Below are 115,343 nucleotides of genomic sequence, written 5' to 3' on the forward strand. Positions count from 1 at the left end.
AGCGAGACCAGCTGGTTGATAGGCACGGTGTGGACGCACCGCAAGGTGTTGAGCTAACGTGTACTAATGGCCCGTGAGGCTTGACCCTATAACACCCAAGGGGTTCGGCCCGCAGTGACAATGACGCCCGAAAGGGCCCGGATACGCCAGAGACGATCACAAAGCAGTCAGCCGATATACATTGCCAGTTACGCCTGACGACCATGGCTTGCGTGAACCACCCGATCCCTTGCCGAACTCGGAAGTGAAACCGCAACGCGCCGATGGTAGTGTGGGGTCTCCCCATGTGAGAGTAGGTTATCGTCAGGCACCCATTCGAAAAAGCCCCGAGCACATTGTGTTCGGGGCTTTTTTTTATGCGTGGAAAAAAGAAGGGAAAAGGCTCGGCAGGCAGGGTGCCTGCCGCCCGACCCAAGCGACGCGGTGCGCCGCATCGCTGGCTGAGCCTGCTCCTAAGAGGCAATCGCCTCCCGATCAACTGCAGGGGCCCGATTCATCGGGCGATGGCGTCACCTGACGCCCGGGGTTGGAGGCCGCCGTGCCTGCCATTTAAACCGGCGGAGCGTTGCGCCAAGTCTCTGGCTAATGCCAGCTCCTACAACAACCCATCCCGGCTGTGCTGGCACTCGCCGTTCGCCCAGGTTTCGAAAATGGCGCGGTCGTCTGCCAGCATCATCAGTGCGAAAAGGCGCTCGCCTAACGTACTACAGCGATGAATGCGGCGGCTCAATAGTTCGGTAGCGTTTGGGTCAACCACAACGAAGTCTGCCTCGAGACCGGGCTTTAGCTGGCCAATCGCATGATCAAGCGAAAGCGTTTTGGCGTTTCCGTGGGTCAGGCCATAAAAGCCCTGCCACGCGGTGAGTGGCTGGTTGTTGAGTTGGCCTACCTGATAAGCGCTTTTAAGCGTAGCAAAGCCGGTCAAGTCGGTGCCGGCGCCAATATCGCTTGCATAAGTGAACGCCATACCCGCGCGCTCTGCTGCGTCACGATCAAAAAGGCCGCTGCCTAAAAACAGATTCGAGCTTGGGCAAAACGCAATGCTGGCCCCTTGGGCAGCCAAGCGCTCACGCATACTGTCATCGAGATGAACGCCGTGGGCAAACGTGCTTTTGGGCCCAACCAGCCCGGCTTGCTCGTATACGGCGAGATAATCCAGACTGTCGGGAAAAAGCTCGGCTACCCAAGCAAGCTCACCGCGATTTTCCGCCAGATGCGTTTGAAGCCAAAGGGTCGGGTCGCTACGAAAAATCGCCCCGGCGGCGTCCAGCTGAGCTTTGGTGGACGTCGGCGCAAAGCGGGGCGTAACGCTATAGCTCAGCCGGTCCTTGCCGTGCCAGTCGGCGATCAGCCGCTCAGTATCCCGAATGCCGGCTTCGCCATCGAGAAGCGCCTCGGGGGCGTTACGATCCATCATCACCTTGCCGCCGAGCATGCGTAAGCCACGTGTCTGACAGGCACTGAAGAAAGCGTTCATGGAGACTGGGTGGCTCGAGCCGAACACCTGGGCAGTCGTTGTACCCGCACGCAGCATTTCGTTTATAAACGCCTGTGAAAGCGCCTCGGCGTGTTCGGCGTTTTGAAATCGACACTCTTCGGGAAAGGTGTACTCGTTGAGCCAGTCGAGCAGCTGCCGCCCGTAGGAGGCCATGATATCGAGCTGGACGTAGTGAACGTGGCTATCGATAAAGCCCGGCATGATCAGCTTGTCGCTGTAGTCGAGGATATCGGCACCCGTGGGAAGCTCATGGACGAGCGAGCCGTAATGGCCCACCTTGTGTATCAGGCCATCCTTGAGCCATAAAAGGCCGTCTGCGAAATGCTCGACGCTGTCCGCAGCGGGGCGGTCCTGGGCGCCCGGGGGCTTGGCGAAACTCAAAAGCTCGGCGCGGATAAACGTATTCTGGGTCACGGTCAGGTCACTTAAAGGGATTGATGATCGTTAAAAAGCGCGCGCAGTGGGGCGCTGTCGAGCCCACGGGTGGCGCTATCGTGGGAAGTATCGGTAAGCCATAAAAGCTCGGTAACCGCGGCCAGCGCGATGGCGTAGGGTGACTTGTTCTTCAGCCTGGCACCGTTGAACGTACCGATCGGGCTGCGCACACGCTCGATAGACGCAGGTGGGTACCCCGCTCGCAGGAGCCTCCCCTTGAAGCTTGACCACTTACTTTCGGAGCCGATCAGGCCGATCGAGGCGATGTCATCGCGCTCGATGAGTGCCTCGATCAAAGCGTAGTCCTCATCGTGGCTGTGGGTCACCACCAACACGTGACAGTCCGACGGTAGCGCGTTGATGCGTTGGCCTACGTTCGTAAGGGGCAACAGTGACAGGCGAGGCGACTCAGGCGTCAAAGGTAGCGTCGCGGGACGGCTATCGCACCAGTAGCGCTGCCAGTCGAGCGGGTGAGTAAGTTCTATAACGTGTCGCCCGATATGGCCTGCGCCAAACACCGCTAGGTGGGTTTGCGCACCCGGAAACACCTCCAGCAGAACGTTGACGAAGCCTCCGCAGCACTGGCCGCTTCGCCCGCCTAGTGAAAACGCTTCGAGATGAAAGCCTGCTTTGTCCTGTTTTAAATAGCGCCGCGCGGCCTGAATGGTCTGCCACTCGAAGGTGCCGCCGCCTAGGGTGTCAAAGACATGATCGGACGTGATCACCATTCGCGCGCCAGGTTCACGAGGGGTAGAACCCTGAGCCGTGACTTGGGTGGCCAGCACGTGGGGTGCGCCATTTTGCTGGCAGTCGTGCAGCGCCGCGTGCCAAGAGCGGATCGCGGCGCCGTTCATAGCGCCTTTGGCCGGATGGTTTGAGCGGCGAGCATGACCCGCTCCGGGGTCGCAGGGGTGTCCAGCGCTGGCGAGTGCTGATAGTTCGTCAGACTCGACAGCGCGTCGCGCAGCGCCGACCAGACGCTGATGCCGAGCATGAAGGGCGGCTCGCCCACCGCTTTGGAGCGGTACAGACTCGCCATCGAGTTGGGGTGGCCTTCCATGAGCGAGACGTTGAAAATTGGCGGCAAATCGCCAAAGGTGGGAATCTTGTAGGTTGCCGCGCTGTTGCTTAAAAGCGTGCCCTTGTCGCTCCACTTGAGCTCTTCACTGGTCAGCCAGCCCATGGCCTGAATGAAGCCACCCTCGACCTGTCCGATATCGATAGCCGGGTTGAGCGCGTCCCCAACATCGTGGAGCACGTCGACGCGTTCGACCCGATACTCTCCACTTAGCGTGTCCACACTCACTTCAGACACCGCCGCGCCAAACGCGAAATAGTAAAAGGGGCGGCCCTGACCGGTCGCGCGGTCGTAATGAATCAGCGGCGTGGCGTAAAAGCCTTTTTCTGAAAGCGATACCCGGTTGAGGTAGGCGGTTTGAACTAGCTCCCCCCAAGGGAGTCGGTATTCACTTTCGCCAAACCCGGCGATCAATTCACCGTCTTGCAGGCGCATACCTTCGCGGTCCAGCCCGCCTTCGAAATGGGCGGCGGCGAAATCAAACAGGCGCTCGCGCAGGTGGCTTGCCGCGTTGCGTGCCGCCATGCCGTTTAAATCCGCGCCGCTTGACGCCGCTGTAGGGGAGGTATTGGGGACTTTGTCGGTACGCGTGGCGCTGATGCGCACATCGTCGAGATCGAGCCCCAGCTCGCGGGCGACGACCTGACAGATCTTGGTGTGAAGCCCTTGGCCCATTTCGGTGCCGCCGTGATTGATCATCACGCTGCCGTCGGTGTAAACGTGCAAAAGGGCGCCGGCCTGGTTCAGGTGCTGCGCGGTGAATGAGATACCGAACTTCACCGGGGTTAGTGCCAATCCCTTTTTGACGACCGGGCTTGACGCGTTGAACGCGGTCAAGGCATCACGACGGGCCCAGTAATCGCTATCCTTTTCGAGCTTTTCGACCAGCGTATGCAGCAGGGCGATTTGGTCGACACTTTGCCCGTAGTGGGTCGTCTCAAAGCCCTCGCGGTAGAAGTTGCGTTTGCGAACGGTCAACGGGTCTTCGCCAATTCGGCGGGCGATATCGTCCATCGCCGCCTCGATCGCCATCATTCCCTGGGGCCCGCCAAAGCCGCGAAAAGCGGTATTGGACGCCGTATGGGTTTTCGCCCTGTGCCCGGTCACTCGGGCGTTACCCAGCGAATAGGCGTTATCGGCGTGAAACATGGCCCGATCGACGATGGCATCCGACAGATCCGGCGAGTAGCCGCAGTCGCCAATCACGGTGATATCGCCGCCCTGAATGACGCCGCGTTCGTCGATGGCAAGTTTATAACGGTTGTGAAAAGGGTGGCGCTTGCCGGTTGCCTGCATATCGGCGGTGCGCGGCAGCCGAAGGCGGGTGGCGCGACCCGTGCGCCGCGCGATGATGGCCGCAATGCATGCCCAAGGCGAGGCTTGAGTCTCCTTACCGCCAAAACCGCCCCCCATACGGCGTACCTCGACGGTGACTGCGTGAAAGGGAATGCCCAGCACCTCGGCGACCAGCTTCTGCGTTTCGCTGGGATGCTGGTTGGAGGTGTGGACCAGAACGCCTTCGTCCTCGGTGGGCAGCACTACGCAGGCCTGTCCTTCGAGATAAAGATGCTCCTGGCCGCCGACGAAGAGCGTGCCTTCAACGAGCATTTGCGCGCGCTCGAGTGTTGCCTGCCAATCGCCGCGCTCCTGTGCGTGGGTCGGGCGTACCAGTTCACCTTGTTCAACGGCGGCCACCGGATCGAGGTGGGCTGGTCGTTCATCGATGTCGATAGTGGCGAGTGTCACCGCGCGCCGCGCTGCCTGAAAGGAGGTCGCCGCGACGGCAAACAGGCACTGGCCGGCGTAGCTCACCTCGCGGTCGACGAAAATCGGATCCCCCGGAAAGACCGGACCGATATCCGTGTGGCCCGGCACGTCGGCAAAGGTGATCACGTCCACCACGCCTTCGGCTTGGCGCACCGCGTCGAGCTCGAGTGTCGTCAGTGTGCCAAACGCCGCCGGTGAAAGCCCGAGCGCTACGTGCAGCGCATCTGAGGGTGTCTTGAGATCATCGATGTAGCTCGCCTTGCCGGTCACGTGCTTGCGAGCGCTTTCGTGGTGGCTCGACGAGCCGGCCTGGCGTCGCCCGTCGCTGTCCACGGTGTGGCGCGCCAACGGCCCGGAGCCTTTTATGTGGTGGTCGAGTTCGCGCCGAGCGTGACGGCTATCGCCATCAAGCTTAGTGAGCGTACGCATGAATCATGACCTCCTGAGTGGGCGCGGTAAGCGTCAGGTAAAGCCGCTCCAGCAGGTTGGCTGCCGCCTGTTGGCGGTAGTGGCTGCTACCCCGTACGTCTGACATGGGTTCGAAATCCTCGGCTAAAGCCCGCTGCGCGGCTTTAAAACTCGCCTGAGTCACCGGCTGGCCTTCGAGCGCGGCTTCAGCGTGCAACGCACGCTTTGGGATCGCGGCCATGCCGCCAAAGCCAAGGCGTACCTGGCTGAGAACGCCACCGTCTATGACATAGTGAAAGGCACCAAGAACGGCGGAAATATCGTCTTCACGGCGTTTGGAGAGCTTCCAGACGCGCAGCGCCGCGTGCTCGGTCAGCGAAGGGATGAAAATACGGCTGATCACTTCGTCGCTCTGCAGGTCTGTTTTTTTATAGTCGACAAAAAAGCTTTCGAGCGGCAGCCTGCGCGCGCCGTTCGGCCCCACGATTTCGAGCCAGGCCCCCAGAGCCAAGAGCACTGGCGGCGTATCGCCAATAGGGGAGGCGTTGGCAATGTTACCGCCCAAAGTACCGCGGTTTCGAATCTGGCGGGAGCCCAGCCGCGAGAGCAGGTGGGCAAACGCAGGGAAGTGATGCTCGAAAAGCGCTTCAAGCTCGGTATACGTCACCGCCGCGCCGATCCACCAGCCTGGTATGGACTGGTACTCTGCTGCTTCGATGCGGCGTAGCTCGTCGACCCGGGTCACATCGATCAACTGATCCAGCGACCTGAGTTGCTGGGTGCTCTCAAGCCACAGATCAGTGGCGCCGGCTACGAGCCGCGCGCTTTTATGATGCGCGCGCAGGTCCAGCAGCGCCTCGAGCGAAGCGGGGCTTTTAAAAAAGGATGCTTCTTCTTCGCACTCGCTGGGGGGCGTCGAGTGTTCGATAGGATTTATGGCACTGAGCCAGACCGGCGGCTGCCAGCGCATGGTTTGCATCTGAAGTGCCGCGTCGCGAATCGGGCGGTAGCCGGTGCAGCGGCAGAGATTCCCCCCCAATGCTTCTTCCAGTACCTGATGGCTAAACGGCGCTTTGAACGCATTTCCCTGATAGAGGGTAAAAAGCGACATGACGATGCCTGGCGTGCAAAAGCCGCACTGGCTGGCATGGCACTCGATCATGGTCTCCTGAGCGGGATGTAATCCTTCAGGCGTCTCGAGTCCTTCGACGGTCACTAAAAGCTTGTCTTGCAACTGATGCGCCGGCGTAATGCAGGCGTTCACGCTGGTAAAGGCCGCATCCGGGGCGCTTGCGTCGCGCAGAGCAACAGTACAGGCGCCGCAGTCGCCGGAGGCGCAGCCTTCTTTGGTGCCGGTGTACCCAAGCGTATCGCGCAGCAGGTTGAGAGCGCTGGTATCCGGCGCTACATCACAGCGTTTCAACACCCCGTTGAGTAAAAACTCGACGCTTGCCATGATCATCCCTCTTTTTTGTTCTGACCAATCGGTCAATACGCTAGAGCTTGGGTTAAAATAAATCGATGTGCAAGACTTTGTTGGACGCCCTCAAACGGTGCTTGAGTGCGCATTTTTAGTGCGCTCGAGCGGTTTTTTTAAGGCGGCGCCACTTCTGTTCAACGCTCAAGGAAACCTATGAAAAGCCCCCGGCAACCCCTAAAGGAGAGAAGCGGCCGTGAGGCCCAGGAAAAGACCATTCTGGACGCGGCCGAGTGCGTTTTCGCACTGCACGGTTACCGGGGCGCGAGCCTGCAAGCCATTGCCGACCGCGCCGGCCTTCCCAAGGCCAACGTTCTTTATTACATGGGAAACAAGCAGGCGCTCTATCTCAAGCTATTGAGCAGGATGATGACCCGCTGGAACACGGTGCTCGACGATATCACCCCGCAATCCGACCCGCGCGAAGTGTTGGGCCGCTTTATTCGCACCAAAATCGAGCTCGGTCAGCGTTACCCGGAGGGCTCGCGCCTGTTCGCGGCGGAAATTCTGGCCGGGGCGCCGTTTCTCGAGCAATACCTGGAAGGTGAGCTCAGAGCTTGGGTCGAAAGCCGCGCCGCCGTGATGAAAGCCTGGTCGGCAATGGGAAAAATGGACGATGTTGACCCACGCCATCTGATATTTCTTATCTGGTCGTCGACTCAGCACTACGCCGAATATGGCGCTCAGGTGAATGCCATTCTTGGATGTGAGTACTTGAGCAACACTGAGATTGCCGATATCAGCGCTTTTCTGGAGCGGGTCATTTTGAAAGGGTGCGGTGTTGCGTGAGCGTCACTCGTTTTATAAGTGCAGGTTAGGTTTGCAGCGCAACGCGCGTACCAAAAGCCAGACGCTCTTCTGGTGAAACGGTTTGAGTTGGAGCGCCGATCATTTCATCGAAGACATCGGAGTGTGTTAAAACAGCGTCGGTGAAGCCAAGCGGCCTTAGCGCCCGGCTTATCCATTGCGGGCCGGTATAGCGCACCGCACGTTGATTCTCATCCACTAGTATTAGCACGCCTTCTCGACTGTGAAGGCGAACCATGTACCAACTGCTATCCAGTGCATGAATCTCGATACGATAAGTGGCTGCCGGCGCCGTCTCGTTTGCAAGCGCTTCTAGCGTCATGGTGTCGAGTGACATGAAAGAGTTCCTACTGCGGGGGCTCGGAGGCGATACCCGGGACGCGATAACGTGCTCCTTCGGCTCGCTGTTCCTCGAAGCGCTGATTTTCGTCTTCCGGTACGACACCGATCACGGTTTCCTTTGAGCCGTCAGGCCAGGTGTAGGTCGTACAGCCGGAAAGGCCGGTCAGCACGGCGGCTATTAATGAGGCGGACAAGAGGGTGCAGCGTTGAAACATTAAATAACTCCCCAGGAATTTTTTTGATTGGATACAAACCATCTTGCCTACGGCGCGATAGTGCTACCCTGACTCGCCAAACTATAGCGGATAGTGGCGCCCATCGTCGCGCAATTTAGCCAACGGGCGACATCGCCTGTACGTAACGCTCCAGAGGTAAGGTCGGCAGTGGGTAAATGAGCGAGCGTCGCGAAGGTCGCGCCTCCACGCGTAAAGGCAAAAGCGCGTCTTTTACACTGCGATGAGGCAATACCGATAATGAGCGCTTGGCCAACCAGGCAGTTCTATTTCAAACGTTCTATTGCAAGGCGCGCGTATCTTGAAGAGCCGGGCCGACGGTAAGGAAACAGTATGCAGTACGCCATGGAGAAACGGTTGAAATGGCTTGGTTATCTCACGCTAGCAGGGGTGCTTCTAACAGCCTGCGTGATTCTTCTTGGCGCCTGGACTCGGCTGGTCGATGCTGGCCTTGGATGCCCGGACTGGCCAGGCTGCTATGGGCGCCTGCTGGTGCCGGATAGTGAACACGCCGTGCTCAAGCATCCCGATTCGCCGCTGGAGCCTGCCAAGGCGTGGATGGAAATGATTCATCGCTATATGGCCACGCTTTTGGGAGCGATGGTCGTGACGATCGTATTGCTGGGCCACGCGCTTCGTCACCTTGAAGACTATCCCTGGCACTTGAGCATCGTGCTGCTGGGTGTCGTTGCGCTTCAAGGCGCCTTCGGCGCGTTGACCGTTACGCTCAAACTATGGCCGCAGGTGGTGACGCTTCACCTTTTAGGCGGTATCAGCGTGCTTATGCTGTTCCTATGGCTTTATCTACGCGTTCGTCGAAGTCAACAGCAAACGCCTTTAGGTCGTCGAGCAGGCAACCCGCTTTGGGCGCTCGCCGCGTTGCTTTTGGTGCTGCAACTTGCACTCGGCGGCTGGGTCACCAGCAACTATGCCGGGCTCGCCTGCCAGGGCGTCCCTGCCTGCAATGCTCAGTGGTGGCCGCCGATGGATTTCAGCGAAGCGCTACATTTAACGCAAACGGTGGGGCCAAACTATCTGCACGGTCAGCTACACGCAGACGCGCGCACCGCCATTCAGTTCATCCACCGATTCGGTGCGCTGCTTTTAGGACTAGCACTGATGACACTTTTATGCCGATACAGGCACGCAGTTTCGCTTCGCGGCATGCTCAGTTTGACCCTTGGCGCCTACCTTGCTCAGGCGGCGTTGGGCGCTGCGAACGTGTTAATGTGGTTGCCGCTTTGGTTGGCGTTACTGCATACCGCCGGAGCGGTACTGCTCTCGGCGAGTTTTTGTTTGGCTTGGTGGCACTGGCGTCAGCTTGAAGAGGTAGATGTAGATAAAACAGTAGCGTTGAACTAATTTCTCGATAATATTGGGCAAATCAGCTATATAGAGTGTACAATTTCCGCATAAATATTATTTCGGTAAAGGCAAAGGCATGTATAAACTATCGAGTGAAGAGCATATACGGCCTGACAGGACTGGCGCATGAACTCTCTTTGGGCGTTAATACTGCTAATTTTAGGCGCTGGCGTTGTGATCGGTCTAAGCGCCTACGCTATTACGCTGCGTAAAGAGGTCAAACGCCGCGAGGCCTTTCGCCTTGAAGAGGATCAACGTGCTCAGCAAAACAGCCTGGAAAACCTCGACTACGTTGCAAGCGCCCTAGTGCAGGAGCAGGTCGACATAACCGAAGGCAGCTGGCGCTGTAAAGTGTTGCTAGAAATAGTCGATCCAAGCCTTACTAAACGTCAAGAGTTTCAAGCATTTGCCGATGTATACAATCGAACGCGTCATCTAAAGACGCATTCGGCTAGAAAGCAGCTCACCCCGCGTGAACGCATGCAAGAAGATAAAGAGCGACTCGAGGTAGAAGCCGAAATGCGTCCGGGCGTATTGAAGGCCGCGCGAGCAGTGCTCGAATGGCGCGCTAAGGGTCGCTCGGCGCTACACTAATATTGAGCAAAACGTCTTTATAGACGCGCCTCGTAAGTTAGCGTACTTTTCTTGGCGTCGGTTACAAGAGTTTTGCTATGCTAGATATGCCGGTATTGGCAAGAAGTTGATATCAAGGCATTGATGCCATCCAGCTTGCCCAAGGGGTAGGGGACGATTGGCGAATCGATCGGGTAAGTGAGCCTTGGTTCATTACACACCGATCAAACGAAAAAACGGATGCTCTCGTTATATAAGAAGCATTGGACAAACGTGGTTAATCGACCTCGTTAGCATTGGATCAAGAAGGAGTCTTGCATGAAAAAATCAACGACAGGCTTGCTCATCGGGTCGGCTTTGGTAGTAGGCCTTTCCGGGTGTGCCAGCTCTGCTTCCCAGTCTACCGGTCAAGCAAGCGCGTCGAGCAGCGACCGTCAGTGGTATGAGCACCCCTTCGTTTGCGGCTTGGCTGGCAGCTTGATCGGTGGTGGTATCGGCTATGGTGTTAGCGGTAGCTCCGACGAGGAAAGCGGTGCCGCAATCGGCGCTACTGCCGGTGCAGCCATCGGCGGTCTGCTGTGTGCCGACCGTACGCCCGAGCCGGTCGCTCCGCAGTGCCCGACTTACGGCGAAGTACCTGCTGGCGTTGCCACTGACGCGCAGGGCTGCCCGCTGGATTCCGATAACGACGGCGTTCCGGATTACCGCGACCAGTGCCCGGGTACTCCGGCCGGCGTAGAGGTTGATGCCGTAGGCTGCCCGCTGGACTCCGATAACGACGGCGTGCCGGACTACCGTGACCAGTGCCCGAACACTCCGGCCGGTGTCGAAGTTAACGCATTGGGCTGTGAAGAGAGCGTTGTACTGCAAAACGTTAACTTCGAGTTCGATTCCGCACGTCTGACGCCCGGAGCCGAGCAGGTTCTGAACGGCGTTGCCGAGCGTCTGGTTAGCAATCAAGGCGTTCGCGTCAGCATCGCCGGTCACACCGACTCTGTTGGTTCCGACCAGTACAACATGCAGCTGTCTCAGGAGCGTGCCGAGTCCGTCGCTCGTTACCTGAACCAGCGTGGCGTTCCGGCCAGCGACATGCGCGCTGTGGGTTACGGTGAAGAGCGTCCGATCGCGACCAATGACACCGACGCAGGTCGTGCTCAGAACCGTCGTGTAGAACTGGACGAGTGGAACTAAGCCACTCGTAACGTAACGGATATTTCGGTATCCGTTGCCGATCCGAATCGCGTTTGCGGTCAGGGTCCATATAAAGCGTCGGCTTCGGCCGGCGCTTTGCTTTTTTGCTTTTGTGACAAAGCTTTCGCTGTATTCTCGCCTGATACCATTTCTCTACGTTACCCCGCGCTTGATTGAGTCATTTCAACGCTGTTAAAAGCTTTGCTCCCAATATTGACCTTACAATTTGCCGACGTCTGCCATGCCTTATCGTAGCTGAATGTTAATGATAAATATTGTCATTTATTTTGTTAGTGTTACGCTATGCAACCGGCAGATAGACGTAAATCGTTATTATCTTTAACGAACACATGGCGTGACAGCCTAGGCTGTCATTTAACCGCAACGGAGATGGATCGTGCTGAAAAGGCTCTTTTTTAGCTCGCTGGGAGGTTGGAGCGCCTGCGTATTGGTAAGTGCTCACGCGATCGCAGGCGATGAAACGCTTGACCAGGCCGCTCAAGGCGTTGACGCCCAGCAACAGCAGTCGGCTCTTCAGCAACAAATCGACGCCGCTGACGAGCAGACGCGCACTGCCTTGGAAGAGCTTAGAGAGCTGGAGCGTGAAACCCGCTCGCTCGAAGCGTCCAATGCTGCTCTCGCCGCACGCTTGGCAGAAGAAGCCGAGCGTCAACAGACGCTTGGCAGCGCGCTGGATACCGTTAGCGAAACGCGCGCGGCGCTTCCCGTGATCGAGCAGGACATGACCGAGCAGCTCACGGCGTTCATCGAAAACGATCTTCCATTTCTTCTCGACGAACGCCTTGCGCGTTTAGAGAATCTTCAGGGGGCCAGTAGCGCCGAGCGCATCGAACAGCTGCTGGAAACCTGGCGGGTAGAGCTCGAGTACGGCCGCGCGATCGATCACTGGCGCGGACGGCTGTCGCTTGAAGAAGGGAGCGCTCGCGAGGTCGACTATTTGCGGGTCGGGCGTATTGGCTACTACTACCTGACGCCGGATGGGCGTGAGGGGGCGCTTTGGGACGCCGAGAGCGCCCAGTGGCAGCCGCTTGACGAGCACGGCCGTCGCGAAGTGCGCAACGCCTTACGCATTGCCGACGATCAGCGCACCCCGGAGCTTCTCTACCTACCGCTATCGATCACCGCCGAGCAGGAAAACCCGTCATGAACGTATCAACACCAAAACGCCGGCGTGCGTTGGGCGCCTTCGTTCTGGGCTGCCTGCTGGTGACACCGGCGCTTGCGCAAACGAGCCTCTCATCGTTAAGCGAAGCACGCGAAGCCGCCGAAGCGCGGGACCAGGCTCGGTTGGAAGGCTTTTTAAACGATCAGGAGGCGCTTGAGCAAGCGCTTGAGGATGCCCGCGTTGCTAACGCCGAAGCACAGGCACGCCAGCAGGCGCTGACCGAGCAGCGAGAGGCGCAAACCGAGCGTGGCAACGAGCTCGCCAGCCGCCAGGGAGAGCAGGGCGAAGAACTTTCCTCGCTGCTCTCGACGCTTTCCCGCCAAAGCGATGAAGTACGTAACGAGTTGGGCGCGCAAAGCCTTTTGACGCTGGGCACCGCTGAGCTGCCCCCGCGACTGGACAGTGTCGACGTATTGGAGCGCGTCCAGCTCGAGCGCGTGGTCGATAGCCTCGCCGAGCTCAGTGTTGCCTCGGGTCGGGCCGAGCGCGTTCGTCTGCCGGTCGCCGATGCCAATGGCAACATCGAAGAGCGCGATGTCGTGCGGCTCGGGGATTTTGCCGCTTTCACCGACACGGCGCTTTTGCGCGTCAGCGACGAGGACGGTTCGGTGTCGGCACTGCCGCGCACGCCCGACGAAATCGAGCGCGAACTGGGCGAGTATTATCGCGGCGAAAGCCGAGAGTTTGCCATCGACCCATCCCAGGGCAGCGTGCTTACGGCGCTGACGCAGCAGCCAACGCTTTGGGAGCGCTTTCAGCAGGGCGGCTATGTGGGCTACGTGGTCGTCGTGCTCGGGGTGATCGGGCTTTTGGTCGCGCTGGCGCAGTATCTCTACCTGTGGGTCGTCAGCGCTCGCGTAAGCCGCCAGCGCCGCTCGCTGGATACCCTCAAGGACGATAACCCCCTGGGTCGCGTGCTGTATCGCTTCAAGAACATGGACAAGCACCAAACGCCGGAAGCGCTGGAAGCGCGTCTGGACGAAGCGGTGCTGGCAGAGCTTCCGCGCATCGAACGCGGCCAGCCAATGGTCAAGCTGCTCGCCGCGATTGCGCCGCTTCTAGGACTTTTGGGTACCGTGTCCGGCATGATCGTCACCTTCCAGGCTATCACCGTATTCGGCACCGGCGACCCGCAGCTGATGGCCGGCGGTATCAGCCAGGCGCTGGTGACCACGGTGCTGGGGCTGGTGACGGCGGTGCCGCTTTTGTTCGCACAAACCGCGCTATCGAGTCGTAGCCGCTACCTGACCCAGGTTATCGAAGGCGAAGCAAGCGCGACGCTTGCCGATCATCTGGAAGCGCAGTCCGCCCATCACGGCCAAGTGGTGAGCTGAATGCCGACGCTTCCTCTTTGGCTCGAGCCCGTCGAGCGGCTGGTCGAAGCGGGCGGGGTAGTGCTGGTGGTGCTTGCCGTCGTCGCGATTGCGGTGTTCGCCATGGCGATCGAGCGCTGGTGGTACTACCGCGTCACTTGGCGGCGGGCTCGGCGGCAGCTGATCAAGCGCTGGACCGCGCGCGAGGATCACCGTAGTTGGAGCGCGCGCACGCTGCGCCAGGTCTGGTCCGATGCGCTGGTTCGCCGGCTACGCCGGCCCCTGCCCTGGCTCAAGCTGCTCGTCGCCCTCTGCCCGTTGCTTGGGCTTTTGGGCACCGTCACCGGCATGATCTCGGTATTCGATAGTCTGACCTATAGCGACACCCAGCAGGCCCGCGCGATGGCCGACGGCGTGGCGCGGGCAACGCTTCCTACCCTCACGGGTATGGCCATTGCCGTTGTAGGCCTTTTATTCATTAGTCGTTTGGAACACGTGATCCGTCGCGAGGATCAGCGTCTTCACGATCGATTGGCGCGTGCCCTGGAGAATAGCGATGCGTAGACGTCACTCAGCCGATAACGCTTCGGATAGCGCCGACGTCAACCTGACGCCAATGCTGGATGTGGTGTTCATCATGCTGATTTTCTTTATTGTCACCACCAGTTTCATCAACGAAAGCGGTATCGAGATCGAGCGCCCCGAGTCGAGCTCGGCGAGCCCGCGCCCGGATGCTCAGGTGCTGGTCGCGGTCACGCCGGAAGGGGCCGTGTGGGTCGATGGACGCCCGGTGGACGTTCACAGCGTCGGCCAGGAAGTGTCGGGGCTTTTGAGCGCCGACGGCTCCGTTGTGATTCAGGCTGACCGCGATGCCACCACCGGGCTTTTGATCGAAGTCATGGATCGGCTGCAGCAGGCGGGAGTGGAGCAGGTGGCCGTCGCCGCGAGTCGGGGCGCGCAATGATTCGTCGTCTGCTATCGCTTTTAGCGGGCACGGCGCTGGCGGTCGGGCTTTTCTGGTGTCTGGCCATTCTGGTGACGCCGCCGGACCAGCCCTTGGACGAGCCAGAGATAACCATGAGCATGAACATGGTCGAAGCCCCCGAGGTCGCGCCGGAGCCGGAAGCGCCGGCGCCGGCGGATACGCCGCCACCCACCACCGCCCAGCCGCCGCCGATGCCCACACCTGAGCCGCTAGCGAGCGCAGATAGCGCCATTACGCTTCCGGAAGTGGAGCTTCCCGACGAGCCGGTCGAACCCGTCGAACTCGACAGTGACCTGCCGGAGCTGACCGGAGTGACGCCGGAGCCGGTGCCTGAGCCGACCCCCGAGCCGGAGCCGACCCCGGAGCCCGCGCCACAGCCCGCACCGACGCCGTCGCCCCAGCCGACGCCTTCACCTTCGCCGTCACCGGCGCCGGCCCAGACTGCGCCAGCACCCGCGCCGCAAGCGCCGGTTTCCAATGAGCCGGTAAGCGTAGGGCAGATCGCGGCAACCAGTAAAACGGATCCGGTCTACCCGAATCGTGCGCTGCGCCGCAATATGGAAGGGTTTGTTGAAGTGAGTTTCGTCATTCGCCGGGATGGCAGTGTGGATGCCGGCTCCATTCAGGTGATTAACGCGCAGCCGCGGCGCGTGTTCGAAGACTCCGCGCGAGATGCCATTGCCAGCTGGCAATTTCCGCCCAGCCAGCAGCTACGCCGCGCCACCCAGCGCATCGACTTCCAGCTGAGGTAGCCAAGCCATGAAACGTTTAGCGCTTTTACTCTTTAGCGGCTGGGTCGCAGCGGCCCAAGCCGACGCGCCGCTCTCCGGCGATATCATTCGCGACCTCAACGCGCTGCAGGGCTCGCTTGCCGGCGCCGAGAGCGAGCAGGCGCTCGAAAGCGTCGCCGAGCGCGCGCTTCGCCAAGCCGAGCGACTCGAAAGTGGAAACCGCTCGGATCAGTGGGCGAGCGCGCTCTACTATCAACTGGCAGCCGGCGCGCTATCGCGCCAGGGCGATGCCGGCGCTGCCGCCGACCGGCTGGCCAGCGCCCGGGCGCGCTTGAGCGTTGGCGCCGAGCAGGCCAGCCGTTGGCTTCGCGAAGAGGCGCAGCTGCGCCGCGCCGCCGGGCAGCGCGCTCAAGCCATTGCGCTCTACGAGCAGTGGCTAGCCAATGGCAGTGACGTCGACATGAGTTGGCAGCTGGTGCGGCTGCTGGCCGACGACGATCAGTGGGACGCCGCCGCCGAGCACCTGACGCCGCTTCTGGAGCAGAGCGAGCCCGAAACCGAAGCGCGGCAGGCGCTGGCGCTGAACGTGATGCGTCGGGCAGGCCAAGGCGAGCAGGCGCTTGGCTGGCTGCTCGAGGGTCTGAATGAGGAGAGTAGTAGCGACGAATGGCGCCAAGCCGCGGGTCTCGCCCAACAGGCGGGGCAGGCGGGCGTGGCCGCCGGGCTTTGGGAAACCGCTTGGCAGTTGGGGAAATTTGAAAGCGACGAGGATTTCGAGACGCTGATCCAGCTGCATCTGGCCGGCGGAACGCCTGCGCGAGCCGCCGAGCATCTCCAGGCAGCGCTTGACGGCGAGCGCCTGGCGCGCAGTGAAGCCACGCTTCGCCGCGTGGCTTCGGCCTGGAGTCAGGCGAAGGATCGTGAACGGGCGCTCGATGCGTGGCAAGCGCTTGCCGAGCAAAGCGATAAAAGCGAACACTGGCGCCGCTATGGCCAGCTCGCCTACGCCTGGGACGACGAGGCGCGCGCCGAGCGTGCCTGGCAGCGGGCCCAAGCGCTTGGCGACGACGAGGTCGATGCCTGGCTTGCGAGCCTGCACTAAGCGCTTTGGTGCAGCGTCAGGGGGCGAGGGTGAGCGCGAAATCGCTCCAGGTCGGGGCGTGATCGGAAGGCCGCTCCATGGCGCGCAGGTCGTAATCGATACCGGCGCCGCTCGCCTTATCGGCCAGCGCTTTCGTGGTCAGGATGTAGTCGATGCGCAGCCCGCGTTTGGGCTCGCGGTCAAAGCCTTTCGAGCGGTAGTCGAACCAGCTAAAGCGCTCGTTGTCATCCGGATGGCAAACCCGGTAGCTGTCTGTCAAACCCCACGCCTTGATGCCATCGAGCCACTCGCGCTCCACCGGCTGAAAGCTGGTTTTGCCCTCGCGCAGCCAGCGCTTGCGGGCCGGCTCGCCGATACCGATGTCCTGATCTTCAGGGGAGATATTAAAGTCGCCCATGATGGCCAGGCGCTCGCTCGGCTGGTGGCGCGTGTCGAGCAGGCGTGAAAGCTGCTGGTAGAAGCGCTCCTTGTGAGGAAACTTCGTTGGGTGTGATACGTTTTCGCCCTGAGGGAAGTAGCCGTTATAGACCGTGACCGGTTCACCGTCTTCGCAGGCGAGCGTGACCCCAATCATGCGCCGCTGGGCGTCTTCCTCGTCATCGGGAAAACCGTAGACCACGGATTGCGGCTTCTGGCGAGTCAGCAGGGCCACGCCGTAGTGGCCTTTTTGGCCGTAATAGAAGACGTGATAGCCCATCGCCTCGACATCTTTGATCGGAAACTCGCTGTCCTGCACCTTGGTTTCCTGCAGGCCGATGATATCCGGCGCTTGGGTGTCGATCAGCGCCTGAAGCTGGTGCAGGCGGGCGCGAATGCCGTTGATGTTGAATGAGACCAGGCGCATCAGGCGTTGTCTCCCGGCGTGGGGTCGTCCTTTCGCTCGGGATGAATCTCGATGGACTGGCCGCTTTGCTCGCGAGCGAGCTTGCGTACCGCCTGGAGCTTGCGCTGCTGCTGCTTTTTAGCCACGAAACGCCGCGAGGGTGCGACCTGATCCGGGTTCTCCTTGCGCCACTTTTTATAATCCTTGCGCCGGCCGGTACGAATGGTGACCTTGTCCGCCAGCGAGCGGGTTTTTTTCTTACGCGTCATGTCGCGCTCCTTGATCGATTTGGTCGCCATTCTAACAGGCAAGCGTTTCGGGCACACCGTGCACCGCTCTAATTGGCGCGCCCTGTGATACACTACGCGCGTCGTGATGCCAACATCCACCGTAATGGACAGATAGAAAGCCTATGAGCGAGTCGGAACAGACCACAGCATCGGCCCAGAACCGCAAGCCCAAACGTCGTCGCCGTAAGCCGCGCCGCCGTCAATCCGGCTGGGATTTACGCCAGTTTCAGGTGCCCGCCGTGGCCGGCAAGTGGCGCTTTCATGACTTCGATTTGCCGCTGCCGTTGATGCGCGCCATCCACGCCCAGGGGTTCGAGTACTGCACCCCCATTCAAGCCGAGGCCCTGCGCCAGACGCTATTGGGCGGCGACATCGTCGGCAAGGCGCAAACCGGCACCGGTAAAACCGCGGCATTTTTGATGTCGGTGCTTGCCTACTTTTTGGAAGAGCCGGCCCCGAATGGGCAAAAGCCCGGAGCGCCGCGCGCGCTGATCATCGCGCCCACCCGCGAGCTTGCGCTGCAGATCGAAAAGGACGCCAAGGCGCTTTCACGCTTCACCGACCTTACCGTTGCCAGTGTCGTAGGCGGCATGGAGTATCAGGCCCAGCGCGAGGCGTTGACCAAAAACGTCGACATTCTCGTGGCGACGCCCGGTCGGCTTTTGGACTTTCATCAAAAGCGTGATGTCGATCTCTCCGAGGTCGAAGTATTGGTGCTCGACGAGGCCGATCGCATGCTCTCGATGGGCTTCATTCCCGACGTCAAACGCATCATCCGCTACACGCCGAAGAAGGAGGAGCGCCAGACGTTTTTGTTCTCGGCCACCTTCACCGACGACATTCTGAACCTTGCCAGCCAGTGGACGCAGACGCCGGCCCACGTCGAGATCGAAGTCACCGTCGAGAACCAGGCGGACATCGATCAGCGGGTCTATCTGGTGTCCGACGATGACAAGCAGCGCCTGCTGGTCAAGCTGCTCGAGCAGGAGAGCTTTGAGCGCGTCATGGTGTTCGGCAACCGCCGCGACCTGGTGCGCAAGCTCGATTCCGCGCTGAGAAAAGCGGGCGTGAGCGTGGCGATGCTTTCCGGCGACGTGCCTCAGGGCCAGCGGATTCAGACGCTGGAAGAGTTCCGCGAAGGCGCGATCCAGGTGCTGGTCGCAACCGACGTTGCTGGGCGCGGCATCCACATCGAAGACGTCAGTCACGTGATCAACTACACGCTACCGGAAGACCCGGAGGACTACGTTCATCGGATCGGGCGTACCGGTCGCGCCGGCGCCAAGGGCGTGTCGATCAGCTTCGTCGGTGAAGAGGACGCGTTCTCACTGCCGGAAATCGAGCGCTACATCAACGATAAGCTGCCCTGCGAGCACCCGCCGGAAGGCATGCTGTAAGCGAGATGCTGGATAACGAGCTCAAGGCGAGTATCCAAACGGCCTACCGTCAGGTGGTTGAGGAGCTGTCGCTGACGCCGCGCTACGGCCAGCGGTTGATGATCGCCGAAATCGCCCGTACTCTGGGCGATATAGAGGTCGATGACGAGGGCAAGCGCGTCAGCGACCAGCACGTGTGCGTGCTGGAAGCGGGCACCGGTACTGGCAAGACGCTGGCCTATCTGATTTCGGCGCTGCCGGTTGCCAAGGCGCGCGGCAAGCGCCTGATCGTCTCGACCGCTACGGTCGCCCTTCAGGAGCAGGTGCTCAACCAGGACCTGCCGGCGCTCTCTCGTCACAGCGGGCTGTCGTTCAAGTACGCTTTGGCCAAGGGGCGGGGGCGCTACGTCTGCGTGGCGCGCCTGGACCAGGCGCTGGAAGGCGTCGAACCCAACCCGACCCATTCGTTGTTCGAGCAGTCGCTGGCCGAGCAGGGCAGCGAGTTTACCGTGCTGGCCACCGATATGGCGGAATCCTACGGCAGCGGCACCTGGGAGGGCGACCGCGATAACTGGCCGGTGTCGATCGACGACAGCCACTGGCGGCGCCTGACCGTCGATCATCGCCAGTGCACCGGCCGGCGCTGCGGCCACTTTGGCGCCTGCGCCTTTTTTCGTTCGCGTCGCGAGCTCGAAAACGCCGATATCATCGTCGCCAATCACGACCTGGTACTGGCGGATTTGGCACTCGGCGGCGGGGCGATTCTGCCGGACCCGGCGGAGTGCATCTTCGTGTTCGACGAGGGCCACCACCTGCCGGACAAGGCGCTTTCCCACTTTGCCCACCGCTTTGCGGTCAACGCCTGCCTACGCTGGCTGGGCACGCTGAAGTCGAGCCTTGGCGAGTTGAATACGGGGCTGGGCGGTCAGCCCACCATTGCGCGGCTTCTGGCAGGGCTTCCCGAACTCTTACGCGGGCTCGAACCGGCACTGGGCGACGTGTTCAGCCTGGGCCACCAGCTCGCCGGGCGGGATCGCGGGCTCAAGGACGATGAGTCTCTGCACCAGTTTCGCTTCGAGAAGGGGCAACTTCCCGAGGCGCTCAGAGAGCAGGCGAGTCAACTGGTCACTCAGTTCGCGACCCTCTCACGGGCGCTCGAGAGCATCAGTGACATTCTGCGCGAAACCCTGGATCCGGATAAGCAAACGGGCCTTGAGCGTGAGCAGGCTGAAAGCTGGCTGCCGTTGGTGGCGCTGCTACACGGGCGAAGCCTGGACGCCCATGCGCTGTGGCAAAGCATGAGCGAGCAGGACCCGCCCGGAGCCGTACCAAGCGCGCGCTGGGTCACCCTGAGCCGCTCTGGCAGCGAGCCGGAGATCGAGTTTTCCGCAAGCCCGGTATCCGCGGCGCATACGCTGGCCAAACACCTGTGGGGGCGCTGCCACGGCGCGGTGGTGACCTCGGCCACGCTGACCGCGCTTGGGCGCTTCGAGCGCCTTCAGGAGCGCGCGGGGCTGGCCAATCGCTACCGCTATCAGGCGCTGCCAAGCCCCTTCGACTACGCCAACGCGGTGCTGAGAGTGCCGCCGGAGGCGGTGGATCCTGGAGACCGTGATGCCCACGAGCGCGCCATCGTTACCTTCGTCGAATCGCTCGGCGAGCGCGAGGCGGCGCTGGTACTTTTCTCCTCGCGCGCCCAGCTCAGAGCGGTCGAAAAGGCGCTAACGGAGAAGACTCGCGAGCGCGTGCTGGCCCAGGACGCGCTGCCCAAGCGCGAGCTGATCGAACGCCACCGGGCTGCGGTGGATCGGCGCGAGGGCAGTATCATCTTCGGCCTGGCAAGCTTTGCCGAGGGCATCGATCTACCTGGCCACTATCTGACACACGTGGTCATTACCAGGCTGCCCTTCGCGGTACCGGACGACCCGGTGGGAGCGACACTTGCCGAGTGGATCGAAAGCCAGGGCGGCAATCCGTTCATGCGCATCAGCGTGCCGGACGCCTCGATCAAGCTGGTCCAGGCCTGCGGCCGGCTGATTCGCAAGGAGAGCGACCAGGGCGTGATCACGCTTTTGGACCGGCGAGTGATCACCCGCCGCTACGGCCAGGCGCTGCTGGACGCGCTGCCGCCGTTTCGCCGCGAGATCAGCGCTTGACGCCACGAGGGTCGGCATAAGGTTTGTCGATAAAAGCCGTACAAAAAACGCCCTGCGATTGCTCGCAGGGCGTTTTTTCGTGGCATCACGTTAGCGGCGCGCTATTTGCGCTTGACAAGCACCGGGACGAGCTTGTCGTTCATCTTTTTGAACGCTTCCACCGTGGTATCCCAGTCGATGCAGGCGTCGGTGATCGATACGCCGTAGGTGAGCTGGCTGGTATCCGCCGTGAGCTTTTGGTTACCCCAGCCCAGGTTGGATTCGACCATCAGGCCCATGATCGAGGTGTTGCCTTCGAGGATCTGGTGGGTGACGTTTTCCAGTACCAGCGGCTGCAGCGCGGCATCTTTGTTGGAGTTGGCGTGAGAGCAGTCGATCATGATATTGGCTGAGAGCTTGGCCTTGGCCAGTTCCTTCTCGGCAAGGGCGACGCTGACGCTATCGTAGTTGGGTTTGCCGTTACCGCCGCGTAGCACCACGTGGCCGTAGGCGTTGCCGCGGGTGCGAATGATCGCGACTTGGCCTGCCTGGTTGATACCGAGGAAGTTGTGCGGGTTGGCCACCGACTCGAGCGCGTTCATGGCGACATCCAGGCTTCCGTCGGTGCCGTTTTTGAAGCCGACCGGGCAGGAGAGGCCGGAGGCCATTTCGCGATGCGTCTGTGACTCGGTGGTGCGCGCGCCGATCGCCGACCAGCTGATGCAGTCCTGCAGATACTGCGGTGAAATCGGATCCAGCGCCTCGGTGGCCAGCGGCAGGCCGAGTTCCGCAAGCTCCACCAGCAGTTTGCGGGCGATGTGAAGCCCTTCGTCGATCTCGAAGGAGTCGTTCAGGTGAGGGTCGTTGATCAAGCCCTTCCAGCCGACCGTGGTACGCGGCTTCTCGAAGTAAACGCGCATGACGATGTAGAGCGAATCGCTGACCTCATCGGCGAGGGCGCGAAGCTTTTTGGCGTAATCGAGGGCGGCGTCCACATCGTGAATGGAGCAGGGGCCTACCACCATGAGAAGGCGCGGGTCCTTGCCATCCAGAATGTTCTGGATGACCTGGCGGCCCTCGATGACGGTTTTTTCGGCTTTCTCGGTCAACGGGACCGCAGTTTTCAACGCGTCCGGCGTCGTCAAGACATCCTGAGCCAGAACGTTTAAGTTACTCACTTGCTGATCGGACATGGTGCTTCCTGTACGTATTCGCCTGGGTAAAATTGGGCACTACTATGGCGCGTTGAGAGCGTAAAAATCAATTGTTACGGAACCCGGCGTTAACCGGCGGTGTCTGCTCATGGATTTGTCGCGCGTGGCAATATGCTTGATGCACGGCAGATAACGCGTAACACTACGTGCTTAATGCACCTGCACAGAGCAGTAACGCCTCGACCTCCAGTAGGATAGGTGGTCAAGAGAAAAAACCGACGATAGGGTCGGTAAGGTCAGGCCGCAATCGATACGGGCAACTCTGTTCGAGTCGTTGGGCGGGCCGTATTATAAACCGCTCGGTACGAGTGACGTCCTTGGCCAGTCAGTTTGTTTACGGTCAAAGATTTATTTAATTTGCCCAAGGGACGCTATGTTGCATGCTGTTAAAGCCCGCCTCGGAGGGCGAAAGGTATCAAGGGTCGACGTTAAGCGTTCGAGCCGGGGGAGAGTGTGAATGGGCACTCGTGAAACGGACCAGCAGCTGGTTGAACGTGCCCAAAAAGGTGATTTACGCGCTTTTGATCTGCTGGTGAAAAAATACCAGCACAAGATTATCGGGCTGATCGGTCGCTACGTTCACGACCACGCCGAGGTACAGGATGTCGCTCAGGAGGCATTCATCAAAGCGTATAGGGCGCTTGGCAAGTTTCGCTCGGAAAGCGCTTTTTATACGTGGATGTATCGTATCGCGATCAACACGGCGAAAAACCATCTCGTTTCCCGCGGCCGCCGTCCGCCTGGCAGCGATCTGGATATCGTCGACGCCGAAATGCTCGATCAGAGCGGCCGGCTGGCGGACAGTGAGTCGCCCGAAGCTTCGATCGCACGGGATCAGCTCGAAGCAGCTGTATTCGAGGCGATCGAGCGTCTGCCGGACGATCTTCGCACCGCCATTACGCTTCGCGAGCTCGATGGGCTTGCCTACGAAGATATTGCCCAGGTCATGCAGTGCCCGGTGGGCACGGTGCGTTCGCGCATTTTTCGCGCGCGTGAGGCGGTGGATGAACATATTCGTCCCCTGGTCAGCACCTCGCGTAATAGCCGCGACGACTAAACGTCAGCTGGCGCAGGCTGAGAGAAAATCCCGTAAGCAATTTCACTTTTTTGTGAACTGTCAGCGGTCAACGGCGTCATAGTGCGTGACCAGATTAGCCAGCAGTAACTAGCAAGTATGGCGCGCCGACAGGTTGATCGAGCGATCGATAAAGCCTTGGCTGGGCGCACAAAACTCAAATGTTGGCCTGTGAATACGCTCGCGGCCATACCAATAACTGTGGCTCGAGACGTTTTTAAACACAGCGTGAGGGTGTAAGTATGAGTTTGAATACACGGGAATCACTGTCGGCATTGATGGATGGCGAAAGCGAAGAGCTTGAGCTTCGCCGCGTGCTCAAGTCACTGCCCGAAGAAGCGGGCGCTGCCGAATCCTGGCGCCGCTACCATTTGGCCCGCAGTATGATGCAGCGCGAGCGCTCGGTTGACGTGAGCCTTGACCTCTCCGCCGGCATAATGGCCCAGCTTGAGCGCGAGCTGGCGCCGCATCTCGACGCGCAGCATGAGAAGTCGAGCGTTGGAACTCTTGCAAAGCCCGCCCGCGTTTCGTTTGCTCGTGGCGCAAGCGTGGCCGCTGCGGTGTCATTGATGGTCGTTACCGGCGTGCAGTTTTTGAATAGCGATGGCGGTGTGTCGACCGGCACTCAGGGAGCCAGCGATTTGGCCGCGGCGTCTTCAAACGCTGCTGCTCAGGTGCAGCCGGCAAGCTTGGGTGGTGCCAACGCGGTGGCGTCTTCTGACGTTCCCATGTTCGAGCCAACCGCGTTTCGTGTGAACGGTCAGTCCGGTCGCAGTGGTTTTATGAACGTGAGCGAATCCGGCTTTGGCGCTTCGACGCCAGCGGTGTCCAACGCGGCTCAAACGTTCTCTGCCCCTACCAGTGCTATTGACGCCGATCAAATCAACCTGCTCCAGTCCTACCTCGAGCAGCACGCCCAAGGCGCCGCCGCGGGTAGCGGTGACAGCTGGATGCCGCTCATGCGCTCATCGTCCATCGTAGAGCCGCTCGGTCAGCGCTGAGCGATTAGCATGACCAGCTGTTTATAAAGCATCGATAGCGAGTTGAGGGTGGGGAATGATCGTGAGGTGTGATGCAACGCCGTGGTTTAAAAAAGGGGCGCTATGCGCAGTGACGGTAGCAGTGCTTTCGCTTTCATCGACCGCTCAGGCAAGTAGCGACATCGATCGATCGCCCACTCCGCCCCCATCAGAAGAGAATCGCCAGACCTGCTCCACCCCGATTTTAACCCAGACGCCGAATTCCATCGACGAGTGGCTTATCCGCACGATGCTGGCAAGCCACTGCTATGAATATCAGGCCCGCGCGGTCTCCATCAACAGTATCGGTGTACGTACGCTGGCGCTTTCGCATCGCCTTCAGGATGGGGTGCGTCAGCAGGTCGTTCAGCACCTGGATGGCCCTTCCATTAGCGTCGAGCGCCGCTCTCAGGCCGGCAAGCTGGCTTGGGCACTTCCCGGCGAAAGCGATTTCGATATCTCGATCACACCCCGTGCTTGGGCCGAACACGTCGAAACTTACTACGATGTATCGCTCGAAAACGAAGAGCGGGTTGCGGGACGTGTGGCTTCCAGGCTGCGTTTCGAGCCACACGATGACAATCGCTACGCCCACACCTGGTGGGTCGACGAGGAGACCGGCCTGTTGCTCAAGCACGAGCTGAGCGATACGCAGTCCCGCGTGGTCGAAACCTTTCAGATGACCCAGCTTCAATCGCCGTCGCTTTATGAAGGCCCCCTCATGACCGAGCAAGGCGGCTCACTGACGGACCCGGACTGGGACGTTAACTGGCTTCCCGAAGGCTTTGTGGCGCAACCGGCGCAAATCACCAGCAGCAATCCCATGGCGCAGCGCTTCTACAGCGACGGTCTTTCGTCGGTGAGCGTGTTTGCCGCGCCGGCGGGTGACCAGGCCCTCGAAGCGGGCGCGTATACGCTAGGGGTGTCAGGCATCGCGATTGAGCTGGTCGATATCGAAGGCAAGCGCTGGCAACTCGTAGCGATCGGTGAGCTGCCGGCAGGGCAGGTGCGCCGCATCGTGCAGTCTATCGAGTTCGGCGCATCTACCCCTGCCCACGGCTAAACGTACGCCTGCGCCCGACATTTATGTATCGCCCAGCCTGTTTCGAGACGCGGTAAAGCGGTTAGCAGGCAAATGGAACGTTTTTTACGGCGGTGAGTCTTTAATCTGCTTGATGGCTCGATGAGCCGAATCCTTTCCCAAGTGTGATTGCTGTTTGAACGAGGAGCTTTATCCCATGAGGCGTTCGGTTGTTTCCTACTCGCTTTGGCTATGCATGACGGCGCTACTGATAATGGGCCAATCGGCCTACGCGCAGAACCTCCCCGATTTTACCGCGCTGGTCGAAGACGCTGCCCCGGGCGTGGTCAACATTTCAACCAGTCGAACGGTCCAGCGAAGCGGCGCCGAGATGCGCGGCTTTGGCGGTCAGGATATTCCCGAGATTTTCCGTCACTTCTTCGGCGACAGCTTCCCGACACCGCCTGGAGAGCAGGGGCGCGGTCGCAGCGAAGAGCGTCAGTCTCTGGGCTCCGGTTTCGTGATTAGCGCCGATGGTTACGTGCTGACCAACGCTCATGTGGTGCAGGATGCGGACGAAATTCTCGTGCGTTTGAACGACCGACGTGAGCTTTCCGCCGAGTTGATCGGCAGCGACCAGCAAACCGACGTGGCGCTTTTGAAAATCGACGCCAACAACCTGCCGGTACTCAATCTGGGCGACTCCGACGAGCTTCAGGTTGGCGAGTGGGTAGCGGCCATCGGATCGCCTTTTGGGTTCGACCACTCGGTGACCGCGGGTATCGTCAGCGCGATCAATCGTACGCTGCCGCGCGATGCCTACGTGCCTTTCATTCAAACCGATGTCGCGATCAACCCGGGCAACTCTGGCGGGCCACTTTTCAATCTCGAAGGCGAGGTCATCGGCATCAACTCCCAAATTTTCACCCGCAGCGGTGGCTTCATGGGCCTCTCCTTCGCCATTCCGATCAACGTGGCGATGGACGTGGCCGACCAGCTGCGTGAGGAGGGCCACGTCAACCGCGGCTGGCTGGGCGTCATGATTCAGCCCGTCTCCCGCGATCTGGCCGAATCCTTTGGCATGGACGATGCCATCGGCGCGCTCGTCGCGGATCTGGACCCGGAAGGCCCGGCGGCGGAAGGCGGCCTTCAGGCCGGAGACGTAATCGTTGGCGTCAACGGTGAAGAGGTGGATCGGTCCAGCGCTTTACCGCGTCTGATCGGCCGCGTTTCCCCGGGAAGCGACGTGTCGCTGGCGGTCATCCGCGACGGTGAAGAGATCGAACAGACCGTTCAACTGGGCAGCTGGCCGGAGTCCGAGCAGGCAAGCGCCGCGAATGGCAGCAACGATCAAACCCGTTTGGGCGTGAGCGTGGGCGAAGTAAGCGAAGAGCTGCAGGAGCGTTTGAGCATTAGCGGCGGCGTGGAAGTGCGCCAGGTCGAGGCGGGCAGCGTTGCCGCTGACGCCGGCATTCAGTCAGGCGATGTCCTTGTCAGCGTCGATCACAAGAGCGTCGGGTCTGCCGAGGAGCTTGCAGACATCGTCGAGTCGCTGCCCAACGACCGCGCCATTCCGGTGCGCCTCTACCGTGATGGCCGCTCGCTGTTCATCGCGCTGCGCTTGCAGGAGTAAGCGGCTTTACTCGGAACACGCCGAGTAGATGCCATGTGCTCGTTAACGCCCCGGCCCGCCGGGGCGTTTTGCCACCTGCGGTTTGACCGCCTGGCGCGTGCAGCGTGTTAGCCGGGCGAGCGCGGCGCAATGAACATGGCACCCGCGTCTTGCTAACGGTACAATGCTGCCAATTATTCATTGCACGTTGCCGTGTAATTTTTTTGTACCGTACAGGGCTTCGTACATACCCCGGATTGCAAAGCGTAATGTCATCAGAAAATACTAGTAAAATTAAGCATATACGGAATTTCTCGATCATTGCTCACATCGATCACGGCAAGTCTACGCTGTCGGATCGTTTGATTCAGACCTGCGGGGGCTTGACCGATCGTGAGCTCAAGGAGCAGGTGCTCGATTCCATGGATATCGAGCGCGAGCGGGGTATCACCATCAAGGCGCAGTCGGTGACGCTTGACTACACCGCCGCCGACGGCAGCGTCTATCAGCTCAACTTCATCGACACCCCCGGTCACGTCGATTTCTCATACGAAGTCTCCCGCTCGCTCTATGCCTGCGAAGGCGCTCTGCTGGTCGTCGATGCGGCCCAGGGCGTCGAGGCGCAGTCGGTGGCCAACTGCTACACCGCCATTGAGCAGGGCCTCGAGGTGCTGCCGGTGCTCAACAAGATCGACCTGCCCCAGGCCGACCCGGACCGCGTCGGCCACGAAATCGAAGAGATCATTGGGCTCGACGCCACCGACGCCTGCCAGGTATCGGCGAAAAGCGGCATCGGCATCGAAGAGCTTCTGGAGCGGCTAGTGCGTGACATTCCGCCGCCCAAGGGCGATCCGGACGCGCCGCTTCAGGCGCTGATCATCGACTCCTGGTTCGATAACTACCTGGGCGTCGTATCGCTGGTGCGTCTTTTCGACGGCACGCTCAAAAAGGGCGACAAGATTCGTATCAAGTCGACCGGGCGCGACTGGAATACCTCGGAAGTCGGTATCTTCACGCCGCTGCGAAAGGAGACCGGCATGCTGCGCGCCGGCGAAGTCGGCTTCATCGTTGCCGGTATCAAGGAAATTCACGGCGCGCCGGTCGGTGATACCATCACCCATACCAAATCGCCGGACGTGGCCCGGCTGCCCGGTTTTCAAAAGGTCAAGCCCCAGGTCTACGCGGGCATGTTCCCGGTCAGCGCCGACGACTACGAGGATTTTCGCGACGCGCTGGAAAAACTCGCGCTCAACGACGCCTCGCTCGATTACGAGCCGGAAAACTCCGACGCGCTGGGCTTTGGTTTTCGCGTCGGCTTTCTGGGCACGCTCCACATGGAGATCGTTCAGGAGCGCCTTGAGCGCGAGTACGACCTCGATCTGCTTACCACCGCGCCCACGGTGGTTTACGAGCTCGCGATGAAAAACGGCGACGTCAACTACGTCTCTAACCCCTCGAAGCTGCCCGACATGGCGGATGTCGACGAGATGCGTGAGCCGGTGGTGCGGGCGAGTATTCTCGTGCCCCAGGACTACGTCGGCAACGTGATCACCGAGTGCGAGCAGCGCCGCGGCACGCAGCGCGACATGCAGTTTCTGGGTAGCCAAATCCAGCTCACTTATGAGCTTCCGATGTCGGAAGTGGTGATGGACTTTTTCGACCGTCTCAAGTCGATCTCCAAGGGCTATGCCTCGCTCGAGTACAACTTCGAGCGCTTCGAGGCGGCGAAGCTCGTGCGGCTGGACGTCCTGATCAACGGTGACAAGGTCGACGCGCTGGCGGTGATTATTCACCGCGATCACGCCCACTCCCGCGGGCGCCTGCTGGTCGAGAAGATGCGCGAGCTGATTCCGCGCCAGATGTTCGACGTGGCGATCCAGGCGGCCATCGGCGGCCAGGTCGTGGCGCGCTCCACCGTTAAGGCGCTGCGTAAGAACGTCACCGCCAAGTGCTACGGCGGCGATGTCAGCCGTAAGAAAAAGCTGCTGGAGAAGCAGAAGGCGGGTAAGAAACGGATGAAGCAGGTCGGGCGTGTGGAAATCCCTCAGGATGCCTTCCTTGCTGTGCTCAAGGTCAACGACTAGGAAGACGACACCCTCATGGATTTTTCACTACTACTGGTACTGGCCGTCGCAATCACCGGGGTCATCTACTTGCTCGACGCCCTGTGGTTTCGCCCGCGTCGCCGCCGCCGCCTGAATAATGCCGAACAGGCCGCCCAGGGCGAGCTCGATGCAACCACCCGCGCCAAGCTCGAAAAAGAGTCCTGGCCGGTCGATTACTCGCGCTCGCTGTTTCCGGTGCTGCTGGTCGTGCTGGTAGTCAGAAGCTTCATTGTCGAGCCGTTCCAGATTCCCTCCGGCTCCATGCGGCCAACGCTCGAAGTGGGCGATTTCATTCTGGTCAACAAGTTCGCCTACGGGTTGCGCCTGCCGGTGATCAACGAGCGCTTCGTCGAAGTCGGCGACCCCGAGCGTGGCGATGTCATGGTGTTTCGATTCCCCGACGAGCCATCGGTAAACTTCATCAAGCGCGTAGTGGGCCTGCCCGGCGATCGCGTTCGCTACGAGGGCAAGCAGCTCTACATCAACGGCGAGCCGGTCGCTAAAACGCTGATCGAGGAGGGGCCCGCCGCCTCGCCGCAGCAGCTATTATTGAATGAGCGGTTGGGGCCGATCAGCCACGCCATCTACAACAATCCTCGCGACCCGGGCCCGCAGATGGGCGAAGTCATCGTGCCCGAGGGCGAGTATTTCATGATGGGTGATAACCGCGACCAGTCCAACGACAGCCGCTACTGGGGGTTCGTGCCGGAGGAGAACATCGTCGGGCGCGCCTTTGCCGTCTGGATGCACTGGGACGGCGGACTGCCCAGTTTTTCGAGCGTAAGGCGAATCGAATGAGTCGCACCGCCCAGGTCAACGTCGAAGACGTAGGAGCATCGTGAGTAATTCCCTGAACGCTTTTTGCCGACGAATCGGCTACACCTTTGGCGACGAGTCGCTTCTGGAACTGGCGATGACCCACCGCAGTTTCGGTGGGCGCAACAACGAGCGCCTGGAGTTTCTGGGTGACTCGATCGTCAATTTCGTCATCGCCGAGGCGCTTTTCGAGCGCTTCCCCCAAGCCCGTGAGGGCCAGCTTTCTCGCCTGCGCGCGCGCCTGGTCAAGGGCCAAACTCTGGCAGAGCTTGCCCGGGAAATGGCCTTTGGCGAGTGTTTACGGCTGGGCTCCGGCGAGATGAAAAGCGGCGGGCACCGGCGCGAGTCGATTCTGGCCGACGCGGTCGAGGCGGTGATCGGCGCCATCTACCTCGACGCCGGTATGGACGCGGTGCGCGAGCGCGTACTTGCCTGGTATCTGGAGCGCCTCGAGAGCACCTCGCTTCAGGATACCCAAAAGGACCCGAAGACCCGTCTGCAGGAGTTTCTGCAGTCGCGCCAGGCGGCGCTTCCACGCTATGAAGTCGTCTCCGTGAAAGGTGAGGCACACGCTCAGACCTTTACCGTCGAATGCTATATCGATCTTTTGAGCGAGCATACGACCGGTAAGGGCCCCAGCCGTCGTCACGCCGAGCAGCAAGCCGCCGAACAGGCGCTCACTCATCTTGAAAAAACTCCCGGAGATTCCGCATCATGAGTCAAACCTGCGGCTTTGTGGCCATCGTTGGGCGGCCTAACGTAGGCAAATCGACCCTCATGAATCGTATTCTGGGCCAGAAGGTGTCCATCACCTCCCGACGCCCGCAAACCACGCGCCATCAGGTCATGGGCATCAAGACGGTTGACGAGACCCAGTTCATCTATGTCGATACCCCGGGCATGCACATCATGTCCAAGGATCGTAACAAGGCGATCAACCGCTTCATGAACCAGGCAGCTACCCAGGCGCTGCGCGACGTCGACTGCGTGGTGTTCATCATAGACCGCACGCGCTGGACCGAGGAAGACCAGGCAGTGCTGGCGCGCCTGGAGCACGTCAAGGCGCCGGTGGTGCTTGCGGTCAACAAGGTGGACCGTCTGCAGGACAAGGCCTCGCTACTGCCCTGGCTTGAGGAGGTCGGCGCGCGTCGCGAGTTTGCCGCGGTGATTCCGATTTCCGCCAAGCACGGCACCCAAGTTGAGGCCTTGGAAGAGGAGGTCGCCAAACACCTGCCGGAGAGTATTCACTTCTTCCCGGACGATCAGATCACCGATCGCAGCCTTCGCTTCATGGCCGCCGAGCTTGTGCGCGAAAAAGTCATGCGCCAGCTCGGCGATGAGCTGCCGTATCAGATGACCGTAGAGATCGAAGAGTTCCGCGAGACCGAGCGCGTCACTCACATCAGCGCCCTGATCCTGGTGGAGCGTCAGGGCCAAAAAGTCATTTTGATCGGCGAAAACGGCGAACGCATCAAGAGCATCGGTCGCGAGGCGCGCCTGGACATGGAGCGAACGCTCGGCACCAAGGTGATGCTCAACCTGTGGGTGAAGGTCAAGCGCGGCTGGTCCGACGACGACCGGGCGCTTAAAAGCCTGGGCTACGATCTCGATTGAGCAAGCCCGCCATGGCCGAGCCCGCGTTTTTGCTCCACCGGCGGCCTTACCGCGAAACCAGCGCGTTGGTGGATCTGCTGACGCTGAACCACGGGCGCATCCGGGCGGTGGCCCACGGCGGCCAGCGCCCGGGCTCCAAATCCCGCCAGCGTCTGCAGCCGTTCACGCCGCTGTTCGTGGCTTGGCGCGGCGATCACGAACTTAAGCGTCTGACCCTGATGGAATCGCGCGGGCAAACGGCGCTGCTGGTGGGGGAAGGGCTTCTTTGCGGGCTCTACGCCAACGAAATCGCCACGCGTCTGCTGCCTTTGGAGCTCGCTGCCGAGGAGGTATTCGCCTTCTATAGCGCGCTGCTCGACGCGCTGCCCCAGCCGGGCGGCCGGGCGTTGGCGCTTCGCCGCTTCGAGTGGGCGCTGCTTGATGCGCTCGGGGCGACGCCGCGCTTCACCACCCCGGAAGGCGACGCTCTCGACCCTCAGGGGCGCTACCGCTTCGAGTCGCAAAGCCGCGCCTTCGTGGCCTTTGACCGGGGCATCGAAGGCCGGGCGCTGCGCCTTCTCGACCAGGGCGACTGGACCCCGGACGGGCTTTCCGGGGCGCTCAAGGCGGTCATGCGCGCCGCACTCGCGCCGCATCTGGGGTCAAAGCCCTTGCGCTCGCGCGAACTGATGGTGGATCTGGCCCGGCGCCGCTTGAAGCAGGGCGAGTCCTGAACACTCCCCGGTATTTAGCGCTTTAAGTTTTGGTTTTTACAACGTCAATTTTTAACCGACGCATTCACTTTCGGATCACGTACTGGAGAGCGCCATGCACCCCCCGCGGATTTTACTCGGTGTCAATATCGATCACATCGCCACGCTCAGACAGGCCCGCGGTACGCGCTACCCGGACCCGGTGCAGGCCGCACTGCTGGCAGAAGAAGCCGGCGCTGACGGCATCACGGTCCACCTGCGCGAAGATCGCCGCCATATCCAGCCGCGGGACGTACGCCTTTTGGCCGAGGTGCTCAATACGCGCATGAACCTTGAAATGGCGGTGACCGAAGAGATGCTCACGCTTGCCGAAGAGCTTAAACCGGCCCACGTTTGCCTGGTGCCGGAGAAGCGCGAGGAGCTGACGACCGAAGGTGGGCTGGACGTGGTAGGCGGCTTCGATCAAATTCAAACCGCCTGCGAGCGTTTGGCCCGCGCCGGCTGCGACGTATCGCTGTTCATCGACCCGGAGGTTGAGCAGATCGATGCCGCGCAACGCGCCGGGGCGCCGACCATCGAGCTGCATACCGGCGCCTTTGCCGAAGCGGTCATGGGCTCGCAAGCCGCCAACGACGAATATGCCCGTCTCAACGCTGCGGCGATCCATGCGGTGTCGCTGGGGCTGGTGGTCAACGCGGGCCACGGCCTTCACTACCATAACGCCGAGGCGATCGCCGCGCTTCCCGGTGTCAACGAACTGAACATCGGCCACGCCATCATTGCCCGCGCGCTGTTCGTCGGGCTCAAGGAGGCGGTGGTGGAAATGAAGCGTTTGATCATCGCCGGTCAGGAAGCGGGGCTGATGGCCGCGCTCGATGATCACGAGCACGATCACTACCACGACCATGCGAACGGCTGCTGCGGGCACTGAGCGTGATCGTTGGTATCGGGTCGGACATTGCGCGGATCGCACGCTTTGAAACTGCCGTGGCGCGCCACGGTGAACGCTTTGCCGCGCGCATTCTGGGCCCTGCGGAGCACGAGAGCTGGGTGAGCCGACACCGTTCGCCGGCGTATCTGGCAAAGCGCTTCGCGGCCAAGGAGGCCTTCGTTAAGGCGCTGGGGCTTGGCCTTCGCGCCGGGATGCAGTGGCGCGAAATCCAGGTACTCAACGATGCGCTCGGCAAGCCCGTTCTCGAGCTTGCCGGCGAAGCCAAGCGGTTTTTTGAGCAAAGCGGTGCCCAAAGCGCCTACGTGTCGATCAGCGACGAGGCGGAGTACGCGCTCGCCTTCGTCGTACTCGAACGCTGACGGGGCGGTCAAACGAGCATGAAGCGCTGGGCGCTCAGCGCCCGGATTTCGTCGAGCAGGGCCATCGCCTGCGCCTCCAGAGCTTTTGAGATCCGGGACGATTCATCGAAATCATGGCGGTGAAGCGCTTGCTCGAGCTCGGAGGCTGCCTCACCGAGTGCCGGGGCGCCGCAATAACGACAGGCGCCGTTGAGCGCGTGAACCGCTTCGAGCAGCGCTTCATGATCGTTCTCCTCGAGGGCCTGCTCGATCTGCGCCTTGCTTTGGGTGAGACTATCGATCAAAAGCAGTAGCTGGCGCTTGGCGAAAGCCTCGTTTCCACCGGCCCGGGCAGCGCCCAGCGCCAAATCTAGCGCGGGCGGTGCGCTGCTCGTTTTGAACTTGCCGGCCTCAATCACCTCATCGGCCGGCGGCGCTAGCCTCATGCCCAAAAAGCGGTGGGTCAGTTTCTCCAGCGCGGCTTCGTCCACGGGTTTTAGCAGCACATCGTCGATGCCTTGGGCGAGCCAGCGCTGGCGCTGGTGATCCGGTACGTGAGCGGTGACCGCAACGATCGGGCAGCGTGCCCAGGTACCATCGATCTGGCGAAGCGCCCGGCTGGTCTCGAGCCCGTCGAGCCCCGGCATGCGAATATCCATCAGCACCAGATCGAAGTAGCGCACCCGCGCGTAGTCGAGCGCGCTATGGCCGCTGTCGGCCAGCGTCACCTCCAAGCGCTCGCTTTCCAGCAGCGCCTTGAGCAGCATGCGATTCGCGGCGTTATCGTCCACGATCAGTACGCTGACCGGACCTGTCGCTGCGAGCTCGTCCTCGATTTCGTCAGCCGGTGTGGTGCTGCTGGGAAGCAGTGTTTCAAGTGCCGCGACCATCCGGCGGCGTGTCAACGGTTTGCTGACGATGTCACCGCCAAATGGCAGCGGCCATTCGGGCAGGTCGAGTTGCGCGCCGAGGGCCAGAATCAGAGTGGGGCGCTGCGCCTGCTCGATCACTGACTCCCAGTACTCCCTGCGCGGTGCGACGAAATCTTCCGGGGTGAGCGCCAGCATCAAAAGCGCCGTGTCAGCGGTGTCGGTAAACGACACCGGGCGGGCGCCCCAGTGGGTCAGCCAGTTTTCCAGCATCGCGCGCGTGGTCGGGTGAGGCTCGTGCAGGCGCACTACCGCCTGGTTCAAGTCGAGCGGGGCTCGCGAGCTTACCGCGCTGTGGGCGCGCAGAGGGAGCGTGAACGAGAACCGCGCGCCTTCACCCAGTGCGCTGGCGATCGAAATGTCGCCGCCCATGCGCGCAATCAGCTGGCGGCAGATGCTCAGACCCAGGCCGCTGCCGCCGTACTCTCGCGAGTGGCTGGGGGAGGCCTGGGTAAAGGCATCGAACAGCCCGTGCTGCTGCTCGGCGCTAAGGCCGATCCCTGTATCGCTGACGCTTACGTTGAGCACGACATGCTGGCCTTCTTGCTGCGCAAGCTCGGCGCGCACCACCACGTCTCCTGCGCTAGTGAACTTGATGGCGTTGCCGATCAGGTTGTTGAGCACCTGCTGAAGTCGCATCGGATCGCCGCACAGCGGGGTGGGGATATCGTCGAAGGCAAGGCCCAGTAGATGGAGCCCCTTTCGTTGAGCCTCCGGTGCGTTCAGGCCAATGACGTCATCGACTACCGTCGCCATATCGAACTCCACCTCCTCGAGGCTAAGCTGATCAGCCTCGAGCTTCGAGAAATCGAGCACGTCGTTGACCAGTAACAGCAGGTTGTCGCAGCCGCGGTGGACCTGGCGCAGCCATTCGAGCTGTCGCTTGTCGAGCTCGGAGCGCCCGAGTAGGCGGCAAAATCCGATGATGCCATTGAGCGGCGTGCGGATTTCGTGGCTCATGTTAGCCAGAAACTCGGACTTGACCGCGTTGGCCTTGACCGCGCTACGATGCGCCAAATCCAGTTTGATGCTCTGCTCCTCGACGGTTTCCATCGACTCACAAAGCTCCTTGGTAGCCAGTTCGATCTGGCGCTGCATGTCGCGCTGAAAATGCTGGAGATGCTCGCCAACCTGATTGATGCTTTGCCCTAGCGCGTCGAACTCGACCGCTTCGTGCTTGCCTAAACGGCGCTCGTAATCGCCGTGGGCAAGGCGAAAGAGCGCCTGGTTGGCGCGCTCAATCGGGCGAGTGAGATAGCGGCGCATCGCGCGCCATAAAAGCAGCAAAAGGGCGCCCAGCGCGGCGCCGCCCAGGCTCAGCAGCGCCAACAGCCGGTAGCGCTCCAGGGTCAGCGTGCGGGTGTCGACTTCGGCTTCGAGCCAGCGGCCACTTCCGCCGACGCCTGCTCCGTCGTTGCCGTGATAGACCGATAGCGGAACCTGCAAGCGCCAGATGTTGCGGTCTTCGATGAGGGTGGTGGTGCGCGGCACACTGAGCCGCTGCGCGGCCAGAAGCGGGCGCCCCAGTACCAGTACTCGGTTACCTTTTTCGTCGAACAGCGTCAGCGCCCGCAGATTCTTGTACTCCATGAGCTGGCGCGCCAGGCGCTCCACGCGCGGCTCGTCGCCATCGCTCAGCGCATCGTTGAGCCCCGGCGCCAGCACTTCACTGGCGCTGACCAGTTGCTCGGTAAACAGGCGCTGCTCGGTACCGGCGTTGTGCAGGAGCAGTAGCGCGGCCATGGCGGCGTAAATCAAAAGCGGAATGCCAACCACAGCCAGCAGCGTACGCGTATTCAGGGACATGAAAGAAACTCATTGATTCCGTGGGTTGCCTGTCCAGTCACAGGCAGCCTCGATATAATGCAACACAACGGTGACGATAAGGAATGGACGATGGACTATCCCACGCTTGAAGATGTGATCGGCAATACGCCGCTGGTGCGGTTAAAGCGCATCAGCGCCGGGCGTAACAACACGCTGTTGGCCAAGCTCGAAGGCAACAACCCGGCAGGCTCGGTGAAGGACCGCCCGGCGCTGTCGATGCTGGCCGAGGCCGAGGCGCGCGGTGAGATCACGCCAGGCGATACCCTCGTGGAAGCCACCTCGGGCAATACCGGCATTGCGCTGGCAATGGCCGCCGCGATCAAGGGCTACAACATGGTGCTGGTGATGCCGGAAAACGCCTCCAGCGAGCGCAAGCAGGCCATGGCCGCCTTCGGGGCCACGCTAATTTCGGCAAGCCAGCAGGGCGGCATGGAAGAAGCCCGCGACATCGCCGATGAGATGATTGCCAGCGGCAAGGGCAAGCCTCTGAACCAGTTCGCCAACCCGGATAACCCGCTGGCGCACTATCGCACCACTGGCCCGGAGCTTTGGCGCCAGACCGGCGGCGAGATCACTCACTTCGTCAGCTCCATGGGCACCACCGGCACCATCATGGGTGTGTCGCGCTATTTGAAGGAGCAAAACAGCGCGATCGAGATCGTGGGTCTCCAGCCGGCAGACGGCGCGAGCATTCCCGGTATTCGCCGCTGGCCCGAAGCGTACCTGCCGGCCATCTTCGAGGCCCCGCGGGTGGACACGGTGCTCGATATTGGCCAAAAAGAGGCCGAAAGCCACATGCGAAGGCTGGCCCGGGAAGAGGGCATTCTTGCCGGCGTCTCCTCCGGCGGTAGCCTGGCGGGGGCGCTGCGCATTGCCGAGCAGGTGGAGAACGCGGTGATCGTCTTTATCGTCTGCGACCGTGGCGACCGCTACCTTTCGACCAACCTGTTCGATACGGCGTCCTAAGCCGGCTCGTTTAACAACGCGGGCATGGTTTAAAGCCCGAACAAGCGCCGTTTTTTGAAACACGACTATTGGAATACACGATGCTCTGGATAGACCCCACGGTGCTGGATCGCTTTTATGCTGGGTAAAAAGCGGCCGCCGCGCCCTAAATCCGGCCACTCCGGGCTAGCTCGTACGCCCGCCGCGGCGCCTGTGAAAGGTGTCGAAGGCAGTGCCTTGACCATCGACCGGCTCGCCCACGACGGGCGCGGTATCGCCCATAACGCGGCGGGTAAAACCGTGTTCGTCGAAAAAGCGCTGCCCGGCGAAACCGTCGAAGCGGCGGTGCATATTCAGAGAAAGCGCTTCGACGAGGCTCACGTCAAGGCGCTTTTGACCCGCTCGGAGAAACGGGTCACGCCGCCGTGCCCCTATTTCGAGCGCTGCGGCGGCTGCGATTTGCAGCACCTGGCGCTTACGGCTCAGCGCGAGCACAAACGTCAGGTGGTCGAGGAGCTATTCGCCCGCCAAGCCATGACGCTACCCGACGTTACGCTGCTCGACGGCGACACCGAGCACTACCGCCGCCGGGCCCGATTGGGCGTACGCGTGGATGGTCAGGAGAACGTGCTGCTGGGCTTTCGGGCAGCCGGTAGCCACCGCCTGGTGAACATCGAACACTGCCACGTGCTGGTGCCCGAGCTCTCAGGGCTGATCGCACCGCTCAAGGCGCTGCTCGACACCCTGAGCGCTCCGCGTCAGGTAGGGCATCTCGAGCTGATCAAACCCCTGGGGGCGCCGGTGGTGCTGGTGCGCCAGCTTAAGGCTAACGCCCAGGACACTGCCGCCTGGCGCGACTTTGCATTGGCGCAGGGCGTGAGCGTCGGCGCCTTCGTCGGGCGTGAGAATGCGACACTCGAGTGGTTCGTCGAGGTGCCAGTCCTCGAGGATGAGCTGGGCCTTGGCGCAAGCGTTGTCGATCAAAAGGCGCCGGTCAACGTAACGCTCGGCTTCGAGCCCGGGGATTTTCTTCAGGTGAATCAACAGGTCAACCAGCGCATGGTGAACCAGGTGCTGGAGTGGCTGACACCGACGCTTGCATCTTCGCCGGCGCCACACGTACTTGACCTCTTCGCCGGCATCGGTAACTTCAGTGTGCCGCTGGCGCTAAGTGGCGCGAGCGTGCACGCCGTCGAGGGTAGCCAGGACATGGTCGAGCGGATCGAGCAAAACGCCGCGCGCCACGGGCTCGAGTTAGTCGCACGTCAAGCGGACTTGAACCGCGAGGCGAGCGTGGCGGCGCTGTTCGAGGGCGACGAGGCCATTGAAGCGGTCGTGCTCGACCCGCCTCGCGACGGCGCCGAGGCGATTTGCCAAGCGCTTGGCCGCCACCGTGTGCCCAGTGTGGTGTATATCTCCTGCGACCCGGCAACGCTTGCGCGCGATGCGGCGCATCTTTCAAGTCAGGGCTATCGCATGGCGGCGGTGGCCGTGGCGGACATGTTCGTACATACCGCACACATTGAAACGATGGTGCTGTTCGAATACCGAGGTTAGGCCCTCATTTGGCGCTACACTTACAGCGGGGTAAGCGCCGTTAGTTCAAAGGACGAGTCATTGCCATGGTGAAAGTGCGTGAAGACCAGCCGCTGACCCAGACCGGCCGGGTGGATGTAGAGCAGTGGTTGACGCGCTTGAAAGAGAGCGTTCGTCTACCCGAGCCCGAGCGGCTGATCGAGGCCTGCGAGCTGGCCGAAATGCTCGAGCGTCAGGCGCCCAAGACCCATCGCGTGTGGCTGTCGCCGGGCATGAGCTTTCGCATGGGGCTCGAGATGGCAGACATTCTCGCCGATCTCAAGCTCGATCAGGCAGCGCTCGAGGCGGCGGTGCTCTACCGCTCGGTGCGCGAAGGGCTGATCAGCCTTGAGGGCATCACCAAGCGCTTTGGCGAAGAGGTCTCCAGCCTGATCGACGGCGTGCTGCAGATGGCGGCCATCAGCTACCCGCTGGTCTCGAATCACGCCATGGCCCAGCACAACCAGCAGGAAAACCTGCGCAAGATGCTGGTCAACATGGTCAGCGACGTGCGCGTGGCGCTGATCAAGATCGCAGAGCGCACCTGCGCGCTGCGCCAAGTCAAAGACGCCCCGCGCGAGAAGTGCCTGCAGGTCGCCCGTGAGGTCGCCGACATCTACGCGCCGCTGGCGCACCGCCTCGGGATCGGCCAGATCAAGTGGGAGCTCGAGGATCTCTCGTTTCGCTACCTGCACGAGCAGGATTACAAGACCATCGCCAAGCTCCTGGCTGAAAAGCGCCTCGACCGTGACCGCTACATTCAGGACGTGGTGGGCACGCTCGAGACGCTGATGCGCGCCCAGAACATCAATGAGTTCGACGTGAAAGGCCGTGCCAAGCACATCTACTCGATCTGGCGCAAAATGAAGCGCAAGCGGATCGACTTCTCCCAGGTGCACGACGTCCGTGCGGTGCGCATTCTGGTGCCGGCGGTGACCGACTGCTACACCGTGCTGGGCATCGTGCATTCGCGCTGGCACCACGTGCCCAACGAATTCGACGACTACATCGCCAACCCGAAGAAAAACGGCTATCAGTCGCTTCACACCGCCGTCATGGGCCCGGAAAACAAGGTGCTCGAAATCCAGATTCGCACCTTCTCCATGCACGACGAAGCCGAGCTCGGCGTCTGTGCCCACTGGCGCTACAAGGGCCACGACACCAATGCCAAAAGCCGCAGCTACGAAGAGAAGATCGCCTGGCTTAGGCAGGTGCTCGAGTGGCAGGACGAGGTCGGTGGCTACGGTGACCTGCGCGAAGGGCTTGCAAGCGATGTCGCCCCGGATCGAATCTACGTGTTCACCCCGGACGGCCACGTGATCGATCTGCCGCGCATCGCCACGCCCATCGACTTCGCCTACCGGGTGCATACCGAAATCGGCCATCGCTGCCGCGGCGCCAAAATCAACGGGCGCATCGTGCCGCTCAACTACAAGCTGAAAACCGGTCAGCAGGTCGAAATCCTGACCGCGACCAAGGGCGGCCCCAGCCGCGACTGGCTCAACCCGAGCCTGGGTTACGTGCGCACCTCCCGCGCTCGGGCCAAAATCCAGGCCTGGTTCAAGTATCAGGCGCGGGATCAGAACCTGGAAGAAGGGAGGGCGCTGTTCGAGCGCGAGATGAAGCGCCTGGACGTCGACGGCCTCGATATGCAAAAGCTCGCCGAGGCGGTCAACTACCAAAGTGCCGATGATATGTACGCCGCTCTCGGGGCGGGGGACCTACGCATTGGCCAGGTGCTTCATCAGGCCCAGCAGCTCTTTGGCGAAAGCGACGATCAGGAAAAGCTCGAGCGGCTGTTGGCCAAGCCGCGCCGCCAGCAGAGCAAGGCCCCTCAGGGCGATATCACTGTACTGGGCGTAGGCAATCTGAAAACCAACATGGCGAACTGCTGCAACCCGGTACCCGGCGAGCCGATCATCGGCTTCATCACCCAGGGGCGCGGCGTGACGATTCACCGTCAGGAGTGCTCGAACGTGCTGCAGCACCGCCTCGACGAGCCGCAGCGCATCATCGAAGTGGAGTGGGGCGAGCGCGCCCACACCCGCTACCCGGTGGCCATCGAAATTCAGGCATGGGACCGCTCCGGCCTTCTGCGCGACGTGACCGGTCTTTTGGGCAATGAAAAGGTCAACGTGCTGGCGGTGAACACCCTGACCGACACCGACGAAAGCATCGCAAGGCTTCGTATCACGCTGGAAGTCGACGGTCTCGAAACCCTGGGGCGGCTTTTCTCACGCATTCAGCAGTTGCCCAACGTCACCGAAGTGCGCCGGCTGCGCGACGCTGACCCGGACAAGAACGCGCGCAAGGGGAGCCACTGATGCGTTACGAACTGGCTGACCTGCTCGAATTGATGCGCGTGTTGCGCGACCCGACCCAGGGCTGCCCCTGGGATGTCGAGCAGCGCTGGGACACCATCGTGCCCCATACCATCGAAGAGGCGTATGAAGTCGCCGATGCCATCGAGCGGCGCGCCTTCGATGAGCTGCCCGGCGAACTCGGTGATTTGCTTTTTCAAATCGTTTACTACGCGCAGTTCGGCCATGAAGAGCAGCGCTTTGATTTTTTTGACGTGGTCGATACGCTCACGCGCAAGATGATTCGTCGCCACCCCCACGTGTTTCCCGAGGGCACGCTCGAATCGCGCCGTGCCCCGGAAGAAAGCGCTGACGATGTCGAACAGCGCCAAGTCAAACACCGCTGGGAAGCATTGAAGGCCGACGAGCGCGAGGGTCGCGCAGAGGAACGTTCCTCGGCACTCGACGACGTGCCGAGGGCGCTGCCGGCGCTGAGCCGTGCTCACAAGCTTTCCAAACGCGCCGCGCGGGTCGGGTTCGACTGGCCGGACACCCGCGGCGTGCTCGACAAGATTCGCGAAGAGCTTGGCGAAGTCGAAGAGGCGCTGGCCGCCAATAATACGGCGCACGCGCGCGAGGAAGTCGGGGATCTGCTGTTCGCCGTGGCCAATCTCGCGCGTATCCTCGATGCCGACCCCGAGACGTGCCTGCGCGCGACCAACGCCAAGTTCGAGCGCCGCTTTCGCTACGTCGAGCGCGGCCTTGAGGAGTCGCAGCGCTCGATGTCAAACGCCACTCTCGACGAAATGGAGCGCCACTGGCAGGCCGCCAAGCGCCAGGAGCGCAGTTAAAAACAACACCACCCCACATGGACTTTCCGGGAGGCCAGGTTAATGAGTCATGATCTACACGAATCGCTTCGTGAGAACGTACGTATTTTAGGCGACAGTCTTGGGCGTACCATCGCCGACGACCTGGGCCAGGGCTTCGTCGATAAAATCGAGACGATTCGCGCCCATGCCAAGCAGGGCCGCCAGGGCGATACGCTTCAGCAGCGCGCGTTGATCGAGTACCTGCGCGAGCTGCCCGAGCGTGATTTGCTTCCAGTCACCCGCGCGTTCAACCAGTTTCTCAACCTGGCCAACATCGCCGAGCAGCACTACCGCGCGCGCTTTCGCCGCGTCGAGGACTACAAGCCCGGCACGCAGCCGGTGCTGGGCGAGCTTCTGGAGCGCGCCCGTCAGGCCGGCAACTCGCCGCGCTCGCTGGTCGAGACGCTGGCCAACATGCGCGTCGAGCTCGTGCTGACCGCTCACCCGACCGAAGTCATTCGCCGCACCCTGATTCAAAAGTACGACGCCATCGACGAGTGCTTGAGCGTTATCGAAAGCGCTGACGAGTACCCCGAGCGCGGCGAACGCGCCCGCGGCCGGCTCAACGAGCTGATCAGCCAGGCCTGGCATACCGACGAAATTCGCCACGAGCGGCCCACCCCGGTGGACGAGGCCAAGTGGGGCTTCGCGGTGATCGAGAACTCGCTTTGGCAGGCGGTGCCGGATTTTCACCGCGATTTGGACAACCTGCTACTGGAAACCGCCGGCGAGCGCCTGCCGCTGGACGCCGCGCCGATTCGCTACGCCTCCTGGATGGGCGGCGATCGTGACGGCAACCCGAACGTGACCGCGCGCGTGACCAAAGAGGTGCTGCTGCTCGGTCGCTGGATGGCGGCGGATCTCTACCTTCGCGATCTCGAGCAGCTCAAGACCGAGCTTTCCATGTGGAAGGCGAACAGCGCCATGAAAGCCGAAGTGGGCGATGTGACCGAGCCCTACCGCGAGCTCTTGAAGCGCCTGCTGCAGAAGGTCGAGGCGACGCGCGACTGGGCGAAAGCCGGCCTCGATGGTCAAAACTTCGACGGCGGACCGATCATCGAAACCCGTGATCAGCTCTACGCGCCGCTTCTGGCCTGTTACCGCTCGCTTTGCGATGTCGGCCTGGACACCGTCGCCAACGGGGCGCTGCTCGATACGCTGCGCCGCGTGGCGGTGTTTGGAGTAACGCTCACCAAGCTCGACCTGCGCCAGGAGGCGAGCCGCCATACCCAGCTGATGGAAGAGCTGACCAGCGAACTTAGCCTTGGCCACTACCAGCAGTGGGATGAGGCCGAGCGCCAGGCGTTCCTGCTCGAGGAGTTGGCCTCCAGCCGCCCGCTCATCCCAAGACGCTGGGAGTGCTCGGCGGAATCTCGTGAGGTGATCGATACCTTCAAGGTGATTGCGGGGGAGCACGCCGAGGCGCTGGGCACCTATATCATCTCCATGGCCGCCGAGCCCTCGGACGTACTCACTGTCGCGCTTTTGATGAAAGAGACCGGTGGGCGCGTGTCGCTGCCTATCGCACCGCTGTTCGAGACGCTCAACGACCTGGACAACGCCGCTGGCGCCATCGATAAACTCCTGGCGCTGCCGGGCTACCGGTCGCTGGTCAAGGACCGCCAGGAAGTGATGATCGGCTACTCCGACTCCGCCAAGGACGCCGGCCAGCTGGCCGCGGCCTGGGCGCAGTACCGCGCTCAGGAGTCGCTGGTCGAGGTGTGCAAGCGCCACGGGGTCGACTTGACGCTGTTTCACGGACGCGGCGGCACCGTCGGGCGCGGGGGCGGCCCGGCCCACGCGGCGATTTTGTCCCAGCCGCCGGGCTCGGTGAATGGAAGCCTGCGCGTAACCGAGCAGGGCGAGATGATCCGCTTCAAGTTCGGCCAGCCGGATATCGCGCTGCGCTCGATGGAGATTTACGCCTGCGCGGTGCTGGAGGCGACACTGCTGCCACCGCCGGCCCCGCAGCCCGAATGGCGCAAGGAGATGGACGAGCTCGCCCGCGTGGCGCACGCAGGCTACGTCGGCGTGGTTCGCGAGGACCCGGATTTCGTGCCCTATTTCCGCGCGGTGACGCCGGAAGGCGCCCTGGGGCGGCTGCCTCTGGGCTCGCGGCCGACCAAACGGCGTCAGGACGGCGGCGTGGAAACGCTGCGCGCCATCCCGTGGATTTTCGCCTGGACCCAGATACGCCTGATGCTGCCGGCCTGGCTTGGCAGCGGCGAGGCCTTCGCCAATCGCCTCGAGCAACCCGGCGGGCGAGAAGTCCTTCAGGAGATGCGCCGCGAGTGGCCGTTTTTCGGCACCTATCTCGACATGCTCGAGATGCTGTTGGCCAAGGCGGACGTGGCGATCGCCGCCTACTACGAGCACCGACTGGTGGACGAGCCCTCGCTCAAGGCGCTGGGTAAACAGCTGCGCGAGCGCTTCGCGCGCCTTGAAGTCGCGGTACTGGATATCGCCGATCAAAAGGCGCTGTTGGAGAACACGCCGCTGATTCGTCAGGCGATCGACGTACGCAATCCCTACATCGACCCGCTTCACGGCCTGCAGGCGGAGCTTTTGCAGCGTAACCGCGACGCCGACGGCGCGATCAGCGCCGATCTTTCGCGGGCGTTGATGGTGACCATGGCCGGCATTGCCGCCGGGCTCAGAAACACCGGATAACGCGTAAGGCGTGTCCTCTTGCCGCCGCCCCTGGGCGGCGGCGTTTCTTTTTAAATGCAAGTCAGGCGTGTTATGTCGCTTAAAACATCGACCCGGATCAACAAGTATATCAGCGAAAGCGGGCTCTGCTCGCGCCGCGAGGCGGACCGCTTCGTCGAGCAGGGCAACGTCTACATCAACGGGCGCCGCGCAACGACCGGCGATCAGGTCGTGGCCGGCGACCGGGTCAAGGTCAACGGTCAGGAGATCGAACCTCAGGAAGCCGAGGATCTGGTGCTGATCGCACTGAACAAGCCGGTGGGGATCGTCAGCACCACCGAGTCCAGCGAAAAGGCCAATATCGTCGATTTCGTGGGTCACGGCGTGCGCATCTTTCCCATCGGTCGCCTCGATAAGGACTCCCTGGGGCTAATCCTGCTGACCAACAACGGCGATCTGGTCAACAAGATTCTCAGAGCCAACAATAATCACGAAAAGGAGTACGTGGTCACGGTCAACAAGCCCGTGACCGATGAGTTCATTGACGGGATGCAGGCCGGCGTGCCGATCCTTGGCCAGGTCACCAAAAAGTGCAAGGTGGAGAAGGTGTCGACATTCGCCTTCAACATCACCCTGGTGCAGGGCCTCAATCGCCAGATTCGCCGCATGTGCGAATACTTCGGTTTCGAGGTGGTGGAGCTCGTGCGTACGCGCATCATGAACGTTGCGCTCAAGGGCCTGGCCCTGGGCGACTGGCGTGATTTAACGCCCAAGGAGATCGACACGATCGTCCGGCTCACCGAGGGCTCGGAGGATGCGCCGCCGCCCGCGACGCAAAAGCCGAAACCGCGTGCGAAAAAGGGCGCCTCCAACCAGGCGGGTGCCCCGAAGGCGCGAAGCGGTACCGCTCGCAAGGCCAAACCCGCTGGGCGAGGTAAGCCTGGTGGCGGCAAACCCGCGCCTAAAGGGTCCGGCAAGCCGCCGGTAAAGGGCAAGCCGAAGGCGGCAGGTAATGCCGCTCAGGCAAAGCGAGCGGGAAAGCCCACCGGCAAGTCGGCCACTAAAACCGCCGGTAAGCCTTTGGCAAAAAACGGCGGCAAACCGGCAGGAAAGGGGCGGGCCGCGTCGGCCAAACCCGCTCGGGGTAAAAGCAAGCGCTAGCGCTGCCAAACAGCCTTCCGAAATCAAAAAACCGAGCGCTTGTGAAAATGCTCGGTTTTTTGTGGATGTTCGAAGCATCATGCCAGCAGGAAGTTACCGATCAGCTCCTTGCCGCCTTCGGTAGCAAACGACTCCGGGTGGAACTGGATGCCGTGAATCGGATAGTCGCGGTGCTTGACGCCCATCAGCTCGAACTCGCCGGCGGCCTGCCAACGCTTGCGCTCGGCAAAGTTCGATGCCTGGAGCCCGCCGACGGTCGCGGTCACTTCCAAACATTCGGGAAGCGAGGCCGCATCGGCAATCAGCGAGTGGTAGCGCATCACCTCGAGCTGGTCGGGCACGTCCTTGAAGACCGAGCGGCCGTCGTGGTTGATCGGGCTGATCTTGCCGTGCATCGGCAGCGGCGCCTTGATCACCTGACCGCCAAAGACGTGAACGATGCCCTGCATCCCCAGACACACGCCCAGAAGCGGCGTGGTCGGGCCCAGCTTCTCGATCACCTCACCGCAGACGCCGAAATAGCGCGGATCGTTAGGGGAGCCCGGCCCCGGCGAGATGATGATGCGATCCGGCGCCATGGCCGCCACGGCGTCGAAGTCGATCTCGTCGTTGCGCTTGACCGTGATGCTAAAGCGCTCGAGCGCGCCGCGGTTTTTCTCCGCGGTCAGTATCTCGCCGATGAACTGGTAGAGGTTGTAGGTGAAGGAGTCGTAGTTGTCGATGATCAGGACGTTCATGCCGGGCTCCCCATGGCGGTTTCAGATCCTTTGACGTCATCCGGCTCGTCCATGAACGGCGCCAGGGCCTTGCGGGTGCCGGCGAACTTGCGGCGGATCTCCTCGTACTCGTCCTCGGCATTGCTGTCATAAACGTTGCCGCCGCAGGTCTGCACGTAGGCGTTTTCGCCGTTGACGAACACCGTGCGAATGGGAATAGCGAAGGTGCAGTCACCGTTGAAGGAAAACTGGCCCACCGCGCCGCCGTAGGGGCCGCGGCCGTCGGTTTCCAGATCATCGATGATCTTCATCGCCTCGATTTTTGGCGCGCCGGTCAGCGTCCCTGCGGGGAAGTTGCTGGCAAGTGCGGTGAACATGTCCTCGTTTTGATCGATGATACCGACGATCTCGCTGGAGATATGCTGCACGTGGCTAAAGCGTTTGATGTCCATCAGGCTTCGCACCTTCACCGTGCCGAACTGGGCGACCCGACCGATATCGTTGCGGTGCAGGTCTACGATCATGTTGTGCTCGGCGATCTCCTTGGGGTCGTTCAACAGCGCGCGGGCAAGCTGGGTGTCTTCCTGGGCGGTCTTGCCGCGGGTCGTTGTGCCGGCCAGTGGAAAGGTCTCCATTTCTCCCTGGCGCAGGCGAAACAGAAGCTCGGGGCTGGCGCCGATCAACCGCTGTTCGCCGAACTTCACAAAATACATTTGCGGTGACGGGTTGATGCGCCTGAGTTCGCCGTAAAGCGCTAACGTGTCGCCTTCGATGCGAAAGCGCTTTTTGAAGCCTACCTCGCACTGGAACACCTTGCCGTCGACGATATCCTGCTTCACCTTTGCCACCGCCGCCGCGTGCTCGTCGCGGGTCATGGTGTCGCCAAGTGCGGTAATCTTGAGCGCGCCGGGGCTAACGTCGTCGGATTCGATCAGCCCCTGCAAATACTCGAAGCGGCTGTCGTCATAGTAAAAGTAGGTGACCTCACCGGTCATCTTGTCGAGAATTAGCCCGTCCTTGTAAAGGCCGAAGCGAAAAGTGTCGAAATCATCGCTCGCCTTGAGGTTAAGCGTCGGCTCGAAATACTGCATGGCGTCGTAACCCAAATACCCCGACAGGCCGCCGGCATACTTGCGCGAGATGATGTTCTGCGGCATCAGCGAGCGTAGAAGCTCATAGGGGTTATCGCTTTCGTGATGATTAATGTCACCGTCGCGGTGCTCGATCGTAAGCGTTGGGCCGTTAGCGTAGATCAAGTACTCCGGGTCGAAGCCGATGATAGAGTGGCGTGCCATGTGGCTATCTTCGCCCAAGGATTCGAGCATGTAGCAGTTCTCGAAGGCACGTTCGATCTTTTGAAACAGCGCGAAGAAATCGCAGTCGGCGGCAAGCGTGACGTAGTGCGGCTTGCGCGGCAGAGTAAAAGGCGTGGGGCCGGCGCTCATGGAGTGTCCTTGAATACGTGCGTGTTGGAAGAAAATGCGCGGGCGCCTCGGGAAACCGTGGCGATACCGACGCCCAGGGTTTCGGCGATTTTTCGGTGTGCTACGCCTTCATCGAGCAGCTTGAAAATTTGTAGCCGTTTAGCGATTTCCTGATATTCTGACGGCGTTAGCAGGCTATCGAGCGCGTCATCCATCGCGTGCGCGGTGTCGATGTCGAGCAGATAGCGGACGAGCTCGGACTTGAAACCATCCTCTGCCGCCCCATCCGGTACGTTGTTAGCCACGTCAAAAAGCCTTTTTCGATTGTACTAGCGTACTAGTACATAACGTTTTAGCGCGGTCTGTCAAGCCGGCCGCCTTTCAGCGCCGCTGTTGCGTATAAAACCTTTATCAAGCGCGCCGCGCACCCCGAGAGAGTCGATGACCCACATTTTCATTCAAGCCTTTATCTATCTACTCGCGGCGGTGATCGCCGTGCCGCTGGCCAAGCGTTTCGGCCTTGGCTCGGTGTTGGGGTATCTGGTCGCGGGTGTGGTGATCGGCCCGGCGCTCGGGCTGGTCGGTCAGGAGACCGACACCATCCAGCACTTTGCCGAGTTTGGCGTAGTGATGATGCTGTTTCTGGTCGGCATGGAGCTCGACCCGAAAAGTCTCTGGGCGATGCGCGTCAGGCTTTTGGGCCTGGGCGGGCTCCAGGTGGTACTGACCGCCGCCGCCGGCACCGCGATCGGCGTATGGCTCGGCGTGGTGTGGCAAACGGCGCTGGCCGTCGGGCTGGTGCTGGCGCTTTCCTCTACCGCCATCGTGCTCCAAACGCTGAACGAAAAGGGGCTCGCCGCCACCGAAGGCGGGCGCAGCGCGTTCTCCATTTTGCTGTTTCAGGACATGGCGGTCATTCCCATTTTGGCACTGATTCCGCTGCTGGCGGTGGCCGGCGTGGACACAAGCTCGACTCAGGCCGGTCACGACAATGCCGACCTGGTGGCGAGTCTACCGGGCTGGGCCCACGCGCTGGAGGTAGTGGGGGCCGTAGGGTTTGTCATCGGCGCCGGTTATTACCTGATGCCGCTGCTGTTTCGCTACGTAGTGAAATCCAATCTTCGCGAAATCTTTACCGCCAGTGCCCTGATGCTGGTGATCGGCATCGCCGCGCTGATGGGGCTGGTGAATCTTTCGCCAGCGCTGGGCGCTTTTCTGGCCGGCGTGGTGCTGGCGAACAGTGAGTTCAAGCACGAGCTCGAGGCCAATATCGAGCCGTTCAAGGGGCTATTGCTAGGGCTTTTCTTCATTACCGTTGGTGCGGGCATCAATTTCAGCGTGCTCATCGAGCAGTGGCATGCCGTGGTGCTGCTGGGCGTTGGCGTCATGGCGGTCAAGGGGGCGCTGCTGATTGGGCTTGCCTACGCGTTCGGCATTCGCGGCAGCAACGGCTGGCTGATGACGCTAAGCCTGGCCCAGGCCGGCGAGTTCGGCTTCGTGCTTTTGACCTACACGCGTCAGAACGGCGTCATCGGTGAGGGGCTTGCCGAGCTGCTGGCGCTGGTTGTGGCGTTTTCGATGTTTTTGACGCCGCTTCTATTCATCGCCTTTGACAAGCTCGTGGTGCCGCGCTATCTCGCCGGTAAAACCGAGACTCAAGAGGCGGATGACTTCGACGAGCAGTCGCCGGTGATCGTGGCCGGCGCCGGGCGCTTTGGTCAGATCGTCTGCCGGCTTTTGAGAGCGAGCGATGTGCCGCTGGTCGCGCTGGATTTAGAGCTCAAGCAGATAGAGAACGCACGCAGTATCAACATCACAAGCTATTTTGGTGATGCCAGCCGCGCGGATCTTCTAGACCGCGCCGGCATCGCCAACGCCCGCCTACTGGTGGTGGCGATCGACGACCTGGACCGCGCCGTGAGCACCGTCGAGCACGTCAAACGCTTTTATCCGAACGTGTGGGTGCTGGCCCGCGCCTATGACCGTGGACACGGCTATCGCCTGCGTGAGGCAGGCGCCGACGACGTCGTCAGCGAAACCTACCACTCGGCTCTGGAGCTTGGCAGCCACGCGCTCACTGCGCTCGGTGTACACCCGATGCGCGCCAAGAAGATGGCCTGGTCTTTCGTGCAAAGCGAAGACGCCCACGACTCCGAGCTATTCGAGGCCTGGAAAGAGATCGAAGGTGGCCAGCGCTTCAGCCGCCGTTATGGCGAGCTCTTTAGACGTTTGGAAGAAGCGCTCAGCAGCGCCATGGATGAACAGGAGAACGAGCCACAAAAAGAGGACGTGCCGATCTGGACCGCGCCGGTAGACGTGCCGGATAAAAAAGAGTGATCGAGTTCGAGGCGAAGGGTTGTAAGCGCATAGGTGACGGCGAACACGTTTAAAGGCGAGTCAGCCCAGCGTTTGGGTCAACGCGCTGGCGATCACCTCGACGAGTCTTTTGGACCGGTGGTTGATGGCGCGGTTGGGGTAAATAGCCACGATTTCCAGAGGAGCCGGCGTGTGATCGAGATTGATCTCGACCAGGCGACCGGTGTCGAGATGCTGCTCGCAAAAAACTCTGGGTATGATGGCGTAACCGATACCCTGTAGTGCGCCGGCAATCAGCAGTTGGCTACTATCCACCTTATAGCGCGAGCTGACGTTGAGGTGAAATAACGCGTTATCCTGGCCAATGAAGTGCCAAGGGTTCTCTTTAAGAGCGAGAAGTGTCGATAGGCAGGGCAAACTTTCAAGCTCTGCGATAGTCTTTGGCGTTCCATACGTTTTTATCAACTCAGGGGAGGCAACAACGACACTGGAAAGTTTAACGAGTTGTCGCATGATTAAACTACTGTCTTCGAAGTTACCGCGATGATAGGCAATGGAAATGTCGATATCCCTTCTTACGGGATCCAGTGGTGCCATGCTTGTAATGCACTCGATAGAGACATTGGGATGGGTAAGTGCAAACTCGGCAATTATCTCGTTAAGCCATTTAGCGCCAAACTCAGAAGGTATCGCTAGGGTGATCTTTCCGGATAAGTAGCCTTGCTCAGACTTTATCTCGTTCTCAACCTCGTCGAGCTCGGTGATTAGCGAGGCTGCTTTTTGATAAATACGCTTGCCTTCCTCGGTCATGCGAAGGTGTCGTGTGCTTCGCAGTATCAACTGCTTGCCCAGCTGATTCTCGAGCTGTGTGAGCTGCCTGGCGACCGTCGAGTTGGGAATTCCCAGCGCCTTTGACGCCGCCGTGATCGAACCCTGATCAGCAACGACAACGAATATTTTCAAGTAATTTAAATTCATTTCACCAGATCTGGGAAAGTGTTTTTCATAAAGTAATGTTGTGCACTACTAAAGTCAATATTAAGGTTTTGACATTATGCTTTACGGCTTTTAAGTGCCGCCAGCCCGTGTTTTACGTTATTCGAGGTTGATATGAAAGATACTGTTGAAATAGATAAAAGTGAAACACAAGAATGGCTGGATGCATTAGCGTCGGTCGTCGATAGAGAAGGGGAAAATAGAGCGCGATTTCTATTTAATTCATTACACTCTTATTCAGACAAACAGGGTTTAAATATCGCGCGCACGTTCAATACCGCGCACCGTAATACGATTGCCGTCAGTGATGAGCCGGACTACCCGGGTAATCTAGATATTGAGCGTAAGCTTCGTGCGGCCATTCGCTGGAACAGTATTGCCATGGTCGTACGCGCCAATGCAAAAGACAAAAGTATCGGCGGTCACCTTGCAAGCTATATGTCCAGCAGTACGCTTTACGAGGTGGGATTCAACCATTTTTTCAAAGGATCACCTACGCGCTGTGAAGGAGATCTGGTCTATTTTCAGGGTCATATCTCGCCTGGCATCTACGCTAGAAGCTATCTCGAAGGGCGTTTGAGTGAGGAACAGCTGGACCGCTTTCGCCGCGAAGTCGGTGGTGGCGGGCTGCCTTCCTACCCGCACCCTTACCTCATGCCGGACTATTGGCAGTTCTCAACGGTGTCGATGGGGCTCGGGCCGATTCAGGCGATCTATCAGGCGCGCCTGATGAAGTACCTGCATAACCGGGACTTAAAGCCTCTTGGTGAGCGTAAGGTATGGGCCTTTCTCGGTGATGGTGAGTGCGATGAGGTCGAGACGCTCGGCGCTTTGAACCTGGCAAGCCGCGAGAAACTCGACAATCTGATATTTGTGATCAACTGCAATCTTCAGCGCCTTGACGGGCCGGTACGCGGCAACGACCGCGTCATGGAGGAGCTCGAAAGCTCATTTTTGGGTAGCCACTGGAACGTCATCAAGGTCGTTTGGGGGAGCGGCTGGGATGCGCTGCTCGAAAGCGATCACGATGGCCGCCTGCAGCGGCTGATGAACGAAACCGTCGACGGCGAGTATCAAAACTTCAAGGCCCAGGGCGGCGCTTATACGCGCAGGCATTTTTTCGGTAAGGATCCCGAGCTGCTTGCACGCGTCGAGCACTTATCGGACCAGGACATCGAAGAGCTGACACGCGGCGGCCACGACTCGTTAAAGATTTACGCCGCCTATCAAAAAGCCGTCAAAACTACCAACGGCAAACCCACCGTGATTCTCGCGCATACCGTAAAGGGGTACGGCATGGGAAGCGAGCATGGTGAGGCCGACATGGAAGCGCACAACATCAAAACCATGGAGCTTGAAGGGCTCAAGCGTTTGCGTGATCGTTTTGCTATTCCCGTCAGCGATGAGCAGCTCAAAAGCGGCCCGATGCCCTATTACCGGCCAGGTAATGACGCCCCGGAAACCGACTACCTTCATGCGCGGCGCACGCTGCTCGGCGGGTACCTGCCCGCGCGCAATACCGACCACGAGACGCTATCCATCCCGGCGCTTGACGACAAGGTATTCACCGCGCAGTTAAAGGGAACGGGCGAGCGCAAAATATCGTCCACGATGGCGTTCGTTAGAGTGTTGACCGGGCTTACCAAGCACAAGCAGCTGGGCGAGCGGATCGTACCCATCATTCCCGATGAAGCGCGCACCTTCGGCATGGAAGGCATGTTTCGTCAGTTGGGCATCTATGCGGCGGGCGGGCAGAAATACGCGCCTGTCGATGCCGGCCAGATCATGTACTACCGCGAAGACATCAAGGGCCAGATTCTCGAGGAAGGTATCACCGAAGCCGGTGCGATGGCCTCCTGGATCGCGGCGGCCACCTCCCATGCCAATCATGGCAAGATGCTGATCCCGTTTTATATCTACTATGCAATGTTTGGTTTTCAGCGCATCGGGGATCTTGCCTGGGCCGCCGGCGATATGCTGACGCGTGGTTTCATGGTCGGCGGCACCGCTGGGCGTACCACCATCAATGGTGAAGGCCTGCAGCACCAGGACGGTCACAGCCACCTAATGGCCTCCGCCATCCCTAACTGCCGTACCTATGACCCTACCTACGGTTATGAAATCGCCGTCATCGTTCAGCACGGTTTAAAAGAAATGTACGAACGGCACAAGGAGTGCTTTTACTACCTGACGATCATGAACGAAAACTACGCTCATCCCGCCATGCCTGACGGCGCCCAGGAGGGCATCATTCGTGGTATGTACTTGCTGCAGGCAGGCGAGGACGACCAAAAAACCCGCGTTCAACTACTAGGCTCGGGCACCATACTGCGCGAGGCCGAAGCCGCGCGGGAACTGCTGCTCGATTTTGACGTAGCCGCCGATGTGTGGAGTGTGACTAGTTTCAACGAGCTGCGTCGCGAAGCGCTCGAGTACGACCGGCAACGATTTATGAAACCCCAAGAGGTGTATGAAAAACCCTGGCTCACTCAAGCACTCGAAAACCGCTCAGGCCCGGTCATTGCGGCCACGGATTACATGAAACTTTACGCCGACCAGGTGCGCGCCTGGGTGCCGAATGACTACTACGTTCTGGGCACCGATGGCTTTGGCCGCTCCGACAGTCGCGAACAGCTGCGCGCCTTTTTCGAGGTCGACCGCTATTACATTGCCTGGATGGCGCTCGTAGCCCTTTGCGAGAAAGGTGAGGTCAGCGCCGACATCGTCGAGCAAGCCATGAATCGCTTCAATATCGAGCCTGACCGGCTTTCTCCGCTTGTTAGTTAAGCGTTGGTTATCACGTGACACTAAAACGATTATCGGAAACAGAGGGAGAGAAAGTCTTGGAAAATGACACGATCACTGTGACCGGACACCAGATCCATGCGGCTCCCTGTGTGCGCATGCTGGCGCGTACGCTAGGGGTCAATCTTGCCGAGGTAGAACCCAGCGGTTTGAAAGAGCGCATCGTCGAGGAAGATGTCAAAAACTTCGTTCGCCACGTCATGGACGAGCGAAAAAGAAAGAGCGAATAAGCTATTTTGTATTCAAAATACGCTGGCAGCTTCGATATATACGAGTAGTTTATACAACACGGTTAAGGGAACACTTAAAACGGCAAATGAATCGAAGCGTTGAGCTGGGTTAGGTTGCTGAGCGTCGGCGCGTCGATACGCTCGTACTCCAAGCGGCTGACCAGTCGCTTGACGGTCATGGTCGCACCGAAGCCTTGCAACATGGCGGTACCGCTTTCGCTGCCTTCGAGCTCGTTTTCGCCGCGCCACTCGGTCAGCCCGGACTTGGCGTAGACGCTGAACGCGCCCATTCGAAGCCCCGCAACCAGTGCCCCGCCCAACGCCAGGGTGTCCTGAACCAAAGGGGCTACGCTCGAGGTAGTGAACACCTCTTCGCTTTCACGGTAGGCAATTTCGGCACCGATATCGACCTGGGGAAAATTGTCCGGGCTAAAGCCCGCGGTCAGGCGAAAGCCAGAGGTGTAATTGTCGATACTGTTGAGGTTGCTCCCCTCGAGCACTACGCCGTTGGCCAGCGCTACCATCTCGCTGTCCGGCGAGGTGTAGGATTTGGGAAGCAGCTCGGTATTCAGGTAGCTGCTTTCGCTTGCCAGACACAGCAAGGGAAAAGAGCTGCCGAGAACGCCGCATAAAAGGGTGCTTGCCAAGCGGTTTGCTGGCATTGTCTTGTCCTTTTTTTTAAAAAACCAAGCCCAATCCAATCCTAGCAACGCCCGCTGATTTCGACCACTTCAATTGCGCGATTGGTCAAATTCGTCAGCAAATTTTTCCCCATCGCCGCAAAACGCTCGCCAAACACCCACTGCGGTGACAGTACCGGCGCCTCAGTGTCGCGTTCCTTGTCGCGCTGACGAGACCGCCAAGCGCGGGCTTCGTCGCTCAAGTTTTCTACCTCGAGATCCATGAACCCGCAGGCGTTGAGGCTCGTCGAAAGCGCCTCTAGTGTCAGTAGATGGGTGTGCTCGGCGCTGGCCGCCCAGGGCACGGGATAGTGAAGCGCCACGAGGCTGTCGCCCTGGGTGAGCTCGTGAAGGACTAATCTTCCGCCGGGTCGCAGCACGCGGTGCGCTTCTTCGAGCACTGGCGTTAGTTCTGGCATGTTCATCAGGCTGTGTTGAAAGATGACCGCATCGAAGCTCTCACATGAAAAGGGAAGCCGGCGGGCATCGCCGGTGATCACTGCGTAATCGAAGCCGGGCGCGGCAAGCTTACCGATCTTTTGGTTCAAGGCGTTGAAGCGGTGGGTGATGTCGAGCCCGGTCATCGAAAAGCCAAGCGAGGCACCCAGGCGCACGAGCCCGCCAAGCCCCGCGCCGATATCCAGCACGCGCGGCTGACTAACCGGGTTGAGTCGCTCGAACAGCCGCTTTGAGGCCTTCAGCCCGCCGATATGGAGCTGATCCAGCGGGGCGAGTTGAAAAGGTGTGGCGCCGTCCGGGTAGTGGCGCCTGATCTGCTCGAGCACCTCATCGTCGCGTAGCGCCTGGTGGTAGTGCGCGGCAAGCGAACGGGACCCGCTCACGACAGCGTCTCCTTATCGAGCCCCAGCTCGTGCGTCGATATCTCGCGCATCTTGAACTTCTGGATTTTGCCGGTCACCGTCATGGGGAATTCGTCGACGAACTTGAAGTAGCGCGGGATCTTGAAGTGGGTGATCTTGTCTTTACAGAAGGCGCGTAGATCCTCGCCGGTGATCTCCTCGGCATCGGCGTTGAGCCGAACCCAGGCGATCAGCTCTTCGCCGTACTTCTCATCCGGCACGCCAGTCACCTGCACGTCCGCAACGCTTGGGTGAGTGTAGAGAAACTCCTCTACCTCCTTGGGATAGACGTTTTCGCCGCCGCGAATCACCATGTCCTTGATGCGCCCGACGATCTGCAGGTAGCCCTCGTCGTCCATGGTCGCAAGGTCGCCGGTGTGCATCCAGCCGGCGCTGTCGATGGCATCCGTCGTGGCCTGTTCGTTGTTCCAGTACTTGAGCATGACGCTATAGCCACGAGTACAGAGCTCGCCAATCTCGCCGCGGGGGAGGACGGCGCCGCTTAGCGGGTCGATGACCTTGCTTTCCAGGTGCGGCTGGGTACGGCCCACGGTGGAAACGCGCTTGTCGATCGTGTCGTCGGCGCCGGTCTGGGCGGACACCGGGCTGGTTTCGGTCATGCCGTAGGCGATCTGTACGCCCTTCATGTTCATCTTCTCGATCACCTGCTTCATCACCGCTGCCGGGCAGATCGATCCCGCCATGATGCCGGTGCGCAGATTCGAGAAATCGGTGGCGGCGAAGTCCTCGTGTTCGAGCTCGGCCAGAAACATGGTCGGTACGCCAAAAAGGGCGGTCGCGCGCTGCTCGTGCACTGCCTTGAGCACCTGAGCGGCATCGAAGCTTTCGCCCGGGTAGATCATCGCAGCACCATGGGTCATGCAGCCGAGATTGCCCATCACCATGCCGAAGCAGTGATAGAGCGGCACCGGAATCACCAGCCGGTCCTGGCTGGTAAACCCCATGCTTTCAGCGACGAAAAAGCCGTTATTGAGAATATTGTGATGCGAGAGCGTCGCGCCCTTGGGAAAGCCGGTGGTGCCGGAGGTGTACTGAATGTTGATCGGGTCATCGAACTGGAGGGTGGCCTGCAGAGTATCGAGGGTAGCCTGATCGGTGCGGCTCGCCTCATCCAGCATATCGCGCCAGCGCCACATGCCCGGGTGGTGCTCATCGCTTAAATTCACCACGCACTCGAGCTGAGACAGGCGCTTCGAGCGAAGCTCGCCCGGCGCGCAGGTTTCAAGCTCCGGGGCGAGCTCGTACAGCATGGCGCGGTAGTCCGCGGTCTTGAAGCGGTCGGCGCAGATCAGATAGCGCGCGCCTGACTGGTTCAGCGCGTAGTCGAGCTCACTTGTGCGGTAGGCCGGGTTGATGTTGACCAGAATCGCGCCGATCTTTGCAGTCGCAAACTGGGTCAGCGTCCACTCCGAGCAGTTGGGCGCCCAGATGCCCACGCGGTCGCCGCGCTGAACGCCAATGGAAAGCAGCGCCCGGGCGCAGCGGTTCACCTGCGCATTGAACTCGCGGTAACTCCAGTGAATGTTCTGGTGCAGCACGATCAACGCGTCGTTATCCGGATACTGCGCGGCGATCTGGTCGAGCTTGTCGCCGATGGTCATGCCCAGAAGCGGCTTATCGGCGACGCTGCTGGTATAGCTTGGCAGAGAGGGAGTATTCGGCGCCATGATGTCTCTCCTGATTGTTGTTGTGCTAGTTGTTATGATTGCTGTGGGCAAGATCGAGAAAACTAGTGGGCTCAGCGCGCGCCCAGGGCGCGGGCGACTTTCGATGCGGGCGTACGGCCAAGCTGTCCGTTGATCCACTCGCCGGTCTCGATGATCGACTCAAGGTTCACGCCGGTTTCGATACCTAACCCTTGGAGCAGATAGAGCACGTCTTCTGTTGCCACGTTACCGGAAGCGCCCTTGGCGTAGGGACAGCCGCCCAGGCCCCCGGTCGAGGCATCGATGACGGCCACACCCTGTTCGAGCACTGCAAAAAGGTTGGCGATCGCCATGCCGTAGGTGTCATGAAAATGTGCGGCCAGGCGCTCCACGGGCACGACGTTCGCCACCTCATCGATCATTTGTCGGGCTTTCAGCGGCGTGCCGACGCCGATGGTGTCGCCCAGCGACACCTCGAAACAGCCCATTTCGAAAAGCGATTGGGCCACCCGAGCAACCTTTCGCGGAGTGATCTCACCTTCATAAGGGCAGCCCAGCACGCAGGAAACGTAGCCGCGCACGCGCACGTTCGCATCAAGGGCGCGCGCCATCACCGGCTCGAAACGCGCAAGCGACTCGTCGATCGAGCAGTTGATGTTTTTTTGCGAAAACGCTTCAGAGGCGGCGGCGAACACCGCGACCTCGGAAACGTTCGCTTCCAGCGCGTTCTCTAACCCTTTTAGGTTCGGGGTTAGGGCGCAGTACGTCACGTTGGGGTCCCGAGCGATGCCCTGCATGACCTCCCGGGCATCGCCCATTTGCGGCACCCACTTGGGAGAGACGAAGCTCGCCGCCTCGATATGGGTAAGCCCCGCCCGCGCCAGGCGCTCGATCAGCTCGATCTTGACGGCGGTAGCGACCACCTCGCCAGGCTCGTTCTGGAGCCCGTCACGCGGGGCCATGTCGACCAGACGTACGCGTTGGGGAAGTGGCATGGTCACGCTCCTTCGTCAGTGGCGGCAAAATCCAGCAGCACCTCATTCTGGCCGACGCTGTCGCCCGCGGCGAAGCGAAACTGCTCGACGGTGCCGTTGGATGGGGCGTTCAAGGTGTGCTCCATTTTCATCGCCTCCATCACCATCAGCGGCATGCCTTTCTCGACCGGCGCGCCGGGCTCCACCAAAAGCGCTACCACGGTGCCGTGCATCGGCGCGGTCAAATTCGCCGCCGCCTCGTCGGCCGCGTGATCGAGCGCGTCCAAGCGCTGCCAAACGAGTCGGGTTTCGCCCGCGCTATCGATCAGTACCAGCGTGTCATCCTCACGCTTGACTTGAAAACGCCGGCGGTGGCCGCTGAGGGTGATCGCTACCGCGTTACCGGCCAGCGTCGAGAGCGACCCTTCAAAGCGCTCGTTTTGAACGCGCAGCCTCCAGCCGCTTTGCTCGCGAGTGCGGGTCGCTTCGACCACGACGGCCTCACTCTCTTCGCGCGTGTCGGCCAGCGCAATGCGTACCTTGTGCGGCGCGTTGAGGCGAAAGCCATCGGCGCGCGCCCAGGGCGATGCGTCCTTGTGGTTGGCGCTTTTCGAAAGCGCCTCGATGGCCACCAGCGCGGCGCGGGCGTACGCCTGGGGTGTCGGCTCGTGTTGGCGAAAAAGATCCTCGTGATGGCGCTCGATGAAGCCGGTGTCGAGTTCGGCGGCCTTGAACGCCGGGTGGCCGGCCAGGCGCTGAAGAAAGGCGCGGTTGGTCACCACGCCCTGCACGTCGAGGGCAGAAAGCGCCCGGTTCAGCGTGGCAAGTGCCGCGTCACGATCCGCGCCGTGGGTAATGAGCTTGGCGAGCATTGGGTCGTAGTGCATCGAGACGATATCGCCGCTTTCCACGCCGCTGTCCAAACGTACCTGGGTCGGCTCCAGCCCCGCGCCCTCGATATCGAGCGAGAAGCGGGTGAGGGTGCCGGTGGCGGGTAGAAAATCGTTCGCCGGATCCTCGGCGTAGAGGCGCGCCTCGAAGCTGTGACCGTTCAACGTGAGCTCGTCTTGCGCGCAGGGCAGAGGCTCGTTCATGGCGACTTTAAGCTGCCACTCCACCAGGTCTAGTCCGGTGACCATTTCGGTGACCGGGTGCTCGACCTGCAGGCGCGTGTTCATCTCCATGAAATAGAAGGCGCCGTCAACGTCGAGCAGAAACTCGACGGTACCCGCGCCGACATAGCCGATCTCCTGGGCGGCGCGCACGGCGGCCTCGCCCATGGCGGCGCGAAGTTCTTCACTCATGTGCGGCGCCGGCGCCTCTTCGAGCACCTTCTGGTGGCGGCGCTGAACGCTGCAGTCGCGCTCGAACAGATACACCCCGGCGCCGAAGCGGTCGCAGAATACCTGCACCTCGACATGGCGCGGCTTGACCAGATACTTCTCAATCAGCATGCGGTCATCGCTGAAGGAGGCCCTCGATTCGCGGCGGCAGCTTTCGAGCGCGGCCTGAAAGTCGGCTTCGCGTTCGACCACGCGCATGCCCTTGCCGCCGCCGCCGGCGCTGGCTTTCAACATCACCGGGTAGCCGATGCGGTTGGCTTCCTCCAAAAGGACGTCGCAGCTTTGATCGTCACCGTGGTAGCCCGGCACCAGCGGCACGCCGGCGTTGGCCATGCGCGCCTTGGCCGCAGCCTTGTCGCCCATGGCGGCGATCGCCGAGGCGGGCGGGCCCACGAAGGTAATGCCCGCGGCCTCCAACGCCTCGACGAAGCGGCCGTTCTCGGAAAGAAAGCCGTAGCCCGGGTGCACTGCGGTGCTTCCGCTTTGGCGAGCTGCCTCGATCACCCCTTCGATGTTGAGGTAGCTTTCGCGGGCCGGAGCGGGCCCCAAGCGAACCGCCTCGTCGGCTTCGCGTACGTGGCGGGCGCTGGCATCGGCATCGGAGTAGACCGCTACGGTCCTGATACCCAGCCGGCGCGCGGTACGCATCACGCGGCAGGCGATCTCGCCGCGGTTGGCCACTAACAACGTATCGAACTTGCTGGATGCTTGGCTCATGAGCGCTCCCCGGCGTTATCGTTGTCATCCTGCGGTGCCCAGGCAGGCAAACGCTTGTCGAAAAAGCTCGAAAGCCCCTCCTGGCCTTCGTCGCTGACCCGCAGCTCGGCAATGGTCTGACACGTCCTTTCGCGGGTGGCATCGGAATCCGGTGATTGACCCACCGCCGCGAGCAGGGCCTTGGTGGCCCGCTGCGCCCGGGGCGAGCCCGCCAGAAGCGTTTGGGTCATTGCCTCTACCGCGCGATCCAGGGCCTCGGGCGCGACCACTTGGTGGGCAAGGCCGAGCGCCAGCGCCGAGTCGGCATCGATCACTTCGGCGGTGAGTGCGTAGCGCCGCGCTTGCCGAGCGCCGATGGCGCGCTGCACATAGGGGCTGATGACCGCCGGCGACAGGCCGATCTTGACCTCGGAGAGGCAAAATCGGGCTTTTGTCGAGGCGATGACCACATCGCAGCAGGCCGCCAGGCCCACCGCGCCGCCAAAGGCCGCGCCCTGCACCCGACACACCGTAGGGCAGGGCAGCGTGTCCAAGCGATACATCAGCTCGGCGAGCCGGCGCGAATCCGCAAGGTTGTCGTCATGGCTATAGTCGACCATGCGTTTCATCCAGTTGAGATCCGCCCCCGCCGAGAAGCTTTTGCCGTCGGAGCCGAGCACCAATACCCGCACTTGCTGGCGCTCGATGGGCTCGAGCAGCTCCTTCAAGTGGTCAGTCAGCTCGGCTATCAGGTGGTCGTCAAAGGCGTTGTGTACTGCTGGGCGGTTCAGGCTCAGGTGAGCCACCCCGTTTTCAATCGCAAGCGTCGAATGGTTCATGGCATCACATCCTGAACACGCCAAAGCGCGTCTCTTCGATCTCGGCGTTCATTGCGGCGGCTAAAGAAAGCCCCAGTACGTCGCGGGTCTGGAGTGGGTCGATGACGCCATCGTCCCAAAGCCTGGCGCTCGCGTAGGTCGGGTGGCCCTGGCGCTCGTACTGCTCGCGGGTCGGCGCTTTGAACGACTCTTCGTCCTCTGGCGACCACGCGCGGCCGTCACGCTCGTACTGCTCGCGCTTGACTTGGGCGAGCACGCCGGCGGCCTGCTCGCCGCCCATCACCGAAATACGCGCGTTGGGCCACATGAACAGCAAATTCGGGTCATAAGCGCGCCCACACATGCCGTAGTTGCCGGCGCCGAAGCTTCCGCCAATCAAGACGGTGAATTTGGGCACTTTGGCGCAGGCCACGGCGGTCACGAGTTTGGCGCCGTGCTTGGCGATACCTTCGTGCTCGTATTTCGAGCCCACCATGAACCCGGTAATGTTCTGCAGAAACAGCAGCGGTACCTTGCGCTGAGCGCAAAGTTCGATGAAGTGTGCGCCTTTCACCGCGCTTTCAGAGAAAAGCACCCCGTTGTTGGCCACGATTCCCACCGGGTGGCCGTGGATATGGGCAAAACCGGTCACCAGCGTGTCGCCATAGTAGCGCTTGAACTCGTCGAAATCGGAGCCATCGACGATGCGCCCGATCACCTCGCGCACATCGAAGGGCTTTTTGAGATCGACTCCCACGATGCCGTAAAGCTCGGCGGGGTCGAGTTTGGGCGGGGTTGGCGCCTTCATGGCAAGCTGGCCGCGCTTTTGCCAGTTGAGCCGGGCGATACAGTTACGGGCGAGCTGAAGGGCGTGCATATCGTTTTCGGCGTAATGATCCGCCACGCCGCTGACCTTGGCGTGAACATCGGCACCGCCCAGCGCTTCGGCGCTGATGCTCTCGCCAGTGGCCGCCTTGACCAGCGGCGGGCCGCCCAGAAAGATCGTGCCCTGTTCGCGCACGATGATCGACTCGTCCGCCATGGCCGGCACGTAGGCGCCGCCAGCGGTGCAGGAGCCCATCACGACGGCGATCTGCGGAATGCCCTCGGCGGACATCGTGGCCTGGTTGTAGAAGATGCGCCCGAAGTGGTCGCGATCCGGAAACACCTCGTCCTGGCGGGGCAGAAAGGCGCCGCCGGAGTCAACCAGATAGATACACGGCAGGCGGTGCTTGCGGGCGATCTCCTGAGCGCGCAGATGTTTTTTCACCGTCAGCGGAAAGTAAGTACCGCCCTTGACCGTGGCATCGTTGGCGACGATCACGCACTCCACGCCTTTAACGCGGCCGATGCCGGTCACCACGCCGGCAGCGGGGACCTCGCTTTCGTAAACCTTATGGGCGGCCAGCGCCGAGAACTCGAGAAAGGGCGCGCCTTCGTCGATCAAGTGATCGATGCGGTCGCGCACGAAGAGCTTCCCGCGGCTTTCGTGACGCTCCCGGGCGCTGGCACCGCCGCCCTGGGCGACGGTTTCTGTCAGCTCAAAGAGCGTGTCGACCTCGGCGCGCAGAGCGGCGTCGTTTTGCTGAAACAGGTCACTGCGCGGGTTGATCTGGGTAGTCAGTGTGCTCATCGCGCCCCCTTAGCGGCTTTCGCTGAACAGTTCGCGGCCGATCAGCATACGGCGAATCTCGCTGGTGCCGGCGCCTATCTCGTAGAGCTTGGCGTCGCGCAGCAGCCGCCCGGTGGGGTACTCGTTTATATAGCCGTTACCGCCGAGCAGTTGAATGGCGTCCAGCGCAACCTGCGTCGCTTTTTCGGCGCAGTAAAGAATGACGCCAGCGGCGTCCTTACGCGAGGTTTGGCCGCGATCACAGGCCGCAGCTACCGCGTACAGGTACGCCCGGCAGGCGTTGAGGGTGGTGTACATGTCCGCCACCTTGCCCTGAACGAGCTGGAACTCACCGATGGACTGCTCGAACTGTTTGCGCTCGTGAATGTAGGGCACGACCACGTCCATGGCCGCCTGCATGATGCCGATAGGCCCCGCGGCGAGCACTGTGCGCTCGTAATCGAGCCCGCTCATCAGCACCCGCACGCCCTTGCCGACTTCGCCGAGCACGTTCTCCTCGGGCACCTCGCAGTCCTGAAACACCAACTCGCAGGTATTGGAGCCGCGCATGCCCAGCTTGTCGAGCTTCTGCGCGGTGGAAAATCCCGGCATGCCTTTTTCGATCAAAAACGTGGTGATGCCTTTGGAGCCGGCGTCCGGGTCGGTCTTGGCGTAAACCACCAATACGTCCGCGTCCGGACCGTTGGTGATCCACATTTTGTTGCCGTTCAACACGTACTTGTCGCCGCGCTTCTCGGCGCGAAGCTTCATCGACACCACGTCTGAACCGGCACCGGGCTCGGACATGGCCAGCGCGCCGATATGCTCGCCGCTGATCAGTTTGGGCAGGTACTTCTCTTTCTGAGCGGCGCTTGCGTTACGCTTGATCTGATTGACACACAGATTGGAGTGAGCCCCAAACGAGAGGGCCACCGACGCGCTGGCTCTGGATATCTCCTCCATGGCGATGCAGTGGGCCAGATACCCCATGCCGCTGCCGCCATCCTCGTCCGACACGGTGATTCCCAAAAGCCCCATGTCGCCGAACTTCTGCCATAAATCATTGGGAAATTCGTTGTTTTTATCGATTTCCGCAGCGCGAGGGGCGATCTCACTGGCGGCGAAGGCATTGACCTCGCGGCGCAGCATGGTCATGTCCTCGTCCAGGCCGAAATCGAGTTCTGAGTAAAGAGAGTGCATGGTCGATCACCTAAAGTTGTTGAGTTGTTTATTCGCTAGGTGCTGGAAGTCGAGCCTAATAAAACGCTTGAGGTTGCTCATCCAGAGGCGCGGGCGCGCTCTTCGTCGGTCTGTTTTTGGTTGAGCTCCTCCAGGGCCTGCCGGCAGCGAATCTCGGCGCTTTCAAGCTCCAGCTGCACCATGGTGATGTCCTTCATCTGCTGCTCCAGCGCCGCCCGGCGCTCGCCGATCTTTTCCAGCATCAGGTGAAGCTGCTTTTCACTGCCGCGCCGGGTTTCATCCCAAAGCTCGAACAGCTCGCGAATTTCGGCAAGCGATAACCCCAAGCGCTTGCCGCGTAGCGTGAGCTTCAAGCGCACCCGGTCCTGGCTACTGTAGATGCGGGTCTGGCCTCGACGGGCGGGGCGCAGAAGCTCCTGATCTTCGTAAAAGCGAATGCTGCGCGTGGTGACATCGAACTCGGCGGCCAGCTCGCTGATCGAGTAGGTTTTGCTCATATCGTGATCTCTTGACGGCTGTTCTCATGAAGCTGTTTTCATGGAACCCTGATTGGCAGGCTAAAACAAGTTTACGTTAACGTAAAGATGTCTCTTTCGAAGCACAACTTCATGAGCGCTCATTAACTTGTTGTTAAATATAACGATCGGTAATTATTAGAAAAAAGCGTTATAACGTCTAGACCAAAGTGGTAATTGCTTTTAAGCAACGGGGGTTGCTAGTTTTCGGGTAACCTTACGTATAGGTAAAGATGTGATGCTCACTGGATGTCAGTGATCGTCGTATCGCAAACGGCCGGTATAACGACAACAGCGGCCAACCGTCACGAAAGCGAAGCGCCTGCTCAAAAGGCCATCGCCGGGCCATTACAAAAACAATAGCCAGAGGTCTTTGCCCAATGCAGACAGAGACGATCGACTCGATCGCAGTGCTGGAAACCCGCGGGCTCACCAAGTCCTTTCGCGGCTTCACTGCGGTGGATGACGTCAACCTGCGCGTGCAGGAGGGGCATATCCACGCGTTGATCGGCCCCAACGGTGCGGGTAAGACGACCGTTTTCAATTTGCTGACCAAATTTCTGGCGCCTACTCGCGGCGAAATACTCTACCGCGGCAAGCCCATCACGTCGCTCAAATCGAACCAGATCGCCCGCCAGGGGCTGGTGCGCTCGTTTCAGATTTCGGCGGTGTTCGCTCACATGACCGCGCTTGAGAACGTGCGCGTGGCGCTACAGCGCAGGCTAGGCACCTCGTTTCACTTTTGGAAGTCGGAGAAAACGCTTGAGCCGCTCAACGAGCGGGCGCTGGCGCTGCTCGATGAAGTAGGGCTTGCAGCCTACGCCGATACCCTGACCGTCGAGATGCCTTATGGGCGCAAACGGGCGCTGGAGGTGGCCACGACCCTGGCGCTGGATCCGGTCATGATGCTGCTGGATGAGCCCACCCAGGGCATGGGCGCCGAAGACGTCGATCGTATCGTCGAGCTGATCAAGCGGGTCTCGAAGGGGCGCACGGTGCTGATGGTCGAGCACAACCTTAGCGTAGTGAGCCGCCTTTGCGACCGGATCACGGTGCTGGCCCGCGGCGCGGTGCTGGCGGAAGGCGACTACCCAAGCGTGTCGAGTAACCCGCTGGTGCGCGAAGCCTACATGGGCAGCGACGCCGCCGAGACTTCCGACGAGAGGGCGAGTGCATGAGTACCGTCATTGATGAGGTGACCCGCGAACCCGTTGAAGGGCGCACTGCTTCGCGCACGCGAGACATTCTCAAGATTACCGATCTGCACGCCTTTTACGGCGAGTCGCACATTCTCCACGGGGTGAACGTCAACGTGAAGGAGGGCGAGCTGGTCACGCTTTTAGGCCGCAACGGCGCCGGGCGGAGTACGACGCTCAAGGCCATCATGAACATGGTGGGCCGGCGCACCGGGTCGATCGTGATCGGCGGGCAGGAAACGCTTGCCATGAAGCCTCACCACATTCCGCGCCTCGGCGTGGGTTACTGCCCGGAAGAGCGCGGCATCTTCGCAAGCCTCGACGTTCACGAAAATCTGCTGCTGCCGCCCACGGTCAGCTCCGGTGGCATGAGTCTGGACGCCATTTACGCGATGTTCCCGAACCTTTTTGAGCGGCGCAAAAGTCAGGGCACGCGGCTCTCCGGCGGTGAGCAGCAGATGCTCGCCATGGCGCGTATTTTGCGTACCGGCGCGCGCATTTTATTACTCGACGAGATCACCGAGGGGCTGGCGCCGGTCATAGTACAAGCGCTGGGTGAGGTGCTGGTCAAGCTCAAGGCCAGCGGCATGACCATCGTCCTCGTCGAGCAGAACTTTCGATTCGCCGCCCCTCTGGCGGATCGCCACTTCGTCATGGAGCACGGCGAGATCATCGAGGAGATCAGCGCCGCTGAGCTCTCGTCCAAACGCGAGCATCTCAACAAACTGCTGGGCGTGTGAATTTCCTGGATGCCAACCAAAGTGCAGGAGAACGAAGCAGAACCAAAACGAAGTATCGATAAACAAGGAGCATCGATAAAAAACAAGAAAACGCAGTAACCGTTAAACGTCCAACAACAACTCATAACAACTATTCATAACAACAAGGCCTCAGGCCCGGAGACGAACATGGCGCTTATCCAACAACTGCCGAGCAGGAAAACGCTGGTGTCGAGCATCGCCGTTGCGGTGGCATCGACCCTGACGTTTGCCGCCCATGCCGAGATCAGCGATAACGAGGTGCGCATTGGCTATCTGGCCGATATGTCCGGCACCTACCGCGATCTCGCCGGTCCAGGCGGTTTAACGGCCCTTGAAATGGCGGTGGAGGACTTTGGCGGCAGCGTCAACGGTTCGCCCATCGTGGTGTTCAGCGCCGACGATCGCAACAGCGCCGATGTGGGCGCCAATACCGTGCGCGGTTGGATCGACCAGCAAAACGTCGATATGGTCGGGGGGCTCGTTGCCTCGTCGGTCACTATCGCTGTGACCAAAGTGCTCGAGGAGAACGACCGGCTGGGGCTCGTCTCGGGCTCGGCGGCCTCCAGCGTCACCAACGAGCACTGCACGCCCAACCATATTCACTGGGTTTACGATACCTACCCGCTGGCCAACGGCACCGCCAAGGCGGTGGTCGAGCAGGGCGGCGACAGCTGGTTTCTGCTCACCGCGGATTACGCTTTCGGCCACGCCCTGGAAGCGGACGTAACTAGCGTGGTGGAAGCCAACGGTGGCGAGATCGTCGGCGGCGTGCGCCATCCGTTCCCCACCAGCGATTTCTCCTCCTACATTTTGCAGGCCCAGGGCTCCGGGGCGAAGATCGTCGGGCTTGCCAACGCCGGCGCCGATACGGTCAACGCCATTACGACCGCCAGCCAGTTCGGGCTGACGCAGTCCGGCCAGCAGCTGGCGGGGCTTTTGATCTTCTTGAACGACGTGCACGCGCTGGGTCTTGAGGCCACTCAGGACCTGCTGCTCACTACCGGCTGGTACTGGGACATGGATGACCAGGCCCGCGAGTGGGCACAGCGCTATTTCGACGAGGTGGGCAGCATGCCAACCATGGTGCAGGCGGGCATCTACTCGAGCACCATGCACTATCTGAAGGCCGTCGAGGCCGCCGGCACCGACGAGGCTCAGGCGGTGCGCGCGCAGATGGCGTCCCAGCCGATCAACGACTTCTTCGCCCGCAACGGGCGCATTCGCGAAGACGGCCGCATGGTGCACGACATGTATCTCGCTCAGGTGAAAACCCCGGATGAGTCCACCGGCGAGTGGGACCTTTACGAGATTCTAAGCACCATCCCCGCCGAAGAGGCCTACCGCCCGCTTTCCGAAAGCCAGTGCGATCTGGTACAGAACTGATCCTTGGCCGCCACGCGCGGGGCGGTGAGCCCGCCCCGCAGGGGAGATCGCAATGACGATGATATTCGGCGTGCCCATGGCGGTGTTCATGGGCCAGCTTACGCTGGGACTGGTCAACGGCGCCTTCTACGCGCTCTTGAGCCTAGGGCTGGCGGTGATCTTTGGGCTTTTGAAAATCGTCAACTTCGCCCACGGCGCGCAGTACATGCTGGGCGCCTTTGCCGCACTTCTTGCTTTTAACATTCTGGGCATTAACTACTGGCTGGCGCTGGTACTGGTACCGCTTACCGTAGGCGGGCTCAGCATGCTGATCGAGCGCTTTCTACTGCGGCGCATCGCGCATCTGGACCATTTGTACGGGCTACTTTTGACTTTCGGGTTGGCGCTGATTTTCGAGGGCACCCTGATCAACTGGTTTGGCGTGTCAGGGGCGCGCTATGCCACGCCGGAGATTCTGCAGGGCGGGCTGAATCTCGGTTTCATGTTTTTGCCTACCTACCGCGCTTGGGTGCTGGTCGCGGCACTCGCCATGTGCCTTTTTACCTGGTTCATGATCGAGCGAACGCGGCTGGGGGCGTACCTTCGCGCGGGCACCGAAAACTCCCAACTGATGCAGGCCTTTGGGGTGAACGTGCCGCTTTTGATCACGCTGACCTACGGTTTCGGCGTGGGGCTTGCTGCCTTTGCCGGCGTGCTGGCCGCGCCGCTGTACCCGGTTTCGCCGACCATGGGCTCGAGCCTTCTGATCGTGGTCTTCGCCGTGGTGGTCATTGGCGGGATGGGCTCGATTCTGGGCGCTATTTTAACCGGCTTGGGGATGGGGGTGATCGAAGGGCTCACCAAGGTGTACTACCCGGAAGCCGCCAACACAGTGATCTTTTTAGTGATGATACTGGTTCTCATGCTGCGCCCGGCCGGGCTTTTCGGAAAGGAGGCATAGCCATGTCGGATTCACAGGTAGTGGGCGCGCCGGGCATTGCGGCAAAAAGAGAGCGCCGGGCCGGTCAGCGTCGGGCGATATTGTATATCGCGCTGATCGCGGTAGGGCTGGTAGCGCCATTTTTAGCCTATCCGGTCTTTCTGATGAAGATTCTCTGCTTTGCGCTGTTTGCCTGCGCCTTCAATTTATTGTTGGGCTACGCCGGTCTTTTATCCTTTGGACACGCCGCGTTTTTGGCCAGCGGCGGCTATGTAACCGGATACCTTTTGGCAAGTTACCCGGGGCTTACGCCGGAGCTTGGCGTTTTGGCGGGGACGCTTGCGGCCACACTGCTTGGATGTCTGTTCGGCGTGCTCTCGATTCGCCGCCAGGGCATCTATTTCGCCATGGTGACGCTAGCGCTGGCACAGCTGATGTTCTTCGTATTCATTCAGGCGCCGTTTACCGGCGGCGAAGATGGCCTTCACGGCGTGCCGCGAGGCGAGCTCTTTGGGCTGATCAGCCTGCAGAGCAACCTGGCGATGTACTACTTCGTGTTCGCGGTCTTTCTACTTGGCTTTGCGCTCATTCAGCGCACCGTGCACTCGCCGTTTGGTCAGGTGCTCAAGGCGATTCGCGAAAACGAGCCGAGGGCGGTGTCGCTTGGCTATAATGTGGACGCCTACAAGCTTCTGGCGTTCGTGCTCTCGGCCGGGCTTGCCGGACTCGCCGGGGCGACCAAGACGGTGGTGTTCCAGCTTGCTTCGCTCACCGACGCCCACTGGCATATGTCCGGCGAGGTGATTTTGATGACGCTTCTGGGAGGTGTGGGCACGCTACTGGGGCCGCTAGCGGGCGCCTCGCTGGTAGTCAGTCTTCAGCATCTGCTGGCGCAGTCGCCGCTGGGTAACTGGGTCAGCGTGATTCTTGGCGCTATCTTCGTGCTCTGCGTGATGAGCTTTCGAAGCGGCATCGTCGGCGAGCTGGCAACGCTTTATCGCAAGAACTTCAAGTAACCAGCCTGTCATTGAAAGGCGCCTCCGGGCGTCTTTTTTTATCGGCCGGGATTTTATAGGGCCGGTCGTCTACGCCAAAGGTTCTAAGGGCCAGGCGTTGCGCGCGCCGGGTTTAAAATATAAGTTAACGTTAACGTCAATTTGCGTGACCCCTAATAAATAACGACAACACGCGAGGCGGGGCGCCAGCGGCGCTCGGTCTCGATGGAGGCTTCGCCATGAATTTCGAGCTAAGCGACGACCAGGTAGCCTTTGCCGAGTTGGCCAAGGGCTTTGCCGACAAGGAGCTTGCGCCCAACGCCGCCGAGTGGGACCGCGAGGCGCACTTTCCCGTCGATGTGATCAAGCGCGCCGGGGAGCTTGGCTTTTGCTCGCTCTACGCGCCGGAAAGCGTTGGTGGGCTTGCGCTATCGCGGCTGGATGCGAGCATCATCTTCGAGCAGCTTTCGATGGGCTGCACCTCGACCACCGCTTATCTCACCATTCACAACATGGTCACCTGGATGCTGGCAAGCTTTGGCCAAGCGGACGTCGTCGAGCAGTGGGGGCCGCGACTCGCCACCGGCGAGCTTCTGGGATCGTACTGCCTGACCGAGCCCGGTGCAGGGTCGGATGCCGCCTCACTCAAGACCACCGCCAAACGCGACGGCGACGACTACGTGCTCAGTGGCAGCAAGATGTTCATCTCCGGCGCCGGCAGCACCGATTTTCTGGTCGTGATGGCGCGTACCGGGGGTGAAGGCGCCGGCGGTGTTTCCGCCTTCGCCGTGGATGCCAAAACCGATGGCATAAGCTACGGGCGCAAGGAGGACAAGATGGGCTGGAACAGCCAGCCCACCCGCATGGTGAGCTTCGACGACGTACGCGTGCCGGCCAACCACCTGCTGGGCCGTGAAGGCGATGGCTTCAAGATCGCGATGAAGGGCCTGGACGGTGGGCGCATCAACATTGCCACCTGCTCGGTCGGTACCGCTCAGCGCGCGATCAACGAGGCGCGCGACTACCTGCGCGAGCGCAAGCAGTTCGGCAAGCCCCTGGCGGAGTTTCAGGCGCTGCAGTTTCGCCTTGCCGATATGGTTACCGAGCTGGTCGCCGCGCGCCAGTTGGTGCACATGGCCGCGACCAAGCTCGACGCCGGCCACGCGGATGCGCCGACCTACTGCGCCATGGCCAAGCGATTTGCCACCGACGTGGGATTCAAGGTGTGTGACGAGGCGCTGCAGCTTTTTGGCGGCAACGGCTACATCAAGGAGTACCCGATGGAGCGCTTCGTGCGCGACACGCGGGTTCACCGCATTCTGGAAGGCTCCAACGAAATCATGCGCCTGATCATTGCTCGCCGGGCATTGGCCGAGGGCGCCAGCGAGCTATAGTGAAGGTGACGCTTACACCAATGCCCATGCGCGGCGATTCACACCATAAGGATACCTTGATGAGTAGCGTACTGTTTAACGAGCACGCCACCGACGATGGCCATATCGTGGGCGAAATCACGCTCAACGCCGAGCGCTCGCTTAACGCCCTGACGCTCGAGATGATCGAGCTGATGCGCCCGCAGCTGGCCGCCTGGCAGGACGACGCGCGGGTCGTTGCCATCGTGCTCGACAGCGCCGGCGACAAGGCCTTCTGCGCCGGGGGCGACGTGGTGAGCCTGTACAAATCGATTACCGGCGAGCAGGACCCGGACTTTCCCGAGCGTTTTTTCGAAAGCGAATATCGCCTCGATTATGAGCTTCATACTTACCCCAAACCGATCGTCTGCTGGGGCAGCGGTATCGTCATGGGCGGTGGGATGGGGTTGCTCAGCGCCTGCAGTCACCGCGTGGTGACCGAAACATCAAGACTTGCCATGCCCGAAGTCACCATCGGCCTCTACCCGGACGTCGGCGCGAGCTGGTTTTTGAACCGCCTGCCGGTCGGTACCGGGCGCTTTCTTGCCATGACCGGAAGCCCGATCAACGCGGTGGATGCGCTACACCTGGGTCTGGCCGATCGCTGCATCAAAAGCGACCAGTATCAAGCGCTGATGACCTCTCTAACCCGGGCGCGCTGGCAGCAGGAGGGCACTATCGACGCCCAAGGCGTGGTTAATCGAACGCTGCGCGAGCTGGAGCAGGCCTCGAAAGACACTTTCGCCGAGCTCGACACGCCGGTACTCAACGCCACGCCCTTGATTCGTGAGCTGATGGATCACGACACTACCGAGCAGATCGTGGCCGCGATTTTGGCCGTTGAAAGCGAGGACAGCTGGTTCAGCCGCGCCCAGAAAACGCTGGCCCACGGAAGTCCGGTGTCGATCGCGTTGATCGACGAGCAGCTCAAACGGGCGAAGTACATGTCGCTGGCCGAGGTGTTTCGCTCGGAGCTTGCGCTGTCGGTGCAGTGCTGCCGTCACAAGGAGTTTCCCGAAGGCGTGCGCGCGCTGTTGGTCGACAAGGACGGCTCGCCGGCCTGGAGCTATCCCGACGTCGCCTCGGTCGAACAGTTCTTTATCGATGAGCTTTTAGCCTCGCCTTGGGAAACGAGCCCGCTGGAGACGCTGGGCTAGCGCTCGTCTCGCGTTAACCAGTCACTTTTTAACCGCCCGGTTTCAATAACAAGGACAATCACCATGACCACGATCGCATTCATCGGTTTGGGTAACATGGGCGGCCCCATGGCCGCCAATTTGGCGAAGGCCGGCTTCGACGTGCACGCCTTCGATCTCAGCCAGGAAGCGCTGGCAAGCGCCAAATCCCACGGCTGCGAAGTCGCTGCTTCGGCGGCAGATGCCGCCCGCGGCGCCGACATCGTGATCTCCATGCTGCCCGCCGGCCAGCACGTACGTGCGCTGTTCGTCGATGGCGAGACGCCGCTTGGCGATATTATCGAGCAGGGCGCGCTGGTCATCGACTCGTCGACCATCGACGCCGAAAGCGCGCGCGAAGTCGCTGCGGCGCTGGAGCAGAAGGGGATCAGCTTCATCGACGCGCCGGTATCCGGCGGGGTAGGCGGCGCCCAGGCAGGCACGCTGACCTTTATCGTGGGCGGTAGCGAAGAGCAGTTCAGCCGGGCCAAGCCGGTGCTCGATGTGATGGGCAAGAATATCTTTCACGCCGGCGAGCACGGCGCAGGGCAGGTGGCCAAGGCGTGCAACAACATGATGCTGGCGATTTTAATGGCCGGCACCTGCGAGGCGATCAACATGGGCGTGAAAAACGGCCTCGACCCCGCGGTGCTCTCGGAGATCATGAAGCAAAGCTCCGGCGGCAACTGGGCGCTGAACGTCTATAACCCGTACCCTGGCGTGATGGAAAACGCGCCGGCATCAAACAACTACCAGGGCGGCTTTCTGACCGATCTGATGGTCAAGGATCTGGGCTTGGCCATGGATATCAGTCAGCAAAGCGCTTCGCCGGTACCGATGGGCTCCGCCGCCCGGGCCCTGTTTACGCTGCACAAGGCAAACGGCCACGGCCGGCTCGATTTTTCCAGCCTGATGACGTTTTATCGGGACAAGAAAAATGGGCAGTGAGCGGGCGGCCTTGCCACTTAGCTGAACGAGCACCAAACTGGGTTTTTAGAACCCACTAACGAAGGATCGCCATGATTACGCTTTGGGGCCGCGACAACTCCACGAACGTCAAAAAAGTGCGCTGGGTGCTCGAAGAGCTCGACATCGCTTACGACCAGGTTCAGGCAGGGCTCCAGCACGGCGTGAACGATACGCCAGCGTATCAGGCCATGAATCCAAATGCGCTGGTGCCGACACTGAAGGATGACACCACCGACAGCGTGCTGTGGGAGTCCAATACCATCGTGCGCTATCTGGCCGCCCAGTACGGCGAGGGCAAGCTTTGGATCGATGAGCCTGCCAGGCGCGCCCAAGCCGAAAAGTGGATGGACTGGGCCAACACGCGGCTAAGCCCGGCACACCGCGTCATGCTGATGGGCTATGTTCGCACCCCGCCGGAAGCGCGCGATTTGCAAACGCTGGAGGAGGGCACCGCGGCCTGCGAGGAGCTCTTCGCGCTTTTGGACGATGCGTTGGAACGTCAAACTTGGGTCTCCGGCGACGCGTTCGGCTTGGCCGATATCGCCGTGGCGCCTTTTGTTTACAACCTTTGGAACTGCGGCCTTACCTGGAATCCGCGCACCCATCTGGAGCGCTGGTACCAAACGCTGACCGAGCGGCCCGCGTTCCAAAAAGTGGTGATGATTCCCGTTAGCTAAGTAGCCTGCCCGCGCTCCAGCGCGGGCACTGAACATGACCGCTTGGCTAAAAGCGCGCTTCCATTTCGGCCAGCTTCTCGTTCAGCGCTATCAAAACCGGCACTGACAAGCCGTGTTGCCGAGCGGCCGCGATCAGCGGCCCCAGGATCGCCGCCCGTTCCGTGGGCCGGCCGGCCTCGACATCCTGCAGCATCGACGCCTTGTTGCTCGCTGTGCCCTCGATCACCCCCCAGACCAGTGCCCGCCAGCTATCCTGCTCATTACTCCCAACCGGCGCTGCGATGTTCTCCAGCGCCATGATGGCCGCGACTTCGCTGATCACTGCTTCGACTTGACGGGCATAAGCCGCTCCACGCAGCTCGCCATTGCGTATTCCGTGAATGGCCACCAGGGGATTAATCGCCGCGTTCACTGCCAGCTTCTGCCAGAGCCGGCGGCGAATGTCGTCGACCGCTGTGGCCTGGAGCCCAGCGCGATCAAGCCGTGCTGCCAGCGCGTGCGCGAAAGCGGCGTGGCGATCGTTCAGGTCGCCGATGAAGGTCTGCCCACGACCGGCGTGAACGATACGGTCATCACCCATGACATACGCGCCTTCCGTTGTGGTTGCGCACAGCACCGGGCCGGTCCATCGATCGGTGAGTTTAGGCTGCGTTAGAAAGCCGTTTTGCCAAAGCACCAGCGCCGTTGTAGAGGGTAGCAGCGAAGCGATGCTATCCAGTGCCGCTTCAGCGGCCATGGCTTTGGTCGTGAGATGGACGTGAGATGGCGATGCCGCTGCACTGTCGGCGAGCTTGGATGCCGTTATGGTTTTGAGGCAGTGTACGCGTGTTATCCCAGTGGACGTTATAATGACCTGACGCTTGGTCAGGCAGCGGCGAGAAATGAGCGTAGTGGGAACATGAGCGTTTAATAAGTGCGCGAGTAGCCTTCCGATAGCACCGGGCCCAACGATCCAATGGTCATCAGTCATGGGTATGAATCCCTGAATAAATCCAGAAAATCCGTCTCTTTGGGGCGTTAATAACAAACCGCGACGTTAGAGTTCGCTTCGATGTTTTGCTCAACCTGACTCGACGACATCAGCACCCATCGTGTTACGCCGTTCCCGTATCTGCCTACCCCAGCGGCGCTATCAAACATTGATAGGCAAATAAAAGGTGAGATCGAAATGCTCATCTTGCTCGAGAAACTGGTTCTTTCGATAGTGCACGAAAGCCGGAGTCGTTTTAGCTCTAAAACCGGAGGCGGGGAGCCAGTGGTCCAGAATTTTACTGATATAGGGCAGAAGTTCGCCATAGCCACCGGTTAAATCAAAAGCTGCGTGAAGTCCACCTGGAATGCGCATACTGTTGACCAACCCTCTTCTTAGCACAGGTGTATCGATAGCAAGGCAGGCGACGTAACGGCACTTCTCCAGCGAAACCCACGCAGGATTCGAGTGGTGTAGTCCCAGTTGCATATCGAAAGGGCGTCCCTCGGCGGCAGCCCATACTTTCAATGTTTGCCATGACTGACGAATGCTTCTGCTGTAACCCAAATGACGTACGTAAGCGACGGGCCGGTCGGGTAGTTCCACCAGGTTAGGGATAGGCAAAATAGCCGTTTGCAACCTCTTATATGCCGCTTCGATCTCAGGATCGGTCGAGTACGACGCTGACATCTTGCTGCGATCGTATGTTCTCCATCGCCCCGGCGTCATTTCAAAATGGGCCTTGAAAGCTTTACTAAACGAAGAGAGTGATGAAAAGCCGCACTGTTCCGCGACCTCAATGATAGGACGTTTAAGGTCGAACATGAGCTGGTTTGCCGCCTGCTCTAATCGTGTTCGTCTTACATAATGATGGACCGACTCACCTACTACCGCATGAAAGGTACGATGAAAGTGTTGTTCGGAATACGCGGCAATGCTGGCCAAAAAACGTCCCGAAAGTTCAGCGGACGTATCTCGATGAATTTCGTATACCACATCATTGATGCGGGAAATCTGCTGCGCAGTGGGCATATCAGATCACTTTGAAAGCATGAATGGACAAAATTTTTAGCACAGGTGAACAATAAAGGTATCACAAATCGACATCTTTGATTTTTTGCGTGCGTTTAACATGGTTTTAAAAAGGAGATTCACCATGCAAACGGCCAAACGTTTAGAGCGTATTCAACCCTCTTTTATCAGAGATATTCTCTCAGCCGCCTCGGAAATCAATATCCTCTCGTTAGCAGGCGGATTACCCGCCTCGGACCATTTCCCCTTGGCGCTGATGGCAAACCCCATGGCCCAGCTCGCTCATGATCCAACGCTGTTTCAATATGGCGAGACCCAAGGGTACGGGCCACTTCTGAGTCATCTAAAAGAGCACTATTCGATCAGCGAAATGCATCGCATGTTAATATGCAGTGGCTCCCAGCAAGGGCTTGATCTGATTGCTCGGGCCTTTTTGAATCCGGGTGAAGGCGTTGCCATGGAGGCGCCGGGTTATCCTGGAGCTTTGCAGGTATTTGCACTGTCGGGTGGCATGATTCACTCGGTAGCACAGAACGTGAACGGGCCCGATATCGCCATGCTGGAGACCCTATTCGCATCCAAAAAAGTAAAGATGTTTTATGCCGTACCGGATTTCCATAATCCGACCGGCGTGAGTTGGACTTTGGAAATAAGGCAGAAAGTGGCGACTCTGTGCCGTCAATACGATATAGCCCTTGTCGAAGATGCCCCTTACCGTGAGTTACGTTTTACCGGTGATCACTTGCCAATGGTTTCATCGTTTTGTCCAGAGCGTGCGCTGGTGTTGCGCTCATTTTCGAAAATCGCGACGCCCGGGATACGCTTGGGCATGCTGAGTGCGCCTGCTCAATGGTTATCAGCATTGTTGAAAGTGAAGCAGGCCGCCGATCTGCATTCAGGTGTGCCGATGCAATCTCTATTGTTGAGCCTGCTTTCCAACCCCGAATTTCCGTCTTATATAAAAAGACTTTGCCAATGCTATGGAGAGCGCTATCAAGCCCTTGCCAACGCGCTTGAAAGCTACCTGGGAGGCGCTTTCGAATTTGCATCTGTTCAGGGCGGTATGTTTATTTGGCTTAGAATTCCAGGCGGGGACCCCCTCGATATTGCCAAACGCGCGCTATCAAAAGGTGTTGCTGTCGTGCCCGGTAATGCTTTTTACCATGACGATTTTTTGCCTTCTGAAGCCGCATTGAGACTGAATTTTAGCCATGCCTGCCCCAGCACGCTCAGAGAAGCGGTGCGCCGCTTAGCGACGCTACTGGTATAAAGTATCTGTCGTGAGTGAGATGTCTATCGGGCATGAGTGCGTTTAACGCTTTCAAAAAATTCCATTGTTTCAGGAAGTTCAACTGAGATCGTTGGAGAAACGCTGTATCGCGTCCACGACTTGCTTGGCGCCTTCCTGAATTTCCAGAATGACGCTGCCCGCTTGGCCTGCAAGCTCCAGCCCTTGCTCCGCTTCCTCCCGGGTGTTGAGCATCTGACGCGTGACGTCGTCGGACAACCGCTGGTTTTTTTCTACCACGCCGCCGATTTCCACCGTGGCGGCGCTGGTGCTGGCCGCCAGTTTTCGTACTGCATCGGCAACGACCGCGAACCCGCGCCCCTGTTCGCCAGCCCGAGCGGCTTCGATGGCCGCATTGATCGCTAATAGGTTGGTCTGTACCGCAATGCCGCTGATCGTTTGGACGATGGCGTTTATCTGTACGGACTGCTGGCTCAGCGCTTCGATGCTTTCATTAGCGGTTTGCATTTCTGCGGCGATTTGACGCATGGTATCGACGGTTTGCTGCACGACGGTTGCGCCTTTCTTGGCACTGACATCGGTTTTCTGTGACACATCAAACGCCAAGGTGGCGCCTTCGCGTACCTGGACTTCTCGCGCCACCTGGTCGGTGACGACGCTGGCAAACTTCACCACTTTACACAGATGGCCATCGGCGTTGTAAACCGGGTTATAGCTGGCTTCCAGCCACACTTCATTGCCCCGGCTATCGAGTCGTTTGAAGCGGTCCGACACGTATTCACCGCTATTGAGCTTTTGCCAGAAGCCTTCGTACTCTGGCGATTCCACCACGTCTTTGGGGCAGAACATGCGGTGGTGGCGGCCGGCGATATTTTCCAGCCGGTAGCCTGTTGCCTGCAAAAACTGCTCGTTGGCAGTAATGATGGTGCCATCAAGGTTGAATTGGATCACGGCGGTAGATCGAAGCAGCGCCGCAATGAAGGATTCACTCTCCTTGGCACCTTCGACTTTCTGCGTGACTTCGCGCCCGTAACCCTGCACGAAAGAGAGCTTGCCGCTTCTTTTGCGTATCGGCAGCCAGTCGATATTCAGCCAAATGAGCGAGCCGCTGGCATGCAGGTAGCGATAGTTGTCATTGACGGGTTCGAGCGCGTCAATGGCCTTGTTAAAATCTCGAAAGCATGGCAGCTCGGTGACGTAGGTCGGCAGAAAGTCTTTCATCGGCTTTCCCAACAGCTGCTCGCGCTTGTAACCCAAGGCACTGGCAAAGCTCTGATTAAGAGCTGCAATACATAGGTTGGCGTCCAGCGTAATGGATAGCATGCCCCGCTCCATCTGGTCCTGGATCTGACGAAGCGTTGCGACCCCTCTACGCTGATTTTTGTGTTTTTTCTTGAGACGAAGATTAAACATCAACAGACTCCGAGTAGCGATATCGTTAGCTATCGGCTGAGGTGCTCGGCGCTTGAGCGTTAGCCTTTTAAATGCCTTGATGTACTGGCCAGATGGTCTGGTCTGTCGGGCGCGCCACGCTAAAAAATGCCCGTATGATCCAATCGCGCAAGCAAAAAACCTAAAGAGTTTTGTATGCCCACCATACCCTTACTCATTATCGCTTTATTCTTTTTTCTCGGCGGTATCGCTCACTTCGCCTTGACCGATTTCTTCATTCTGGCTATGCCGGATTATCTGGGGTACCACCGGGAGCTGGTGCTCATCAGCGGTGTCTTCGAGCTGTTGGGCGCCGTGGGCATTCTGGTTCCATCAACTAGAAAGCTGGCGGGGTGGGGGCTGATCGCGCTGATGGTGGCGGTGTTTCCCGCCAATGTTCATATGGCGCTACACCCCGAGGCGTTTCCCTCCATTCCCGTGTGGCTTCTTTATGCTCGCTTACCGCTGCAGGCGCTGTTGATCGCGTTCGTCTGGTGGGCTATCCATCGTAAAACTGCAGAACTTGCACCTTGAGGTGCGCTCGACTCATCTGCCCAATGAGCTATCCTGCTGGTTTTACGTTTAGGAAAAGTTGAGCGATGACCCACGCCACCATATCGCAGCAAGGCACCCTCCACTGCTTCCCCGCCGGGCTTCGCGACGAGCGGGGCGCACTTGTCAATGTGGAAGTGTCTGCCGTGCTGTTTGACGGTAAACGCCTGATTCTGGCCAGCGACAAACCGATCCCCGGCGCAGAGCGCTCGGCAGTATTCTCTGTCGCCATGGCCGACAACGGCCCGGACGATGGCCAGTTGGAGTACTTTACCGCGCCGCTGATCAAGCGTGCGATCAAGTACGAGGACATGTCGCTGACCGCCGATGGCCAACATGTGCTTGCCACCACCGGGTTCGATCGTATCGACGGCGAAAGCCACGACCTCAATGACTATAACCACCTGTTGGTCTGGCCACTGGGCCAGCCGGAAAAGGTGCAGGCGGTGGACCCGGACCCACGCGACGGGGTCGAGGGCTCGCTCGAGCTTCGTATGAAATTGAACGACGCTATCGGCTTTCCCTACTACAAGATCGAAGGGCTCGCGGCGGTGCCCGGGGAGCAGGGCGAGGGGCTTCTACTGTTCGGCATTCGGGAGCAGGGCCAAGCCTTCGATGACTTCAGCTACGTGAGCCGCATCGTCGGCGCCCACTACCGAATCGACGAGAACGCCAATCTGGTGTTCACCGATAAGATGCGCGAATACTACGCTTTCGAGCCAGGCCATCATCCAGCGGTCCGCTACGATTGCGGTCTATCGAGCCTGGAGTACGACCCCTACCATCAGCGGGTTTTTTTGCTGAACAGTTTTGAAGTGGTGGAAGACGGTCAGGAGCGAATCGGTGGTTATCTTTGGAGCGTTAGCCTCGAGGAGTTCTACGCAGGCAAGCCGCCGACGCTGGTGACGAAGCCTTCCGGCGAGACGCTGGAGTTCGAGCACAAGGCCGAGGGGCTCGCGGTGCTGGATCGTGATCGACTGTTCGTCGCCTACGATAACGACCGATACTTTGGGCTTGGGAGCGTCGATGAGCGTGACGAACGCCACGCCTGCGAAGCTCCCTATACCATGCTGAAACTAACGTGAGTCGGCGCTTTTGTAGGATGGGGAAACGCGTGTTGGGCGCGCCGCTGTTGGCAGTGTTTGTGCTTCTGGCCGGCTGCGATGAAACGCCGACCGGGCGCTCTCGGCTGGCGCTGGTGCCACAGACCATGATGGCACAGATGGGCCAGCAGTCCTTCGATGAGCTTCAAAGCAATAACGCGATCAGCCACAACGAGGCCGCCAACCGTTTGGTTCAGTGCGTGACCCGCCATGTCGTGGCCGGCGCTGAAGCCAGCTACCCCGAGCTTGCGTTCCCCGAGCGCTGGGAGGTCGTAGTGTTCGAGGAGGCCTCGCCCAACGCTTTCGCGCTGCCCGGCGGGCGTATCGGCGTGCATAGCGGTTTGCTGGACGTGGCCGAAACGCCGGGACAGCTGGCCGCCGTCATTGGCCACGAGGTCGCCCACGTGCTGGCAGATCACGGCAACGAGCGTTTGACTCAGGAGCTTGGAATAAAGGCGGGGCTTTTGGTGGTGGGCATGCTCGGTGAGGGCGATATGGGCAATCATCAGCTCATGCAGGCGCTGGGCATTGGTGCCCAGCTTGGAATTACGCTGCCGTTTAGCCGCACCCACGAGGAAGAGGCCGACCGCATGGGGCTAATCATCATGGCTCGCGCCGGGTTCGACCCGAGTGAAAGCGTTGCGCTTTGGCGCAATATGGCCAATGTGGGTGGCGACCAGCCGCCGGAGCTTCTTTCCACGCACCCGGCGCACCAGTCGCGTATTCGCGCGCTCGAGCTGCAGCTGGACGACACCCGCAGCGTCTACCGATCGGTACCCCCCGCTAACTGCTCAAGTTAAGACGAATGACGGCGAGCTGGGCGGCCGGCGCTGGCGAAGTCGCGCGAGTGCGTTACGCTAAAAGCGCAGCTTTGCTTCCGGCGTAGCGACGCTCGAACGACTCCTATAGATTCAGCCAGAAGGTGCCAGGATGGCCAACGATTCCCCAAAAGATCGCCCAGTACCCGGCGCAGCGCCGCTCCACTCCGTCGCTTGCGGCTCGCATCGGCTATTGATGGCCGCGGTCGAGCGCGACAGCGGCTGTCTGGAAACCGGGCGGTATCTGATCAGTTTTCGCGACGGAATGCTCGACGAGGGCATCGAAACGCTCAAGGCATGCCAGTTCAGGGTAGCGGATGCTCGGGATTTCGACGCTCAGGCGGTCAATCTGGAAGAGGCCGGAGACGCCGAGGCGATGATTTTCCCCGAACTTGGCGTGGTATTGCTCGGCGGCGACGCGCTGGAAAGTCGCGGTATGAGTATTCATGACGATGCGTTCAAATGCCCCGCCATCGAGATCATCGAGCCCGAGTACTTCGCTTTTGCGGAGAATTCCGAGTACCTGCGTGGTTTCCTGAGTGCGGCCAACGCCATCGCGCGAGACCTGGGCGCTGACCGGCCCGAGTGCGATGGGGACGACGACGCCCCGATCAAAAAGGATATTACCTGGGGGCTTTCGCGCTGCAAGGTGGCCAAAAGCCGCTTTAGCGGGGCGAGTATCAAGGTGGCGGTGCTGGACACCGGTATGGATCTCAATCATCCGGATTTCGCCGGTCGCACGGTCGAAAGCCGCTCTTTCGTCGGCGAGCCGGTGCAGGACATGAACGGCCACGGCACCCACTGTATCGGCACCGCGACGGGGCCGCGAAAAGCCGCGGGCAAAACGCCGGGCTATGGCGTGGCGTTCGAGGCGGCCATTTTCGCTGGTAAGGTACTCACCAACGCCGGTGGCAGCACCGGCGGCAGCGTGCTGGCGGGCATGAACTGGGCGGTGGCGAATCGCTGCGAGGTGATCTCGATGTCGCTAGGTAGCCAAAGCCCGGTACAGGCGGCCTACACCCGGGCGGGTGCGGCGGCGCTCGAAAAAGGGTTGCTGGTGATCGCGGCGTCCGGCAACGACAACGCCCCGACCGGAGCGCCGGCGAATTCGCCGACCATTTTCTCGGTCGGCTCGCTCGATCCAGGCCTCGCGCGCTCGAACTTTTCCAACGTCGGCAAGGTCGAGATCGCAGCTCCTGGGCGCGATGTGTTTTCCGCCTGGCCGCGGCCGGTCAACTACAAGACCATCAGCGGCACCAGCATGGCCACGCCCCACGTGGCCGGCTGCGCCGCACTGTGGGCGCAGTCCGACGCCTCGCTTCGCGGCAGGAAGCTTTGGCGGCGGCTGATCGAATCGGCACAATCGCTGCCGTTAAGCGAGGAAGAGGTGGGTGCCGGGCTGGTTCAGGCGCCTTGAATCAAGCGAGCGTCGGCAAAGCGCTTTGCATGTTAGCGCCTTGCCGACCATCAACGGAGAGTCCCCGTGGCAAGAATCGAGCTTTGGATCGTCACCGTTGCCAGCGGCTGCTCGGTCGGTGAACTTGCCGACCGGCTCAGCCGCGAAGGTTTGTCGGTGCGCGAGCGAATGGAAGAGATCGGCTGCATTACCGGCGAAGCTGATAGCGCCACTGCCGAGCGCCTCAAGCACATCGATGGCGTGGAGGATGTCGCCCCCGATATCCCGTTCGATCTCGGCCCAATGGACGCCGACACCCGCCGGTAGGCCACCTTTACAAGGAAACACCGCATGACCCACGATTGGCTCGCCTTTGCCAAGTCGCTTCGCTCCATCGCCCAAACGGGCCAGACCTATACGACCAACAAGTACGAGCTGGAACGCTACCGCCAGCTCGAAACGCTGACCAATCAAATGTTCGCGGTGCTGGGCGACGTGCCCGTCGAGAAGATCGAAAATCTGATTATTCCGGACAAGGGCTACGCTACGCCTAAGGTAGATGTGCGCGGCGCGGTGTTCGATGAGCAAAATCGAGTGCTGTTAGTACGCGAGATCAAGGATGGGCTCTGGACGCTGCCCGGCGGCTGGGCGGATGTCAACGAAAGCCCGAGTGAAGGCGTGTTGAAAGAGATTCTCGAGGAGTCCGGCTACCGGGCGAGCCACCCAAGACTCGCGATGCTCAAGGACCGAAGCCTCCACCCGTACGCCTACTACTCGCCGGATCACATCTACAAGCTGTTTTACGTTTGCACCCTGGAAGGCGGCGCGTTTGCTGCCAACAACGAGACCGACGCCGCGGACTTCTTCCCCCTCGACGCACTGCCGCCGCTCTCTGAGGGCCGCACGCTGCCCGTCGATATCCACGAGTGCTGGGCCTTTGCTAGCTCCAACGCGGCAGGAATTTATAGCGACTAGGCGTGACGGCCGCGCTTTAGCTTTTCCGATACGTCGAAATGGATTCAAAACGTATTTAGCGCCCTTTTAAAGGAGTTAAAAGCTGGATGTCTTGAAGTCCATCTTCGTTTGGGCATCCCCCAGATCCCAGAAGAGACCCGCCGCCATGGCAAGCCCTTCTTGGACGATACTCTCGAGCAGGTGCTCGTTCGGCGCGTGCTGATTGCACGCCGGATAGGAGTGGGGCAGCCAGACCGTGGGAAGACCCAGGACGTCGGAAAAGCAGTGATTGGGGATCGTGCCGCCCAGGTTGGGCAGAATGTGTACCTGGCCCTTCAGGCTTTGCTCGGCGGACGCGGCCACAAAGCCAACCCAAGGGTGGCTCGGGTCCAGGCGGGTAGCGGCGTAGCCGCCCAGCATCTCGAGGGCGATCTCCTCGAAGCCTAACCGATCCAGATGCGCTCTCAGGTTGGCCTCGACGGCCTGCCAGTCGGTGCCTTTCACGAAGCGAAGTTGGAGCACGGCCTCGGCGCGCTCCGGCACCGCGCCGACGGGTTTGTCGGTGCGCCCGGCACTAAGCCCCAGAATCTCGAGCGTGTTGGCACCATAAAGCCGCTCGCCGTCGGTGAGCGACGTCTCCCCCCAGGCCGGGTTGATAGTCGGGTCCAGCGCGCCACCGCCAACGGGCAGATCGCGAATCAGTCGCGCGACGTCGTCGCTGATCGTTGGCGCCTTGAGAAAATCGACGAGCACTTTACCTCGCTGGGAGACGAGGGTGGCCAGGGCGTTGCTCAATACCGCCGCCGGGTTGGTGATCACGCCGCCCCAATTGCCGGAATGGCGGCCGCCGTTGCCAGTATCCAGCGTGAGCTTGAGCTGTAAAACGCCGCGAGAGCCGAGAAAGAGCGTGGGCATGTCGTCGCGAATGCGCGGGCCGTCAGAGGCGAGAAACAGGTCTGATGAAAGCGCGTCACGGTAGAGCCGGCAGGTCTCTTCGAGCCCGGGGGAGCCGATCTCTTCGCTCATTTCAAACAGCATCTTTACGTTGTAGCCAAGCGTGCCGCCGCGCGCCTCGATCACCGCCTCGAGGGCAGCGAGATTGACGCTGTGCTGACCCTTGTTGTCGGCGGTGCCGCGCCCGTACACGTGGCCATCGACGAAAGTGAGCGTCCAGGGGTCGAGACCCTCACGCCAGGTGCTTTCCTGGCCATCGGTGACATCGCCGTGGCCGTATAGCAGCAGCGTCGGCAGCGACACGTCCTCGATACGCTCGCCGATCAACAACGGCGGCAGGCCCTCTTTCGGGTTGGGAATGCGCCGGCAGGTGAATCCAAGACGGCTCAATAGCGGCTCGATCTCGTCATCCAGGTAGGCCGCCAGCGTCGCTTCACACTCCGCATCCTGGCTCACCGTGCGCATGGCAACGCGCTGTGTCAGCGCGTCATAAAACTCACCGCTGGAGAGCGTTTCAAGCGCTAGGTCGATGGCGTGTTGTCGGGTGGCGTGCGCGGTCGTCATGAGGCCCTCGTCGTGCTTGGCAGATAAGTGGTTCGAGCGTATCGTTTGCCCTGATTTGCGGCAATTAATAAAATATCAATCAACGTTTCTATTTTTTGGAAATGAGGGCGCCGATCTGGCGCGCTTTTCACGGCGCCTGCCTTGCAGAGGAACACCCGGAGACAGCCATGCAGGAACTCAATTTGCGGTACTTTCAAAGCGTGGCGAGAACCGGGTCGCTGTCGGCGGCGGCACAGGAGCTTCACGTTGCGGTGTCAGCGGTCAGCCGCCAGATCACCAATCTGGAGCAGCGTCTGGAACTCACGCTGTTCAACCGCCAGCCTCGGGGCATGGCGCTGACCGAGGCGGGCAAGCTGCTTCAGGCTTACGCGCTTCGCAACCAGCTCGAACTCGAAAGCGTAGTGGATCAGATGCGGAGTGCGACGGCCCGGCAGCGACAGACCATTCGCGTGGCCTGCCCGGACGGCATGGCCTGGCACTTTCTGCCTAGCGTCATTTCCCGCTTCATTTTCGATGATCCGGAAATCGGCTTTGATCTTCAGGTGGTGGAGTCCGCCCGCGCCTCCGAGCTGGTCAAGCAGGGCAGTGTCGATATCGCGCTGACTTTCAGCCTGTCGGTGGATATCGGCGTGCAGGTGGTCTCGAGCCACAGCGCGGCGATCGGTGCGCTGATGAGAAACGATCACCCGCTGGCGGCTTTTGAAGCGCTGGAGATGAAGGACCTGGCCGACTATCCGCTGACCGTGTCTGACACCGGATCGACGGTGCGCTATTTGTTCGACGTGGCGTGCAGCCTCTCCGGTGTCAAGCTCCACCCGAGCATTGCCTGTAATACCCTGGGCGTGACCTACACCGCAGTTAGCGAACATCAGAACATGGTAGGGCTTTGCAGCGCGATGTCGGTCAGTGGGCGCGTTCAAAAGGCAGGGCTTGTCCATATTCCGTTCAAGGAGCCTCAACTGGCACAGCGCAGCCTGCAGCTACAGGTCATGGCGGATCGCCGCCTGCCCGAGCACATCGAGCGATTTCTGGGCATCCTTACCGCGAGGCTGATCGAAGCAGAAAAAACCGCTTTCGCCGGGAATGGCGAAAGCGGTGTGTGATTGGCCAGGCGCTTGAAACCTAGAAGGGGCCGTAGTTGATCGCTACGGCTACGCCAACGAAGAGGGCACCGGTCACGATCCAGAGCAGCACCAGCGGCAGCACGAACTTGAACCACTCAACGTAGGAAACCCTTGCAATGGCCAAACACGCCATTAACGTACCGGAAAGCGGGGTAACGATATTGGTCACCGCATCGCCGAGTTTGAAGGTGATGAACGTGGCCTGACGCGTCACCTCGAGCATATCGCCGATCGGCACCATGATCGGCATGACGATAGCCGCCTGCCCGGTACCCGAGGTAATCAGCCCGTTGAACAGCAGGTTGAAGCCGTAAAGAAGCTCCATGGCCACCACCTTGCCGTGGCCGTCGAGCGAGGTAGCCACGCTATGCACGATGGTATCGATCAGCTGCGCCTGGCGCAGCAGCACGATCACCGCCGCGGCCACGCCGATCACCAGCGCTCCGTAAAGCACATCGCCGGCACCACTCATCAGCCGCTTGATGAAATCGTTGGGCGAAATTCTCGCGATGCAGGCCGTCGCCACGCCCATCATCAAAAAGGTGGCGGAGAGCTGCGGGATGCTCCAGCCATAGTTGAACGCGCCAAAGATGAACAGACCAAAACCGAACACGAACAGCGCAAGCACCAGCTTGTGGGTCAAGGTAAAGGTCGTGACCTCGCTTGGCTGCTCATCCCCCTGGGCGCCCGCGAAGGCCTCGGCCCCCATGACGCTAGCCGCCGGGTCCTGCTTGATGCGTTTGGCGTAGCGGCAGATGTAGGCAGCCGTGATCCCCAGAAATACCACGAAAATAACGCTGCGATAGACGAAACCGGAAAACAGAGGAAGCTCGGCGATGGTTTGACCGGTCACCGTCACGGTAGGGTCGAACACGCCGGCGCCAAAGCCCGCGTAGGAACCCAAAAAGATAATCGCCACGCCCACGACCGGGTCGAGCTTCATCGAACGCGCTAAAAAGAGCCCGATGGGAATGAACGCGATCGCCAGGTTCGCGCCCACACCCACCGAGGCGAGCGTGGCGAACGTGCCGCAAAAAATCCAGATCAGCACGTTCTGGCGGCCTTTCGCCATCGCGATCAAGCGGTGAATACCGGCGCTGATGGCCCCCGTGGTTTCAATGACCTTGAGCACACCGCCGACGATCAAAATCAAAAAGACCAGCGTCGAAGCCGCCACCAAGCCGTTGTGCATGGCGGTAAACAGATCCATGACGTTGAGCGAATCGGCGGTGATATAGCGAAAGCTTTCCGTGTCGACCTGGGTTAGCCCGTTTTCGACCGTTCTTTCATAGGTGCCGGCGGGCACGATGTAGGACGCGATCAGTACCAGCACCATGAAGCCGAACAGGATAATGAACACATCCGGCATGGCGCGCTTTTTCTTCGCCGGCTGCGCGCCCGCCTTGGTCGAATTCGGCGTTTCTTTCATCGTTCTCTCCGCTTTGAGCGTTATGGTTTTAGTGTGAAAGCGTACAGGTGGGGTTTATCGTCACTAGCGGCAGGCGCACGCGGCACTGTTGAAAACGAGCTCGCGATTAATAACGTACGGCGGCCGCTTTTAGTGGCGTTGCCCGGCGGCGCTGCAAACAGCGGAAAACCCTTCGGGTCATGATCGAAATCAAACTACCAGGGAAGCCAAACGGCGGCAATTGTGTATTTATCAAAGCGCCTTTCTATTTTGAGCAAGCTAATTACACCCGCGGGGTGGGCGGCGCTGATTTCTATTGAAACAATAATCATTATTAAATTAAGCTCGACGGCTTTTTAAACGTCGTATTTTTAAGCCCTGTTTTTTAAACCCTATAGAAGGAGCGCGGCATGGCCGTTAGTTCGAAAGCGCTGGTGATCGTGGGCGCCGTGGTCGTGGTGGGCGCGGGCGGCTATCTCGGCGCGCAGGCGATAGTGGGAAATGAGGTGGAAAAATCGCTGAACCAGGCGCTCGCGCGCATCGACGCCTCACCTGGCTGGCGCGTCACTGATATCGATATCGACCGCTCGCTTTTCGAAACCAACGCGCGGGCCACGCTCGGCGCCGTCGGTTTCGAAGACGCGACCGCCGAGCTCGACCTGCACGTGGACCACGGCGTGTTCAAAAGCCCGGTAACCGGCACTCTGCGCCCGAGCGAGGCGCTTTTCGAGGGCGATATCGATATCGACATGGTGGCATCCTGGAGCGGGGCTGAGGGCCAACTTACCGCCGATACGTTGCGCCTCGAGGCGTTCGACGGCGAGGCCACCGGGGTGGTAATGGATCTTGATATCGAGGACGAGACGCGCTGGCACGTCGATACGCGCATCGAGGCGCTTGGGTTTACCTACGTCGATGGATCCATCGTGCGCCTCACCACGCCGCGTTTCGAAATGGATACCCGCGGCGAAAAGGGCAGCGAAGTGGTGCAGCGACTCGAGCTTCCCCGCGCAGAGGTTGCGACCCAAGGGCTCAACGTTTACCTGAACGACGTTGTGTTGGATAACCTCACAAAGCCTTCCACCGAGCTCGAAGACAACCCCCGGCGGGTCGATCAAGCCGGCACCTTCGAAGTGGCAGATTTCGGCGTAGGCGAGACCTCGATGGGGAGTCTCTCGATGGACTTCGCCACCCAGCGCCTGGACATGCAGGCGTTCCAGGACTACAACGAAGCCTTTGCCATGCTGACCGCCCAGCGCTATCGCCAAAAGCAGGAACCGGCAAGCTTCGACGAGGCGCGCTACCGTGAGTCGCTGGCCCAGGCGGTCGACAATGGCTACACGTTTTTGTCCAGCAGCCCTGCGGCCAGTATCGACCCGCTGGATGCCCATATCGTGGTGCCGGAGCTGAATCTGGATTTTAACCCGCGGCTCACGATCGACATGGGCTTCGACGGCGATAACCTATCGAAAGAAGCGCTCTACAGTTTTGCTCGCCACACCGATACCCCGGCAAGTGAGCTCATCGAGCCCCAAAACGCTTCCATGAACGAGGCGCAAGCCAACGCCTACTTCAGCCGTCGCGTCCATTTCGAGGCCAGCATGGCCACCCCGCCGGAAGCGGTGATGGATGAGCTGCCGCTGATGGCACGCTTTTTGATCGATACTTCGCGCGAGCAGCAAACGCTCAAGTGGGAGCAGGGCGAACTGACCCTCAATGGTGAAGCGCTGTTCTAGCATTAGTGGCTCCCCACTGGTGGGTTTAGGCTGTACCGCGCCAGCGGAGCGCATGTTCTTCACCACTTCCGACAATGGGTGTGATGAACCGCTTATTATGGCGGTGTGCTTGGGGGGGTGAAAGCTCCCAAGCCTGAAAGGGAAAATGCTCCATTTTTATACCGTTATCTTGCGATCGTTAAGAAGCGCCAATTGCAGCTTTAAAGTGTTTAGCACAGTAATAGCGTGCGTTTCGATCAGGAAGGCTTACGCGACGTTCTATGCTTGGCAGGGCTTTTGCGCCGCGCCGTACTTTTTGTGCTCGAACTGCTCTTGCGCGCCCTTGATGTACGTTTAGCCGGCGTGGCGTCTTCCCCTTGGGCGGTTTGCAGGCTCGAACGCAGCCGGCCCGCGTCGCTTTGTTGAAGCAGCCCGTGCAGATCCTCGATTAGCGCCTGCTGAAAAGCGGGGGCGCTGTCGCCTTGCTCGGCGATGGCGCTTAGCCGCTGCTCCCAGAGTGCGGTGCGCTCCGGCGTGCTCACCGCGGACGGCAGGGCAGCGATCAGCGCGCTGCCCAAACGGGTAGCGCGCAGCGCCTTTTGTTTGCGCACGAGATAGCCGCGCTGCACCAGGGTTTCGATGATGCCGGCCCGGGTGGCTTCAGTGCCCAGGCCGTCGGTGTCGCGAAGCGTACGGCGCACCTCCGCATCCTCCACGTAGCGCCCGATGTTCATCATCGCCTTGATCAGGCTTGCATCAGTAAAAGGTTCCGGCGGGCGGGTCTCTTTCTCCTCCACACCGGCGCCCAGCGCTTGGCAGGGCTCATTTTGTGTCAGTGGCGGCAAGGGCGGGGCGTCCTCTTTTGTCGTGAACAGCGGCTTCCAGCCGGGATCGAGCACGCTTTGGCCCCGGGCACGAAACGCCTCGTTCAAGAGGTGAAACTCCGCCTTGACCTCGAAGGTTCTAAGCGGCGGGTAAAACTGTGCCATGACGTTGCGCACGATCAGGCGAAACACCTGCCCGTCGATGTTGGAAAGCGCCGAGAAGTCGGCGGGCTTGCCAGTCGGGGCAAGGGCGTGGTGAGCGCCCACCTGCTTGTCGTTCCAGGCTTTCGAGCGCAGCGAAAAATCCGCGCCTGCTAGCCACCCGGCGAGCGTCTGGTCGTTTTGGCAGGCGCCGGTCAGGCTTTTTTTCGCGAGCGGCAGGTGCTCTTCCGGCAAGTAACGACAGTCCGAGCGCGGGTAGGTGATCAGCTTGTGCTGTTCGTAAAGGCGCTGGCACACGTCGAGCACCGTCTGGGCAGAGAGCCCGAAGCGGCGCGCGGCGTCTACTTGAAGTGCAGAAAGCGAGTAGGGCAGCGGCGCGTTCTGGCGCTTCTCGCTTTGTTCGAGTTTGCCAAGCCGGCCCTCGGCGCCGGAAAGCCTCGCCGCCAGCGCATCCGCCGGGGCGCGCTCGACCAGCCGGCCCTGGTCGTCCAGCGGCTGGCGCTCAGTCGGCACCCACCAGGCGCGAAGCTGGCCCTGGGCCACCTGAAGATCCACCCAGAGCGGGTAGAACAGGTAGGGCCTGAAGTCGCGAATGGCGTTATCGCGGCGCACGATCAATCCGAGCACCGGCGTCTGTACCCGGCCCACGGAAAGCACGCCATCAAAGCCTGCCTGGCGGCCGGTCAGCGTCCAGGCGCGGGTCAGGTTGATGCCGTAAAGCCAGTCCGCCCGGGAGCGGGCCTGGGCCGCCTGAAAGAGCGGCTGGTACTCGGCGTTGCTCTTGAGTTTATCAAGTGCCCGACCCACCGCCGGGCGGTTCAGGTCGCTGATCAGAAGCCTGGACACCGGCCCGCGGTAGTTCAGGTACTCGATCACTTCCTGCACTAGCAGTTGCCCTTCGCGGTCCGGGTCGCCGGCGTGCACCACCTCTCTTGCCTGTTTGATCAGCTTGCGGATCACGGCGAGCTGGCCGCGGGCCTTGCTGCGCGGCGCCAGTTTCCAACTGCCGGGCACGATCGGCAGCCGGTCCAGGCGCCACTGCTTGTCGGCGGGGTCATATACTTCGGGCGCGGCCTGTTCGAGAAGATGGCCAAGACACCAGGTCACGGTGGTATCGCCGCAGGCGATGGCGCCGTCCAGGCGCTGGCCACTGCCCGGCAGCGCATCGGCAATGGCCCGAGCCAGGCTGGGTTTTTCGGCGATAATCAAGCGCATGCGCAAGGGGCCCTCGGGTGTGCGAACTCAGTATGGTATCAGAGTCATTCGCATCCCCGAACGCCCCGGTTCGGTTTGTTCGTTATTTACCCCTTGTGGGGGCGGTTGGTTAGAACTTGAACTCGAATCCTACGCCGTAAAGGTCATCGCGGCTCTGACCATCCACCTGCAGGCGGTCAATGTTGTACTCGGCGTATATTTTGGCTTGCGGAATCACCTGATACGAAACGCCGAACACGTATTCGTCGACCCGGGCGTCCTCGAAGGCCAGGTCGTCTTCGCCTTCTTCATAGTTGTAGCCCGCCATCAGCAAGGAATTGCCCAGTTCGTAGGCGACGGCCAGCTCGTAAAAGTGGCTGGAATACGTTTGATCGTTGGCGGCGTCCATGCGCTTGTAGCCGTTGATACCACCCACGTAAAAGCCATCGTGACGCCAACCCATACCAAGCCCCCAACTGGTCATGTCGCCCAGCGTGTCGGTGGTGCCTTGAAAGCCCTGGTACTCGAAAGCGCCAACGAAATCGACGTCGTAGTCGGTGGTATAGCGCGCGGACAAACCGTACTGGTAATCGCGGTCTTCCGGGCTGGTTTGTCGGGCGCGGCCTTCATCCTCGAACACGTAGCTGCCGCGCAGATCCCAGTTGCCGATATCGTAGCCGATGGTGAGTTGGTCATCCTTTTTGCTGTCAAAAGGCTTGACGCCGTTGATCTTGTTGTCGTTGGCCGATGAGCCGTAAAGCTCGAAGATATCGGTCACATCGACGAGCTGACTGGTTGCGCTCTTGGTTCGGCCGATGGCCATCTCCAGCTGATCCAGGTAGCGAAAGCCAAGCCAGGCGTAACGAACGTCGAGGCTATCGGTTTTGGTATCGTTGTCGTCCTCAGCGTTCATCTGCCATTCGAGCTTGCCGAGCAGGTCCAGCTCATCGGAAAAATGGTAGTTGAACTGGGTTCCGATTCGCGCCTTGCCGTCGCCGCCAAAATTGAGCCGCTGGGCGGGGCGGTCGTCGTCGTAGTCGAAGACGCCGGCTTCGTACTGCACCTTGCCTCTCAGATCGACACGCAGGTCGTCGCTTTCATGAACGATTGCCGCGTGGGCGTTCTGAAAGGCGGCCAGGGTGACGAGCGTTGCGATAGCCGATTTCTTCATTTTTACGTTCTCCGGATGAACTTCAGGCAGCAGGGGGCCGCTCTTTCGATCGCGAAATCGAAAGAGGGCGAGTTTTCAAGGTGTTAAATCAGCTGAGGGCGAAGGCGTTAGAAGTCGTTTCGCAGTGCCTCGATATCGTCTTGCAAGGTGTTATCCAGCGACAGGCCGCTTTCGACGACCCGGTCGGCGTAGTACGCCTGGACGCTGTCCCAGTCGTAATAGGGGTACTGCTCGGTCGGGAGCGGAAACGCCACTTCGTGCTCGTTGTGCAGCATTTTCACCAGGTGCTCGTCGCCGTTTTCATAGACGATCCACTGGATATTGGCCGCCATCGCCGTGATCGTCTTGCCGTCCCAGCTTTCGTCCACGCGGGCGGGGTCGTTCTGGCTTTCATTGGCGCCGTCGAGCTCCAAGTAGGCGGCCAGCGGCATGATCATCTCGGCGTGGGTGAAATTGAAGATGCCGCTGGTGTCGTTTTGCTCAAGGGCGTGCTGTGTCGACGTGATCAGCTCCTTGACCATTGGGGCAGCGATCTCCCGGGGCAGATCGCTGCTTTCAAGCGACGGCCCCTTGGCGTAGAAGGCCTCCATCAAATCGAGGTCTTCGTACCAGGCGAGCTGCTCTTCGCTGAAATAGCGACCGAAATCGAACTCACCCTCGCGCACGATATTCGGTGAGATGATATAGAGCTGGTAGAGGTTGTTGGCGGCATCGGCAGGCGTTGCCAGCTTGACGCGGCCCTTGGCGTCTTCCAGCGCGAACTCGCCGTTTTCGAGCGCCTCGAAAAGCGCCTCGTCGATGAACCGGCTCAAGATGTCTCGGGCGTAGTCGTCGGTTTGCGCATGTTCGCTGAGGTAGTCGTCGACGACCGCTTGCCACTCGCCGTTTTCTTTGTAGTTTTCGTAGCGCGGGGCGAGATCGTAGGGGCGAAGGTAGGGGTCCTGGCCCTTGGCGTACTGGCTCGCTTCGATGGGCGGAGTGGCGTCGCCAAGCGCACTCTGTAGCCCGTCGAGGAAATGATCGCGGCTTTGCGGAGTGCGGTCCTTGTAGGTGGCGTGAGCGATGATCGGACGGCCCTGCTCGAACATGTCGGGAAAGCGCTCGCCGACGCGCTGGCCGATATCGAAAAGCTCCTCGCCGCCGAGCAGCGACAGCTCGCCGTAAACGTTCTCCTCGACCGCCATCAGCCGCGCAATCTCGTCTTTCAGCTCGCGCCCGGCGTCGGTGATCTGGCCGCGCGCCTCGGCGATCTCGAGAAGTTCGAAGAGCGTCTTGTCGTACTTGGCGCTGGAAAGATGGCGCGAGCCGTGGCGGCCCACGTACTGCATGAACACCGGTTCAAAGCCTTGCGGCGCCGGGCTGAGGTCATCGTGCTGGTAGGCGTAGGGCGTCTTGGTACTGTAGTAGGTAGCGTCCGGCACCGCGGCGTCGCTGGACGCAGTCGCGAGCGCCGGCGCGGCGATCAGGCCGGCCAACGAGGCGGTGACGGCATGGCGGTAGGTAGGTAATGGCATGAGTATTCTCCCTGGTAGTGGATATCGCTTGCTTTTTAAAGGCACGAAGAGGCCCCTTCGCCGACAATGAGGCGAATAAAATCAGTGGTTTGGTTTTTCTAAAGCGGCTTGGTCATCCGTTAGCCGGGGCGAATGGTGCCTCGCCATACCGGGGTGGCGGGAAGCTGGATGATCTGCCCGGCCACGCGCTCGTCCGCCAGCTGCTGAGCGACCGACGCGGCGATCTCTTCGACCGGGTGATGAAAGGTGCTCAGTTCATAGCTGCCCCAGCTGGCCTGCTCGATGTTGTCGAAGCCCATCACGCACAGATCCCGGGGGATATCGAGCTTGAACGTCTGGCGGGCTGTGTCCAGAAAGCCGCAGGCGAGCAGGTCGGTGGTACACAGCACCGCGTCCGGGCGCTGGGCGCGGCCCAGCAATTGGCGCGCTGCCTCCTGACCGGTTGCGTAGCGGGTAGGCCCCGCGCGAACGGTCACAAGGGGCAGCCCCGAGTCGTTGACCCGTTGGGCGAAGGCCTGCTCCCGCGCGACCAGGCTGGGCGTGCCGGCGGTCGAGCTCACCAGGCCAAAGGAGCGACACCCCGCGCGGTAAAAAAGCGCAAAGGCCTCTTCCATGGCCTCCTCGTGGCCCAGGGTGATATGCACCGGGCCGTTGAAGGTCTGGCCACGATTGACCAGCACTACGCGCAGCCCGCTTTGCATGCAGGTCTGGACCAGCGACTCGGCGGGGGCGCCGGAGAGCACCACCACCGCACTTGCGCGGTACTCAAGCGCCTGATGCAGGGCGCTTTCCACCGCCTCGGCGTCGCCGGAGGTATTGATCAGCATGACCGCGCGTCCCAGCGCCTGGATATGCCGGCTGACCGCTTCGAGCAGGCTTGAAAGAAACGGCGAGCCTAGCTGATTACCGACCAGGCAGACCGGCCGGGAGCTTTCGAGCGACAGCCCGCGCGCCAGCTGGTTGACGTGGTAGTTGAGCTCCGCGGCGGCGGCGAGCACCTTTTGCCGCGTCTGCTCTGATACGCTGGCGCCGTCGGTAAAGGTGCGCGAGACCGCTGAGCGTGACACGCCGGCCAGCCGCGCGACCTCTTCGGCGCTAGCAAACTTGCGTGAGCTGCTCATCCGGGGTGTCCTGGTAGAGTTGCTTGATTTGGCCGGCCGCAATGCGCGCCGCCTCGAAAAGCTCCGGCTTGGGCGTCTCGAACCACTCGTCCGGGTGGAGCTTTCTCGCCTGACGCACGTGGGCCACCGCGCTTTCAAGCGTCGGGTAGCGGCTCGGCATTTCCAGGTGTAGAAACAGCGACACCAGGGTGACCGAACGGCTGCGCCCGCCGCGGCAGTTCACCAATACGTTGCCCTTCTCGCGCAGCGGGTAAGAGGGCTTGTCCGGCATGATCTGGTCGAGCGCGGCGCGCAGAATGAAGTAGGCGGCCAGCATCTGCTCGTGAGGGTTTCCCGGGCCGTCGATCATGCCGATCTTGTAGTAGCGAAACTCACCCGCCCCGTGAGCCAGGCGGCCCGCTTCGGTGTCGCCGGCGGCGACCAGGTTGATATCCAGGTTCACCGCGCAGTTGATGACCGTGGTGATGCCGTTCTCTTTCAATAGCGCCGGCGAGCTCGCCGCGTCGCTGTCGCCGATATATAGCGCCACGCCGCGTCCGGGCAGTGCTTGCTCGATCAAGCTCAAGGGCGGGCGGGGGTAACGAATCTTGTTCATGCGATTTCCTGATGATTGAGCCGGCTATGGTGGGCCAGCGCTTGAGCGATACCGGGGGCAGCCGCCATGACCGGACCGCCCTGGGCGAGGGTGTTCGAAAGCGAAAGATAGGGATGGGTAACGCCGCCGGCCTCCTTGACCATCAAGAGCCCCGCCAGGCTGTCCCAGGGGTTCATGTGGTGCTCCAGATAGCCGTCGGTACGGCCTTCGGCCACCCAGGCCAGTGCCAGCGCCCCGGAGGCCCCGCGGCGCACGTTGGCGCCTTCCAGAATCAGCGCGGCCTGAGTGTCCAGGTACGTTGAAAGCGTCGTTCGCGTCGACCAGCCCATTTCGATGGTGGCGGTAGCGAGGCACTCGGTGCCGGCAACATCAAGGCGGCGACCGTTCTTGTAAGCGCCCTGACCGCGGCGGGTGAGGTAGAGCTCCTCGCTGCAGGGGTTGTAGATCGCCCCTAGCTCGGTCTGGCCGGCATCGATGAACGCGATGCAGACACAGAAGTGATCGATGCCGCGGGCGTAGTTGGCGGTGCCATCGATGGGATCGACCACCCAAGTGGCCTGACCGTCACAATCGCCGCCGGTCTCTTCGCCTAAAAAAGCGTCGTCGGCAAAGCGCGCCTTGATTGCGTCGAACAGCAGATTTTCGACGGCGGTATCCGCCTCGGTCAAAAAATCCTGCGGACCCTTGAGCGTGTAATCCCCGGGCTGACGGGCGTCATAAAGACGTTTGGCTTCAAGGCCCGCCTGGCGAATCACGCGCTCAATAAAATCGGCGCGCTCGGCGAGCTGCGAAGGCGACATGGACATGAAATTCCTTTTGTTTTGGCGACGGTTTTAGTGACAGTTTTGGCGACAGTCGGTGATGATAGCGTTTGGCGAATCATCAACGACGATAGTTCAGCATCCAGAGATCCTGCCACTGCTGGCGGTGCTCCCAGTCATCGAGGGCGGTGCGCGGCGCGTAGTCGAAAAGCTGTGACTGGACCGCACCGACGCCGGAGGGCTCTTCAGCGGGCAGCGTGATGTCCGCACGGGTCGAGATCTTGCCGTCGATCGCCTGAGGAGCGATGCCCTCTTCGGTGAGCAGGTAACGAATAAAGAGTTTGGCGGCGTTGGGGCTTTCGGTGTCGGCGGCGATCACGCCGATGGAGGGGTAGGTCCAGCCCGCCCAGGGGGCGAGGCCCTCGCAAAGCCCGAGCTTCATGCCGTTAGCGTTTTCGCGGAACTTGGCGGTGCTGATCAGACCGATAAAGCTCTCCTGCTGATCCGGCGAGCCCACCGACTCGGCCGCGGTAGAGTCAGAATCGGTCAGAAGCGGTGCGTTGGCCGCCAGCGCCTTGACCCACGCGGCGGTGGCGCTCTCTTCGTCATCGGGCAGCGGCTCACCGAAGTAGGCCTGGTAGGCCTGGGCCATCGCCGCGTCATCGTGCTGGGCCATCTGATTGAACCAGTCGACGTAGGAGGGCTTGCCCAGCGGGTCCTGCAACGTGACGTGGCGGGCCCATTCGGGCTCGGTCAGCGCCCAGACGTTGTCGATCGGGCAGCTATCGTGAAGCGCGGTATTGTAGGCCCATACGTTGGGGGCCATGACGATGGCGAGCGGGTCCTGGTAGCGCTCGTCGATGTGCTCAGCGAACTCCTCGGGAAACCAGCTCATCGCGAAGCCGGTATCCAGCAACTGGGCCGCCACCGCCGGGGCATCGGCCATGATCGCCACGTCGGTTTGAACGTTGCCGGCCTGGGCTTCGCGAATCAGCCGCTCCAGGGTGTGCGGTGCCTTCGACTTGACGCCCTCGGCCTCGAGGCCGTATTGCTCGGCGAAACGGGCGGCCTGCTCGACGATCTTGCCCGTCGAATCGTAGACCGTCAGCGGTGGCTCCTGGCGCGCGGCGGCGATCAGCGCCTCCAGCGAGTCGGCGGTATCGGCCAGGGCCAGCGGGCTCGAGGCAAGGCCAACGGCCAGGGCGAGTCGGGTCAAATGACGCATGGGAAACTCCTTCAAACGGCGTGCATGTAAGGGGTGTTGAACGGGGTAGCGCTTGACGCCTCGGCGCTATCGAGACGGCGGCCATCGCCGTCGAAAAGGTGCAGGTGCTGCGGATGAATATGGCAGTGGGCGGTGTCACCGGCGCGTACGTCCGGGCGCCGCTGGGTGGACAGCTGCAAGGCCTGGCCGTCGATATTGAGCTCCAGCACCCAGCTGCCGCCGGTGGGCATCACACTTTCCACCTGCGCGATGAGCGTGCCGGCATCCCCGGTGCGTGCCAGATGGATATCTTCCGGGCGAATGCCGATCGAACGGGCGGCGGTGTGACGGTTTAAACGAGCGCCGAGCCGGGAGGCGGCCTCGATCTGGTTGATCGGCGGGTTGCCGATGAACTCGGCGACGAAGCGGTTGGCCGGGCGGGCGTAGATATCGTCGGGGCTTCCGACCTGCTGAAGTTGACCCTTGCTCATCACCGCAATGTTGGTGGCAAGCGTCATCGCCTCCCACTGGTCGTGGGTGACGAACACGATGGTGGTGTCGAACGCCTGGTGCAACCGCTTGAGCTCGGCGCGCATTTCCAGGCGAAGCGAGGCGTCCAGGTTGGAAAGCGGCTCATCGAGTAGCAGTACCTGAGGCTTGAGCACCATCATGCGCGCCAGCGCCACGCGCTGCTGCTGCCCCCCGGAGAGCTGCGACGGGTAGCGCTTGGCGTAGTCGGCGATGCCGAGTTTCTCCATCACCTCGCCGGTACGGGCGCGGCGTTCACGCTCGGAAAACTTCTGCAGGCGCAGGCCGAAGTCGATATTGCGCTCCACGCTCATGTGCGGCCACAGAGCGTAGCTTTGAAACACCAGCCCCAGCCCGCGCTTCTCCGGGGAGACGAAGCGACCGCGGGCCGGGTCGTCGACCGGCGTGTCGCCGATTGAAAGCCGCCCCTGGCTCAGGTGCTCGAGCCCGGCGATCATGCGCAAGATGGTGGTCTTTCCGCAGCCCGACGGGCCGAGTAAGCACATGAAATCGCCGCTTTCGACGTGCAGGTCGAGGTTCTCGACCGCCATGGCTTGCGGGCCGTACTGCTTGGAAATGGCGTCCAGGTTAATCGTCGGCATGATCAGTTCTCCAGGCCTTGGGCAAGGCCCGTCTTGGTCAGTTTCTGGGTCAGCACCGTGCCGCCCCAGGTGAGCAGGGCAATCATCAGCACCACCGCGTTGGCGGCCTGGGTGTAGTTGTAGTCGATCAGGCGCAGCGAATAGGTCGTCAGCACGTCGGTGGCGGGCACGGCCAAAATGATGAACAGGCTTACCCCTTTGATGCCCGAAATGAACGGCAGCACGATGCCCACCACCAGCGCGCCTTTCTGGATCGGCACGATGATGCTCGCCATGCGTCGCCACCAGCCGGCGCCGACGATCTGCGCCGCTTCCTCGGGCTCCTTGCCGAGCTGGGTCATCGCCGAGATGCCCGCCCTCGAGGCGAAGGGCATCTGGTCGGCGATCAGGGCCAGCATGAGAATCGCGGAGGTGCCGTAGAGCGCCGGAATGGGGCCGCGCTCGACGGCGAACAGCGAAAGGGTGGCGGCGGCGAAGGCGATACCCGGCACCAGGTAGGGCATGAAGGTGAGCTGGCGCAAAGCGCTTGAAAGCCAGCGCCAGGGCGAGCGAGTCACCACGTAACCCACTAAAAGCCCCAGCAGACCGGCGCAGACCGAGGCACTGCCAACGATACGCAGGCTGTTCCAGGCGGCGGACCAGAACTCGGGCGTGAGCAGGATGCCGTTGTTCAGGGCCACGGTGGAAAGATCGCGTCCGATCCAGTAGTCGAAGGTAAAGTTGGCCGCCTCAAAGCGCCCGGGGATATGCATGATCGTGGAGAAAAACAGCGTGCCCAGCGGCAGCACCACGCCGATGAATAAGAGCGCGGCGGCCAACAGGGTGGCAGGCAGGCGCCAGGCACCCAGCGGGCGGCGACGCTGCATGGCGCCCTTGCCGCCCAGGGTAACGAAACGGCGCGCTTCGCGCATCAGGTAGAGATCGATGCTCAGCGTTATGCAGCCCAGCACCATGATCGCGCCGGCGAGCACCGAGGCCACCCCGGTCTGGCGCGATGAGAGTGCGCGAAAAAGCGAGGTCGAGAGCGTATCGAACTGCACCGGCAGGCCAAGAATGTAGGGCACCGCGAATTCACCCAGCGCGTCGGCAAGAATCAGTACCATCGCTGACATTAGCGCCGGGCGCATCAGGGGCAGCACGATACGAAACGCCACCGTCGAACGGCTCGCTCCCAGAATGCGCGCGGAATCCTCCAATTGCGCGTCGAAGCGGCGCAGCGCGTTGCCGAACAGAAGAATGACCAGCGGAATGTAGTGCAGCGCCAAAATCAGAATCATCGGCAGTGCGCCATAGGCCAACCAGTCCGGCGATTCGATGCCCATGGATTCGAGCCAGCCCGGTTGGCCGCCCGTCGAGCGGTTCTTGAACAGCGTCGTCCAGGCCAGCGCGAAGGTCCAGGTCGGCAGCATGAACGGCACGATCAAGGCGGTGGAAAACCAGCCTCGGCCCCACAGGTCGGTGCGGCTCAGAAGCCAGGCCATCACGCCGCCGATCAACATGGCGATACTCATGGCGGCCAAGGACACGAGCAGGGTGTTGAGTAACGGCTGCCAGAACAGCCGGTGTGAAACCGGCGAGGTGAACACGCGTTGCAGGTAGTTAAGCGTCAGGCTGCCTTGCGGTGACCCGATGCGCCCGGCATCGCCAAAATTGACGTGGACGGCATCCAGCAGAATGGACACCACCGGCGCCAGGATGAGATAGCCAAACAAGGCCAGCAGCCCCAGGCCCAAAAGCGTTGCCGGATGTTTGAGGCTGAGCGGCACTCCCCACCGTTGGGGGTATGCCGTTCTTGTCCACTCCGCCATGACGTGTCCTCTTCGAATGCGTGGATCGGCCAGCGACGTCGACCGAAGATAGGGCGCATTCTAGGGAGCAAAAATGACAGTCCGTTGACATTTGCACCTATGTGCAAAAATATTTAGCGGCGATTATAGATAATTTAATCAGATATTTATGTGTTTTATAAGTTCTGTATATATTTTGGTAAAGCGCTTTTGCTGCACGTAAATACACCCGTTTTTCGATTCTCGCCGCGCCTAAAACAGGGCGGTACGGCGATCGAACGTCAAAGTTGGGCTACGCTGCACAGGGCGACGACGTGAGCGCGTTGCGCGCTAAACGGCAAGGCGCACAACCTCATGAAGCGTCCAAAAAAGCAATCTCATTACCACGGGCGGGGAGTCATTGAATGCGCGATCGCGGACGGACACGGCGTTTGATGGGCCTCGGCGCCCGCACCGGAGGGGCGATGCTGAAGACCCGGCTGGGCGGCCAGGCGGATTGGCGCGCGCTCGGCGAGGCGCTGTTCGAAGGGCTTTCGGAACTCAAGGGCCCGGCCATGAAGATGGCGCAGATGATGTCCCAGTGGGACGACCTGCTACCGCCAGATCTCGCCGAGGAGCTCGCCCGCCTGCAGCGCCAGGCCGAGCCGATGCCCTGGCCGCGCATTCGCGAGGCCCTGGTGCTTCAGTACGGCGAGCTGGACGAGCACTTTCGTGAGATCGAAGAGCGTCCCTTCGCCAGCGCCTCCATGGGGCAGGTGCACAAGGCCATCACGCGCGACGGCGAAACTGTCGTGCTCAAGGTTCAGTACCCGGGCCTTTCCGAGGTGCTCGAAAGCGACCTGGCGCAGCTCAAACGCATTATGCGCCTGGGTCGCTGGTTCAAGGTGCCCCAGGCGCGGCTGGACGCGATGTTCGAGGAGCTCGCCGCCGGGCTTCGCGACGAGCTCGACTACCTGGCCGAGGCCCGGGCGCTCGAGCGCTACCGGGCGCGCTACGCCTATGATTCGCGGCTGATCATTCCCGAGCCGCTGATGGCGCTTTGCGGTACCCACGTGCTCGCCATGCGCTTTGTCGAGGGCACGCCGCTACGGGAACTCGAAAGTGCCGACGATGCTACGCGCCAACAAGTGGCCGCCACGCTTGCCGACTGGATCACCGAGGAGCTTTTCACCTTTGGCGAGCTGCACGCCGACCCCCACGCCGGCAATTTCGCCGCCGACGCGCAAGGACGGCTGATCATTTACGATTTCGGCGCGGTGATCCCCGTGCCGGAAGATCGGCTCATGGCGATGATGGCGCTTTTGAAGGCCACGCTTGAGAAGGATGCGATGGCGATGGACGAGGCGATGCTTAAGATGGGCGGGCGCCAGGGCCAGGGCGCGCCGCTGTCGCTCTATCGCGAGGCCGCCGAGTGCGTGGCCCCCTTGTTCGCACCCGGCGAGCAGGACTTCGGCGATGTGCGCGTGCATCGGCGTCTGCGCGAACTCTCCCCCAAGGTATGGGGCGCAATGGACCGGCTGCAGCCGCAGGCGGATACGCTGCTGCTGTCGCGAGCACTCAACGGCCACTACTGGAACCTGGTGCGCTTGAAAGCGCGGCTGGACATGCACGCCCGCGTCACGCCGCTTCTGAACTGGGCTATCGTCGCGCCAACCGAGCGGTAAGCCGTTAATCCAGCGCCTTTAGCCAAAACACCAGCGGCTTCTCGGTTTCCTCGCGCTCGCCGATATCCTTCCAGGCAAAGCGCGCAGCAAGCGACGCCTGACGGCGGTAGCCCAAACTTTCCCAAAAGCCGTGAAGCGGCTGATAACCTTCGGGCTTGGCAGGATGATTCGCCGGTCGCTCCACGGCGCAGAAGGCTGCGGTGGCAAAGCCCTGGGTTCTTGCGTGACGCTCGCGCTCGGCCATGAACGCCTTGCCTAGCCCTTGACCGCGGTATTCGTGCAACAGCACCGACTCGCCATAGTAGAACACCCCGGACGGGTCGATCCCCGCGGCCTCGAAAGGCGCGCGGAATTCAACGACTTCGTCGGCCAGCGGCTGCCCCGTGGAGGCGCCCACCAGGGTGTCGCCGTCAAAAGCGAGCACGAACAGGCTCGCCGGGTTCTGCGCGTAGCGATCCAGATACTCGGCCTCATAGGCCAGGTCGCCGTCGTAGAGATAGGGGTAATCGGCAAAAACGCGAATGCGCAGCCGTGCCAGTGCCTCGAGATACGGCGTGATGGCTAGCCCTTGGCAAATGGCGTGTGAAACGGTTCTCATCGCGCCTCCGAAAATGGTGAGCGTCAAGCGTGCGTGGCGGTAAGCCCCGAACAGTAACAGCCGCTTCTCGCCACGCCAATCCTTCTGCGTGAAGCCCTTGGGGCGTGCTAGACTATGGCGCTTTCAAAACAGTGGAGATGGCAATGCTGGCGGTATGGGTCGATCAACTGCTGGGTTTTGCCTCAGGGGCACTCTCGGCAATCAGGCAGCAGGAACACTACCCGGATTTCATGACTTGGGTGCGGGCGAGCGGCGCCGAGTTTTTCAATGGCGACATTGCCACCGCTCAAGCGCTGGCGCCGATTTTATGGTCCCAGGCGCCGCTCGAGCGGCTGGATTTCGCCAGCGAACCCCTGGCCACGCCTGGGCGTAACGAGCCCTGCTGGTGCGACTCCGGGCGCAAGTATAAGCAGTGCTGCCAGCGCGTCGATTTCCCCACCGAGATTCCAGCGCAAATGATGTGGATGCTCTCGCTCAAGGAGTGGAAGGGCGCTACGCTCAAGGCGGCGCTCGACAGCCGCCGCGCACCGGCCCAGGCCCTACTCGAGGCCGGGCTGATCGCCGCCGAAAGCGGCCAGAACGGCCGCGCCATGCAGATTCTGGAGTCGCTGTTTGACGGCAGCGACTGGTCGCGACTCCCCGACCAGGCCGAGCCTGCCTTCGAAATCCTGCTCGATATCTACCAGGAGCGCGGCTTCACCCGTAAGCGTGCCGACCTGCTGGATGAAGTCATGGAGCGCGGCCCGATGTTTTTGCGCGGCGTGGCGCTCGAACGCCTGTGCCTGATGCATCTGGACAACGACGATCTCGACAGCGCCCGCGGTGCCTTTATCAAGGCCATGCAAGCGCTGCCGGACTCGCCCACGCTTGCCTACATCGAGGCGATGCTACTGCTTCACGAAGGCCATGAAGAGGAAGCCCGCGAGCGTGCCGACTTCTGGTACCGCCGGCTCTCGCGCCAGGGCGGGCTCGACGAAGAGCAGCTCGAGTTTCTCTCGGCGCTGGCGGACAACCCCGGCGCAACCCTGGCCGATCAACTGTTGAGCGCCGAGGAGGATCTCGCCACGCCGCTGATTTCGCTGCAGTCGCTGTTGGCAGCCCTTCCCACCGCGCCGAAGCTCGATATCAAACCTTCCGATAACGGCGAGCGCCTTCACTACACCACCACCGCCCGCGAAGAGACGCTTTTTGCCGCTTGGCACGAGCAGTTTCAGGTGTGGGTCGATGACGACGTGGCGCTCGGTTTTCGCGACGACCCCTGGGGCAACGCGGTGGAGTGGATGTCCGAGCTCTGCGCGCACCCGGAGTGGCTCGACGCCCCCCAGGTCGTACAGGATGTGACCCTGGCGCTGACCAGCCGCTTTGGCAGCCTCCCCTGGATGGCGCCGACCCTACTGGAGCCGCTGGCGGTACGGCTTTCCCGCTGGCTGCAGCAGGCCCGCGCCGCCGGAGAGGGAAGTCTCTGCTGGGACGACGCGCACAACGTCATGCTGCTGCGCACGGGCCTGGCGCTCGTGGTCGGCATGGAGCGCGGCGCCCGCCAGCACTCCCGGGAGCTTGCCGAGGAGCTGTTGGCGATCGACCGCGAAGATAGTCTCGGTCTCAAGGAGCTGGTACTCGACCAGCTTTTGCGCGACGACCGCAACCAGGAGGCGCTCACGCTCACCGAGGCGTGCGAGAAGGACGACGGCTCCCAGGTGCTGGGGCTTTTGATGGGGCGCACGCTGGCGCTCTTCCGCCTTGGCGAGCATGACAACGCGGAAGATGCGCTGAACCTGGCCCTGGTTCACAACCGCTACGCGCTGGAGCTTCTGTGCACCGAAAGCCCCAAGCCCTCGCACCCTCACGCCGACGGCCAGGTCGATCCGGGCTCACGCGCGGAGGCGTGGCAGTACCGTACGCTGATGCGCGATCAGTGGCGTACCACCAAAGGCGCGCTCGAGTGGCTCGAGCAGCGCCGATCAAAGGTCGGCGCGTCCTGATTGCGCCTTCCTGCCGGCTTTTTGGCTAGCGTTTCGGCGCGCTGAACAGATCCCGGTCCCGGTTGACCCACACCGCGAGCAGCACCGCCGGCAGCCCCAGCACGGTCGCCACCACGAAAAAGGTGGCGTACCCGTGGCTTGCCACCACCAGCCCCCCGAAACCGCTCAAAAACTTGCCCGGTAGCGTCATCAGCGATGAAAAAAGCGCGTACTGGGTCGCGGTGTAGGCTTTCGAGGTCAAACTCGACAAAAACGCGATGAACACGGCGCTTGCCAACCCGTTGGCCAGGTTGTCACCGATGATGGTCACCACCAGCATCGGCACCGCGTCGCCGATCAGCGAAAGCGCGGTGAAAAGCAGGTTAGTCACCATGACGAACGCGGCGCCGCCGATCAGAAGCGGTTTGACGCCGTAGCGCGCCACTAACAGCCCGCCCAAAATCCCGCCGGCGATGCTCATCGCGATGCCGAAAATGTTCGTCACCGTGGCGATGGTTTCGAGCGAAAAGCCGAGATCGATATAGAGCGGGTTCGCCATCGAGCCCATGGCCAGATCGCTAATGCGAAATACCGCGATGAACATCAAAAGCCCCAGCGCCTTGACGCCAAAGCGGCGAAAGAAATCGAGAAACGGGCACACCACCGCACCGATTGCCCAGGCGGTGATGCGGCGAAGCCATTTTGGCCGGCCGCGGCTTTGGCGCAGAAATGCGCGCACGCTGGGCTCACGTACGAGCTGAATCGAAAGCGCGGCGCGCGGCGGCTCCGGGCGGATCAGCACGGTCAGCGCGCCCACCGCCATCAGCCCGGCCATACTCAGGTACGCCGTTTGCCAGGAAAAGTGCGCCGCGAGATAGAGCGCCCCGGCGCCGGCGGCGATCAGTCCGCAGCGGTAGCCGATGATGTAGGTTGAGGACATCGCCGCCTGCAGGTCGTCGTTTGCCGACTCGATCCGGTAGGCGTCCACGGCGATATCCTGTGTGGCGGAGCCGAAAGCGACCAGCAGTGCAAAGGCTGCCACCAGGCCAAGGTGGCCCACCGGGTCGACGCCGGCCATGCCCACGAGCCCCGCGGCGATCAACGATTGGGCCAGCAGCATCCAGCCCCGGCGCTGGCCGAGCATGCGGCCGAGCACCGGTAGCTGCAGGCGGTCGACCACCGGCGCCCAGAAGAACTTGATCGAGTAGAGAATGCCGATCCAGGAGAAAAAGCCGATCGCGGCGACCTCGACGCCGTCGCTTCGAAGCCAGGCCGACAGCGTGGAAAACACCAGCAGAAAGGGCAGCCCGGCGGAAAATCCCAAAAACAGCATGGTCATGACCGGCGCGCAGAAATAGACGGCCAGAGCGCTTTTCCAACTGCGCCTGGGGGGAGGGATTGCCATCGTCGAGAAACTCCAGAAAAAACCGGGCGGGGTGGCCTTGGTAGAAGGCGTCAATGCTAAACTGCTCGCCTGAAAGAACCGACAGCTTACCGGAGAGGAGTTTTCCGTGTCGATTACACCCCATCAGGTCGTGACCCTGCACTATGTACTGAGCGACGTTTCCCACACCGGCGCCGCCCAGGTGCTCGACGACTCCCGTTCGCGCCAAAAGCCGCTGGAGTACCTGCACGCCCACGACAATATTCTGCCAGGGCTCGAGCGCGCTTTGGCGGGCAAGGCCACAGGCGACACGTTTAGCGTGACGCTGGCCCCCGTCGATGCCTACGGGCCGCGCGACGAGGCGCTGGTGAAAACGCTTGCCAAAACCGCCTTTAGCGGCGCCGAGCTAAGCCCCGGCAGCCGCTTTCAAACCGAGGGCGAGGCGGGCCCGCAAATCGTGACCGTGCTGGCCGTCGAAGGCAACAGCGTGCGCGTGGATATGAACCACCCGCTGGCCGGGCGAACGCTTGGCTATGAGGTCGAGGTGCTCGACGTGCGACCGGCAAGTCGCGCTGAGCTCGCCAAGGGCCACCCGCTGCCCCCGGGCACTGAACACGGCAAGGTGGAAGATCGCAAGGTGCTCTGAAGCCGGCTACTGATAGCGCATGACGTCAGCGTGCATCGGCGCCAAACGGCCCAGAAATTCGTTGCGCGCGCCAAGCGCTATGTTCTCTTCACGCAGCGCGGCGTCCAGATGCTCGACCAGCTGATTGAAGTGGGCATCAGTAATACCCATGTTCTGATGGGCGCGCTCCATCGGCGGGCCTTCGTAGCGGCACGGCCCGTTACTGACGGCGCAGAACTGATTGGCAAGCGAGCCGGCCAGGTGGTCGATATTGGTATTAGCGAAAAACCCTACCAGTTCGGGGTCGTCGGCGACGCGGTAGAGAAAGCGCTCGACGATCGATTCGATGCCGTTTTCACCGCCTAAACGCTCGTAAAGCGTGGTCGATGGGGCGGTGTGGGCGCAGCCGCCAACGCTTGCGAGAATCGTGATCAGCGCCGCCGCCTGCAGGGCGCGGCGCGCCAGAGTTCTATACGTTCGGGTGGGGATTTGATTCATCGCGCCCTCGTTCAAAACGCTGCTTGAAGTGAAAGATAGCTGCCGCGTTGTGACGCAAGACCCGCGATGTCGCCCAGATCGAGCCAGGCAGCGGTCAGTGAAACGTGCTTGCTGAAAAAGTAGGCGCTGTAGAGGCTCTGCCAATCCTCCTCGCGGCCCACGCTCAGGTTGTCGGGCTTTTGACGGTACTCGGTGCCCACGATCCAGTGCGGCGTCAAAAACACCCCAACGCTTGCCTCGGCGACCCACTCGCGGCCCCCCTGGTCGCCGCCAAAGCCCAGAAGACCGCCTTGGTTGGCCTCGGTATTGCGAAGCGTAGCGTTGAGCATGACGTTGCGTCCGGCCGCGGCGGCGAACAGCAGCTTGCTGGCGCTGAGATAGGCGTCAGTGCCTTCGGTATGATCAGCGCCAAGTGCGGTTGGAGTCGCGCCATCGACGAGGCGTTTGTGCAACACGCCCGCGCTCCAGATGCCCAGCGGGTGATACAGCACGTCACCGAACAAGCGCACCTTGGCACCGAATATGTCCTGTTCGAGCTCCCCGCCCAGGGTTTGCAACTCGACGCGCTGGCGGGCGTAGGAGAGTTCTACCTGATCATAAACGTTCAGGCTGGCGCCGCCGACCGTCAGGCGGTAGTCGTCCAACCACGCGCGCGAGGCGAAGGCGGTGGCGCCTAATTCCTCATCGCTGGCCGTACTGGAAAGCACCGCCCAGGGGGAAAGACCGCCGCCGGCGGCGCCTTCGATGGCGCTGACACCGCCAGTACTCATGATACGACTACCAGCCTGGGCGCCACTGGACGCGACCACCAAACCTACACAGGCGATGCCTGCCAGCCGGCAAAGCGTTCGCGCGATAAATGGCGTTGCGGTGAAGCGGAACATCCTGACCCTCCTGGGTGTACTCGAGGTTTAAACCGGCAGGGCCGGGGTTGGCAGCGATAGCGTCTCGAAGGCGTCGAGCCACGCCGGCAATGCGTCGCAAGGCATCGGTTTGGCGATCCAGTAGCCCTGCAGGTAGTCGCAGCCCACCTCGCTTAAAAGCTCGGCGCTGGCGCGGTTTTCGACCCCTTCAGCGACGACCTTGAGCCCAAGGCTATGGCCCATTTCGATGGTCGAGCGCACGATGGTGAAATCGTCTGCCTGGGTGTCCAGAGCCAGCACAAAAGACTTGTCGATCTTGAGCTCGTTGACCGGCAGCCGCTTGATCTGAGCCAGCGACGAATAGCCGGTGCCGTAGTCGTCGATGGCGATGCTCAATCCCATGCCTCCGAGTTCGAGCAACGTTCTTGTGGCGACCTCTACATCCTGCATCATCGCGCTTTCGGTCACCTCGACACTGAGCTGTCGAGCATCGAGCCGGTGCTGTTTCAAAAGCGACGCGATACGCTGGCAAAGCCCCGGGTCCATCACGTCGCTGGTCGACAGATTGACCGCCACCGACAAGTAGTAGTCGTGCTCCTTCCAGCGAGCGAGCTGCGCGCATATGTGAGAGAGCATCCAACTGGTCAGCATGCCGATTTGGCCCGAGCGCTCGGCAAGCTCGATGAACTCGTCCGGTGGAATGAAGCCAAGCGTTGGGTGCTGCCAGCGCATCAGCGCTTCACACTGATTGACCCGCCCGGTACGCGTATTGACCTTGGGTTGATACGCCATCCAAAGCTCGCTCTGGTCGACGGCGCGCTTTAGATCGCGAATCAACGTTAGCTGGCGCTGGTGCTGCTCGTCCTGGCCCTGCTGATAGCACTGGTAAACACTGCGCTTGCGTTTGGCCATATCGAGTGCGATATCAGCCCGACGCAGCAAATGTTGAGGGTTGTCGCCATGGGTAGGGTAGTGCACCTCACCCACGCTGAGCGACGGCGATACCGGCGACTGGTCCAGATGAATGGGTTGCGCCAGCGCCGCGAATAGCCAGTCGTGCCACACCGGCCGGGTTTCGTTCTCCAAGCGCATCAGCAGTAGCTCGTCGCCGTCCAAGCGATAGGCGGTGCTTTCGCCTTCGTCGAGCTGCTTCAAGCGCTTGGCCAGCGTCATCAACACGGTATCGCCGAGCGCGTAGCCGAAGGTGTCCTTGATGTCGCGAAAGTTGTTGATCGAAAGGCGCATCAGGATGAACGGCGCGCCGGTGCTGATCAGCCGGCCCATGTCCTCCTCGGCGCTCATGCGGTTGGGAAGTTCCGTCAGCAGGTCGTGCCGCGACTGGTAATGCAGCACCTCTTCGCGCTTGGCGATTTCGTCTTGCATGGTCAACAGGGTCGAGGCGAGCTGGCCAGTTTCGCTGCGCTGGGAACCGCCGGCAAGTTTTTCGACGCGCTCGCCCCGGCCGATCTGCTTTGCCGCAGAGGCCAGCGCCATCAGCGGTCTGCTGATGCTACGCGCACTCCACATGGCCACCGCCGCGGTGAAGATCAAAATCAGTACCACGATGCCCAAAAGCTGCCAGTGCAGCGACCGATAGGCGCCCAGCAACTCGTTGCGGGAAAGCTGCAGCAGCACGTGGGTTTGGGCACGGTCGCCGGCGTAGAGCGTGCTCGAGTAGGAAAGGTACTCATCATCCGGCGTCATTTGGCCGGTCAGCGAGTAATCACCGTTTTGAAGCTGTTCGCTGTTATCGCTAATCAGCGCCATGGCCAGCGCCTCCGGGTGGGAGCTTGAAAGCGAGCTGATACGCCCCTCCTGGTAGGTCACGATGCTCACATCGAGGCCGGTCAACGCCTTGATCTCGCTGGTGACGGCCTCGTTGATCATAAAACCCATGCCGACCCAGCCAATCAGGTGCGGGGCGCGCACCGGTAAAAGTGCGAACTCAAAAGGTTCGCCTTCGGTCACCACGACGCCGACCGCCGAGCCGTTAAGATTGGCGCGCTCGAAAAGCTGGGGAAAAGGCATGGCGCTGTCGCGGGCATGGTGGCTACCTGCCAGCACGCGGCCGTCCAGGTCGGTCAGCAGCACGATATCGGCATTGGCGCGCGTGCCGTGGTTGGCCAGCACCGAATAGAGCGTTTCGTTGTCCTGAGTCGATACCGCGCTTTTGAAACCGAAATCGTCAGCGAGAATGGCAATGTTGTTGCCAAGCTGCTCGCCGCGGGCGCTCAAAAGCTGATGGAACACGTTGGCGCCGACTTCCAGGCGCTGATTGCCCTTGACGATGATGTCGTTTTGCGTCGCGCGCAGAAACGCCGCGCCGGTCGCCAGTTGCGACAGAATCACGACGGTAAGCAAAACCAGCATCAAGCGCGTTCTAAAGCGCATGGCGACCTCGGGCAAGCGGCGCAAGCAAACGCCAGCGCTTTAGGCATGACAAAGCGGCCAACAGGATCACGTTAATGCTCGTTGGCCTGGTGAAAACGTTGTTGTAGAGGTGAAAGAGGCGGCGTCTCAGGGGCGATCGCGTTGAGTTCGAGGCGAACGTTCAGCGGCTGGTCCCCCTGGATTTCACCTTCCCACCAGATTCGCTGACGGTCATCGAGTCTTGGGTGCCAAACGCGCACCGCGTGCGCGCCTTCGGGCAGCGCCGGCGTTTGTACCACGCCGGCGGCGCCGGTTTTATCGGCGAAGGGGGCGTCAGTGACCACGATGAACGCCTGCATCTGATCGTGAATATTGCACCCCAGCACCACGACCCCGGGCTGATCGAACAGGACCGGCTCAGGGGTCTCCTGTAAATACAGGTTGAGCTCAAACGTTTTCGCCGGAGAAAAGGAGTAAACGTGGTGGCGGGTCGTGTCCTGGTTGGGAAACGAGACGTAGCTTCCTACCGGTACGGTGAGTACGTGGGGGTGAAACGCCGCCCCACGCTGATAGACCTCGCCTTCGCGCGCTGGCGCTGCGGCGCCGGCGTAGTGGACTTCGACCACCGCATCTTCGAGCGGGGCGCCCGTGCTGTCGGTCACGGTTATAGTGGCCGCCGACACGCCAAACGCGCAGGTGAAAAGGGCAGACGCCGTCAAGCGCGCACAGCCATATCGAACACGTTGAATGGTCAATGCCACGAAGCCCCCGGCGTTACTTGAAAAAAGGTAGTGAGATCTATCATGTGGATTGAGCCGCTTTGAGTAATTCTTTACGGCTAACGGTAAGCGAACTTTAAGAAAAAAACAGTAAATAAATTGATCAGGTTTGTACTGATACCGCGTTTTGCCGTTCCTTGTGAACGTCACCCATCAAGAAAGAGCGTGAAAGAAAATCCGTACGGCGAGTGGGTGCACAGTGAAATAGCCAGCGATAGAGCCAGCGAGAAAACATCAGACACTTTTGAGTAGCGTGCGCTTGATAGGGGTATAGAAGAGAGACGCCGTTTGGGACTAACGCCAGGCACTTTGCCAAACGCGAAGCACGCGCTCGGGGTACCAGGTGTTACCCAGGCTGCCGTTGTAGCGGGCAAGCGCTCGGGTAAAATCGCCGTTCTCAACGGCCAGATAGTGGGCGAGGATCGTGCAGCCATAGCGAAGATTGCGATGGGGGTCGGTCAAATCGTCGATCGGAAGGCCAAGCTCGGCGACCCAAAAGGGCATGATCTGCATCAGACCGGTGGCGCCGGCGGGAGAGACCGCGCTTGGCTTGAAGGCGCTTTCCACTTCGATCAGCGCCAGTATCAAACTCGGCGGTAGCCCGGCGAGCCGGGCTTCCTGGTAGAGCCTTGTGAGCAGCGCGTCGCGCTGGCCAGCATCACTCACAAAGCGCGCCAGTGGAGCGTGCATGCGCGCAGCCCACTGGCGCATCGCGGTGCCCTGGAAGGCTGCGGCCTCGAGGGTCGAGCGAAGCGGCGGTTCGGCGGCGCTACCCGGTGATGCTATCACCAGGCACAGGGCCGCCAGTGCAACGCCTGTTGTAAGCCGCGCCGCCACGCTCGCCCTGAGCCTGCGTTAGGCGTTCAGGCCAGACTTTTCGCCCAAAAACGCGACGATTTGATCCTCGGCGACCATGGTGGCATCAATATCGCGGCGGCCCTTGTACTCGAGTTCGCCGTTATCCAGGCTGCGATCGCCGATCACGATACGGTGCGGCACGCCCATCAGCTCCAGGTCGGCGAATTTCACGCCCGGGCGCGTATCGCGGTCGTCGAGCAAAACGTCGAAGCCGGCGTTGGTCAGCGTTTGGTAGAGCGCTTCAGAGGCTTCGCGCACGCGCTGAGACTTGTGTGCGTTCATCGGCACCAGCGCGACGTTGAACGGCGCAATGGCGTCGGCCCAGATGATGCCGGCGTCGTCGTGGTTCTGCTCGATCGCTGCGGCCACCACGCGGGTGATGCCGATGCCGTAGCAGCCCATCCACGGGTGCAGGGTCTTGCCACTGTCGCCGAGCACCTTGGCGTCCATCGCCTCGGAGTACTTGGTGCCGAGCTGGAACACGTGGCCCACCTCGATACCGCGTTTGATCGAGAGCGTGCCGCGACCGTCCGGCGACGGGTCGCCTTCGACTACGTTACGCAGGTCCGCCGCTTGGGGTAGCGGCAGATCGCGATCCCAGTTGATGCCAAAGTAGTGTTTGCCTTCGATATTGGCGCCAGCGCCGAAGTCCGACATCAGCGCGACGCTATGATCGATGATGATCGGCATGTCGAGATTCACCGGACCGAGTGAGCCAAAGCCTGCGCCGGCGGCGGCGCGAATTTCCTCTTCGCTGCCCATGGTGAGCGGCGCGGCTACCTGGGGCAGGTTTTCCGCTTTCACCTCGTTGAGTTCGTGATCGCCGCGCACCAGCAGCGCAATTAGCCCCCCGTCGGCGGCGCGCACGATCAGCGTCTTGACGGTTTTCTCGATGGGAAGATTGTGCTGTTCGACCAAGGCGGCGATGGTTTTGGCGTTGGGCGTGTCGACCAGATGCATTTCCTGGCTCGGTGCGGAGCGCTTGACGTCGCTACCCAGCGGCGCCGCCAGGGCTTCGGCTTTTTCCATATTGGCGGCGTAGTCGGATTCGTTGGAGAAGACGATGTCGTCCTCGCCAGAGGCGGCCAGCACATGGAATTCGTGCGAGCCGGTGCCGCCGATCGAGCCGTTGTCGGCGATCACCGGGCGAAAATCGAGCCCCAGTCGGGTGAAGATCCGCGTGTAGGCGTCATACATCGCCTGGTAGGTATCAGCAAGCGAGGCTTCATCAGCATGGAAGGAGTAGGCGTCCTTCATGATGAATTCCCGCGAGCGCATCACGCCAAAGCGCGGGCGGATCTCGTCGCGAAACTTGGTTTGAATCTGATAGAAGTTGATCGGCAGCTGCTTATAGCTCGACACCTCGCGGCGCACCAGATCGGTGATCACTTCTTCGTGGGTCGGGCCAACGCAGTAGTCGCGCTCATGACGGTCCTTGACGCGCAGAAGCTCCGGGCCGTACTGCTCCCAGCGGCCGGACTCCTGCCACAAATCCGCCGGCTGCACTGCGGGCATCAGCACTTCCTGGCCGCCGGCGCGGTTCATCTCTTCGCGCACGATCCGCTCGACCTTGCGCAGCGTACGAAGGCCAAGGGGTAGCCAGGTGTAGAGGCCCGAGGTCAAACGGCGGATCATGCCGGCGCGCAGCATCAGTTGATGACTCACGACCTCCGCATCGGCCGGGGTCTCTTTCAAGGTGGCAATCAGTAGTTGGCTGGCGCGCATGAGCGTGAAACTTCCTTTTGGGTCGGTAATACGTAAAACGTGACGATCGCAATAGCGTGACGCGGCGCCGTGAGGCGCTTTCAAGCGTTGAATGATTGCATTGTACGGGCACGCGGTAAAGCCGGCAAAATTAACCTTGCCGCCCCGGCGCAGGATGCAATCGTGCTAGACTCCGCCGCTTCAAGTGGTATAACCGATCTGACGCGCGCTCAATGAAAGGCGCTTTTCTCGTCCAGGGTCACCGTCAATTTTTTTAAGGAAGAGAATCGATGAAACAGCTCGTACGTCGTGGTGCAAGCATTGCTTTGGTGGGAAGTCTCGTCGTGAGCATGAGCGGCTGCGGTACGCTGTTTCATCCCGAGCGCAAGGGCCAGCTCAGCGGCAATGTCGACCCGGTGGTCGCTATCGCCAACGGCGTCGGGCTTTTGTTTTTCATTCTGCCTGGCGTGATCGCTTACGCGGTGGATTTCTCCAACGGCACGATTTATCTTCCGAGTAATACCAGCGCCTCCATCGATACCTTCAAGCTCGATGACTCCACGGATCTGGCCTCGCTCGAGCGGATTCTTTCTGACAAGGCCGGCCAGCCCGTCAACCTGAATGACGAGCTGATGATCATGGAAGAGGTCGAAAGTCTCGACGAGGCGCTCGCCATGGTGCGCATGTCTGGCGTCCACGACAGCGAGCGCCTGGGCGTTCTTTAATCTCGCGTCTGCCCACGGGGTTTGGTCAACTGCAGGGTGATGAGTCCAAGGACCAGTCCCCAGAAAGCGCTGCCGATCCCCAGCAGGCTGATGCTCGATGCGGTCAGCAAAAACGTCACGATGGCCGCGTCGCGCTCTTCGGTTTTGGCAAAGGCGCCAGCCAGCCCTCCACTCAGCGTACCCAGCAGCGCGATGCCGGCAAGCGCCACGATCAGCGCTTGGGGCAGGGCGTTGAATAGCCCGGTGACCGTTGCGCCGAATAGTCCCATCACCAGGTAGAACGCGCCGGCCGCCGCGCCCGCCGCGTAGCGTCGTCGCATGTCGGCGTGGGCATCCGGGCCAATGCAGACCGCCGCACTAATCGCCGCCATATTCAAGGCAAAACCGCCAAACGGCGCCAGCGCCATCGTT

General features: G+C 61.0%; 100 protein-coding genes and 2 rRNA genes (1 of these 102 running past the window's edge). 56 read left to right on the forward strand and 46 right to left on the reverse strand.

Translation table 11 applies throughout. The features are described 5' to 3' along the window. A 23S ribosomal RNA gene (locus MQW23_RS12485) occupies positions 1-88 on the forward strand; the annotation flags it as partial. A gap of 105 nt (positions 89-193) precedes the next feature. Continuing rightward, positions 194-309, forward strand: a 5S ribosomal RNA gene (gene rrf / locus MQW23_RS12490). Between the two features lie 286 nt (positions 310-595). Here rrf and guaD read toward each other — a convergent pair. Genes guaD through xdhA form a run of 4 tightly spaced genes read right to left on the reverse strand, consistent with a single transcriptional unit; the run spans position 596 to position 6,642 of the window. Beyond that, the gene (guaD, locus tag MQW23_RS12495; protein ID WP_252108893.1) at positions 596-1,918 is read right to left on the reverse strand and encodes a guanine deaminase; all 1,323 of its coding nucleotides are present in this window, start codon (positions 1,916-1,918) and stop codon (positions 596-598) included. A gap of 5 nt (positions 1,919-1,923) precedes the next feature. Then, on the reverse strand, positions 1,924-2,787 hold the full coding sequence (gene xdhC / locus MQW23_RS12500) for a xanthine dehydrogenase accessory protein XdhC (RefSeq protein ID WP_252108513.1): 864 nt from the start codon (positions 2,785-2,787) through the stop codon (positions 1,924-1,926). Then, a complete protein-coding gene (gene xdhB / locus MQW23_RS12505; RefSeq protein ID WP_252108515.1) occupies positions 2,784-5,207 on the reverse strand; it encodes a xanthine dehydrogenase molybdopterin binding subunit in 2,424 nt (807 codons plus the stop codon). Before xdhB ends, xdhC begins: the two co-directional genes overlap by 4 nt. Next, a complete protein-coding gene (gene xdhA, locus MQW23_RS12510; protein WP_252108517.1) occupies positions 5,191-6,642 on the reverse strand; it encodes a xanthine dehydrogenase small subunit in 1,452 nt (483 codons plus the stop codon). Before xdhA ends, xdhB begins: the two co-directional genes overlap by 17 nt. Positions 6,643-6,819: 177 nt before the next feature. On the opposite strand from xdhA, the gene MQW23_RS12515 reads away from it, so the two are divergent. Then, complete coding sequence (locus MQW23_RS12515) at positions 6,820-7,452, forward strand: TetR family transcriptional regulator C-terminal domain-containing protein (RefSeq protein ID WP_252108519.1); 633 nt, start codon at positions 6,820-6,822, stop codon at positions 7,450-7,452. Positions 7,453-7,477: 25 nt separating this feature from the next. Here MQW23_RS12515 and MQW23_RS12520 read toward each other — a convergent pair whose 3' ends face one another. Then, a complete protein-coding gene (locus tag MQW23_RS12520) occupies positions 7,478-7,807 on the reverse strand; it encodes a DUF6482 family protein (protein WP_252108520.1) in 330 nt (109 codons plus the stop codon). A gap of 10 nt (positions 7,808-7,817) precedes the next feature. Continuing rightward, on the reverse strand, positions 7,818-8,027 hold the full coding sequence (locus MQW23_RS12525; protein WP_252108522.1) for a hypothetical protein: 210 nt from the start codon (positions 8,025-8,027) through the stop codon (positions 7,818-7,820). A gap of 351 nt (positions 8,028-8,378) precedes the next feature. Between MQW23_RS12525 and MQW23_RS12530 the strand changes: the two genes are divergently transcribed. The 9 genes from MQW23_RS12530 (at position 8,379) to MQW23_RS12570 (ending at position 16,491) form a co-directional block, all read left to right on the forward strand. Beyond that, complete coding sequence (locus MQW23_RS12530) at positions 8,379-9,407, forward strand: COX15/CtaA family protein (protein WP_252108523.1); 1,029 nt, start codon at positions 8,379-8,381, stop codon at positions 9,405-9,407. A gap of 129 nt (positions 9,408-9,536) precedes the next feature. Beyond that, positions 9,537-10,004, forward strand: a complete 468-nt coding sequence (locus tag MQW23_RS12535) for a DUF2489 domain-containing protein (RefSeq protein WP_252108525.1) — start codon at positions 9,537-9,539, stop codon at positions 10,002-10,004. Between the two features lie 297 nt (positions 10,005-10,301). Then, on the forward strand, positions 10,302-11,174 hold the full coding sequence (locus tag MQW23_RS12540) for an OmpA family protein (RefSeq protein ID WP_252108526.1): 873 nt from the start codon (positions 10,302-10,304) through the stop codon (positions 11,172-11,174). A 397-nt stretch (positions 11,175-11,571) separates the two neighbouring features. Next, positions 11,572-12,342 carry a DUF3450 domain-containing protein gene (locus tag MQW23_RS12545; protein ID WP_252108527.1) on the forward strand — a complete coding sequence of 257 codons (771 nt, stop codon included), beginning with the start codon at positions 11,572-11,574 and terminating at the stop codon, positions 12,340-12,342. Next, positions 12,339-13,694, forward strand: coding sequence for a MotA/TolQ/ExbB proton channel family protein (locus MQW23_RS12550; protein WP_252108528.1), 1,356 nt, complete (start codon positions 12,339-12,341; stop codon positions 13,692-13,694). The genes MQW23_RS12545 and MQW23_RS12550 overlap by 4 nt, the downstream gene beginning before the upstream one ends. After that, complete coding sequence (locus MQW23_RS12555; protein ID WP_252108529.1) at positions 13,695-14,237, forward strand: MotA/TolQ/ExbB proton channel family protein; 543 nt, start codon at positions 13,695-13,697, stop codon at positions 14,235-14,237. Continuing rightward, the gene (locus MQW23_RS12560; RefSeq protein ID WP_252108530.1) at positions 14,230-14,637 is read left to right on the forward strand and encodes an ExbD/TolR family protein; all 408 of its coding nucleotides are present in this window, start codon (positions 14,230-14,232) and stop codon (positions 14,635-14,637) included. Before MQW23_RS12555 ends, MQW23_RS12560 begins: the two co-directional genes overlap by 8 nt. Then, positions 14,634-15,410 carry an energy transducer TonB gene (locus MQW23_RS12565; RefSeq protein ID WP_252108531.1) on the forward strand — a complete coding sequence of 259 codons (777 nt, stop codon included), beginning with the start codon at positions 14,634-14,636 and terminating at the stop codon, positions 15,408-15,410. Before MQW23_RS12560 ends, MQW23_RS12565 begins: the two co-directional genes overlap by 4 nt. Positions 15,411-15,417: 7 nt before the next feature. Continuing rightward, positions 15,418-16,491, forward strand: coding sequence for a tetratricopeptide repeat protein (locus tag MQW23_RS12570; protein WP_252108533.1), 1,074 nt, complete (start codon positions 15,418-15,420; stop codon positions 16,489-16,491). A gap of 16 nt (positions 16,492-16,507) precedes the next feature. Here the strand turns inward: MQW23_RS12570 and xthA are convergent, their stop codons facing one another. Both xthA and MQW23_RS12580 read right to left on the reverse strand, forming a co-directional pair. After that, entirely contained in the window at positions 16,508-17,335 is an 828-nt protein-coding gene (xthA, locus tag MQW23_RS12575; RefSeq protein WP_252108535.1) for an exodeoxyribonuclease III, read from the reverse strand. Continuing rightward, positions 17,335-17,583, reverse strand: coding sequence for a hypothetical protein (locus MQW23_RS12580; RefSeq protein WP_252108537.1), 249 nt, complete (start codon positions 17,581-17,583; stop codon positions 17,335-17,337). The genes xthA and MQW23_RS12580 overlap by 1 nt, the downstream gene beginning before the upstream one ends. A 143-nt stretch (positions 17,584-17,726) precedes the next feature. Here MQW23_RS12580 and rhlB point away from each other — a divergent pair, with 143 nt between their 5' ends. After that, positions 17,727-19,001, forward strand: a complete 1,275-nt coding sequence (gene rhlB, locus MQW23_RS12585; protein ID WP_252108538.1) for an ATP-dependent RNA helicase RhlB — start codon at positions 17,727-17,729, stop codon at positions 18,999-19,001. Positions 19,002-19,006: 5 nt separating this feature from the next. Further along, positions 19,007-21,136, forward strand: coding sequence for an ATP-dependent DNA helicase DinG (dinG, locus tag MQW23_RS12590; RefSeq protein ID WP_252108540.1), 2,130 nt, complete (start codon positions 19,007-19,009; stop codon positions 21,134-21,136). 101 nt (positions 21,137-21,237) lie between these two features. Here the strand turns inward: dinG and MQW23_RS12595 are convergent, their stop codons facing one another. Next, positions 21,238-22,308 carry a 3-deoxy-7-phosphoheptulonate synthase gene (locus tag MQW23_RS12595; RefSeq protein ID WP_252108542.1) on the reverse strand — a complete coding sequence of 357 codons (1,071 nt, stop codon included), beginning with the start codon at positions 22,306-22,308 and terminating at the stop codon, positions 21,238-21,240. A gap of 478 nt (positions 22,309-22,786) precedes the next feature. Here MQW23_RS12595 and rpoE point away from each other — a divergent pair, with 478 nt between their 5' ends. From rpoE to acpS, 11 genes are all read left to right on the forward strand, one after another. Then, the gene (rpoE, locus tag MQW23_RS12600) at positions 22,787-23,386 is read left to right on the forward strand and encodes an RNA polymerase sigma factor RpoE (RefSeq protein WP_252108544.1); all 600 of its coding nucleotides are present in this window, start codon (positions 22,787-22,789) and stop codon (positions 23,384-23,386) included. Between the two features lie 260 nt (positions 23,387-23,646). Further along, a complete protein-coding gene (locus MQW23_RS12605) occupies positions 23,647-24,405 on the forward strand; it encodes a sigma-E factor negative regulatory protein (protein WP_252108546.1) in 759 nt (252 codons plus the stop codon). Between the two features lie 109 nt (positions 24,406-24,514). Further along, complete coding sequence (locus tag MQW23_RS12610; RefSeq protein ID WP_252108548.1) at positions 24,515-25,486, forward strand: MucB/RseB C-terminal domain-containing protein; 972 nt, start codon at positions 24,515-24,517, stop codon at positions 25,484-25,486. A 175-nt stretch (positions 25,487-25,661) separates the two neighbouring features. After that, positions 25,662-27,077, forward strand: a complete 1,416-nt coding sequence (locus MQW23_RS12615; protein ID WP_252108550.1) for a DegQ family serine endoprotease — start codon at positions 25,662-25,664, stop codon at positions 27,075-27,077. A gap of 248 nt (positions 27,078-27,325) precedes the next feature. Further along, positions 27,326-29,140 carry a translation elongation factor 4 gene (lepA, locus tag MQW23_RS12620; protein WP_252108552.1) on the forward strand — a complete coding sequence of 605 codons (1,815 nt, stop codon included), beginning with the start codon at positions 27,326-27,328 and terminating at the stop codon, positions 29,138-29,140. A 15-nt stretch (positions 29,141-29,155) separates the two neighbouring features. Continuing rightward, entirely contained in the window at positions 29,156-29,959 is an 804-nt protein-coding gene (lepB, locus tag MQW23_RS12625) for a signal peptidase I (protein ID WP_252108554.1), read from the forward strand. A gap of 40 nt (positions 29,960-29,999) precedes the next feature. Next, positions 30,000-30,695 carry a ribonuclease III gene (rnc, locus tag MQW23_RS12630; RefSeq protein ID WP_252108556.1) on the forward strand — a complete coding sequence of 232 codons (696 nt, stop codon included), beginning with the start codon at positions 30,000-30,002 and terminating at the stop codon, positions 30,693-30,695. After that, the gene (era, locus tag MQW23_RS12635) at positions 30,692-31,591 is read left to right on the forward strand and encodes a GTPase Era (RefSeq protein ID WP_252108558.1); all 900 of its coding nucleotides are present in this window, start codon (positions 30,692-30,694) and stop codon (positions 31,589-31,591) included. Before rnc ends, era begins: the two co-directional genes overlap by 4 nt. 11 nt (positions 31,592-31,602) lie before the next feature. Then, on the forward strand, positions 31,603-32,304 hold the full coding sequence (gene recO, locus MQW23_RS12640) for a DNA repair protein RecO (RefSeq protein WP_252108894.1): 702 nt from the start codon (positions 31,603-31,605) through the stop codon (positions 32,302-32,304). A 94-nt stretch (positions 32,305-32,398) separates the two neighbouring features. Next, positions 32,399-33,214, forward strand: coding sequence for a pyridoxine 5'-phosphate synthase (gene pdxJ, locus MQW23_RS12645; RefSeq protein ID WP_252108560.1), 816 nt, complete (start codon positions 32,399-32,401; stop codon positions 33,212-33,214). A gap of 2 nt (positions 33,215-33,216) precedes the next feature. Next, positions 33,217-33,594 carry a holo-ACP synthase gene (gene acpS, locus MQW23_RS12650; RefSeq protein ID WP_252108561.1) on the forward strand — a complete coding sequence of 126 codons (378 nt, stop codon included), beginning with the start codon at positions 33,217-33,219 and terminating at the stop codon, positions 33,592-33,594. 8 nt (positions 33,595-33,602) lie between these two features. Here acpS and MQW23_RS12655 read toward each other — a convergent pair whose 3' ends face one another. Continuing rightward, the gene (locus MQW23_RS12655; RefSeq protein WP_252108562.1) at positions 33,603-36,308 is read right to left on the reverse strand and encodes an ATP-binding protein; all 2,706 of its coding nucleotides are present in this window, start codon (positions 36,306-36,308) and stop codon (positions 33,603-33,605) included. A 90-nt stretch (positions 36,309-36,398) separates the two neighbouring features. On the opposite strand from MQW23_RS12655, the gene cysM reads away from it, so the two are divergent. From cysM to rluF, 6 genes are all read left to right on the forward strand, one after another. Continuing rightward, positions 36,399-37,295 (forward strand): cysteine synthase CysM, encoded by an 897-nt coding sequence (gene cysM / locus MQW23_RS12660; protein WP_252108563.1) that lies wholly within the window; start codon positions 36,399-36,401, stop codon positions 37,293-37,295. A 117-nt stretch (positions 37,296-37,412) separates the two neighbouring features. Beyond that, positions 37,413-38,831 carry a TRAM domain-containing protein gene (locus MQW23_RS12665; protein ID WP_252108565.1) on the forward strand — a complete coding sequence of 473 codons (1,419 nt, stop codon included), beginning with the start codon at positions 37,413-37,415 and terminating at the stop codon, positions 38,829-38,831. Positions 38,832-38,896: 65 nt separating this feature from the next. Beyond that, a complete protein-coding gene (relA, locus tag MQW23_RS12670) occupies positions 38,897-41,173 on the forward strand; it encodes a GTP diphosphokinase (RefSeq protein ID WP_252108566.1) in 2,277 nt (758 codons plus the stop codon). After that, positions 41,173-42,000, forward strand: a complete 828-nt coding sequence (mazG, locus tag MQW23_RS12675; protein ID WP_252108568.1) for a nucleoside triphosphate pyrophosphohydrolase — start codon at positions 41,173-41,175, stop codon at positions 41,998-42,000. The genes relA and mazG overlap by 1 nt, the downstream gene beginning before the upstream one ends. Before the next feature lie 42 nt (positions 42,001-42,042). After that, positions 42,043-44,691: a phosphoenolpyruvate carboxylase gene (gene ppc, locus MQW23_RS12680; protein WP_252108570.1), complete on the forward strand. Its 2,649-nt coding sequence runs from the start codon at positions 42,043-42,045 to the stop codon at positions 44,689-44,691. Positions 44,692-44,763: 72 nt separating this feature from the next. After that, positions 44,764-45,831, forward strand: a complete 1,068-nt coding sequence (gene rluF, locus MQW23_RS12685; protein WP_252108571.1) for a 23S rRNA pseudouridine(2604) synthase RluF — start codon at positions 44,764-44,766, stop codon at positions 45,829-45,831. A 77-nt stretch (positions 45,832-45,908) separates the two neighbouring features. Here rluF and MQW23_RS12690 read toward each other — a convergent pair whose 3' ends face one another. The 3 genes from MQW23_RS12690 to MQW23_RS12700 are packed head-to-tail and all read right to left on the reverse strand — an operon-like array spanning position 45,909 to position 48,276. Further along, positions 45,909-46,568 (reverse strand): anthranilate synthase component II, encoded by a 660-nt coding sequence (locus MQW23_RS12690; protein WP_252108572.1) that lies wholly within the window; start codon positions 46,566-46,568, stop codon positions 45,909-45,911. Next, positions 46,565-47,992 (reverse strand): anthranilate synthase component I family protein, encoded by a 1,428-nt coding sequence (locus tag MQW23_RS12695; protein WP_252108573.1) that lies wholly within the window; start codon positions 47,990-47,992, stop codon positions 46,565-46,567. The genes MQW23_RS12690 and MQW23_RS12695 overlap by 4 nt, the downstream gene beginning before the upstream one ends. Then, the gene (locus MQW23_RS12700) at positions 47,989-48,276 is read right to left on the reverse strand and encodes a Trp family transcriptional regulator (RefSeq protein WP_264297492.1); all 288 of its coding nucleotides are present in this window, start codon (positions 48,274-48,276) and stop codon (positions 47,989-47,991) included. The genes MQW23_RS12695 and MQW23_RS12700 overlap by 4 nt, the downstream gene beginning before the upstream one ends. A gap of 136 nt (positions 48,277-48,412) precedes the next feature. On the opposite strand from MQW23_RS12700, the gene MQW23_RS12705 reads away from it, so the two are divergent. Continuing rightward, complete coding sequence (locus MQW23_RS12705) at positions 48,413-50,308, forward strand: monovalent cation:proton antiporter-2 (CPA2) family protein (protein ID WP_252108574.1); 1,896 nt, start codon at positions 48,413-48,415, stop codon at positions 50,306-50,308. A 60-nt stretch (positions 50,309-50,368) separates the two neighbouring features. Here the strand turns inward: MQW23_RS12705 and MQW23_RS12710 are convergent, their stop codons facing one another. Continuing rightward, positions 50,369-51,265 carry a LysR family transcriptional regulator gene (locus tag MQW23_RS12710; RefSeq protein WP_252108575.1) on the reverse strand — a complete coding sequence of 299 codons (897 nt, stop codon included), beginning with the start codon at positions 51,263-51,265 and terminating at the stop codon, positions 50,369-50,371. Positions 51,266-51,397: 132 nt separating this feature from the next. Between MQW23_RS12710 and aceE the strand changes: the two genes are divergently transcribed. Both aceE and MQW23_RS12720 read left to right on the forward strand, forming a co-directional pair. Further along, a complete protein-coding gene (gene aceE, locus MQW23_RS12715; RefSeq protein WP_252108576.1) occupies positions 51,398-54,070 on the forward strand; it encodes a pyruvate dehydrogenase (acetyl-transferring), homodimeric type in 2,673 nt (890 codons plus the stop codon). Between the two features lie 56 nt (positions 54,071-54,126). Further along, complete coding sequence (locus MQW23_RS12720; protein ID WP_252108577.1) at positions 54,127-54,318, forward strand: E3 binding domain-containing protein; 192 nt, start codon at positions 54,127-54,129, stop codon at positions 54,316-54,318. A 74-nt stretch (positions 54,319-54,392) separates the two neighbouring features. Here MQW23_RS12720 and MQW23_RS12725 read toward each other — a convergent pair whose 3' ends face one another. The 9 genes from MQW23_RS12725 to MQW23_RS12765 all read right to left on the reverse strand — a co-directional run bounded on the left by MQW23_RS12725 (position 54,393) and on the right by MQW23_RS12765 (position 64,665). After that, positions 54,393-54,980 (reverse strand): hypothetical protein, encoded by a 588-nt coding sequence (locus MQW23_RS12725; RefSeq protein WP_252108578.1) that lies wholly within the window; start codon positions 54,978-54,980, stop codon positions 54,393-54,395. A 41-nt stretch (positions 54,981-55,021) separates the two neighbouring features. Further along, positions 55,022-55,840: a class I SAM-dependent methyltransferase gene (locus MQW23_RS12730; RefSeq protein ID WP_252108579.1), complete on the reverse strand. Its 819-nt coding sequence runs from the start codon at positions 55,838-55,840 to the stop codon at positions 55,022-55,024. Further along, positions 55,837-57,546 (reverse strand): AMP-binding protein, encoded by a 1,710-nt coding sequence (locus tag MQW23_RS12735; RefSeq protein WP_252108580.1) that lies wholly within the window; start codon positions 57,544-57,546, stop codon positions 55,837-55,839. Before MQW23_RS12735 ends, MQW23_RS12730 begins: the two co-directional genes overlap by 4 nt. Positions 57,547-57,617: 71 nt before the next feature. Then, positions 57,618-58,520 carry a hydroxymethylglutaryl-CoA lyase gene (locus MQW23_RS12740; RefSeq protein ID WP_252108581.1) on the reverse strand — a complete coding sequence of 301 codons (903 nt, stop codon included), beginning with the start codon at positions 58,518-58,520 and terminating at the stop codon, positions 57,618-57,620. Positions 58,521-58,522: 2 nt separating this feature from the next. Then, on the reverse strand, positions 58,523-60,559 hold the full coding sequence (locus MQW23_RS12745) for an acetyl/propionyl/methylcrotonyl-CoA carboxylase subunit alpha (protein ID WP_252108582.1): 2,037 nt from the start codon (positions 60,557-60,559) through the stop codon (positions 58,523-58,525). Further along, a complete protein-coding gene (locus tag MQW23_RS12750; protein ID WP_252108583.1) occupies positions 60,556-61,377 on the reverse strand; it encodes an enoyl-CoA hydratase-related protein in 822 nt (273 codons plus the stop codon). The genes MQW23_RS12745 and MQW23_RS12750 overlap by 4 nt, the downstream gene beginning before the upstream one ends. A gap of 4 nt (positions 61,378-61,381) precedes the next feature. After that, entirely contained in the window at positions 61,382-62,989 is a 1,608-nt protein-coding gene (locus tag MQW23_RS12755; RefSeq protein WP_252108584.1) for a carboxyl transferase domain-containing protein, read from the reverse strand. Positions 62,990-62,998: 9 nt separating this feature from the next. Further along, positions 62,999-64,168, reverse strand: coding sequence for an isovaleryl-CoA dehydrogenase (locus MQW23_RS12760; RefSeq protein WP_252108585.1), 1,170 nt, complete (start codon positions 64,166-64,168; stop codon positions 62,999-63,001). Positions 64,169-64,245: 77 nt separating this feature from the next. Then, positions 64,246-64,665, reverse strand: coding sequence for a MerR family transcriptional regulator (locus MQW23_RS12765; protein ID WP_252108586.1), 420 nt, complete (start codon positions 64,663-64,665; stop codon positions 64,246-64,248). Between the two features lie 398 nt (positions 64,666-65,063). Between MQW23_RS12765 and MQW23_RS12770 the strand changes: the two genes are divergently transcribed. From MQW23_RS12770 to MQW23_RS12810, 9 genes are all read left to right on the forward strand, one after another. After that, on the forward strand, positions 65,064-65,861 hold the full coding sequence (locus tag MQW23_RS12770) for an ABC transporter ATP-binding protein (RefSeq protein WP_252108587.1): 798 nt from the start codon (positions 65,064-65,066) through the stop codon (positions 65,859-65,861). Next, on the forward strand, positions 65,858-66,619 hold the full coding sequence (locus tag MQW23_RS12775; protein WP_252108588.1) for an ABC transporter ATP-binding protein: 762 nt from the start codon (positions 65,858-65,860) through the stop codon (positions 66,617-66,619). Before MQW23_RS12770 ends, MQW23_RS12775 begins: the two co-directional genes overlap by 4 nt. A gap of 168 nt (positions 66,620-66,787) precedes the next feature. Then, positions 66,788-68,023, forward strand: a complete 1,236-nt coding sequence (locus MQW23_RS12780) for an ABC transporter substrate-binding protein (protein WP_252108589.1) — start codon at positions 66,788-66,790, stop codon at positions 68,021-68,023. Positions 68,024-68,075: 52 nt separating this feature from the next. Further along, complete coding sequence (locus MQW23_RS12785; RefSeq protein WP_252108590.1) at positions 68,076-68,963, forward strand: branched-chain amino acid ABC transporter permease; 888 nt, start codon at positions 68,076-68,078, stop codon at positions 68,961-68,963. A gap of 2 nt (positions 68,964-68,965) precedes the next feature. After that, the gene (locus MQW23_RS12790; protein WP_252108591.1) at positions 68,966-69,958 is read left to right on the forward strand and encodes a branched-chain amino acid ABC transporter permease; all 993 of its coding nucleotides are present in this window, start codon (positions 68,966-68,968) and stop codon (positions 69,956-69,958) included. Between the two features lie 218 nt (positions 69,959-70,176). After that, complete coding sequence (locus MQW23_RS12795; RefSeq protein ID WP_252108592.1) at positions 70,177-71,331, forward strand: acyl-CoA dehydrogenase family protein; 1,155 nt, start codon at positions 70,177-70,179, stop codon at positions 71,329-71,331. 59 nt (positions 71,332-71,390) lie between these two features. Next, on the forward strand, positions 71,391-72,506 hold the full coding sequence (locus MQW23_RS12800; protein WP_252108593.1) for an enoyl-CoA hydratase/isomerase family protein: 1,116 nt from the start codon (positions 71,391-71,393) through the stop codon (positions 72,504-72,506). Between the two features lie 45 nt (positions 72,507-72,551). Next, entirely contained in the window at positions 72,552-73,472 is a 921-nt protein-coding gene (mmsB, locus tag MQW23_RS12805) for a 3-hydroxyisobutyrate dehydrogenase (RefSeq protein WP_264297494.1), read from the forward strand. Positions 73,473-73,543: 71 nt separating this feature from the next. Next, positions 73,544-74,170, forward strand: a complete 627-nt coding sequence (locus tag MQW23_RS12810; RefSeq protein ID WP_252108595.1) for a glutathione S-transferase family protein — start codon at positions 73,544-73,546, stop codon at positions 74,168-74,170. 46 nt (positions 74,171-74,216) lie between these two features. On the opposite strand, the gene MQW23_RS12815 is transcribed toward MQW23_RS12810, so the two are convergent. Both MQW23_RS12815 and MQW23_RS12820 read right to left on the reverse strand, forming a co-directional pair. Next, a complete protein-coding gene (locus tag MQW23_RS12815; protein WP_252108596.1) occupies positions 74,217-75,140 on the reverse strand; it encodes a ketopantoate reductase family protein in 924 nt (307 codons plus the stop codon). A 162-nt stretch (positions 75,141-75,302) separates the two neighbouring features. Continuing rightward, positions 75,303-76,172 carry an AraC family transcriptional regulator gene (locus tag MQW23_RS12820; protein WP_252108597.1) on the reverse strand — a complete coding sequence of 290 codons (870 nt, stop codon included), beginning with the start codon at positions 76,170-76,172 and terminating at the stop codon, positions 75,303-75,305. Between the two features lie 124 nt (positions 76,173-76,296). On the opposite strand from MQW23_RS12820, the gene MQW23_RS12825 reads away from it, so the two are divergent. Further along, on the forward strand, positions 76,297-77,442 hold the full coding sequence (locus tag MQW23_RS12825; protein WP_252108598.1) for an aminotransferase-like domain-containing protein: 1,146 nt from the start codon (positions 76,297-76,299) through the stop codon (positions 77,440-77,442). Positions 77,443-77,520: 78 nt separating this feature from the next. Here MQW23_RS12825 and MQW23_RS12830 read toward each other — a convergent pair whose 3' ends face one another. Continuing rightward, positions 77,521-78,834, reverse strand: a complete 1,314-nt coding sequence (locus tag MQW23_RS12830; RefSeq protein ID WP_264297491.1) for a methyl-accepting chemotaxis protein — start codon at positions 78,832-78,834, stop codon at positions 77,521-77,523. Positions 78,835-79,008: 174 nt separating this feature from the next. Here MQW23_RS12830 and MQW23_RS12835 point away from each other — a divergent pair, with 174 nt between their 5' ends. The 6 genes from MQW23_RS12835 to MQW23_RS12860 all read left to right on the forward strand — a co-directional run bounded on the left by MQW23_RS12835 (position 79,009) and on the right by MQW23_RS12860 (position 83,696). Then, positions 79,009-79,386 carry a DoxX family protein gene (locus MQW23_RS12835; protein ID WP_252108600.1) on the forward strand — a complete coding sequence of 126 codons (378 nt, stop codon included), beginning with the start codon at positions 79,009-79,011 and terminating at the stop codon, positions 79,384-79,386. 65 nt (positions 79,387-79,451) lie between these two features. Further along, positions 79,452-80,489, forward strand: a complete 1,038-nt coding sequence (locus tag MQW23_RS12840) for a hypothetical protein (protein ID WP_252108601.1) — start codon at positions 79,452-79,454, stop codon at positions 80,487-80,489. A gap of 29 nt (positions 80,490-80,518) precedes the next feature. Further along, positions 80,519-81,307: a M48 family metallopeptidase gene (locus tag MQW23_RS12845; protein WP_442908607.1), complete on the forward strand. Its 789-nt coding sequence runs from the start codon at positions 80,519-80,521 to the stop codon at positions 81,305-81,307. Between the two features lie 130 nt (positions 81,308-81,437). Further along, positions 81,438-82,742 carry a S8 family serine peptidase gene (locus MQW23_RS12850; protein ID WP_252108603.1) on the forward strand — a complete coding sequence of 435 codons (1,305 nt, stop codon included), beginning with the start codon at positions 81,438-81,440 and terminating at the stop codon, positions 82,740-82,742. Positions 82,743-82,808: 66 nt separating this feature from the next. Beyond that, a complete protein-coding gene (locus MQW23_RS12855; protein WP_252108604.1) occupies positions 82,809-83,048 on the forward strand; it encodes a hypothetical protein in 240 nt (79 codons plus the stop codon). A gap of 24 nt (positions 83,049-83,072) precedes the next feature. Continuing rightward, a complete protein-coding gene (locus MQW23_RS12860; RefSeq protein ID WP_252108605.1) occupies positions 83,073-83,696 on the forward strand; it encodes an NUDIX hydrolase in 624 nt (207 codons plus the stop codon). 75 nt (positions 83,697-83,771) lie between these two features. Here the strand turns inward: MQW23_RS12860 and MQW23_RS12865 are convergent, their stop codons facing one another. Next, positions 83,772-85,193, reverse strand: coding sequence for a M20 family metallopeptidase (locus tag MQW23_RS12865; RefSeq protein WP_252108606.1), 1,422 nt, complete (start codon positions 85,191-85,193; stop codon positions 83,772-83,774). Between the two features lie 167 nt (positions 85,194-85,360). Between MQW23_RS12865 and MQW23_RS12870 the strand changes: the two genes are divergently transcribed. Next, positions 85,361-86,296, forward strand: coding sequence for a LysR family transcriptional regulator (locus tag MQW23_RS12870; RefSeq protein WP_252108607.1), 936 nt, complete (start codon positions 85,361-85,363; stop codon positions 86,294-86,296). 19 nt (positions 86,297-86,315) lie between these two features. Here the strand turns inward: MQW23_RS12870 and MQW23_RS12875 are convergent, their stop codons facing one another. After that, positions 86,316-87,746, reverse strand: coding sequence for a YfcC family protein (locus MQW23_RS12875; protein WP_252108608.1), 1,431 nt, complete (start codon positions 87,744-87,746; stop codon positions 86,316-86,318). 389 nt (positions 87,747-88,135) lie between these two features. Between MQW23_RS12875 and MQW23_RS12880 the strand changes: the two genes are divergently transcribed. Next, positions 88,136-89,461, forward strand: a complete 1,326-nt coding sequence (locus tag MQW23_RS12880; protein WP_252108609.1) for a DUF945 family protein — start codon at positions 88,136-88,138, stop codon at positions 89,459-89,461. A 236-nt stretch (positions 89,462-89,697) separates the two neighbouring features. Here MQW23_RS12880 and MQW23_RS12885 read toward each other — a convergent pair whose 3' ends face one another. The 9 genes from MQW23_RS12885 to MQW23_RS12925 all read right to left on the reverse strand — a co-directional run bounded on the left by MQW23_RS12885 (position 89,698) and on the right by MQW23_RS12925 (position 100,924). Continuing rightward, positions 89,698-91,641: a DNA topoisomerase III gene (locus MQW23_RS12885; RefSeq protein WP_252108610.1), complete on the reverse strand. Its 1,944-nt coding sequence runs from the start codon at positions 91,639-91,641 to the stop codon at positions 89,698-89,700. A 109-nt stretch (positions 91,642-91,750) separates the two neighbouring features. Further along, positions 91,751-92,791, reverse strand: a complete 1,041-nt coding sequence (locus tag MQW23_RS12890; protein WP_252108611.1) for a porin — start codon at positions 92,789-92,791, stop codon at positions 91,751-91,753. 107 nt (positions 92,792-92,898) lie between these two features. Further along, positions 92,899-94,305 (reverse strand): histidine-type phosphatase, encoded by a 1,407-nt coding sequence (locus MQW23_RS12895; RefSeq protein WP_252108612.1) that lies wholly within the window; start codon positions 94,303-94,305, stop codon positions 92,899-92,901. Between the two features lie 119 nt (positions 94,306-94,424). Further along, entirely contained in the window at positions 94,425-95,426 is a 1,002-nt protein-coding gene (locus MQW23_RS12900) for a LacI family DNA-binding transcriptional regulator (RefSeq protein ID WP_252108613.1), read from the reverse strand. Continuing rightward, the gene (locus MQW23_RS12905; protein WP_252108614.1) at positions 95,401-96,021 is read right to left on the reverse strand and encodes a dual specificity protein phosphatase family protein; all 621 of its coding nucleotides are present in this window, start codon (positions 96,019-96,021) and stop codon (positions 95,401-95,403) included. The genes MQW23_RS12900 and MQW23_RS12905 overlap by 26 nt, the downstream gene beginning before the upstream one ends. Continuing rightward, on the reverse strand, positions 96,018-96,827 hold the full coding sequence (locus MQW23_RS12910; protein ID WP_252108615.1) for an inositol monophosphatase family protein: 810 nt from the start codon (positions 96,825-96,827) through the stop codon (positions 96,018-96,020). The genes MQW23_RS12905 and MQW23_RS12910 overlap by 4 nt, the downstream gene beginning before the upstream one ends. 76 nt (positions 96,828-96,903) lie before the next feature. Then, complete coding sequence (locus MQW23_RS12915) at positions 96,904-98,007, reverse strand: ABC transporter substrate-binding protein (RefSeq protein ID WP_252108616.1); 1,104 nt, start codon at positions 98,005-98,007, stop codon at positions 96,904-96,906. Positions 98,008-98,018: 11 nt separating this feature from the next. Then, positions 98,019-99,116: an ABC transporter ATP-binding protein gene (locus MQW23_RS12920; RefSeq protein WP_252108617.1), complete on the reverse strand. Its 1,098-nt coding sequence runs from the start codon at positions 99,114-99,116 to the stop codon at positions 98,019-98,021. Between the two features lie 2 nt (positions 99,117-99,118). Then, positions 99,119-100,924, reverse strand: a complete 1,806-nt coding sequence (locus MQW23_RS12925; protein WP_252108618.1) for an ABC transporter permease — start codon at positions 100,922-100,924, stop codon at positions 99,119-99,121. 383 nt (positions 100,925-101,307) lie between these two features. Between MQW23_RS12925 and MQW23_RS12930 the strand changes: the two genes are divergently transcribed. Continuing rightward, complete coding sequence (locus MQW23_RS12930) at positions 101,308-102,567, forward strand: ABC1 kinase family protein (RefSeq protein ID WP_252108619.1); 1,260 nt, start codon at positions 101,308-101,310, stop codon at positions 102,565-102,567. 4 nt (positions 102,568-102,571) lie between these two features. Here the strand turns inward: MQW23_RS12930 and MQW23_RS12935 are convergent, their stop codons facing one another. Continuing rightward, a complete protein-coding gene (locus tag MQW23_RS12935) occupies positions 102,572-103,165 on the reverse strand; it encodes a GNAT family N-acetyltransferase (protein WP_252108620.1) in 594 nt (197 codons plus the stop codon). A gap of 143 nt (positions 103,166-103,308) precedes the next feature. On the opposite strand from MQW23_RS12935, the gene MQW23_RS12940 reads away from it, so the two are divergent. After that, complete coding sequence (locus MQW23_RS12940) at positions 103,309-105,147, forward strand: SEC-C metal-binding domain-containing protein (RefSeq protein WP_252108621.1); 1,839 nt, start codon at positions 103,309-103,311, stop codon at positions 105,145-105,147. A 25-nt stretch (positions 105,148-105,172) separates the two neighbouring features. Here MQW23_RS12940 and MQW23_RS12945 read toward each other — a convergent pair whose 3' ends face one another. Beyond that, positions 105,173-106,531 carry an AmpG family muropeptide MFS transporter gene (locus MQW23_RS12945; protein WP_252108622.1) on the reverse strand — a complete coding sequence of 453 codons (1,359 nt, stop codon included), beginning with the start codon at positions 106,529-106,531 and terminating at the stop codon, positions 105,173-105,175. A 106-nt stretch (positions 106,532-106,637) separates the two neighbouring features. Here MQW23_RS12945 and MQW23_RS12950 point away from each other — a divergent pair, with 106 nt between their 5' ends. After that, positions 106,638-107,156 (forward strand): FKBP-type peptidyl-prolyl cis-trans isomerase, encoded by a 519-nt coding sequence (locus MQW23_RS12950; protein ID WP_252108623.1) that lies wholly within the window; start codon positions 106,638-106,640, stop codon positions 107,154-107,156. Between the two features lie 6 nt (positions 107,157-107,162). Here MQW23_RS12950 and MQW23_RS12955 read toward each other — a convergent pair whose 3' ends face one another. The 6 genes from MQW23_RS12955 to MQW23_RS12980 all read right to left on the reverse strand — a co-directional run bounded on the left by MQW23_RS12955 (position 107,163) and on the right by MQW23_RS12980 (position 114,228). Further along, positions 107,163-107,633, reverse strand: coding sequence for a group I truncated hemoglobin (locus MQW23_RS12955; RefSeq protein WP_252108624.1), 471 nt, complete (start codon positions 107,631-107,633; stop codon positions 107,163-107,165). 11 nt (positions 107,634-107,644) lie between these two features. After that, complete coding sequence (locus MQW23_RS12960; protein WP_252108625.1) at positions 107,645-108,517, reverse strand: DUF3034 family protein; 873 nt, start codon at positions 108,515-108,517, stop codon at positions 107,645-107,647. 27 nt (positions 108,518-108,544) lie between these two features. Further along, positions 108,545-110,887, reverse strand: a complete 2,343-nt coding sequence (locus MQW23_RS12965) for a putative bifunctional diguanylate cyclase/phosphodiesterase (protein ID WP_252108626.1) — start codon at positions 110,885-110,887, stop codon at positions 108,545-108,547. 71 nt (positions 110,888-110,958) lie between these two features. After that, the gene (locus MQW23_RS12970; RefSeq protein ID WP_252108627.1) at positions 110,959-111,585 is read right to left on the reverse strand and encodes a methylamine utilization protein; all 627 of its coding nucleotides are present in this window, start codon (positions 111,583-111,585) and stop codon (positions 110,959-110,961) included. 354 nt (positions 111,586-111,939) lie between these two features. Beyond that, a complete protein-coding gene (locus MQW23_RS12975; protein WP_442908611.1) occupies positions 111,940-112,437 on the reverse strand; it encodes a transglycosylase SLT domain-containing protein in 498 nt (165 codons plus the stop codon). Positions 112,438-112,500: 63 nt separating this feature from the next. Beyond that, positions 112,501-114,228 carry a proline--tRNA ligase gene (locus MQW23_RS12980; RefSeq protein WP_252108628.1) on the reverse strand — a complete coding sequence of 576 codons (1,728 nt, stop codon included), beginning with the start codon at positions 114,226-114,228 and terminating at the stop codon, positions 112,501-112,503. Positions 114,229-114,497: 269 nt separating this feature from the next. Here MQW23_RS12980 and MQW23_RS12985 point away from each other — a divergent pair, with 269 nt between their 5' ends. Then, positions 114,498-114,932, forward strand: coding sequence for a hypothetical protein (locus MQW23_RS12985; RefSeq protein ID WP_252108629.1), 435 nt, complete (start codon positions 114,498-114,500; stop codon positions 114,930-114,932). Here the strand turns inward: MQW23_RS12985 and MQW23_RS12990 are convergent. Continuing rightward, on the reverse strand, positions 114,929-115,343 hold the 3' end of the coding sequence (locus MQW23_RS12990) for a benzoate/H(+) symporter BenE family transporter (RefSeq protein ID WP_252108630.1). The gene runs 794 nt beyond the window's last position; the window shows 415 of its 1,209 coding nt (coding positions 795-1,209); its start codon lies beyond the right edge, outside the window — the gene reads right to left on this strand; its stop codon occupies positions 114,929-114,931. The two genes, MQW23_RS12985 and MQW23_RS12990, sit on opposite strands and share 4 nt — an antisense overlap.

It is taken from the genome of Halomonas sp. S3-1-1, from assembly GCF_023757625.1.
Lineage (GTDB): Bacteria > Pseudomonadota > Gammaproteobacteria > Pseudomonadales > Halomonadaceae > Vreelandella.

Coding starts and splice junctions, on each gene's coding strand:
- MQW23_RS12915 (WP_252108616.1), bottom strand. CDS start 98,007: ATGCGTCATTTGACCCGACTCGCCCTGGCCGTTGGCCTTGCCTCGAGC.
- MQW23_RS12830 (WP_264297491.1), bottom strand. CDS start 78,834: ATGTTTAATCTTCGTCTCAAGAAAAAACACAAAAATCAGCGTAGAGGG.
- MQW23_RS12945 (WP_252108622.1), bottom strand. CDS start 106,531: ATGGCAATCCCTCCCCCCAGGCGCAGTTGGAAAAGCGCTCTGGCCGTC.
- MQW23_RS12710 (WP_252108575.1), bottom strand. CDS start 51,265: ATGAATTTAAATTACTTGAAAATATTCGTTGTCGTTGCTGATCAGGGT.
- MQW23_RS12800 (WP_252108593.1), top strand. CDS start 71,391: ATGAGTAGCGTACTGTTTAACGAGCACGCCACCGACGATGGCCATATC.
- MQW23_RS12875 (WP_252108608.1), bottom strand. CDS start 87,746: ATGAAAGAAACGCCGAATTCGACCAAGGCGGGCGCGCAGCCGGCGAAG.
- xdhC (WP_252108513.1), bottom strand. CDS start 2,787: ATGAACGGCGCCGCGATCCGCTCTTGGCACGCGGCGCTGCACGACTGC.
- ppc (WP_252108570.1), top strand. CDS start 42,043: ATGAGTCATGATCTACACGAATCGCTTCGTGAGAACGTACGTATTTTA.
- MQW23_RS12895 (WP_252108612.1), bottom strand. CDS start 94,305: ATGCCATTACCTACCTACCGCCATGCCGTCACCGCCTCGTTGGCCGGC.
- lepA (WP_252108552.1), top strand. CDS start 27,326: ATGTCATCAGAAAATACTAGTAAAATTAAGCATATACGGAATTTCTCG.
- MQW23_RS12775 (WP_252108588.1), top strand. CDS start 65,858: ATGAGTACCGTCATTGATGAGGTGACCCGCGAACCCGTTGAAGGGCGC.
- MQW23_RS12530 (WP_252108523.1), top strand. CDS start 8,379: ATGCAGTACGCCATGGAGAAACGGTTGAAATGGCTTGGTTATCTCACG.
- rluF (WP_252108571.1), top strand. CDS start 44,764: ATGTCGCTTAAAACATCGACCCGGATCAACAAGTATATCAGCGAAAGC.
- MQW23_RS12745 (WP_252108582.1), bottom strand. CDS start 60,559: ATGAGCCAAGCATCCAGCAAGTTCGATACGTTGTTAGTGGCCAACCGC.
- MQW23_RS12520 (WP_252108520.1), bottom strand. CDS start 7,807: ATGTCACTCGACACCATGACGCTAGAAGCGCTTGCAAACGAGACGGCG.
- xdhB (WP_252108515.1), bottom strand. CDS start 5,207: ATGCGTACGCTCACTAAGCTTGATGGCGATAGCCGTCACGCTCGGCGC.
- relA (WP_252108566.1), top strand. CDS start 38,897: ATGGTGAAAGTGCGTGAAGACCAGCCGCTGACCCAGACCGGCCGGGTG.
- MQW23_RS12825 (WP_252108598.1), top strand. CDS start 76,297: ATGCAAACGGCCAAACGTTTAGAGCGTATTCAACCCTCTTTTATCAGA.
- MQW23_RS12955 (WP_252108624.1), bottom strand. CDS start 107,633: ATGAATCAAATCCCCACCCGAACGTATAGAACTCTGGCGCGCCGCGCC.
- MQW23_RS12515 (WP_252108519.1), top strand. CDS start 6,820: ATGAAAAGCCCCCGGCAACCCCTAAAGGAGAGAAGCGGCCGTGAGGCC.
- MQW23_RS12980 (WP_252108628.1), bottom strand. CDS start 114,228: ATGCGCGCCAGCCAACTACTGATTGCCACCTTGAAAGAGACCCCGGCC.
- MQW23_RS12810 (WP_252108595.1), top strand. CDS start 73,544: ATGATTACGCTTTGGGGCCGCGACAACTCCACGAACGTCAAAAAAGTG.
- MQW23_RS12965 (WP_252108626.1), bottom strand. CDS start 110,887: ATGCGCTTTAGAACGCGCTTGATGCTGGTTTTGCTTACCGTCGTGATT.
- MQW23_RS12540 (WP_252108526.1), top strand. CDS start 10,302: ATGAAAAAATCAACGACAGGCTTGCTCATCGGGTCGGCTTTGGTAGTA.
- rpoE (WP_252108544.1), top strand. CDS start 22,787: ATGGGCACTCGTGAAACGGACCAGCAGCTGGTTGAACGTGCCCAAAAA.
- MQW23_RS12695 (WP_252108573.1), bottom strand. CDS start 47,992: ATGAGCGCCGGCCCCACGCCTTTTACTCTGCCGCGCAAGCCGCACTAC.
- MQW23_RS12860 (WP_252108605.1), top strand. CDS start 83,073: ATGACCCACGATTGGCTCGCCTTTGCCAAGTCGCTTCGCTCCATCGCC.
- xthA (WP_252108535.1), bottom strand. CDS start 17,335: ATGCGCCTGGTCTCATTCAACATCAACGGCATTCGCGCCCGCCTGCAC.
- MQW23_RS12705 (WP_252108574.1), top strand. CDS start 48,413: ATGACCCACATTTTCATTCAAGCCTTTATCTATCTACTCGCGGCGGTG.
- MQW23_RS12785 (WP_252108590.1), top strand. CDS start 68,076: ATGACGATGATATTCGGCGTGCCCATGGCGGTGTTCATGGGCCAGCTT.
- MQW23_RS12835 (WP_252108600.1), top strand. CDS start 79,009: ATGCCCACCATACCCTTACTCATTATCGCTTTATTCTTTTTTCTCGGC.
- MQW23_RS12550 (WP_252108528.1), top strand. CDS start 12,339: ATGAACGTATCAACACCAAAACGCCGGCGTGCGTTGGGCGCCTTCGTT.
- MQW23_RS12755 (WP_252108584.1), bottom strand. CDS start 62,989: ATGAGCACACTGACTACCCAGATCAACCCGCGCAGTGACCTGTTTCAG.
- MQW23_RS12920 (WP_252108617.1), bottom strand. CDS start 99,116: ATGCCGACGATTAACCTGGACGCCATTTCCAAGCAGTACGGCCCGCAA.
- mazG (WP_252108568.1), top strand. CDS start 41,173: ATGCGTTACGAACTGGCTGACCTGCTCGAATTGATGCGCGTGTTGCGC.
- MQW23_RS12765 (WP_252108586.1), bottom strand. CDS start 64,665: ATGAGCAAAACCTACTCGATCAGCGAGCTGGCCGCCGAGTTCGATGTC.
- MQW23_RS12840 (WP_252108601.1), top strand. CDS start 79,452: ATGACCCACGCCACCATATCGCAGCAAGGCACCCTCCACTGCTTCCCC.
- MQW23_RS12910 (WP_252108615.1), bottom strand. CDS start 96,827: ATGTCCATGTCGCCTTCGCAGCTCGCCGAGCGCGCCGATTTTATTGAG.
- MQW23_RS12655 (WP_252108562.1), bottom strand. CDS start 36,308: ATGTCCCTGAATACGCGTACGCTGCTGGCTGTGGTTGGCATTCCGCTT.
- MQW23_RS12690 (WP_252108572.1), bottom strand. CDS start 46,568: ATGAACGTCCTGATCATCGACAACTACGACTCCTTCACCTACAACCTC.
- MQW23_RS12795 (WP_252108592.1), top strand. CDS start 70,177: ATGAATTTCGAGCTAAGCGACGACCAGGTAGCCTTTGCCGAGTTGGCC.
- MQW23_RS12925 (WP_252108618.1), bottom strand. CDS start 100,924: ATGGCGGAGTGGACAAGAACGGCATACCCCCAACGGTGGGGAGTGCCG.
- MQW23_RS12595 (WP_252108542.1), bottom strand. CDS start 22,308: ATGTCCGATCAGCAAGTGAGTAACTTAAACGTTCTGGCTCAGGATGTC.
- MQW23_RS12740 (WP_252108581.1), bottom strand. CDS start 58,520: ATGCCACTTCCCCAACGCGTACGTCTGGTCGACATGGCCCCGCGTGAC.
- pdxJ (WP_252108560.1), top strand. CDS start 32,399: ATGCACCCCCCGCGGATTTTACTCGGTGTCAATATCGATCACATCGCC.
- MQW23_RS12880 (WP_252108609.1), top strand. CDS start 88,136: ATGGCCGTTAGTTCGAAAGCGCTGGTGATCGTGGGCGCCGTGGTCGTG.
- MQW23_RS12870 (WP_252108607.1), top strand. CDS start 85,361: ATGCAGGAACTCAATTTGCGGTACTTTCAAAGCGTGGCGAGAACCGGG.
- MQW23_RS12890 (WP_252108611.1), bottom strand. CDS start 92,791: ATGAAGAAATCGGCTATCGCAACGCTCGTCACCCTGGCCGCCTTTCAG.
- cysM (WP_252108563.1), top strand. CDS start 36,399: ATGGACTATCCCACGCTTGAAGATGTGATCGGCAATACGCCGCTGGTG.
- MQW23_RS12565 (WP_252108531.1), top strand. CDS start 14,634: ATGATTCGTCGTCTGCTATCGCTTTTAGCGGGCACGGCGCTGGCGGTC.
- MQW23_RS12760 (WP_252108585.1), bottom strand. CDS start 64,168: ATGCACTCTCTTTACTCAGAACTCGATTTCGGCCTGGACGAGGACATG.
- MQW23_RS12605 (WP_252108546.1), top strand. CDS start 23,647: ATGAGTTTGAATACACGGGAATCACTGTCGGCATTGATGGATGGCGAA.
- aceE (WP_252108576.1), top strand. CDS start 51,398: ATGAAAGATACTGTTGAAATAGATAAAAGTGAAACACAAGAATGGCTG.
- MQW23_RS12900 (WP_252108613.1), bottom strand. CDS start 95,426: ATGAGCAGCTCACGCAAGTTTGCTAGCGCCGAAGAGGTCGCGCGGCTG.
- MQW23_RS12525 (WP_252108522.1), bottom strand. CDS start 8,027: ATGTTTCAACGCTGCACCCTCTTGTCCGCCTCATTAATAGCCGCCGTG.
- MQW23_RS12960 (WP_252108625.1), bottom strand. CDS start 108,517: ATGTTCCGCTTCACCGCAACGCCATTTATCGCGCGAACGCTTTGCCGG.
- MQW23_RS12555 (WP_252108529.1), top strand. CDS start 13,695: ATGCCGACGCTTCCTCTTTGGCTCGAGCCCGTCGAGCGGCTGGTCGAA.
- MQW23_RS12930 (WP_252108619.1), top strand. CDS start 101,308: ATGCGCGATCGCGGACGGACACGGCGTTTGATGGGCCTCGGCGCCCGC.
- MQW23_RS12665 (WP_252108565.1), top strand. CDS start 37,413: ATGCTGGGTAAAAAGCGGCCGCCGCGCCCTAAATCCGGCCACTCCGGG.
- MQW23_RS12940 (WP_252108621.1), top strand. CDS start 103,309: ATGCTGGCGGTATGGGTCGATCAACTGCTGGGTTTTGCCTCAGGGGCA.
- MQW23_RS12850 (WP_252108603.1), top strand. CDS start 81,438: ATGGCCAACGATTCCCCAAAAGATCGCCCAGTACCCGGCGCAGCGCCG.
- MQW23_RS12865 (WP_252108606.1), bottom strand. CDS start 85,193: ATGACGACCGCGCACGCCACCCGACAACACGCCATCGACCTAGCGCTT.
- dinG (WP_252108540.1), top strand. CDS start 19,007: ATGCTGGATAACGAGCTCAAGGCGAGTATCCAAACGGCCTACCGTCAG.
- era (WP_252108558.1), top strand. CDS start 30,692: ATGAGTCAAACCTGCGGCTTTGTGGCCATCGTTGGGCGGCCTAACGTA.
- MQW23_RS12725 (WP_252108578.1), bottom strand. CDS start 54,980: ATGCCAGCAAACCGCTTGGCAAGCACCCTTTTATGCGGCGTTCTCGGC.
- xdhA (WP_252108517.1), bottom strand. CDS start 6,642: ATGGCAAGCGTCGAGTTTTTACTCAACGGGGTGTTGAAACGCTGTGAT.
- MQW23_RS12815 (WP_252108596.1), bottom strand. CDS start 75,140: ATGACTGATGACCATTGGATCGTTGGGCCCGGTGCTATCGGAAGGCTA.
- MQW23_RS12735 (WP_252108580.1), bottom strand. CDS start 57,546: ATGGCGCCGAATACTCCCTCTCTGCCAAGCTATACCAGCAGCGTCGCC.
- recO (WP_252108894.1), top strand. CDS start 31,603: ATGGCCGAGCCCGCGTTTTTGCTCCACCGGCGGCCTTACCGCGAAACC.
- MQW23_RS12580 (WP_252108537.1), bottom strand. CDS start 17,583: ATGACGCGTAAGAAAAAAACCCGCTCGCTGGCGGACAAGGTCACCATT.
- MQW23_RS12750 (WP_252108583.1), bottom strand. CDS start 61,377: ATGAACCATTCGACGCTTGCGATTGAAAACGGGGTGGCTCACCTGAGC.
- MQW23_RS12885 (WP_252108610.1), bottom strand. CDS start 91,641: ATGCGCTTGATTATCGCCGAAAAACCCAGCCTGGCTCGGGCCATTGCC.
- MQW23_RS12780 (WP_252108589.1), top strand. CDS start 66,788: ATGGCGCTTATCCAACAACTGCCGAGCAGGAAAACGCTGGTGTCGAGC.
- MQW23_RS12790 (WP_252108591.1), top strand. CDS start 68,966: ATGTCGGATTCACAGGTAGTGGGCGCGCCGGGCATTGCGGCAAAAAGA.
- MQW23_RS12560 (WP_252108530.1), top strand. CDS start 14,230: ATGCGTAGACGTCACTCAGCCGATAACGCTTCGGATAGCGCCGACGTC.
- MQW23_RS12615 (WP_252108550.1), top strand. CDS start 25,662: ATGAGGCGTTCGGTTGTTTCCTACTCGCTTTGGCTATGCATGACGGCG.
- MQW23_RS12905 (WP_252108614.1), bottom strand. CDS start 96,021: ATGAACAAGATTCGTTACCCCCGCCCGCCCTTGAGCTTGATCGAGCAA.
- MQW23_RS12535 (WP_252108525.1), top strand. CDS start 9,537: ATGAACTCTCTTTGGGCGTTAATACTGCTAATTTTAGGCGCTGGCGTT.
- lepB (WP_252108554.1), top strand. CDS start 29,156: ATGGATTTTTCACTACTACTGGTACTGGCCGTCGCAATCACCGGGGTC.
- MQW23_RS12985 (WP_252108629.1), top strand. CDS start 114,498: ATGAAACAGCTCGTACGTCGTGGTGCAAGCATTGCTTTGGTGGGAAGT.
- MQW23_RS12570 (WP_252108533.1), top strand. CDS start 15,418: ATGAAACGTTTAGCGCTTTTACTCTTTAGCGGCTGGGTCGCAGCGGCC.
- MQW23_RS12935 (WP_252108620.1), bottom strand. CDS start 103,165: ATGAGAACCGTTTCACACGCCATTTGCCAAGGGCTAGCCATCACGCCG.
- MQW23_RS12820 (WP_252108597.1), bottom strand. CDS start 76,172: ATGCCCACTGCGCAGCAGATTTCCCGCATCAATGATGTGGTATACGAA.
- MQW23_RS12770 (WP_252108587.1), top strand. CDS start 65,064: ATGCAGACAGAGACGATCGACTCGATCGCAGTGCTGGAAACCCGCGGG.
- rhlB (WP_252108538.1), top strand. CDS start 17,727: ATGAGCGAGTCGGAACAGACCACAGCATCGGCCCAGAACCGCAAGCCC.